This window comes from Rhodococcus sp. HNM0563 (genome assembly GCF_012726195.1).
Taxonomy (GTDB): domain Bacteria; phylum Actinomycetota; class Actinomycetes; order Mycobacteriales; family Mycobacteriaceae; genus Rhodococcus.
The window spans coordinates 56,120-168,190 of sequence record NZ_JAASAF010000013.1 but is presented as its reverse complement, the minus strand read 5'-3'; the positions used below and the strand labels follow the sequence as shown (position 1 = coordinate 168,190).

107 protein-coding genes, 2 tRNA genes, 1 other RNA gene and 1 pseudogene are annotated in these 112,071 nt (G+C 65.1%); 66 read left to right on the top strand and 45 right to left on the bottom strand.

Going from position 1 to position 112,071, the window contains the following annotated elements; all coding sequences use genetic code 11:
- Positions 1-168 precede the first annotated feature (168 nt).
- Positions 169-1,371 (bottom strand): GIY-YIG nuclease family protein, encoded by a 1,203-nt coding sequence (locus HCA61_RS24445; RefSeq protein WP_240960070.1) that lies wholly within the window; start codon positions 1,369-1,371, stop codon positions 169-171.
- Between the two features lie 282 nt (positions 1,372-1,653).
- Between HCA61_RS24445 and HCA61_RS24440 the strand changes: the two genes are divergently transcribed.
- Complete coding sequence (locus HCA61_RS24440) at positions 1,654-2,265, top strand: putative glycolipid-binding domain-containing protein (protein ID WP_169690766.1); 612 nt, start codon at positions 1,654-1,656, stop codon at positions 2,263-2,265.
- On the opposite strand, the gene HCA61_RS24435 is transcribed toward HCA61_RS24440, so the two are convergent.
- On the bottom strand, positions 2,262-3,602 hold the full coding sequence (locus HCA61_RS24435; protein WP_169690765.1) for an amidase: 1,341 nt from the start codon (positions 3,600-3,602) through the stop codon (positions 2,262-2,264). The two genes, HCA61_RS24440 and HCA61_RS24435, sit on opposite strands and share 4 nt — an antisense overlap.
- Positions 3,593-4,534, bottom strand: a complete 942-nt coding sequence (locus HCA61_RS24430; protein WP_169690764.1) for a prephenate dehydrogenase — start codon at positions 4,532-4,534, stop codon at positions 3,593-3,595. The genes HCA61_RS24435 and HCA61_RS24430 overlap by 10 nt, the downstream gene beginning before the upstream one ends.
- Positions 4,535-4,600: 66 nt before the next feature.
- Here HCA61_RS24430 and HCA61_RS24425 point away from each other — a divergent pair, with 66 nt between their 5' ends.
- The 3 genes from HCA61_RS24425 (at position 4,601) to HCA61_RS24415 (ending at position 5,751) form a co-directional block, all read left to right on the top strand.
- Positions 4,601-5,137, top strand: a complete 537-nt coding sequence (locus tag HCA61_RS24425; RefSeq protein ID WP_169690763.1) for a tRNA adenosine deaminase-associated protein — start codon at positions 4,601-4,603, stop codon at positions 5,135-5,137.
- Entirely contained in the window at positions 5,138-5,614 is a 477-nt protein-coding gene (locus tag HCA61_RS24420) for a nucleoside deaminase (RefSeq protein WP_169690762.1), read from the top strand.
- Positions 5,615-5,660: 46 nt separating this feature from the next.
- Positions 5,661-5,751: transfer RNA gene (locus HCA61_RS24415), tRNA-Ser, on the top strand.
- A gap of 154 nt (positions 5,752-5,905) precedes the next feature.
- Here the strand turns inward: HCA61_RS24415 and HCA61_RS24410 are convergent.
- Positions 5,906-6,532, bottom strand: a complete 627-nt coding sequence (locus HCA61_RS24410; RefSeq protein ID WP_169690761.1) for a maleylpyruvate isomerase family mycothiol-dependent enzyme — start codon at positions 6,530-6,532, stop codon at positions 5,906-5,908.
- 109 nt (positions 6,533-6,641) lie between these two features.
- Positions 6,642-7,181 carry a TetR/AcrR family transcriptional regulator gene (locus HCA61_RS24405; RefSeq protein ID WP_169690760.1) on the bottom strand — a complete coding sequence of 180 codons (540 nt, stop codon included), beginning with the start codon at positions 7,179-7,181 and terminating at the stop codon, positions 6,642-6,644.
- Positions 7,182-7,358: 177 nt separating this feature from the next.
- Here HCA61_RS24405 and HCA61_RS24400 point away from each other — a divergent pair, with 177 nt between their 5' ends.
- On the top strand, positions 7,359-8,816 hold the full coding sequence (locus tag HCA61_RS24400) for an MFS transporter (RefSeq protein WP_169690787.1): 1,458 nt from the start codon (positions 7,359-7,361) through the stop codon (positions 8,814-8,816).
- On the opposite strand, the gene HCA61_RS24395 is transcribed toward HCA61_RS24400, so the two are convergent.
- Complete coding sequence (locus HCA61_RS24395) at positions 8,808-9,962, bottom strand: hypothetical protein (RefSeq protein ID WP_169690759.1); 1,155 nt, start codon at positions 9,960-9,962, stop codon at positions 8,808-8,810. The genes HCA61_RS24400 and HCA61_RS24395 overlap by 9 nt on opposite strands.
- The gene (locus HCA61_RS24390; protein WP_169690758.1) at positions 9,962-10,897 is read right to left on the bottom strand and encodes a metal-dependent hydrolase; all 936 of its coding nucleotides are present in this window, start codon (positions 10,895-10,897) and stop codon (positions 9,962-9,964) included. The genes HCA61_RS24395 and HCA61_RS24390 overlap by 1 nt, the downstream gene beginning before the upstream one ends.
- Before the next feature lie 178 nt (positions 10,898-11,075).
- Here HCA61_RS24390 and HCA61_RS24385 point away from each other — a divergent pair, with 178 nt between their 5' ends.
- Both HCA61_RS24385 and HCA61_RS24380 read left to right on the top strand, forming a co-directional pair.
- Positions 11,076-11,687, top strand: coding sequence for a TetR/AcrR family transcriptional regulator (locus tag HCA61_RS24385; RefSeq protein ID WP_169690757.1), 612 nt, complete (start codon positions 11,076-11,078; stop codon positions 11,685-11,687).
- Positions 11,688-11,763: 76 nt separating this feature from the next.
- On the top strand, positions 11,764-12,450 hold the full coding sequence (locus HCA61_RS24380) for a YceI family protein (RefSeq protein ID WP_169690756.1): 687 nt from the start codon (positions 11,764-11,766) through the stop codon (positions 12,448-12,450).
- Here HCA61_RS24380 and HCA61_RS24375 read toward each other — a convergent pair.
- Positions 12,431-13,369: a sterol desaturase family protein gene (locus HCA61_RS24375; protein WP_169690755.1), complete on the bottom strand. Its 939-nt coding sequence runs from the start codon at positions 13,367-13,369 to the stop codon at positions 12,431-12,433. The genes HCA61_RS24380 and HCA61_RS24375 overlap by 20 nt on opposite strands.
- Before the next feature lie 138 nt (positions 13,370-13,507).
- Here HCA61_RS24375 and HCA61_RS24370 point away from each other — a divergent pair, with 138 nt between their 5' ends.
- The 5 genes from HCA61_RS24370 (at position 13,508) to HCA61_RS24350 (ending at position 20,708) form a co-directional block, all read left to right on the top strand.
- Positions 13,508-13,969 carry an Rrf2 family transcriptional regulator gene (locus HCA61_RS24370; RefSeq protein ID WP_169690754.1) on the top strand — a complete coding sequence of 154 codons (462 nt, stop codon included), beginning with the start codon at positions 13,508-13,510 and terminating at the stop codon, positions 13,967-13,969.
- Positions 13,970-14,066: 97 nt separating this feature from the next.
- Positions 14,067-14,657 carry a TetR/AcrR family transcriptional regulator gene (locus HCA61_RS24365; RefSeq protein WP_169690753.1) on the top strand — a complete coding sequence of 197 codons (591 nt, stop codon included), beginning with the start codon at positions 14,067-14,069 and terminating at the stop codon, positions 14,655-14,657.
- Between the two features lie 46 nt (positions 14,658-14,703).
- A complete protein-coding gene (locus HCA61_RS24360; protein ID WP_169690752.1) occupies positions 14,704-17,040 on the top strand; it encodes an MMPL family transporter in 2,337 nt (778 codons plus the stop codon).
- A 42-nt stretch (positions 17,041-17,082) separates the two neighbouring features.
- A complete protein-coding gene (locus tag HCA61_RS24355; RefSeq protein ID WP_169690751.1) occupies positions 17,083-18,810 on the top strand; it encodes an ABC transporter ATP-binding protein in 1,728 nt (575 codons plus the stop codon).
- On the top strand, positions 18,807-20,708 hold the full coding sequence (locus tag HCA61_RS24350) for an ABC transporter ATP-binding protein (RefSeq protein WP_169690750.1): 1,902 nt from the start codon (positions 18,807-18,809) through the stop codon (positions 20,706-20,708). The genes HCA61_RS24355 and HCA61_RS24350 overlap by 4 nt, the downstream gene beginning before the upstream one ends.
- 56 nt (positions 20,709-20,764) lie before the next feature.
- Here HCA61_RS24350 and HCA61_RS24345 read toward each other — a convergent pair whose 3' ends face one another.
- Complete coding sequence (locus HCA61_RS24345) at positions 20,765-21,652, bottom strand: LysR family transcriptional regulator ArgP (RefSeq protein WP_169690749.1); 888 nt, start codon at positions 21,650-21,652, stop codon at positions 20,765-20,767.
- Positions 21,653-21,724: 72 nt separating this feature from the next.
- Between HCA61_RS24345 and HCA61_RS24340 the strand changes: the two genes are divergently transcribed.
- Positions 21,725-22,327, top strand: a complete 603-nt coding sequence (locus tag HCA61_RS24340) for a LysE/ArgO family amino acid transporter (RefSeq protein ID WP_169690748.1) — start codon at positions 21,725-21,727, stop codon at positions 22,325-22,327.
- Between the two features lie 8 nt (positions 22,328-22,335).
- Here HCA61_RS24340 and HCA61_RS24335 read toward each other — a convergent pair whose 3' ends face one another.
- Positions 22,336-23,205, bottom strand: coding sequence for a cation diffusion facilitator family transporter (locus tag HCA61_RS24335; RefSeq protein ID WP_169690786.1), 870 nt, complete (start codon positions 23,203-23,205; stop codon positions 22,336-22,338).
- 46 nt (positions 23,206-23,251) lie between these two features.
- Complete coding sequence (locus HCA61_RS24330; RefSeq protein ID WP_169690747.1) at positions 23,252-23,671, bottom strand: pyridoxamine 5'-phosphate oxidase family protein; 420 nt, start codon at positions 23,669-23,671, stop codon at positions 23,252-23,254.
- A 123-nt stretch (positions 23,672-23,794) separates the two neighbouring features.
- On the opposite strand from HCA61_RS24330, the gene HCA61_RS24325 reads away from it, so the two are divergent.
- From HCA61_RS24325 to tgt, 3 genes are all read left to right on the top strand, one after another.
- A complete protein-coding gene (locus HCA61_RS24325; RefSeq protein ID WP_169690746.1) occupies positions 23,795-26,527 on the top strand; it encodes a calcium-translocating P-type ATPase, PMCA-type in 2,733 nt (910 codons plus the stop codon).
- A gap of 289 nt (positions 26,528-26,816) precedes the next feature.
- Positions 26,817-27,938 (top strand): MFS transporter, encoded by a 1,122-nt coding sequence (locus HCA61_RS24320; RefSeq protein ID WP_346777641.1) that lies wholly within the window; start codon positions 26,817-26,819, stop codon positions 27,936-27,938.
- Positions 27,939-27,990: 52 nt separating this feature from the next.
- Complete coding sequence (gene tgt / locus HCA61_RS24315; RefSeq protein ID WP_169690744.1) at positions 27,991-29,265, top strand: tRNA guanosine(34) transglycosylase Tgt; 1,275 nt, start codon at positions 27,991-27,993, stop codon at positions 29,263-29,265.
- On the opposite strand, the gene HCA61_RS24310 is transcribed toward tgt, so the two are convergent.
- The 5 genes from HCA61_RS24310 to HCA61_RS24290 all read right to left on the bottom strand — a co-directional run bounded on the left by HCA61_RS24310 (position 29,241) and on the right by HCA61_RS24290 (position 33,588).
- Entirely contained in the window at positions 29,241-29,942 is a 702-nt protein-coding gene (locus HCA61_RS24310; RefSeq protein ID WP_346777640.1) for a queuosine precursor transporter, read from the bottom strand. The two genes, tgt and HCA61_RS24310, sit on opposite strands and share 25 nt — an antisense overlap.
- Positions 29,943-30,084: 142 nt before the next feature.
- Positions 30,085-30,939 carry an RDD family protein gene (locus HCA61_RS24305; RefSeq protein WP_169690742.1) on the bottom strand — a complete coding sequence of 285 codons (855 nt, stop codon included), beginning with the start codon at positions 30,937-30,939 and terminating at the stop codon, positions 30,085-30,087.
- A 111-nt stretch (positions 30,940-31,050) separates the two neighbouring features.
- On the bottom strand, positions 31,051-31,974 hold the full coding sequence (locus HCA61_RS24300; protein ID WP_169690741.1) for a hypothetical protein: 924 nt from the start codon (positions 31,972-31,974) through the stop codon (positions 31,051-31,053).
- 95 nt (positions 31,975-32,069) lie between these two features.
- A complete protein-coding gene (gene gluQRS / locus HCA61_RS24295; RefSeq protein WP_169690740.1) occupies positions 32,070-32,981 on the bottom strand; it encodes a tRNA glutamyl-Q(34) synthetase GluQRS in 912 nt (303 codons plus the stop codon).
- Positions 32,982-33,009: 28 nt separating this feature from the next.
- Entirely contained in the window at positions 33,010-33,588 is a 579-nt protein-coding gene (locus tag HCA61_RS24290) for a TetR/AcrR family transcriptional regulator (protein WP_169690739.1), read from the bottom strand.
- 109 nt (positions 33,589-33,697) lie between these two features.
- Here HCA61_RS24290 and HCA61_RS24285 point away from each other — a divergent pair, with 109 nt between their 5' ends.
- From HCA61_RS24285 to HCA61_RS24275, 3 genes are all read left to right on the top strand, one after another.
- A complete protein-coding gene (locus tag HCA61_RS24285; RefSeq protein WP_169690738.1) occupies positions 33,698-34,198 on the top strand; it encodes a nuclear transport factor 2 family protein in 501 nt (166 codons plus the stop codon).
- A gap of 103 nt (positions 34,199-34,301) precedes the next feature.
- Entirely contained in the window at positions 34,302-34,706 is a 405-nt protein-coding gene (locus HCA61_RS24280) for an MFS transporter (protein ID WP_206040524.1), read from the top strand.
- Between the two features lie 87 nt (positions 34,707-34,793).
- Positions 34,794-35,690: an alpha/beta hydrolase gene (locus tag HCA61_RS24275; RefSeq protein ID WP_169690737.1), complete on the top strand. Its 897-nt coding sequence runs from the start codon at positions 34,794-34,796 to the stop codon at positions 35,688-35,690.
- Here the strand turns inward: HCA61_RS24275 and HCA61_RS24270 are convergent.
- Positions 35,678-36,328: a YoaK family protein gene (locus HCA61_RS24270; protein WP_169690736.1), complete on the bottom strand. Its 651-nt coding sequence runs from the start codon at positions 36,326-36,328 to the stop codon at positions 35,678-35,680. The two genes, HCA61_RS24275 and HCA61_RS24270, sit on opposite strands and share 13 nt — an antisense overlap.
- Positions 36,329-36,452: 124 nt before the next feature.
- On the opposite strand from HCA61_RS24270, the gene HCA61_RS24265 reads away from it, so the two are divergent.
- A complete protein-coding gene (locus HCA61_RS24265; protein ID WP_169690784.1) occupies positions 36,453-37,553 on the top strand; it encodes a DUF1524 domain-containing protein in 1,101 nt (366 codons plus the stop codon).
- Between the two features lie 8 nt (positions 37,554-37,561).
- On the opposite strand, the gene HCA61_RS24260 is transcribed toward HCA61_RS24265, so the two are convergent.
- Both HCA61_RS24260 and HCA61_RS24255 read right to left on the bottom strand, forming a co-directional pair.
- The gene (locus HCA61_RS24260; RefSeq protein WP_169690735.1) at positions 37,562-37,816 is read right to left on the bottom strand and encodes a hypothetical protein; all 255 of its coding nucleotides are present in this window, start codon (positions 37,814-37,816) and stop codon (positions 37,562-37,564) included.
- 201 nt (positions 37,817-38,017) lie between these two features.
- A tRNA-Ser gene (locus tag HCA61_RS24255) sits at positions 38,018-38,105 on the bottom strand.
- 116 nt (positions 38,106-38,221) lie between these two features.
- Between HCA61_RS24255 and ffs the strand changes: the two genes are divergently transcribed.
- From ffs to HCA61_RS24230, 5 genes are all read left to right on the top strand, one after another.
- Positions 38,222-38,316: signal recognition particle sRNA small type (ffs, locus tag HCA61_RS24250), an RNA gene on the top strand.
- Between the two features lie 48 nt (positions 38,317-38,364).
- Complete coding sequence (locus HCA61_RS24245) at positions 38,365-39,654, top strand: aminotransferase class I/II-fold pyridoxal phosphate-dependent enzyme (protein WP_169690734.1); 1,290 nt, start codon at positions 38,365-38,367, stop codon at positions 39,652-39,654.
- A gap of 354 nt (positions 39,655-40,008) precedes the next feature.
- On the top strand, positions 40,009-41,352 hold the full coding sequence (locus tag HCA61_RS24240) for a hypothetical protein (protein ID WP_247274850.1): 1,344 nt from the start codon (positions 40,009-40,011) through the stop codon (positions 41,350-41,352).
- A 21-nt stretch (positions 41,353-41,373) separates the two neighbouring features.
- Positions 41,374-41,955, top strand: coding sequence for an HhH-GPD-type base excision DNA repair protein (locus tag HCA61_RS24235; RefSeq protein ID WP_169690732.1), 582 nt, complete (start codon positions 41,374-41,376; stop codon positions 41,953-41,955).
- On the top strand, positions 41,952-42,695 hold the full coding sequence (locus tag HCA61_RS24230; RefSeq protein WP_169690731.1) for a serine protease: 744 nt from the start codon (positions 41,952-41,954) through the stop codon (positions 42,693-42,695). Before HCA61_RS24235 ends, HCA61_RS24230 begins: the two co-directional genes overlap by 4 nt.
- A 10-nt stretch (positions 42,696-42,705) precedes the next feature.
- Here HCA61_RS24230 and HCA61_RS24225 read toward each other — a convergent pair whose 3' ends face one another.
- Entirely contained in the window at positions 42,706-43,110 is a 405-nt protein-coding gene (locus HCA61_RS24225) for a hypothetical protein (protein WP_169690730.1), read from the bottom strand.
- 138 nt (positions 43,111-43,248) lie between these two features.
- On the bottom strand, positions 43,249-43,653 hold the full coding sequence (locus HCA61_RS24220; RefSeq protein WP_169690729.1) for a hypothetical protein: 405 nt from the start codon (positions 43,651-43,653) through the stop codon (positions 43,249-43,251).
- Between the two features lie 163 nt (positions 43,654-43,816).
- Here HCA61_RS24220 and HCA61_RS24215 point away from each other — a divergent pair, with 163 nt between their 5' ends.
- Positions 43,817-46,498, top strand: coding sequence for a LuxR C-terminal-related transcriptional regulator (locus HCA61_RS24215; RefSeq protein ID WP_169690728.1), 2,682 nt, complete (start codon positions 43,817-43,819; stop codon positions 46,496-46,498).
- Between the two features lie 7 nt (positions 46,499-46,505).
- Here HCA61_RS24215 and HCA61_RS24210 read toward each other — a convergent pair whose 3' ends face one another.
- Positions 46,506-47,183, bottom strand: a complete 678-nt coding sequence (locus tag HCA61_RS24210; protein WP_169690727.1) for a PadR family transcriptional regulator — start codon at positions 47,181-47,183, stop codon at positions 46,506-46,508.
- 108 nt (positions 47,184-47,291) lie between these two features.
- On the opposite strand from HCA61_RS24210, the gene HCA61_RS24205 reads away from it, so the two are divergent.
- Complete coding sequence (locus tag HCA61_RS24205; protein WP_169690726.1) at positions 47,292-49,469, top strand: DNA polymerase III subunit gamma and tau; 2,178 nt, start codon at positions 47,292-47,294, stop codon at positions 49,467-49,469.
- A gap of 7 nt (positions 49,470-49,476) precedes the next feature.
- Here the strand turns inward: HCA61_RS24205 and HCA61_RS24200 are convergent, their stop codons facing one another.
- Positions 49,477-49,941, bottom strand: a complete 465-nt coding sequence (locus tag HCA61_RS24200; protein WP_169690725.1) for a helix-turn-helix domain-containing protein — start codon at positions 49,939-49,941, stop codon at positions 49,477-49,479.
- A 92-nt stretch (positions 49,942-50,033) separates the two neighbouring features.
- Here HCA61_RS24200 and HCA61_RS24195 point away from each other — a divergent pair, with 92 nt between their 5' ends.
- Positions 50,034-50,465, top strand: coding sequence for a PaaI family thioesterase (locus tag HCA61_RS24195; RefSeq protein WP_169690724.1), 432 nt, complete (start codon positions 50,034-50,036; stop codon positions 50,463-50,465).
- An 18-nt stretch (positions 50,466-50,483) separates the two neighbouring features.
- Here the strand turns inward: HCA61_RS24195 and HCA61_RS24190 are convergent, their stop codons facing one another.
- On the bottom strand, positions 50,484-51,314 hold the full coding sequence (locus tag HCA61_RS24190; protein WP_169690723.1) for a mycofactocin-coupled SDR family oxidoreductase: 831 nt from the start codon (positions 51,312-51,314) through the stop codon (positions 50,484-50,486).
- Between the two features lie 201 nt (positions 51,315-51,515).
- Between HCA61_RS24190 and HCA61_RS24185 the strand changes: the two genes are divergently transcribed.
- Entirely contained in the window at positions 51,516-52,487 is a 972-nt protein-coding gene (locus HCA61_RS24185) for a 3,4-dioxygenase subunit beta (RefSeq protein WP_169690722.1), read from the top strand.
- 26 nt (positions 52,488-52,513) lie between these two features.
- Here the strand turns inward: HCA61_RS24185 and HCA61_RS24180 are convergent, their stop codons facing one another.
- The 4 genes from HCA61_RS24180 to HCA61_RS26070 are packed head-to-tail and all read right to left on the bottom strand — an operon-like array spanning position 52,514 to position 56,374.
- Positions 52,514-53,803 carry a hypothetical protein gene (locus HCA61_RS24180; RefSeq protein WP_169690721.1) on the bottom strand — a complete coding sequence of 430 codons (1,290 nt, stop codon included), beginning with the start codon at positions 53,801-53,803 and terminating at the stop codon, positions 52,514-52,516.
- 50 nt (positions 53,804-53,853) lie between these two features.
- Complete coding sequence (locus tag HCA61_RS24175; RefSeq protein ID WP_169690720.1) at positions 53,854-55,644, bottom strand: Hsp70 family protein; 1,791 nt, start codon at positions 55,642-55,644, stop codon at positions 53,854-53,856.
- A gap of 19 nt (positions 55,645-55,663) precedes the next feature.
- Positions 55,664-55,972: a nucleotide exchange factor GrpE gene (gene grpE / locus HCA61_RS24170; RefSeq protein WP_169690719.1), complete on the bottom strand. Its 309-nt coding sequence runs from the start codon at positions 55,970-55,972 to the stop codon at positions 55,664-55,666.
- A 6-nt stretch (positions 55,973-55,978) separates the two neighbouring features.
- On the bottom strand, positions 55,979-56,374 hold the full coding sequence (locus HCA61_RS26070; protein WP_346777639.1) for a hypothetical protein: 396 nt from the start codon (positions 56,372-56,374) through the stop codon (positions 55,979-55,981).
- Positions 56,375-56,414: 40 nt separating this feature from the next.
- On the opposite strand from HCA61_RS26070, the gene HCA61_RS26065 reads away from it, so the two are divergent.
- The 4 genes from HCA61_RS26065 to HCA61_RS24150 all read left to right on the top strand — a co-directional run bounded on the left by HCA61_RS26065 (position 56,415) and on the right by HCA61_RS24150 (position 60,719).
- Entirely contained in the window at positions 56,415-56,708 is a 294-nt protein-coding gene (locus tag HCA61_RS26065; protein WP_206040523.1) for a hypothetical protein, read from the top strand.
- A 75-nt stretch (positions 56,709-56,783) separates the two neighbouring features.
- Positions 56,784-57,044, top strand: coding sequence for a hypothetical protein (locus tag HCA61_RS24160; protein ID WP_169690634.1), 261 nt, complete (start codon positions 56,784-56,786; stop codon positions 57,042-57,044).
- A 290-nt stretch (positions 57,045-57,334) separates the two neighbouring features.
- Positions 57,335-58,549, top strand: coding sequence for an acetyl-CoA C-acetyltransferase (locus HCA61_RS24155; protein ID WP_169690718.1), 1,215 nt, complete (start codon positions 57,335-57,337; stop codon positions 58,547-58,549).
- Between the two features lie 34 nt (positions 58,550-58,583).
- Positions 58,584-60,719, top strand: a complete 2,136-nt coding sequence (locus HCA61_RS24150; protein ID WP_206040548.1) for a 3-hydroxyacyl-CoA dehydrogenase NAD-binding domain-containing protein — start codon at positions 58,584-58,586, stop codon at positions 60,717-60,719.
- Positions 60,720-60,802: 83 nt separating this feature from the next.
- Here the strand turns inward: HCA61_RS24150 and HCA61_RS24145 are convergent, their stop codons facing one another.
- Positions 60,803-62,110 carry a class I SAM-dependent methyltransferase gene (locus HCA61_RS24145; protein ID WP_169690716.1) on the bottom strand — a complete coding sequence of 436 codons (1,308 nt, stop codon included), beginning with the start codon at positions 62,108-62,110 and terminating at the stop codon, positions 60,803-60,805.
- Positions 62,107-63,537, bottom strand: a complete 1,431-nt coding sequence (locus HCA61_RS24140) for an FAD-binding oxidoreductase (protein ID WP_169690715.1) — start codon at positions 63,535-63,537, stop codon at positions 62,107-62,109. Before HCA61_RS24140 ends, HCA61_RS24145 begins: the two co-directional genes overlap by 4 nt.
- Positions 63,538-63,681: 144 nt before the next feature.
- On the opposite strand from HCA61_RS24140, the gene HCA61_RS24135 reads away from it, so the two are divergent.
- The 5 genes from HCA61_RS24135 (at position 63,682) to HCA61_RS24115 (ending at position 67,379) form a co-directional block, all read left to right on the top strand.
- Positions 63,682-64,116: an SRPBCC family protein gene (locus tag HCA61_RS24135; protein WP_169690714.1), complete on the top strand. Its 435-nt coding sequence runs from the start codon at positions 63,682-63,684 to the stop codon at positions 64,114-64,116.
- A 171-nt stretch (positions 64,117-64,287) separates the two neighbouring features.
- A complete protein-coding gene (locus HCA61_RS24130; protein WP_169690783.1) occupies positions 64,288-64,611 on the top strand; it encodes a YbaB/EbfC family nucleoid-associated protein in 324 nt (107 codons plus the stop codon).
- Between the two features lie 8 nt (positions 64,612-64,619).
- Positions 64,620-65,228 carry a recombination mediator RecR gene (gene recR, locus HCA61_RS24125; RefSeq protein ID WP_169690713.1) on the top strand — a complete coding sequence of 203 codons (609 nt, stop codon included), beginning with the start codon at positions 64,620-64,622 and terminating at the stop codon, positions 65,226-65,228.
- An 11-nt stretch (positions 65,229-65,239) separates the two neighbouring features.
- Positions 65,240-65,821 (top strand): TetR/AcrR family transcriptional regulator, encoded by a 582-nt coding sequence (locus HCA61_RS24120; RefSeq protein WP_169690712.1) that lies wholly within the window; start codon positions 65,240-65,242, stop codon positions 65,819-65,821.
- 139 nt (positions 65,822-65,960) lie between these two features.
- Positions 65,961-67,379, top strand: a complete 1,419-nt coding sequence (locus HCA61_RS24115) for an MFS transporter (protein ID WP_247274874.1) — start codon at positions 65,961-65,963, stop codon at positions 67,377-67,379.
- A 43-nt stretch (positions 67,380-67,422) separates the two neighbouring features.
- Here HCA61_RS24115 and HCA61_RS24110 read toward each other — a convergent pair whose 3' ends face one another.
- Both HCA61_RS24110 and HCA61_RS24105 read right to left on the bottom strand, forming a co-directional pair.
- The gene (locus HCA61_RS24110) at positions 67,423-68,385 is read right to left on the bottom strand and encodes an oxygenase MpaB family protein (RefSeq protein WP_169690711.1); all 963 of its coding nucleotides are present in this window, start codon (positions 68,383-68,385) and stop codon (positions 67,423-67,425) included.
- 6 nt (positions 68,386-68,391) lie between these two features.
- Positions 68,392-69,903 carry an aldehyde dehydrogenase family protein gene (locus tag HCA61_RS24105; protein ID WP_169690710.1) on the bottom strand — a complete coding sequence of 504 codons (1,512 nt, stop codon included), beginning with the start codon at positions 69,901-69,903 and terminating at the stop codon, positions 68,392-68,394.
- Between the two features lie 201 nt (positions 69,904-70,104).
- Between HCA61_RS24105 and HCA61_RS24100 the strand changes: the two genes are divergently transcribed.
- Positions 70,105-70,797, top strand: coding sequence for a GntR family transcriptional regulator (locus HCA61_RS24100; protein ID WP_169690781.1), 693 nt, complete (start codon positions 70,105-70,107; stop codon positions 70,795-70,797).
- 87 nt (positions 70,798-70,884) lie between these two features.
- Positions 70,885-71,754 carry an oxygenase MpaB family protein gene (locus HCA61_RS24095; RefSeq protein ID WP_169690709.1) on the top strand — a complete coding sequence of 290 codons (870 nt, stop codon included), beginning with the start codon at positions 70,885-70,887 and terminating at the stop codon, positions 71,752-71,754.
- Positions 71,755-71,827: 73 nt separating this feature from the next.
- Here HCA61_RS24095 and HCA61_RS24090 read toward each other — a convergent pair whose 3' ends face one another.
- From HCA61_RS24090 to HCA61_RS24080, 3 genes are read right to left on the bottom strand one after another with little or no spacing between them, the layout of a single operon-like run.
- Positions 71,828-72,304 carry a DUF4334 domain-containing protein gene (locus tag HCA61_RS24090; RefSeq protein WP_169690708.1) on the bottom strand — a complete coding sequence of 159 codons (477 nt, stop codon included), beginning with the start codon at positions 72,302-72,304 and terminating at the stop codon, positions 71,828-71,830.
- An 11-nt stretch (positions 72,305-72,315) separates the two neighbouring features.
- Entirely contained in the window at positions 72,316-73,425 is a 1,110-nt protein-coding gene (locus HCA61_RS24085) for an NAD(P)-dependent alcohol dehydrogenase (RefSeq protein ID WP_169690707.1), read from the bottom strand.
- On the bottom strand, positions 73,422-74,651 hold the full coding sequence (locus tag HCA61_RS24080) for a TetR/AcrR family transcriptional regulator (RefSeq protein WP_247274872.1): 1,230 nt from the start codon (positions 74,649-74,651) through the stop codon (positions 73,422-73,424). The genes HCA61_RS24085 and HCA61_RS24080 overlap by 4 nt, the downstream gene beginning before the upstream one ends.
- 284 nt (positions 74,652-74,935) lie before the next feature.
- Here HCA61_RS24080 and HCA61_RS24075 point away from each other — a divergent pair, with 284 nt between their 5' ends.
- The 15 genes from HCA61_RS24075 (at position 74,936) to HCA61_RS26940 (ending at position 91,089) form a co-directional block, all read left to right on the top strand.
- Complete coding sequence (locus HCA61_RS24075; protein ID WP_169690705.1) at positions 74,936-75,925, top strand: nitronate monooxygenase family protein; 990 nt, start codon at positions 74,936-74,938, stop codon at positions 75,923-75,925.
- On the top strand, positions 75,922-76,713 hold the full coding sequence (locus HCA61_RS24070; protein ID WP_169690704.1) for an enoyl-CoA hydratase: 792 nt from the start codon (positions 75,922-75,924) through the stop codon (positions 76,711-76,713). Before HCA61_RS24075 ends, HCA61_RS24070 begins: the two co-directional genes overlap by 4 nt.
- A gap of 280 nt (positions 76,714-76,993) precedes the next feature.
- Positions 76,994-78,574 carry a fatty-acid--CoA ligase FadD5 gene (gene fadD5, locus HCA61_RS24065; protein WP_169690703.1) on the top strand — a complete coding sequence of 527 codons (1,581 nt, stop codon included), beginning with the start codon at positions 76,994-76,996 and terminating at the stop codon, positions 78,572-78,574.
- A 112-nt stretch (positions 78,575-78,686) separates the two neighbouring features.
- Positions 78,687-79,496, top strand: a complete 810-nt coding sequence (locus tag HCA61_RS24060) for an ABC transporter permease (protein WP_169690702.1) — start codon at positions 78,687-78,689, stop codon at positions 79,494-79,496.
- Positions 79,496-80,359: an ABC transporter permease gene (locus HCA61_RS24055; RefSeq protein ID WP_169690701.1), complete on the top strand. Its 864-nt coding sequence runs from the start codon at positions 79,496-79,498 to the stop codon at positions 80,357-80,359. The genes HCA61_RS24060 and HCA61_RS24055 overlap by 1 nt, the downstream gene beginning before the upstream one ends.
- Entirely contained in the window at positions 80,356-81,648 is a 1,293-nt protein-coding gene (locus HCA61_RS24050; RefSeq protein WP_346777638.1) for an MCE family protein, read from the top strand. Before HCA61_RS24055 ends, HCA61_RS24050 begins: the two co-directional genes overlap by 4 nt.
- A complete protein-coding gene (locus tag HCA61_RS24045) occupies positions 81,645-82,667 on the top strand; it encodes an MlaD family protein (protein WP_169690700.1) in 1,023 nt (340 codons plus the stop codon). Before HCA61_RS24050 ends, HCA61_RS24045 begins: the two co-directional genes overlap by 4 nt.
- The gene (locus tag HCA61_RS24040) at positions 82,664-83,701 is read left to right on the top strand and encodes an MCE family protein (protein ID WP_169690699.1); all 1,038 of its coding nucleotides are present in this window, start codon (positions 82,664-82,666) and stop codon (positions 83,699-83,701) included. Before HCA61_RS24045 ends, HCA61_RS24040 begins: the two co-directional genes overlap by 4 nt.
- Positions 83,698-84,813 (top strand): MCE family protein, encoded by a 1,116-nt coding sequence (locus HCA61_RS24035; RefSeq protein ID WP_169690698.1) that lies wholly within the window; start codon positions 83,698-83,700, stop codon positions 84,811-84,813. Before HCA61_RS24040 ends, HCA61_RS24035 begins: the two co-directional genes overlap by 4 nt.
- A complete protein-coding gene (locus tag HCA61_RS24030; protein ID WP_169690697.1) occupies positions 84,810-85,871 on the top strand; it encodes an MCE family protein in 1,062 nt (353 codons plus the stop codon). The genes HCA61_RS24035 and HCA61_RS24030 overlap by 4 nt, the downstream gene beginning before the upstream one ends.
- Positions 85,868-87,079: an MlaD family protein gene (locus HCA61_RS24025; protein WP_169690696.1), complete on the top strand. Its 1,212-nt coding sequence runs from the start codon at positions 85,868-85,870 to the stop codon at positions 87,077-87,079. Before HCA61_RS24030 ends, HCA61_RS24025 begins: the two co-directional genes overlap by 4 nt.
- Positions 87,076-87,621, top strand: coding sequence for a hypothetical protein (locus tag HCA61_RS24020; protein WP_240960069.1), 546 nt, complete (start codon positions 87,076-87,078; stop codon positions 87,619-87,621). Before HCA61_RS24025 ends, HCA61_RS24020 begins: the two co-directional genes overlap by 4 nt.
- 132 nt (positions 87,622-87,753) lie before the next feature.
- Positions 87,754-88,659, top strand: a complete 906-nt coding sequence (locus HCA61_RS24015) for an LLM class F420-dependent oxidoreductase (protein WP_169690695.1) — start codon at positions 87,754-87,756, stop codon at positions 88,657-88,659.
- A 5-nt stretch (positions 88,660-88,664) separates the two neighbouring features.
- Entirely contained in the window at positions 88,665-89,549 is an 885-nt protein-coding gene (locus tag HCA61_RS24010; RefSeq protein ID WP_169690694.1) for an SDR family oxidoreductase, read from the top strand.
- A 598-nt stretch (positions 89,550-90,147) separates the two neighbouring features.
- Entirely contained in the window at positions 90,148-91,089 is a 942-nt protein-coding gene (locus HCA61_RS26940; protein WP_247274830.1) for a recombinase family protein, read from the top strand.
- A 44-nt stretch (positions 91,090-91,133) separates the two neighbouring features.
- On the opposite strand, the gene HCA61_RS24000 is transcribed toward HCA61_RS26940, so the two are convergent.
- The gene (locus tag HCA61_RS24000) at positions 91,134-92,150 is read right to left on the bottom strand and encodes an Abi family protein (RefSeq protein ID WP_346777637.1); all 1,017 of its coding nucleotides are present in this window, start codon (positions 92,148-92,150) and stop codon (positions 91,134-91,136) included.
- Positions 92,151-92,197: 47 nt separating this feature from the next.
- Here HCA61_RS24000 and HCA61_RS23995 point away from each other — a divergent pair, with 47 nt between their 5' ends.
- Together HCA61_RS23995 and HCA61_RS23990 are read left to right on the top strand one after the other, a co-directional pair.
- Positions 92,198-92,392, top strand: coding sequence for a histone-like nucleoid-structuring protein Lsr2 (locus HCA61_RS23995; protein WP_169690693.1), 195 nt, complete (start codon positions 92,198-92,200; stop codon positions 92,390-92,392).
- A gap of 233 nt (positions 92,393-92,625) precedes the next feature.
- A complete protein-coding gene (locus HCA61_RS23990) occupies positions 92,626-92,961 on the top strand; it encodes a hypothetical protein (RefSeq protein WP_169690692.1) in 336 nt (111 codons plus the stop codon).
- 41 nt (positions 92,962-93,002) lie between these two features.
- Here the strand turns inward: HCA61_RS23990 and HCA61_RS23985 are convergent, their stop codons facing one another.
- Both HCA61_RS23985 and HCA61_RS23980 read right to left on the bottom strand, forming a co-directional pair.
- Positions 93,003-93,335: a hypothetical protein gene (locus HCA61_RS23985; RefSeq protein WP_240960068.1), complete on the bottom strand. Its 333-nt coding sequence runs from the start codon at positions 93,333-93,335 to the stop codon at positions 93,003-93,005.
- Positions 93,336-93,555: 220 nt separating this feature from the next.
- Positions 93,556-93,903: a hypothetical protein gene (locus HCA61_RS23980; RefSeq protein WP_169690691.1), complete on the bottom strand. Its 348-nt coding sequence runs from the start codon at positions 93,901-93,903 to the stop codon at positions 93,556-93,558.
- On the opposite strand from HCA61_RS23980, the gene HCA61_RS23975 reads away from it, so the two are divergent.
- Together HCA61_RS23975 and HCA61_RS23970 are read left to right on the top strand one after the other, a co-directional pair.
- Positions 93,895-95,367 carry a hypothetical protein gene (locus HCA61_RS23975; RefSeq protein ID WP_240960067.1) on the top strand — a complete coding sequence of 491 codons (1,473 nt, stop codon included), beginning with the start codon at positions 93,895-93,897 and terminating at the stop codon, positions 95,365-95,367. The two genes, HCA61_RS23980 and HCA61_RS23975, sit on opposite strands and share 9 nt — an antisense overlap.
- Before the next feature lie 48 nt (positions 95,368-95,415).
- Positions 95,416-95,682 carry a cold shock domain-containing protein gene (locus tag HCA61_RS23970; protein ID WP_308198852.1) on the top strand — a complete coding sequence of 89 codons (267 nt, stop codon included), beginning with the start codon at positions 95,416-95,418 and terminating at the stop codon, positions 95,680-95,682.
- 204 nt (positions 95,683-95,886) lie between these two features.
- Here HCA61_RS23970 and HCA61_RS23965 read toward each other — a convergent pair.
- A pseudogene (locus HCA61_RS23965) lies at positions 95,887-97,225 on the bottom strand (ISL3 family transposase); the annotation flags it as partial.
- Between the two features lie 594 nt (positions 97,226-97,819).
- Between HCA61_RS23965 and HCA61_RS23960 the strand changes: the two are divergent.
- Positions 97,820-98,407, top strand: a complete 588-nt coding sequence (locus tag HCA61_RS23960) for a recombinase family protein (RefSeq protein ID WP_169690690.1) — start codon at positions 97,820-97,822, stop codon at positions 98,405-98,407.
- A gap of 92 nt (positions 98,408-98,499) precedes the next feature.
- Here HCA61_RS23960 and HCA61_RS23955 read toward each other — a convergent pair whose 3' ends face one another.
- Positions 98,500-99,729 carry a DDE-type integrase/transposase/recombinase gene (locus tag HCA61_RS23955; protein WP_169690689.1) on the bottom strand — a complete coding sequence of 410 codons (1,230 nt, stop codon included), beginning with the start codon at positions 99,727-99,729 and terminating at the stop codon, positions 98,500-98,502.
- A 297-nt stretch (positions 99,730-100,026) separates the two neighbouring features.
- Between HCA61_RS23955 and HCA61_RS23950 the strand changes: the two genes are divergently transcribed.
- Entirely contained in the window at positions 100,027-100,842 is an 816-nt protein-coding gene (locus tag HCA61_RS23950; RefSeq protein WP_169690775.1) for an alpha/beta fold hydrolase, read from the top strand.
- A 5-nt stretch (positions 100,843-100,847) separates the two neighbouring features.
- Here the strand turns inward: HCA61_RS23950 and HCA61_RS23945 are convergent, their stop codons facing one another.
- The 4 genes from HCA61_RS23945 to leuA all read right to left on the bottom strand — a co-directional run bounded on the left by HCA61_RS23945 (position 100,848) and on the right by leuA (position 105,341).
- Positions 100,848-101,558 (bottom strand): glutamine amidotransferase, encoded by a 711-nt coding sequence (locus HCA61_RS23945; protein WP_169690688.1) that lies wholly within the window; start codon positions 101,556-101,558, stop codon positions 100,848-100,850.
- A complete protein-coding gene (locus HCA61_RS23940; RefSeq protein ID WP_169690687.1) occupies positions 101,551-102,804 on the bottom strand; it encodes a Mur ligase family protein in 1,254 nt (417 codons plus the stop codon). Before HCA61_RS23940 ends, HCA61_RS23945 begins: the two co-directional genes overlap by 8 nt.
- Before the next feature lie 113 nt (positions 102,805-102,917).
- The gene (locus HCA61_RS23935; protein WP_169690686.1) at positions 102,918-103,295 is read right to left on the bottom strand and encodes an SHOCT domain-containing protein; all 378 of its coding nucleotides are present in this window, start codon (positions 103,293-103,295) and stop codon (positions 102,918-102,920) included.
- A 234-nt stretch (positions 103,296-103,529) separates the two neighbouring features.
- Positions 103,530-105,341, bottom strand: a complete 1,812-nt coding sequence (gene leuA, locus HCA61_RS23930; protein ID WP_169690685.1) for a 2-isopropylmalate synthase — start codon at positions 105,339-105,341, stop codon at positions 103,530-103,532.
- 269 nt (positions 105,342-105,610) lie between these two features.
- On the opposite strand from leuA, the gene HCA61_RS23925 reads away from it, so the two are divergent.
- The 5 genes from HCA61_RS23925 (at position 105,611) to HCA61_RS23905 (ending at position 111,356) form a co-directional block, all read left to right on the top strand.
- A complete protein-coding gene (locus tag HCA61_RS23925; protein WP_169690684.1) occupies positions 105,611-106,297 on the top strand; it encodes a YciI family protein in 687 nt (228 codons plus the stop codon).
- A gap of 39 nt (positions 106,298-106,336) precedes the next feature.
- On the top strand, positions 106,337-107,584 hold the full coding sequence (locus HCA61_RS23920) for a sigma-70 family RNA polymerase sigma factor (RefSeq protein WP_169690683.1): 1,248 nt from the start codon (positions 106,337-106,339) through the stop codon (positions 107,582-107,584).
- A gap of 133 nt (positions 107,585-107,717) precedes the next feature.
- Positions 107,718-108,974, top strand: coding sequence for a DUF4185 domain-containing protein (locus HCA61_RS23915; RefSeq protein WP_169690682.1), 1,257 nt, complete (start codon positions 107,718-107,720; stop codon positions 108,972-108,974).
- A gap of 78 nt (positions 108,975-109,052) precedes the next feature.
- Entirely contained in the window at positions 109,053-110,318 is a 1,266-nt protein-coding gene (locus tag HCA61_RS23910) for an aspartate kinase (RefSeq protein ID WP_169690681.1), read from the top strand.
- A gap of 3 nt (positions 110,319-110,321) precedes the next feature.
- On the top strand, positions 110,322-111,356 hold the full coding sequence (locus tag HCA61_RS23905; protein WP_169690680.1) for an aspartate-semialdehyde dehydrogenase: 1,035 nt from the start codon (positions 110,322-110,324) through the stop codon (positions 111,354-111,356).
- 78 nt (positions 111,357-111,434) lie between these two features.
- On the opposite strand, the gene HCA61_RS23900 is transcribed toward HCA61_RS23905, so the two are convergent.
- A complete protein-coding gene (locus HCA61_RS23900) occupies positions 111,435-111,914 on the bottom strand; it encodes a MaoC family dehydratase (RefSeq protein WP_169690679.1) in 480 nt (159 codons plus the stop codon).
- Positions 111,915-112,071 lie beyond the last annotated feature (157 nt).

The following is a 112,071-nucleotide window of genomic DNA, read 5'->3' as shown; positions in this document are numbered from 1 at the left end:
CACTGCGCCGATGGTACTGCACTCGTCAGGGTGTGGGAGAGTAGGTCGCCGCCGTGCATTCGTTCCGAGAGGGACCCCACAATGTGGGGTCCCTCTCGTGTTTGTGTAGGTAAATGGAGCCGGGGAGTGCGGGGATGATTTCCCCGCACTCCCCGGCTCCTTTTGTTTTCAGTATGTGGGTTTCGTGTGGGGCCGGGTGACATTCGCTCGGGGTGCCGGTTTCGATTTCGGGTGCCCACCAGGGGTGGGAAGTGCGCGGGTGAGTCGTGGTGCCCAACCGCTCGTCGGCCAGCGCTTGAGCCCGAGACGATCCGGAGTCAGCCGTGTATTGACGAACGCCATCTCGAGCTCGGGGTCGGCTTCCCCGCGGAACCGGTAGAGAATTGTGCCGCCGTTTTCTTCGGTGCGGGCACCCGCTTCCCAACCTGTCGCTCGATATACGCCGCGCACTATGTTGTCGGCGACGACGATGATGGGCAGTCCGTCGATTCCTCGGGCTGCGGTCCCTGCCGGCCAGGGGCGCGAGGCGAGTTCACGCACGGCCTCCGTCGACGCCTTCTTGGCCTCGTTGATACGCAGAACCACACACGGCGTGGGAGGTTCGGGCGCGGCCTGGGCCGAGTACTGACGCACGATCTCCGAAATCGGAATTGCGGTGCGGTCGGCTTCCGATTCCTCGTTCGTACCCGCGAGGTTCGTCAGTACCGGTTCTCCGCGATGCGGTTCGAGGAGCCCGAGCGAGCTGATGACTGCCTGCGCGACATCACTTGCCGTGTGCTCTGGATCGGACGCGGGGCGCAGCGCATCCGCGATGATGAAGTGTTCGACCGAGTAGCCGGAGTCGTACACCGCCTTGATGCGACGGATTGCCGCCTCGGTTTCAGGCGTCGCGACCGGCGCCTTCTCTTTCGACTCCTCGAGTTTGTGGTTCTCACCGAGCGCTGTCCAGGTGAGCGTGAAGATGCGATTGGCTCTGCCGATCCCGACGTAGAGGATGCTGCGGTCGCGGGAGTCCACAATCGCGTAGACATACGCACCGAGCTGGTCGATCACGTTCTTCTGGAGTGGTTTGGGTGTCGGCGTCCGGTCGTCGACCTTGGTGACGATAGCGCGCAGAACGGTCAACCGAAGTGCTACGGGAACTGCACCGGCAGCACCCCCGAACAGTTCGCGGTTGGCGGAGTCGATCGAACTGAATGTGCGTCCACTGTTGCGTGCCAGGGCACCCAGCGCGAGCGTGAACTCGGAGAGTCTCTGCCGTGGGTCGTCCGCAGTTTCCGGAAGCTCATTGCTGGTCAGGAACATCTGGATTTCCGGAGACTCCAGCAATGTCTGAGCGATGTTCAGAGGAACTGTCCACACGGTGCGCATGGAAGCGACTCTAGGCCAATACAGGGCGGAGGAACCGTTTCCGGGGACGGCTGCGTCGCACAGTTTTCGATCTTCATTCCGGAGTGGACGTCCGTACGGTCGATGAGTGGATTCTATGGGTGGATCGATCCGAACTCGAGGGGTATCGATGCAGGTAGGAGTGGTGCAGGTAGCTCTACTCACGAGAGGAAGCACTGTGCTGTGAGAAGTCTCCTCGCCGTGGGGTCTTCAATAACGGCACCGATGCCGCTCGGCGACGACTTGTCGCATACGGTATAGATCGTGAGCAGCCCAGACTCTGATGCCGTTCGTCCTGCGGCAACCCCAGCGTCCAACTGGCCCGCGCTCTTGACCTGGCGATCGCTGGACGCGCCCCGGATGGAATCGGTACGTGTGCAGCTGAGCGGCCAGCGCATCAAGGCGACCGGCCGCATCGTCGGAGCCGAATGTTCTGAACATCCGGCGTTCAGCGCCTCCTACGACCTCGTGACGGATGAGGACGGAGTCACTCGTCGGCTGTCGGTGCGCACGACGATGGCAGCCGGCGAGCGGCACATGTCCATCAGCCGGTCCGGCGAGGGCATCTGGATGGTGGACAGTGGGACCCACCATCAGCGAGCATCATTCGGTGGGGCGCTCGATGTCGATGTCATCCTCAGCCCATTCTTCAACGCCTTGCCGATCCGGCGTTATCGCCTGCAGGGAGGCGCCGACGAACTCGAAGTTCCTGTCGTGTACGTCAATCTGCTCGACCTGACGGTGCAGGAAGCCACAGTGATCTACAGCAGCGCCGCCGACGGGATCCACGTTCTGTCGCCGGTGTCGTCGTCCTCCGTCACGGTCGACGAAGACGGATTCGTCGTCACCTACCGCGGGTTGGCCGAACGCATCTAGTTTTCGTCGACGCCCTCCACTGCCAGCGCGACCGCAAGCGCCGCGGACTCCGCGGGGTGGCTACCATGCCCTCCGGTACCTGCGGTGAGCCCGACGATCTGTAGTCCGATGCCTGCGCCGGGCGCGGGCACCGAGATCGCGGGTACACCCAGCACACTGAACGGGATGCAGCGTTGGAGCAGGGGCGCTCGCAGCTCTGCGGGATCGCTGTTCAGGCTTGCGGATCGGATGCTCGTAGTGGCAGTGATCAGCGCGTCGAGGTTCTCGGTGCGACGCAAGCGCTCGAGGACACTGTGCCGGAGCCTCTGAGCCGTCCGTAGCGCACGGAGGTACTCGTGGGCGGGTCGATCCCTCTGAGCCTCCAGGAGGGCAGCCGTGGGCGCCTGATAGCGACCAGGGTCGGCCTCGAACCTGTCGCGGTGGGTTTCGTATGCCTCGGATCCGGTGATGATCGGATACACGCCGAGTAGATCGTCCGTTTCGGGCAGTGCGACATCCACGACGTCGGCGCCGAGATCTGTGAGGGTCCGGCAGGCCAGGTCTGCTGCAGCGTCGAACTCTGTGCCGGCGAGGTCCCAGATTCCGCCGCGGAGCCGGCCGATTCTCAGACCTGACACCGGGGAACGTAGATGCGCGACCCCTGGCATCGCCCCCCATGCGAGTGCGGTGTCGAGGCTGTCGGTGGTGAGCAGACCGACGTGGTCGAAGGTTGTGGACAGCGGAACGATGCCGTCGACGGGTAGCGCCCCGCTGCTCGGCTTGAATCCGGCGATGCCGCACAGCGCCGCAGGTGTGCGGACGCTGCAACCGGTGTCGGTGCCGATGGCGACCGGCACGATGCCCTTCGCGACGAGCACCGCGGAACCGGAAGACGATCCTCCGCTGATGAGGGCAGGATCGTGTGGATGAGCAGCCGGACCCGAGGCGTTGACGAGGCCGGTCGGCCCGTACGCGAACTCGTGCAGGTGCGTCTTCGCGACGACGATCGCACCGGCTTCACGCAACTTTTCGATGATGCGGGCGTCCCGGTCGGCCGCCGGTTCGTCGGCGAAGACATTGCTGCCGCAGCGCGTCGGCAGCCCCGCGACATCGATGTTGTCCTTGACCGCGATCGCAACGCCGTGCAGCGGACCGATCCAGTTACCCGCAGCGATCTCGGCGTCCGCATGCGCTGCGCTCTCGAGTGCTGCAGCGTCGTCGCGGGCAGCCACGATGTTGGACCAGGGTGTGCCTGCCAGCGAGTCGAGATCTGCGAGGACTCGGCGGACGTGCTCGGTCGCGGTGAGTTTTCCGGTGGTGAGGGCGGCAGCGGTATCGCGAAGGTTCGTCACATCCACACACCTCCTTGCCGTCCGGCTTCCCTCAGGCGTTCGATCCAATTGTCGTCGCCGGGGATGATCCCGGTGATCGGATGGCGTCGGCGCTGTTCGTAACGCGTGCGGGCAGCGTGACCGCGACGAGTGAGGTCGCCGGTGCTGCCGTTCGCGAGTTGCTCACGTGCCGCGCGTAGGACGTCGAGGGTCTCGTCCAGGGTCTCGAGAAGTGCAGTGGCGTTTCCTTCGCACATCGCGTCGACGAGGCCGGGTGCGGTCGCCGCGACACGTGTCCCGTCGCGGAACGATCCGGCTGCGAGCCCGAGCGCAAGGTCGCCGCCCGCGGCTCCGGAGATCGCGAGTGCTTCGGCCAGCAGATGCGGCAGATGGGAGATCCGCGCGACCGCGGCATCGTGTTCGCGGGATTCGGCGGGGACGACGACAGAACCGCAGTCGAGGGCAAGTGCGGCGACCTGCTGCCACAACTCGGGATCCGTGTCGTCGTCGACGGTGACGACCCACACGGCGTCGCGGAAGAGGTCCGCGGATCCGGCTTCCCACCCCGACTCGGCTGTCCCGGCCATCGGATGACCCCCGACGAAGCGCGCCGAGAGTCCGCGAGCCGCGACCGCGTCGGCGATCTGTGCTTTCACGCTGACGACGTCGGTGAGTGCCACGTTCGGTGCGTGCTCGGCGATCGCGGCCAGAATCGAGTCGACTGCAGGCACCGGCACGGCGAGCACCACCAGTGCCCGAGCTTCTTCCGCACGCGCCAGTGTGGCTGCGAGGTCGGTGGATGCATCGAACCCGTCCGCGACTGCGGCATCCACCGCATGTGCCGACCGGTTGTACCCCCAGGCTCGACGGCCCGTCGCTGTCGCGGCCCGGAGGACGGATCCGCCGATCAGACCGAGACCGAGTACACAGATTGGGGGCGCGGCGGCAGGTGTGGACACCGCTTCAGATTGGCATATTCACCGGTGGGCTTCATTCGTGGGACCGGGCCGACTACCGTTGCGCGCATGGCTGCACAGCGTGTCGGGGACAAGAGCCCCGCGGTGAGTTCGACAGAGGACTTCGAAGGTTTTGCCGTTGCAGTGACGCGTGAGGACGGACGCTGGAAGTGCCGTGCACTGTCAGCATCGGTATTGACGAGCCTCGACGCTGCGGTGACGGAATTGCGTGAGCTCCGGAGCTCCGGAGCAGTGTTCGGCCTGCTCAATGTGGACGACGAGTTCTTCATCGTCGTTCGCCCTGCACCGGCCGGCACTCAACTGTTGTTGTCGGACGCCTCGATGGCCGTGGATTACGACATCGCGGCCGATGTTCTCGATGCGCTGAACGTCGAGATTCCGGATATCGACCCCGACGAACTCGACGATGTGGAGCCCTGGGAAGAAGGCGACCTCGCGATCCTGGCCGACATGGGGCTGCCCGAGCCGGTGCTGGCGGTGATCCTGTCGGAGACGGATCTGTATCCCGACGAGCAGATCGACGAGATTGCGCAGCGACTCGGATTCGACGACGTGTTGAGCGCGACGCTCGACAAGATGAATTAGATGGGATTGCGCGACGACGAGGAGCTGATCCGGGCCGCGTTGGAAGCAGCGGCCGCTGCGCCCACCGGGGATGTCCCGGTGGGCGCGGTGGTGTTCGCAGCCGACGGCACCGAGCTCGCTCGCGGCGCGAACTCACGCGAGGCGACCGGTGATCCGACAGCTCACGCCGAGGTGCTGGCGCTGAGGGCTGCCGCGCAGGTCTACGGGGACGGCTGGCGGCTCGAGGGTGCGACTCTCGCCGTGACGTTGGAACCGTGCACGATGTGCGCTGGTGCGCTGGTGCTTTCTCGGGTGTCGCGGGTGGTCTTCGGTGCGTGGGAGCCGAAGACGGGCGCTGTGGGGTCGCTGTGGGACGTCGTACGCGATCGTCGGCTGACGCATCGCCCCGAGGTTCGGGGCGGGGTGTTGGAGGAGGAGTGTGCGGAGATGTTGGAAGTGTTCTTCCGTGGCCAGCGCACGCCTCCGGTCGGCTCATGACCAGGCGATTTCGACACGGCGACCCGATCCGGTAAAGTCTTCTAGCGGTGGCGTGTCCGAGCGGCCTAAGGAGCACGCCTCGAAAGCGTGTGACGGGTAACCCCCGTCCGTGGGTTCAAATCCCACCGCCACCGCCACGAGTCCCTCACCTGTTCACGCAGGTGGGGGACTTTCTGTTGTGAGTGCGACCGCGCACGCAAAAGGCATCCGCGCGTTGTCGGCACCGCGCGGATGCCTATTGCGGTTGTGTTTCTCGAGGTCCAGCGGCGGTCGGCGGAGGATCTCGGGGCTTCACCCCAGCCGTTCGGTGAGAACTGCGGCACCTGCGCCTGTCAGTTCCACTGCAACCCCTCGGCGCCCCGCCATGGTCATCAGCACCGCTTCTCCTGGGCCGCGTGCCTCGGGGCCTCTGCCGTGTGCCCAGTCGACGTCGGTTGCGACGAGGCGGACTCCACGTGCTTTCCAGAATCCGCGCAGCGGGGGCGCCGTCACTGCGAACGGAAGGGCGTAGCGCAGGCGTTCAGGTGGGATCGCGCGTGCGAGGCCGAGGGGACGGCGGATGTCCTGATGGTGGATGAGGGCGTCGACCAGCCCGACCCGCCCACCGAACCGGGAGGTGGCACCTTGTGGATCGAGGTGGCTCCGCAGGAACTCGAGTAGTGCGTCGGGCCCCAGTCGGTCGTAGTCGGCGAGCGCCACTTCGTTGAGCTTCCATGGCCGGAAGCGAGTGCGGGCAACTCGTCTCAGCAGGTCCGAGGTGCCGTGTTCCTCATAACTGATCATGTGCGCGACCACGTCCCGCACCGTCCATCCTTGGCAGAGACTCGGGTGCTCCCATTGTTGCGGCGACAAAGTCTCCAGGAAATCGGCGAGGTCGGCTCGTTCGTCGTGGGCCAAGGCCATGACTGAACTGCTCATATTCACAGGGTACGACCGCGACCGTTGACCGAAAGGCAGCCGCGCGTTGTCGGCGTCTCGCGGCTGCCTCTCTCCGGTGCCCTTCCGCTGATGTTCAGGGGCGTGATGTTCAGGGGCGGCCGATCAGACGCTGCACGACCTCGAGCAGTTCGTCGACGTCTTCAGGCGGAGTGTCGTTGGTCTCGCCGGACATCGCCGCGCTGTAGTAGAGGCCGTCGCCGATCAACATGACAGCGCGCGCGGTAGCGGGGTCGGTGACAGTGTCCGCAAGGACGTCCATCCAGCCCTGGCTGATCCGAGTCAGTGCCAGGCGGGCTCGCGGGATCGCGTTCTGGCTCAGCCGTGTGGTGGCGATGATGGCGCGGTCGAGTGGTGTGTCGGCGTAGACGGAGGTGCGGATGTAGTAGGCGGCCGGACCCTCGGGGGCGTCCCGCATGAGTGCGGCATCCCCCGCGGCGAGTTCTTCGACGTGATCGGCGAGGCCCTCGACGAGGGCGTCTTTCGAGGGGAAGTGATAGAGCAGGCCGCCTTTCGATACTCCGGCAGCGGCGGCGACGGCGTCGAGGGTTGCGGCGCGTTCACCCTGTTCGAGAAGGATGGTCACGAAGGCGTCGAGCAGTTTGGCGCGGGCAGCGGGAGGGGGTGGCACGGGGCAGATGATACGACCCCCGTTGCTATACCGTCCAGATGGTACAGTAACGAGGGTTCGATCCCGATCTCTTTCGAAAGCCCGATAACCGTGTCGTTCACGCCTGTCTCATCACCGGACGCAACCGCAGATGTTCCCAAGGCCGGCCCCCGCGAGTGGGTGGCCCTTGCGGTCCTCATGCTCCCGGTGTTGCTGGTCTCGGTCGACAACACCGTGCTCGCGTTCGCACTACCCGAGATCTCCGCGGCGCTGCGGCCGAGCGGGGCGCAGCAGCTGTGGATCATCGACATCTACCCGTTGATTCTGGCGGGCCTGCTCGTCTCGATGGGCAGCTTCGGCGACCGCATCGGGCGGCGGCGCCTGCTGCTGATCGGCGCAACCGGGTTTGCAGCGGTCTCTGTGATTGCGGCCTATGCGCCGTCGGCGGAAGCGCTGATCGCGTCGCGTGCGGCGCTGGGCTTCTTCGGGGCGATGCTGATGCCCTCCACACTGTCGTTGCTGCGCAACATCTTCCTCGACACGGAGCAACGTCGGCTCGCGATCGCGGTGTGGGCGTCGTGTTTCGCGGCGGGGGCCGCGCTCGGTCCGATCGTCGGCGGGTTCCTTCTCGAACACGCGTGGTGGGGCTCGGTGTTTCTGCTCGCGGTGCCGGTGCTGATCCCGCTGCTCGTTCTGGGCCCGGTCTTCGTACCGGAATCCCGGGACCCCACACCCGGACGTATCGACGTGGTGAGCATTGCACTGTCGATGCTCGCGCTCGCACCGCTGGTGTTCGCAATCAAGAATCTCGCCAACGGCGAATCGGTCGTCGTGACGGCTGCATTCGCCGTTGTCGGGGTCGTTTCGCTCGTGTTGTTCGTGCGACGTCAGCTGCGCCGGCCGGACCCCATGCTCGACGTGCGACTGTTCCGTGTGCCCACATTCAGTGGTGCGGTCCTGGTGAACCTGCTCTCGGTGGTCTCTCTGGTCGGGTTCCTGTTCTTCGTTTCCCAACACCTCCAGCTGGTGATCGGGCAGAGCCCGATGCAAGCCGGTCTGAGCCTGGTTCCTGGGCTGGGTGTGATGGTGGTGGCGGGCCTGGCGGTGGTCATGTTGGTGCGGTGGGTCCGGCCGTCGACGGTCATCGTGTCGGCGTTGTTGCTGTCGGCACTCGGATACGCGCTCGTGTTGATGCTGGCCTCACCGACGGCCGTCGCACCGATCGTCGTCGCGTTCGCGGTTCTCGGAGCAGGGATCGGTGCCGCCGAGACTCTGTCGAACGACCTGATCGTCTCGAGCGTGCCGCCGGAGAAGGCCGGCGCGGCGTCGGCGGTGTCCGAGACGGCGTATGAAATGGGCGCGGTGTTGGGAACAGCCGTGCTCGGCTCGATCCTCACCGCCTCCTACGGCGCAGATCTGCGGGTGCCGGCCGGCCTCGACCAGGAAGCCGCGGCCGCCGCTCGGGAAACCTTGGGCGGTGCTCACGCCGTTGCCGACGCCCTGCCCGCGGAGCAGGCGGCGGCCCTGCTCGGGGCCGCGGGTGAGGCGTTCGACAGCGGTGTGACCATCACGTCGGGAATCGGAATGATGCTCATGGTGATCTCCGCGCTGCTAGCAGCGCGAATGCTCACCATGCGCGCACCTGCTTCACGATGATGACGTTTCCCGAATTCCGACGGTCGGGGCATCGGTTGCGGACCCGGCCCGGGGAACGGTGAAGGTCGCGGCGACACACGCGATGGCGACGACGAAGCACGCCACGACATACCAGAGGCTGCCGATGGGATCGCCGTTGTCGGTGACACCGTCGACCGCCGAGAAATAGTCGGGCAGCGCGGTGACCCAGAGGACCGCCAACACGCCGAGGTACACCAGCGAGAACCGTTGGACGAACACGTTCGTGTGGGCGGGAGTGTCGGATTCGCCGCGGCGCAAACGCGACCACTGGCGAGCGAGCACCCAGATCGCAACCACACACAGGACGACGAGTTCGAGTGCGTACATGAACCCGCGCACCCTCGTGCTTCCCATCCCGATGATGGTCGCGGGCATCGGGAGGACGAACGTCCCCACGGAGGCGAGTACGCCGATCACGATTGTGCGCCACGCCAATTGGAGCCCGGAGAAGCTTTCGCCCTGGTCGACGTGGCGGCCGACGAAGAACTGCACACACAGTGCCAGGGACATCGGCCACAGTGCCGCGAACACCACGACGCTCGGCAGCGGGACCGAGTCGAAGAACGGTTGGTTGATCGGGTTCTCGAGCGACCACTCCCACCAGCGCAATTGCGGACCGAGGTGGTCGAAGATCTCGTAGAAGGCGTGATGGACGAATCCCACACACACTGCGCCGAGGAGAACGCCGTACTTGCGGAACACGCCGAGCATCCGCACGATCTCGAACGACAGTGTCGCGAGCAAGGGATAGATCGCGACGATGTAGAGCGGCAGTCTGCCCCACATGAATTCGACGGTGAATACGTTGTGCGCGAACATCGTGTCGACGTGCTGTTCGATCCCGAACGCGGCCGGGAAGTACAGGGGCGGTTCGATGATGAAAAGATATGCGCATGCGCCCAGCCACAACACCAGGTTGGTGGGGTCGCCGTGCCGGCGCAGTCGCACGATGGCGTAGACGAGTGCGAGCACGGCGCCGACGACGATGGTGAGTTCGAGTACCGGCAACGTCCAGTTCTCGAGCGCCAGCGGATTGCGGAATTCGACGAGCCCGCCGGCCTCGTCGCAGGAGAAACCGAGTCTCGTCGCGAGGTCTTCGAAGGTGGGCGAACACAGATCCGACATCAATTGACCCCCGGTGCAGCGGTTTCCGCGGTGTACCACTTGGTGACGTCGTATCCGGCGTCGAAGCGCTCGAACCACAGCCCGGCAAGTTCGGGCAGATCTTCATGCTCGGGGTTGTGCTTCGGCATCTGGCTTCGGATGATGCCGCGCAGCGCGATGAGCTGTTCGCCGAGTCCGAGGTCGTCGAATGCACGTGGCATCGGCCCGGCATTTGCGGCCTGCATTCCCGGAATCATCTGGAGCAGCTTCTGTTTACGCCGATACGACGCGAACATCGACAGTGCGTCGATCTTGCGGTCTTCGAGAGGGACGTGCTTGTTGAAGCCCGCGCACGCGATTCGGATGACGTCGAGTACGTGTTTGAACACCGAGGCGGCGACGCGCATGCGGTAGACGTCGCTGCCGACGACGGAGTCGTAGATGATCAGGGCCGAACTTCGATGCTCGACTTCCTCGACGAAATGCCAGATGAACAGGGACGCGACCCGGTCGTCGCCGGGGCGGAACAGCGACGCGTCGTTGTCGAGCATGAGTTTGAAGACGGGGGTGAAGGTCGCTTCGAGGTCTGCGGTGTATGCCAGTCGGTACTTCAGCGACGTCTCGGCGGTGAGCGTGTCGTAGGCCCCGATCACCTTGTCGAGCGTTTCCTGCAGGCCCGGGTATCTCTTGATCAGCGCGCGGACGTGCTGGCGATGCGCGGTCGAGTGCTGTCCTTCCTGGCGCATGAACGCGTCGGCTTCCTCGGCGACCGTGTCGTCGGCGAATTGCGGTTTCGCCTCGGTGATCATCTGGACGATCATCTTCTCGAAACCGACTGCGAGGAACGAGACGGCGTTGGCCATGCTCGAGAAGGCGGGGTTCTCGGGGTTCCACAGGAATGGCACGTCGTGGTCCTCGAACGCGAAACGCATCTTGCGGACGTGCAGGTTTGTCATTTCTTCTACCTCGTTCTCGGGGCTGTCCGGTCGGGTCGGGGCAGGTAGGACCGACGATTTGGAAGCATCATACGTCTGGGCGCAAATCTGTATGATGACTTTCGTGTAAATCTCCCGGCATACCACTCAGGGATTGGGCTGCGTGATAATGTCGGGCCCCTCATTTCAGGAGGCGGGTGTGGCACGTAGGCGAGGGTGGGGTGGGAGTCCACCCGGGAGCGACGACGAGGCGACGCGGCGCATCGTCGACACTGCGGTCGACCTCATAGCTCGGACCGGTGCGGCGATCAGCATCGCCGAGGTCGCGGAATCGCTGGGCGTGATCCGGCAGACGGTCTACCGGTATTTCCCCAGCGCGGATGCGCTGATGAAGGCTGCGGCCATCGCGTCGGTCGCAGGGTTCCTCGACCGTCTGGCCGACTGTGTCGAGGGCATCGTCGACCCCGTCGACGCGACCGTCGAAGCCGTCGTCTTCACCCTCGCGGAAGTGCGCCGCACTCCGCACCTGGGGCTTCTACTGTCGAGTTCGTACGCGAACGTCCACCCCGAGAACATGACATCCGACGAGGCGCAGGCCTTCGGTATGACCATGATCCGGCGGTTCGATGTCGAGTGGGAGAGTCACGGTTACGACGACGCGTCGCTACACGAACTCGTCGAATACCTTCTGCGGACTATGCAGTCGTTCTTCGTCTCTCCAGGCAACCCGCCGCGCACCGACGACGAGATGCGTCGTTATCTGCGCCGGTGGGTGGGGCCCGCGGTCGTGGCTCGAGTCGTTGCTCGATGACGAGCAACGCCGATTCTCGCGGAGGAATTCGGCGGAGAGTGCCCGGCGGGATCGAAACGTCTTCTAATCTCGCCCCATGCGGAAAGCTGCGTGGGTGCTCGTTGCCGTCGTCGTGATCGCGTTGCTGGGCTTCTTCGTCGCGCCATGGGTCTACGGCACCTTCATCGCGGAGGACGATGCACCGGCCGCCTCGGTATCGACGTCCGGCGCGGAGGCCGCAACCGGTGAACTCGACGGCGAGTGGACCGTGACCCCGGGCGCCGACCCCAACCGGACCGCGGCGGGTTACACAGTGCACGAGATCCTGAGGGGCGCCGACGTCACCGTGGTGGGGAGCACCGACCAGGTTTCGGGCACTGCAACGATCGCCGACGAATCTCTCACCGCAGCCGAGATCACCGTCCGGGTCGACGGTATCGCCACCGACATCTCCCAACGCGACGGTCAGTTCCGCGGAATGGTGATGGACACCGCGAACCACCCGACCGCGACTTTCACGTTGACCGAGCCCGTGAACGTGTCGTCGTTGCCGACGGACGGCACCGTCGCCACTGTGCCGGCGACCGGCATCCTCACTCTGCGCGGCGAAGAGCGCCCCGTAACGGTGGACGTCGACGTTCTGCGCACCGGCGGGAGCATCGTGGCGTCCGGCAGCATTCCTGCCACCTGGACCGACTGGGGAATCGAGCCTCCCGACCTCGGATTCGTCGCGGTCGACGAGTCCGGAAGTGTGGACTTCCTGATCACCCTCGAGATGGGCTGACCGGCTCCGTCTCGGACTGCACCGGTGCCCATCCGGGCGGGCCGAACGCGTACCCGAGTTTGTGGCGCCAGCATGTCGCTGATCGCCAGTCGCGGGCGATCGCCCGGTACTCGTGGGTCTGCAGTTTCCAGATCTCGAAGGTGCCGACCGGTGTGGTCAGTCCGTAGACGGGTCGTTGCTCTTCGGCCTTGAACGTGCCGAACATCCGATCCCAGATGATGAGGATGCCCGCGTAGTTGCGGTCGAGGTATTCGGCATCGGAGCCGTGGTGCACCCGGTGGTGCGACGGCGTGTTGAACACGAACTCGATCGGTGCGGGCAGTGTGCCCACTCGCTCGGTGTGCACGAAGAACTGGTAGACGAGACTCACGGAGAATCCCACGAACACCATCCACGGCGGGATGCCGAGAAGGGGCAACGGCAACCACATGATGATCTCGCCGCTGTTGTTCCATTTCTGGCGCAAAGCGGTTGCGTAGTTGAAGTACTCACTCGAATGGTGTGCTTGATGAGTCGCCCAGATGAGCCGGACCCGATGCGCCATCCGGTGATACCAGTACCAGAGGAAGTCGATCCCCAGCAGCAGGACCACCCACGTGTACCAGGCGTCGGCCGGCAGGTGCCACGGTGCGACGTACACCCACAGGGCGGAGTATCCGATGAGTGCGAGCACCTTCCAGCCGGCGCTCGTCACGATCGAGATCAGCCCCATCGAGAGGCTTGCCCGCGCATCGCGCATCTCGTATCCACCGCGCGGAGGGCGGACGCGTCCGTCGGGTCCCGGCTCGGAGCGCTCCAGCGCGCGGGCCGCGACCCACTCGAGGATCAGGAACAGCGCAAACGCCGGTATCGCGAGGGCTACGGGGTCGTGCAACGGTTCGAGCAGCGATCCCCACGCGCTGAACAGGGTCTCCCTCATGACGGGGCCTCCAGGTAGTACGTGGACGACCGTCCAATGTACGCCTCCTGTGTCACCCGTCACTATCGCTGGGTGGGTTGTGCGGATTTCCCCCAGTATTGGTAGGGATTGCCGGTCGAATGTTGCAGGGAGAGCAGAGTGCATATCAGCGCAAGGGTCGATTACGCCGTGCGGACCCTTCTCGAGCTCGCCGCATGTGGCGGCGGCCCGGCCAAGGCGGAAATGCTGGCGACCGCCCAGTCGATCCCGCACAAATTCCTCGAGGCCGTGCTTGCCGACCTTCGCCGGGGTGGTCTCGTTCGTAGCCGTCGGGGCCCGGATGGTGGCTACTGGTTGGCGCGACCGGCCGCCGAGATCTCCATCGCCGACATCATTCGCACGGTGGAAGGACCACTCGCGTCGGTGCGGGGGGAGCGGCCGGAGAGTGTGGAGTACACGGGGGCGGCCGAGCGGCTGCGGGATGTATGGATCGCGGTGCGGGTGAATCTGCGCGCGGTGCTCGAAGGGGTGACGCTCGCGGATGTTGTTGCGGACGAGCTGTCGGACTTCGTTCGCGACCTGACCTCGGATCCGGGCGCATGGGAGCGCCGCCCCGTGTGAGCTGCATTACTCGCGGTGATCAGGTGTGGCTGATCGCATAAATATTGCAGAACTCTGCAAAGTTACACAGCTCTGCAAAATCTGTACCGTCGTTGAGGTGAGCACTCAACTCGGACTGCGCGACCGCAAGAAAGCCGCCACCCGCGCGGCTCTCGCGGACGCCGCTGCCGAACTCGCGCGCGAACACGGCCTCCATGAGGTCACTGCCGATGCGATCGCCGCGAGGGCCGGCGTTTCGACCCGCACCTTCCACAACTACTTCGCGAGCAAGGAAGAAGCGGTCCTCGTGCACTTCGAGGGCCTGATCGAAACCTGGATCGATCTTCTGCGGCATCGCCCTGCGGACGAGCCCATCATGTCTTCGCTCGAGGAATGTGCCGTCGGGCTCGTAACCGATCCCCAGTGGTCGTTCGACGACATCAGCACCTGCGTCGCGTTCGTCGAAGAGGGCTCGGGTAACGAATCCCGACACATCGAGGTGGCGAAGCGCTCATCGCAGCTGCTCGTCGATGTCATCGCCGAGCGTACGGGCACTGATCCGACCACGGATATCTACCCCAACCTGGTGCACTACGTCAGTTTGGGAGCGATCAAATCGGCCATCGAGATGTCCATGGCGAGTTCCGCGTCCTCACCGGAAGACCTCATCCGGGAAGCCTTCGAGCTGCTGCGACGGGGACTCTCGTAACACCGCCCCACCACGACCATGTTCGATCGAAGAAAGGGTGCCTGCCGTGGCGACCTACCTCTACCGGATAGGCAAGTTCGCTTACCGGCGTAAAGGCGCAGTCCTGTCGTTCTGGATCGCGTTGCTCGTCCTCTTCGGAGTCGGTGCCGCAACCCTGTCGGGTCCGACAACGGACTCGTTCACACTCCCGGGTACCCCGGCGCAGAACGCGCAGGACCTGATGGCCGAGCGATTCCCGTCGGCCGAGAACCCGATGGATGCGCTCAGCGCGCGCTACGTCTTCGCGGCGCCGGACGGGCAGACGCTCGACGACCCCCAGAACATGGCTGCGGTCGATGAGGTGCTTGCAGCGATCCGGGGGATCGACACGGTCTCCCCACCTGCCAAGATCGACCCCGCCACCGCCACACCCGAACAGCGGGCAGGCGTGCTGACCAATCCGGTCATGGCAGACGCAGGCCTCACTCAGCAGATGCTGGGACTGGCCGAGCAGCAGGGCACGCCCGAGGACGCGGCGCGCGCCGATGCCCAGGCACTGTCGCCTCTGAGCGCGGACCGCACCGTCGGTTTCGTCACGGTGCCCTTCGAAGGCGAGATCACCGACGTCGACCAGGCGATGCGCGACCAGATCGCCGCCGCTGCGGACATCGGCCGTGATGCAGGTCTGACCGTGCAGGTCAGCGGCACCGCCGCAGCCGAGATGACGATGCCGGGCGGCACCGCGGAACTCATCGGTATCGGCATCGCCGCGATCGTGCTCGCCCTCACCTTCGGCTCGCTCGTCGCCGCCGGTCTGCCGCTCATCACCGCGCTCGTGGGTGTCGGCATCGGCAGTATGGGCATTACCATCGCCACCGGTTTCTTCGACCTGAGCTCGATGACGCCGACACTTGCGATCATGATCGGCCTTGCCGTCGCAATCGACTACTCGCTGTTCATCGTCTCGCGCTTCCGGCACGAGCTGCTCAATACCTCCGATCGTGCCGAGGCTGCCGGTCGTGCCGTCGGCACCGCGGGTTCCGCTGTCGTGTTCGCCGGCCTGACCGTCATCATCGCGCTCATGGCGCTGAGCGTCGTCGGCATCCCGTTCCTGTCCGTGATGGGCTACGCCGCCGCATTCACTGTGCTCATGGCAGTGCTCATCGCGATCTCGCTGCTGCCTGCCGTGCTCGGCCTCTTCGGTGAGAAGGCCTTCGCGGGCCGCATTCCCGGCCTGAATTCACGCGACCCCGAGGGCGGTGAGCCCGGCGCTGCACAGAAGTTCATCGGCGCCATCACCCGTCGTCCGCTGATTCCGCTCGTCGCGGGCGTCGTCCTCCTCGGCGTTCTCGCACTCCCCGCGACCGGCCTGCGGCTTGCCCTGCCCACTGAGGCGACGGGCGATCCTGCCACCAGCGCACGCCAGGCCTACGATCTGATCGACGAAGGCTTCGGACCGGGACGCAACGGGCCACTCGTCGTTGTCGCCGACGCCCGCGACGCGGACGTGCCGGCAGACGCGGCCTTCGGAGCGGTGCTCGGCTCGCTGTACGAGCACGAGGAGGTCGTCAACGCCCAGATCGTCGCGGTGAACGAAGCCGGTGACACCGCGCAGATTCTCATCACGCCGCGAAGCGGCCCGACCGATCCTGCAACGATGGATCTCGTCTCGGAGATTCGCGCCGACGAAGCAGCCCTGAACGAGGAGTACGGCCTCTCGTACGGCGTGACGGGTCAGACCGCGCTCGAAGGTGACGTGTCGGAGAGCCTGCAGAGCGCGCTCGTCCCGTACCTCGCTGTCGTCGTCGGTCTCGCATTCATCCTGCTCATGCTCGTGTTCCGCTCGATCCTGGTGCCGCTCACCGCGACCCTCGGCTTCCTGCTGAGTGTTCTGGCCACCTTCGGCGCGACCGTGGCGGTCTTCCAGAACGGCTTCGGCGGTCTCATCTCGAACCCGCAGCCCATCGTGAGCTTCATGCCGATCATCCTCATCGGCGTGGTGTTCGGCCTGGCCATGGACTACCAGGTGTTCCTGGTGACACGCATGCGCGAGGACTATGTGCACGGTGCGTCCGCCTTGGACGCGGTGCGCAGTGGCTTCGCGCACGGCGCCCGCGTGGTGAGCGCCGCCGCGATCATCATGATCTCGGTGTTCGCCGCGTTCATCGCCGAACCGGATTCGCTGATCAAGTCCATCGGCTTCGCGCTCGCCGCCGCCGTCTTCTTCGACGCGTTCATCGTCCGCATGGTGATCATCCCGTCGGTGATGGCATTGCTCGGAGACAAGGCGTGGTGGCTGCCGAAGTGGCTCGACAAGATCCTGCCGAACGTCGACGTCGAGGGTGAGAAGCTCACGCGCGAGCTGGAAGCCGTAGGCGCCACCCCGGAAGCCAGCCGGGTGTGAGGTCCGCGAGGTTCGTCCGGAGACGCAGGTAGCGTATTGCCCATGTTGGTTCGGCTTCTACGGCGCTTTCTCGTGCGCTACAAGGGTTCGCTCATAGCTGTGGTCGTGCTGCAGCTCGCGGCCACCACGGGCATGCTGCTGTTGCCGAGCTTGAACGCCGACCTGATCGATCAGGGCGTTGCGGTAGGCGATATCGACTACATCATGCGCACCGGACTCCTCATGCTGGGGATCAGCGCGGTGGAGGTCGGCTGCTCCATAGGCGCCGTGTACTTCGCTGCGCGAGCCGCCATGTCGTTCGGACGAGATGTCCGGCTGGCGCTCGTGCAGCGGGTCGGCGGGTTCTCCGCCCGCGAATTCGGCACCTTCGGAGCGCCGTCGCTGATCACCCGCAACACGAACGACGTGCAGCAGGTTCAGATGCTCGTGCTGATGACCTGCACCATCGTGGTGACCTCCCCGATCATGGGCGTCGGCGGCATCATCATGGCGTTGCGCGAAGATGTCGGCACCTCCCTGGTGCTGGCGGTTGCGGTGCCGGCCCTGATCCTGACGATGGTCGTGCTCATCGCGCTGATGCTGCCGGGATTCCGGGTCATGCAGATACGGCTCGACGGCGTCAATCGGGTGCTGCGCGAACAGGTCAGCGGTATCCGTGTCGTGCGGGCCTTCGTTCGCGACGACACCGAGAAGGCCCGCTTCGACCGCGCCAACGACGATCTCACCGCGACGGCGCTGCGCGTCGGGCGTGTCAATTCGGTGCTGTATCCGGCGGTGCTACTCATTGCGAACGTCAGCACCGTCGCTGTGGTGTGGGTCGGCGGTGCCAGGATCGATTCCGGCTCCATGCAGGTCGGATCCATCACCGCGATGATCACCTACGTGGCGCAGATCCTCATGGCCGTCCTCATGTCGTCGTTCATCGCAATGATGATGCCGCGCGCAAGCGTGTGCGCAGGACGCATCCTCGAGGTCCTCGACACCGAACCGACCGTCGCGGCGCCGACGGAACCGGTGCGCGAACTCGGCACTCGGATCGACGTCGAACTACGGGGTGCCGGGTTCTCCTATCCAGGTGCCGACGCGCCCGTGCTGCGCGACATCAGCTTCCGGGCCGAGCCCGGCACCACCACCGCGATCATCGGGGGTACCGGGTCGGGCAAGAGCACATTGATGCGTCTGATCCCGCGACTCATCGACGTCACCGACGGGCAGGTGCTGGTGTCGGGTGTCGACGTCAGGCGCCTCGATCCCGAGGTGCTGCGGTCACGGATCTCCGTCGTCCCGCAGAAGGCGTATCTGTTCTCGGGCACGATCGCCGACAATCTCCGCTACGGCCGCGCCGACGCGAGTGACGACGAACTATGGCATGCACTCGAGGTGGCTCAGGCCGCCGAGTTCGTCCACGCCATGCCGGATCGGCTCGAATCGGTGTTGTCGCAGGGTGGCACCACCGTCTCGGGCGGGCAGCGACAGCGACTCGCGATCGCCCGTGCACTGGTACGCAAACCCGCCATCTATCTGTTCGATGACGCGTTCTCGGCGCTCGACCCTGCGACCGACGCGCGACTGCGCGCGGCGCTGGAACCCGAAACGCGCAACGCGTGCGTCTTCATCGTCGCTCAGCGTGTGTCGACGGTGCAGGACGCGGATCGCATCGTCGTTCTCGACGGCGGCGCCATGGTCGCGACCGGGACGCACCTGGGGCTGCTCGGTCGTTCCCAGACGTACACCGAGATCGTCGAATCGCAGAGAATGGCCGCCGTATGACGTCGCCCGACACGGCCGGACAGCAGGCCGCCCCGCAGTCACGTCTGGGCGTGATCATCCGCATCCTCGGTCTGCTGCATCCACATCGGTACGTGGTGTATTCGGTGATGATCGCGGCGTTGCTCGGTGTGGTGAGTTCGTCGATCGCACCGCTCGTGCTCGGCCGGGGTACGGACATCATCTTCAACGGTGTGATCGGGATGCAGTTGCCGGCGGGGCTGTCGAAGGATGCCGCGATCGCGCAGCTACGTGCGGAGGGTCGCGACCAGTTCGCCGACATGGTCGCCGGAATGAACGTGATCCCCGGAGCAGGAATCGATTTCACGAGCCTGGGTCGCACCCTCGTCATCGTCCTCGCCCTCTACCTGCTGTCGTCCGCGCTGATCTGGGTTGCGGCGTACGGACTGAACGAGATCGTGCAGCGCACCGTGCGGGACATGCGCGCGAGTGTCGAGCGGAAGATCCATCGTCTGCCGCTGCGTTATTTCGATACGCATTCGCGCGGTGATCTGCTCAGCCGTGTCACCAATGACATCGACAACGTGTCGACGGGTATGCAGGAGTCCATCAGCCAGTTGGTGCTGGCGGTGTTCACCCTGCTCGGGCTCGTGGTGATGATGTTCTGGATCTCGCCGCTGCTCGCCGTGATCGCGCTGTTGCTCGTCCCTGCCGCGGCCGTGGTGACGATTCTCGTGGCGAAGCGTTCACGCAAGCATTTCGCGGCGCAATGGGATGCGACGGGAACGCTCAACGGGCAGATCGAGGAGTCGTTCACCGGGCACGAACTCATCACCGCGTACGGCCGCACCGAGGAGGTCGAGCGGCGGTTCACCGCAACCAACGACACCCTGTTCCAGGCTGCGTACCGGGCCCAGTTCGTATCGGGACTGGTGATGCCGCTGGTGACTTTTCTGAGCAACCTCGGATATGTCGTCGTGGCGGTCATCGGTGGTCTGCGCGTGGCGTCGGGCACGTCGACGCTCGGCGAGATCCAGGCGATGATCCAGTATTCGCGCCAGCTGTCGCAACCCCTCGCCCAGATCGGCGCGATGATCAACCTGCTGCAGTCGGCCGCGGCGTCCGCCACCCGCGTGTTTGCGGTCCTCGACGAGGAAGAGCAGGAGCCCGAGCCCGCGGCGCCCACGATGCCGTGGAGTAGGCACGGCCTCGTCGAGTTCCAGGACGTGTCGTTCTCGTACACGCCGGAGCGCCCGCTCATCGAGAACCTGACGCTGCGCGCCGAGCCAGGGCAGATGATCGCGATCGTCGGTCCCACCGGGGCCGGCAAGACCACTCTCGTGAATCTGATCCTGCGTTTCTACGAGGTGGATTCGGGCCGGATCCTCGTCGACGGTGTGGACATCACGGGCATGCTCCGCGAGGAGTTGCGTACCCGGATCGGCATCGTGCTGCAGGACACCTGGCTGTTCGGGGGCACGATCCGCGAGAACATCGCCTACGGCAATCCCTACGCAACCGAGAATCAGATCATGTCGGCCGCGCGGATGAGCTACGTCGACCGGTTCGTGCGGGCTCTGCCCGACGGTTACGACACGATCGTCGACGAGGAAGCCGGAAGCCTCAGCGCCGGTGAGCGGCAGCTCATCACGATCGCCCGGGCGTTCGTGTCGAAGCCTTCGATCCTGATCCTCGACGAGGCCACGAGTTCGGTCGACACGCGCACCGAACTTCTCGTGCAGCAGGCCACCGCGCGGTTGCGCGACGATCGCACGAGTTTCGTGATAGCCCATCGATTGTCGACGATTCGCGACGCGGATCGGATCGTGGTGATGGAGGACGGCCGCATCGTCGAGCAAGGCGCTCACGAGGATCTGCTCCAGCGGGGCGGCGCGTACTCGCGGCTCTACGAGGCGCAGTTCAAGGCACTCGTCGACTGACCGTCAGGTGTTGCGGTCATGTCGTTGGCCTCCCCGGAATCGCATGTAATCGAATCCTACGGCTGACGTAGCACTTCCCGCGCCGTGCGACGGACCGCCGCGGTGAGGGCGTCGAGGACGGGGGACTCCAGTCGCCAGCGCTGCCAGTACAGCGGGACGTCGAATGGGTGGTCGGGTGCGAGACTCACGAGGTCGGTGCTGTCGGTGAGCATCGGATCAGGAAGCATGCCCCAGCCGAGTCCGAGGCGCGCGGCATCGACGAATTCGAGTGCCCCGGGAACATAGTTGCGGGGTGCGGTGATCCGGCGACGGGTTCGCTTGCGCAGGAATCGATCCTGCATATCGTCCTTGCGGTCGAAGGTCAGCATCGGTGCCTTCTGCAGTTCCTCCGGGGACATGCCGCCTGGAAACCATCGCTCGGCGAAGTCGACACTGGCCATCGCGTGATACCGCATCGATCCGAGTTCCTCGGAGGTGCAGCCCTGCACGGGTTCGGGGACAGAGGTCACCGCAGCCATCGCGGTGCCGTCGCGAAGCAATGCGGTGGAATGGTATTCGTCCTCGCGGTGCAGTTCGAACAGGGCGCGGTGGCGGACCGGCATGCGTGCAAGTGCGCGCAGCATCCATGTGGACATCGAATCGGCATTGACCACGAGGGGAATTGTCACGTAGGCGTGCTCGTCGGCGGTGAAGCCGAGTTCTTCGGAAGCGTCCTGTTCGAGTCGCGCGACCTGTCGCGCCAGACGCATCACCACTTCGCCGGACGGAGTGGTGGACACCGGGCGGGTGCGGCGCAGCAGGACTTGGCCCACGTGCTGCTCGAGGGCCCTGATGCGCTGGCTCACCGCCGACGGCGTGATCCGCAGGACCGCAGCAGCTCCGTCGAAGGTGCCTTCGTCGAGGACTGCTGCGAAGGTCCGCAGTTGGGAGAAGTCGACGTCCATATGAAGAAACTCTAATGCAGAGTTAGAGAAATCAATTTTCCTTATGATCGCCGAATTTCTAGCGTGGAGCGCATGTCCCTTCTCGCCGCCGGGTTCGTCACAGGTCTGTCACTCATCGTCGCGATCGGTGCGCAGAACGCGTTCGTTCTGCGCATGGCCATCGCGCGACGACACGTGCTGCCCGTGATCGCGGTGTGCGCGATCTCCGATGCGCTCCTCATCACGGCGGGGATTGCGGGCATTGCGACGATCCTCGATCACGCACCCGGCGTGATCGATGTGATCCGTTGGGCAGGAGCCGCTTTCCTCATCGGATATGGGCTTCTCGCTGCGCGGCGGGCATTACGGCCGGCGGCGCTGTCCGCGGCGCCCGGCGGCGCCGTCACCATCGGTGCAGCGCTGTTGACCTGTCTGGCACTGACGTGGCTCAACCCCCACACCTACCTCGACACGGTGCTCATGCTCGGATCCGTCGCCAACCACTACGGAAATCCGGGTCGCTGGTGGTTCGGTGCGGGAGCCATCGCTGCGAGCGGCGTGTGGTTCGTCGCTCTCGGATACGGCGCGCGCTATCTGCGCAACTGGTTCGCCAAGCCCGGATCCTGGCGGATTCTCGACGGTGGCGTCGCGGTGGTGATGCTCGGCCTCGGCGCCGGACTCGTGGTGTCCTCCTGACGGTCGTGCTACGCGCTCGGAGCAGCGCCACGCTTCTGGTAGCCCAGGGGCTCGAGGTGGGTGAACACCGTCACCCCGGGCAACGCATCCCGAAGATCGGCTTCGAGCCGGTCGAGCAGATCGTGACCGGCACGCACCGACCAGTCGCCCGGAGCCCGTACCGTCAGGTAGACGAAACGCTGGCGTCCGGACGCACGCGTGCGAGGCGGTAGGAACTCCACCGGCTCCGACGCGCGGTACCGGTCGAGCACCGCGTTCACCACGGCGACATCCTCGGCGGGGAGCGCGGCGTCGAGCATGCCCACGACGGACTGTTTCACCAATCCGTACCCGATACGCAGGATGTTCAGCGCCACCACGATCGCCACGATCGGATCGAGTACGTCCCACCCGGATATCGCGACCAGCGCGACACCCACCAGCACGCCGGCCGACGTCCACACATCGGTGAGCAGGTGTTTGCCGTCGGCCACCAGAGTGATCGACCGGTGTTTCCTGCCCTCGCGGATCAGCACCATCCCGACCGCCAGGTTGATCACGGACGACCCGGCCGACAGCGCAAGACCGAGACCGGCTTCCTCGACAGGCTGCGGTGACAGCAGGCGGTCGATCGACGTCCACAGGATTGCGGTCGCGGCCGCGAAGATCATCGTGCCCTCGACGGCGGCCGACAGGTACTCGGCCTTGCCGTGGCCGAAATCATGGTTGAAGTCGGCCGGTTTCGCGGCCAGGCGCAACGCGAGCAGACCCACGATCGCCGCCACCAGATTGACGCCGGATTCCAGGGCATCGGAAAGCAGACCGACCGATCCGGTCAACCACGCAGCGAGCGATTTGAGGGCCATCGTGGCCAGCGCCGCCGCGACCGACAACCACATGAACCGGATGAGCAGCCGATGCGACTGCGCCGAGACCACCGTCGTGTCAGTTCTTGACGAGGTTGTACTGAAAACCGGTGACCTCCGTCGCCGTGATCTCGACGTAGTTGAACTTCGGTGTCGGAACCCAGGGGGTCAGACCCAGTGCATCGATCCTGGCGGCGTCGTCGAAGCCCCGCAGCACGTGAGCGCTCCCGTGCACGACGACGCTCCACGCGGTGTCCTCGTAGATGTGATCGGTCTGGAACGCGACGGCGGAATGCACTGTCAATTCGGAGAGCTTGCTGCCCTCCCCGGTCCGGAAGTACACCTTGTCGTCCGACACGACATAGTTGACGGGATAGATCTCGGGACGCTCACCTACGACCGTGACGAGGCGTCCCACCTTCTCGGACGCGAGTCGTGCCCAGGCCTGTTCCTCGGACAGGCGAACGACGGGCTGATCCGGTTTCGGGAACTCGTTCATCGGTGCTCCTCCTCGAACTTCGATGCTTCCCCTCCAGCACATCACGAACGTACGCCCAGCGCAGGAGTACCACCTGCGGTTACGGTGAGAACGACCCACCCGCGCACGTGGATCGGAGTATCGATGAGTGTCGAGACCGTGTCGAGGTGGCACACCCGCCCCGCAGACGATGTCGCCGAGGCCTTCGCGGTCGCTCCTGATCGGGGGCTCACCGCAGATGACGTCGAGCGGCGCCGCGCGGAATACGGGCCCAACGTGCTCGACGAGGCGAAGAGCATTCCCGCGTGGCGGAAAGTACTGTCGCTGCTCGCCGACAAGATGACACTCGTTCTCGTCGTCGCGGCCGTCGTCAGCGCGACCGTGTCGCGGGAGTGGGAAACCCCCGTCGTCATCTTCGCGGTCATCGTCCTCAACACCGTCCTCAACTACGTGCAGGAAGCCCGCGCCGAGAACAGTCTGCAGGCACTGAAGCAGATGTCGGTGTCGACCACGCGGGTCCTGCGCGACGGACGCGGTGTCGAACTGCCCCGCGCCGATCTCGTCCCCGGCGACATCGTGCAACTCGAGGCCGGCGACTCGGTGCCCGCCGATGGCCGCCTCGTCGCTGCCGTGCGACTCCAGGTCGCTGAGGCTGCACTCACCGGCGAATCGCAGCCCGTCGACAAGACCGTCGATCCCGTCGACGATCCACACGCCCCGCTCGGCGACCGCCACGACATGTTGTTCATGAACACCGAGGTGACCCGCGGACGCGCCTCGATGATCGTCACCGACACCGGAATGCGCACCGAGATGGGTGCGATCGCCGCGCTCCTCGGTGCAGCCGGTGTGGAACAGACCCCGCTGCAGCGCCGCATCGGCCAGCTCGCGCAGACCCTCACGATCATCGCGATCATCACGGTTGCGCTGGTGTTCGTGCTCGGTCTGCTGCGCGGACAGACGTGGTCCGAACTCCTCGTCACTGCCGTGTCGCTCGCGGTGGCGACCATCCCGGAAGGGCTCACCGCGGTCGTCGCATTCACCCTGGCGATGGGTGCGTCGCGGCTCGCGGCGCGCGGCGCGATCGTCAAACAACTCGCGGCCGTCGAAACGCTCGGAAGCACCACTCACATCGCGACCGACAAGACCGGGACACTGACCCTCAACGAGATGACGGTGCGGCGGCTGCTGGTGCGCGGGCGCAACTTCCGCGTCACCGGCACCGGCTACGGAACCGACGGCAAGATCCTCGTCGGCGACGGAATGCCCGCACCCGACCTCACCGACGCGCTGCTGGGCATGGCCATGTGCAACGACGCGACCGTGCGCGACGGCACCCTCGTCGGCGACCCCACCGAGGGTGCACTCGTGGTGCTGGCAGAGAAAGGCGGTATCGACGTCGAGGGCAGCCGTGCTGCTCTGGCCCGGATCGAGGAGGTGCCGTTCGACTCGGACTACAAGTACATGGCGACGTTCCACGCCCTCCCGAGCGGCGGCTACCGGTGCTTCGCGAAGGGCGCCCCGGGCGTCCTGCTGGAACGTGCGTCGACCGCTCTCGGCGATGACGGCCCGATCCCGATCGACGACGCCGCGCGCACTCGGATCCGTCAGGCGGTCGACGACCTCGCGTCCGAGGGCCTTCGTACCCTCATGATCGCCGGTCGCGCACTCGACGCGGTGCCGCGGGGCGATGCAGATGCGCTGCAGGACAGGGTGTCCAACCTGACCGTGTACGCCATCGTCGGCATCGTGGACCCTCCACGCCCCGAAGCGAAGGACGCCATCGAGGTGGCACACGGCGCGGGTATCGCCGTGCACATGATCACGGGCGACCACCTGGTCACCGCGTCGGCGATCGCGGGCGAGCTGGGTATCCACGGCAAGGCTGCGTCCGGAGCCGACCTCGATGCGCTCGGTGATGACGAATTCCGGCAGCAAGCAGCACAATTCGGCGTCCTCGCCCGAGTGGCACCCGAACACAAGATACGGTTCGTCAAGGCGCTGCAGTCCGACGGTCAGATCGTCGCGATGACCGGCGACGGTGTCAACGACGCACCCGCACTCGAACAGTCCGACATCGGCGTCGCCATGGGCATCACCGGCACCGATGTCTCCAAGGGTGCTGCGAACATGATCCTCACCGACGACAACTTCGCGACCATCGTCGCGGCGGTCTCGGAGGGGCGTGGAATCTACGACAACATAGTCAAGTTCGTGAAATTCCAGCTCACGACCGCCTGGGGGTTCGTGCTGATCTTCCTCACCGCCGGTGTGCTCGGACTGGCCGGCGGGGCACCGTTCACCGCCCTGCAGATCCTGTGGGTGAACATCATCATGGACGGACCGCCCGCGCTCGCACTCGGTGTCGACCCCACCGACCCGGATGCCATGAAGCGGCCGCCGCGACCGGTGAAGGAGGCGCTACTCACCCGGGATCGTGTGCAGCGGATCCTCGGGCTCGGTGTGCTGATGACGGTGGGCACGATCGCGGTTCTCTACTACGGCCCGGAATTGTTCCCCGACAGCGCTTCCGACCCGCTGTTCGCGACCACTCTCGCGTTCACGACGTTCGTCTTCTACCAGGTGTTCAACCTGTTCAACGTCCGCTCCGATCTCGGTTCGGTGTTCTCGATGCGGACGCTGACCAATCACACGATCTGGATCGCGATCGTCGCGGTCATCGTGTTGCAGATCTGCGTGGTGCAGATGAGCGTGCTGCAGGGATTCTTCGACACCACCTCACTGACGTCACAACAATGGGCGCTCGCAGTCGCGGTCGGGTCCACGGTGGTGTGGGTCGACGAGATGGGCAAGTTCGTGGCCCGGCGAGTCGAGGCGAGGAAGTCGGCACGCGTCGAGAGGCCAGTTCTGACGTGAACGGGTGACTCGATACCGCGGGGGACGTGTACGCGCGGCGCACGAAGTGCTAGTGCCCGGATCGGGGATGCGGGGGATGGCGTAACTCACGCCGTCTCGAATCGTCGTCGGAGCGCGGGCGCAGGACAATGGAAGCTTGCCCGGTCCGCGGTGCCACATGGCCGACACCATCAGCGCCGATGGATCGTCTCCTGCAACTCGCACAATCGAAGGTTTCTCCCGCATGACCACGACGGCTTCCGACGTTCCGGCTCGCACGATCGCCAGCCACCCGCGACGGGCGTGGGTGATGTGGGCGCTTGCACTGGGGTCGTTCGGAATCGGCACCACCGAGTTCGTTGCGATGGGTCTGCTGCCCGACATCGCGTCCGGGCTCGGCATCTCCGAACCCACCGCAGGTCATGTCGTGTCGGCGTATGCGGCCGGTGTCGTCGTCGGGGCGCCGCTGATCGCGGTGATCGGCGCCAAGCTGCCGCGTAGGACGTTGCTGATCGCACTCATGATCGCGTTCACGCTCGGCAACGCGGCGACCGTGCTGGCACCGAACTACGAACTGCTCGTCGCGTCCCGGTTCTTGGCCGGGCTTCCGCACGGCGCGTACTTCGGTGTCGCTGCGCTCGTCGCGGCGCATCTCGCGGAGCGGGGCCAGCGCGCTCGGGCGGTGTCGCTGGTGATGATGGGCCTGTCGGTTGCCAACGTCGTCGGGGTGCCTGCGGCATCCTGGCTCGGAATGGCGTTGGGGTGGCGTTCCGCGTTCGTCCTCGTCGCGGTGATCGGAGCGGTGACGGTGGCAGCTATCGTGATGTGGGTGCCGTCCCTGTCGATTCCCACGACGAGTGTGCGGATCGAACTCGGCGCTCTGAGACGCAAGCAGGTGTGGCTGACGCTCGCGGTCGCGGTCATCGGCTTCGGCGGTGTGTTCGCGGTCTACACCTACATCAGCACGACTCTGACCGACGTCGCAGGGTTGTCGAAGTCGCTGGTCCCGGTCGCGCTGATGCTGTTCGGCATCGGCATGGTGGTCGGAAACTTCGTCGGCGGCCGGCTCGCCGACCGCGCTCTGGTGCCGGGAATCTTCATGACGGTGACGTCGCTCGCCGTACTGCTTGCTGTGTTCATCGCGGCAGCGCACAACTCCTACACGGCGCTGCTGCTGGTGTTCCTGCTCGGCGCGGGCTGCGCCGCCGTCGGGCCGGGCCTGCAGGTCCGGTTGATGGACGTCGCGGAGGACGCGCAGACCCTCGCGGCGTCGCTCCACCACGCGGCGTTCAACCTCGCGAACGCGTTCGGTGCGTGGATCGGCGGTGCCGTCATCGCGGCAGGTTTCGGCTACACGGCTCCCGCGGCCGTCGGCGTGGTGTTGGCGCTGGCGGGCGTGGCGATCTTTGCTGTCGCCGTGCGACTGCCCTGATCCGTGGACATACGACAGCCGCGGTTTTCGGCTGTCATGATTGGATGACGACGTGACCGACCCCAGCGCTACCGACACCACCGTGCCCGCCCCGAACGACCCGTTCTTCACCATCGGGACCCGCCTCGACAACGGATTGGGGCGTACCGGCACCATCCACACACCGCACGGCGATATCCGCACGCCGGCGTTCATCGCGGTCGGCACGAAAGCGACGGTCAAAGCGGTGCTGCCCGAGGCGATGGCCGATCTCGGGGCGCAGGCGGTTCTCGCGAACGCCTACCACCTGTATCTGCAGCCGGGGCCGGACATCGTCGACGAGGCCGGTGGGCTCGGCAAGTTCATGAACTGGCCCGGCCCGACCTTCACCGACAGCGGCGGATTCCAGGTCATGTCGCTCGGTGTGGGTTTCAAGAAGGTTCTCGCCATGGAGTCGGTGGGCGTCCAGAACGACGACGTCATCGCCAAGGGCAAGGAACGGCTCGCCAAGGTCGACGACGACGGTGTGACGTTCAAGTCGCATCTCGACGGGTCGAAGCACCGCTTCACCCCGGAGGTGTCGATGCGCATCCAGCATCAGCTCGGCGCCGACATCATGTTCGCGTTCGACGAACTGACCACCCTGATGAACACCCGCGGTTATCAGGAGGAGTCGTTGCGGCGCACGCAGGCGTGGGCGGTGCGCTGCATCGCCGAGCACGAGAAGCTCACTGCGCAGCGCGCCCACCGCCCCTACCAGGCGTTGTTCGGTGTGGTGCAGGGCGCACAGTACGAGGATCTGCGCCGTGAGGCATGCCGAGGCCTCGAATCGATCCGCGGTGAGACGGGTCGCGGGTTCGACGGCTACGGCATCGGTGGCGCGCTCGAGAAGCAGAACCTGGGCACGATCGTGCGCTGGTGCAGCGAAGAACTTCCCGAACACAAGCCGCGGCACATGCTTGGCATCAGCGAGCCCGACGACATGTTCGTCGCTGTCGAACACGGCGCCGACACGTTCGACTGCGTCAACCCGTCACGGGTGGCGCGCAACGCCGCGATCTACACCCCAGACGGGCGTTTCAACATCAACACGAGCCGCTTCCGCCGCGACTTCACGCCCATCGACGAGAACTGCGACTGCTACACGTGCGCGAACTACACGCGCGCGTACATCCACCACCTGTTCAAGGCGAAGGAGATGCTCGCGTCCACGTTGTGCACGATCCACAACGAGCGGTACACGGTGCGCCTCGTCGACGACATCCGCCGCAGCATCGGCGACGGCCGCTTCGCCGAGCACAAGGCCGAGACGCTGGGCCGGTTCTACTCGGCCAAGCGCACGCCGTAACTCGGCTCGTGTTTCTTGACGTACGCGATCACCTGGTACGTGACGGGCATGATCACGATCTCGACGAGCGTCTTCCACAGGAACCCGACAACCACGTAGTTCACGAAGTCCGTCCATGTCGAGATGCCGATTGCGCCGGCAGCGATAGCGCAGAAGATCAACGTATCGGCGAATTCACCGACCACCGTCGATCCGATCAGGCGGGCCCACAGGTGCTTCTCCTTCGTACGTTTCTTGATCCATACGAGGACGTACGAGTTGAGCAGTTGCCCGACCAGGTATCCGGCCAGACCTGCGAGAAGCATGCGGGGTACCACCCCGAGGACCGCCTCGAACGACTCCTGGTGCTCGTAGAAGTCGGCGGCAGGCAGTGACCATGTGATCCAGAAGCACAGTGCCGACAGCGCGACCGCGCCGAAACCGAACAGCACGGCGCGGCGGGTCGCGGCGAATCCGTACACCTCGCTGAGGACGTCGCCGAGGATATACGCGAGCGGGAACAGGAAGAACCCGCCGTCGGTGATGATCGGCAGGATCTGCAGCGGTCCGGCCCCGAATTCGGTATCGCCGAAGAACGCGACACCTTTCGTCGCGGTGATGTTGGAGATGATCAGAACCGTGCTGAACAGCACCAGAATCCCGGGATAGAAGCTGTGCCCCACTCGGGCGAACGCCACTTGCTCGGATTCAAATTTCGGGAGGTCGCCTGCATTTGTCACTTGGCCATCCAAGCATCCCGGTCGGTCGATGGTGAAAGTCAGGCAGACGACAGCGGGCCCCGTCCCTGGAGACGGAGCCCGCTGTGCGGTGGTCGAACTGTCAGGATTTGACGACCCGGGTACCACCGGCGAACTTGTCGTGGAAACCCTGCTTGGTGCCGTCCTGCTCGATCGTGACTGCGATGCCGATGTAGGCAGCCAACGACGCGAGGCTTGCCAGCCAGCCCAGGAACGGGATGCCGGTCAGTGCCTGGAGTGCGACGAAAGCGTTGCGCCTGGCAGCCTCCTCCAGTGTGGGATGACCACCGCTCGGCCCGACCACGGACAGGCCGAGCAGCTTCTTCCCGAAGGTCGCGCCCTGGGTCGATTCGAGATAGGTCCAGTACCCGAAGGCGACAGCTCCGGTGAGAACCGACATGACGAAGGCCATGAACCCGCTCCCGGACCCGAAGGTCACGAGCGCAGTGAGGATGCCCATCGGGATTCCGACGATCAACCCGTCGATGATGCGTGCGCCGAGGCGCGGCAGCAGTTCACCCGGCTGCGACGGGCCGAACCCCGGTGTCGGCGAAGGGAAACCGGGCGTTCCACCGAACTGCTCGCCACCGAACTGCTGGCCACCGAACTGTTGGCCACCGAACTGCTGCCCACCGGGTGCCTGACCGTACTGCGGAGCGCCGTACTGAGGTGCGCCCTGCTGCGTACCGAATTGGTTGCCCTGCGGTGCGCCGTACTGCGGCGCACCGTACTGGCCGCCCCCGTTCGGGGACGCACCGTACTGGGGGGCGCCGCTGTTGCCAGGTCCGTAGCCGTCGATCGGGCCGTTGAACTGCTGGGTGTAGTCCGCAGGTTGTGCTCCGTAGCCCGGCTGAGTGCCGTACTGCGGAGCGCCACCCGGGTAGGAACCCGGATTCTGCGGATCGGGCTGCGGGGGTGGGTATCCACCGGATGTCATATATCTCCCTTTTGTGAGCAAGATGCAGTCGCGCCACCGTACAACGTCCCGGTGACGGACAGCTATACGGTGGCGCAACGATACGGTGGCTCGGTCGATCAGGGAGGTCTGTCAAGGAGCGACAGGGCCACCCGTGGTGACCCGGTAGGCGTAGGTCGAGGCGATGATCGAAACCGGAATACTGACGAGCAGACCCAGGCCGCACAACAGTGCGCCGACGATGTTGATGCCGATGAGCGCCAGCGCGAGCAGGAGCAGGGTCCCCGCGTTCGACGTGACCGCCTTGTAGCTCGACTTGATAGCGGTGATCGCGTCCTGGTTGCGGTCGACCACGAACTGCATCGTCCACCAGGTCAGGAAGGCGATGACGAGGCCGGGAAGGATGCACAGGATCAGCCCGATTCCGGTGGCGATACCCACGAGCAGACCTGCGAGGATCACCGCGCCGACCGCGCCCACCTGGAGGAAGGTCCCGAAAGCGGGTTTCTGCCCGTCGGTCTCGCTCAGCGCGCCACGGACGAATGCCGCCTGGATCAGGTAACCGACGACGGCGGTGACGACGCTGCCGATGATCGACCAGACGCCGAAGCCGGATGCACCATCATCGAGCGAGACCGAGAAGTCGAATCCGTTGAAGATCCCGTTGAGGAGCGCCTGGATGATGAAGGCCACCACCATGGCGACGATCCACACGCCGGGGTTCTGGCTGAACTTGCGCCAGCCGTACGAGATCGCATCTCCGACGCTGAGTTGCTGCCCGCCGGGTGCGTAGCCGCCACCGAAATCCCCGCTCGGGGGCGGCGGGAAACTTCCCGGAGGCGGTGGATAGTTACCGCCGGGCGGGGGCGGATAGTTGCCGGGAGGAGGAGGTGGGTACCCACTGCCACTCTGGGGCGGCGGGGGGTAGTTGCCCGGTGGGGGATATCCGCCGGGAGGGGGATTGGTGCCGCCGGGCGGATACCCGGGCCAGGACTGGTTGGGGTCGTCCCCCGGTTGCTGGGGGTCCTTGTTCGGGTCGTAGCCGCCGGTCGTCATCGGATCCTCTCGAGGATGGGATGGTGCACGTGCTGTCCGTTCTCACGTGAGGTTACGTGCGATACAACCTCGGTGCATCACTTCCGACGCTGTGTTCAGACGGGGAGATGCACCCAGGGTTCCCTCGGAATCTGCGTCGGATCCCACCGGTCGAGCAGCACGGGGAGCGACACCGGTTCGCCGGAATCCGCCAGCTTCAGGGACACCGCGATCGTGGCGAGCACGTCGGCAGGCGCCTCCCCGAGCGCGACCCGGTCTGCGAGTGTGACGGCGCCGTCCCTCTTGGCCAGGCGCTTCCCCTCGGCGTTCAACGCGAGGGGGACATGCGCATAGTGCGGTATCGGAAGTCCGAGCAAGGACGCCAGATACCCCTGGCGGGGTGCGGAGCTCAGCAGATCATCGCCGCGCACCACTTGATCGATGCCTTGGTCCGCGTCGTCGACGACCACGGCCAGGTTGTAGGCCGGGGTGCGATCACCGCGGCGCAACACCAAGTCGTCGACTATTCCGGTGAATTCACCGTGTAGTACGTCGTGAACCGTGTAGTACGCAGCCTCTGCTCGCAGCCGGATCGCCGGTGGACGGCCGCTGTCGCGTTTCGCGGCGCGTTCGGCTGCGGTGAGGTCGCGGCAGGTGCCCGGGTATGCGCCCGCGGGTGCGTGCGGGGCCGACGTGGCCTGTTGGATCTCGCGCCGCGTGCAATAGCACTCGTACGTCAGGCCGGCGCGCTCGAGACGCGCGATCGCCTCGTCGTACAGGCGCAGACGACGGGATTGGTGGACGACCTCGCCGTCCCAGTCGAGACCGAGCGCAGCGAGATCGTCGAGCTGGGACTGTTCGGCCCCGGGGCGTACCCGATCGAGGTCCTCGATTCGCATGAGGAATCGACGCTGCGTGGATCGTGCGAACAGCCAGGCGAGGACGGCGGTGCGGAGATTACCGAGATGCAGGTCGCCCGACGGGCTGGGCGCGAACCGTCCCGCGCCGTAGTCGGCCGTATGTGACACCCGTGCACCCTATCGGGCCGGACGTACGTCAGTTCGTGGTGTCGAGCATCAGATGGATCTGGGTGTACAGCGCGTGTGTGAGGTACTCGCGTGGGTACAGGTCCGGGCTCGACGTCGCGTCGAGTGCCAGACCGTTCACTGCCGCGACGAGCAGGGCTGCGCGCGTCTCCGGATCAGGAGTACCCATGCGGATCAGGACGGTTGCGAGTCCCGTCCGGATCGTGAAGAGCACGGAACTGCGGATCGAACTCAACGACGGCGACGTCGCGGCGCGCACCGCGAATGCGGCCATCACGTGAGCCTCGCTGCCGCGTTGGTCGTCGAGTGGCAGCAACTGGCTCAGTGCGGCGAACAGCGTGCGGGTGGGATCGATGTCGGGGTCGACGGTGGCCAGCCGCGTGAGCACCCGGTCGGCGAGGGCGCGGAACGAGTACGCGAGCATCTCGTCTTTCGTCGGAAAGTGGTGCTGGACAGCGCCGATCGACACGCCCGCCTGGCTTGCGACCTCTCGTACGCTCGCCGATTCGAGACCGCTGCGTGCGGCGACCTCGAGCAGTGCCGCAGCGAGCCGGGTGGGGCTGGTGGTTGCGTAGGGGCGGGCGCGCATGGGAGAACCGTAGCGGAGCGCGTGAGGTTCCTGATGTCATGGGGGCGGCCTCCACGCGGTCGTGCTCTGTGGAGTCCGGCAGGCGCGCAACTACGGGGAAGGGACTGCGATGGGGTGGAGTCGGGACGAGCTCGAGAGGGCGTACGCGGACTATCGGGAAACGGTCGTGCGGGCAACACGGACCCGCGACTGGAACTGCTACGCCGACCAGTTCACCGAAGACGCAGAATACGTCGAGCACGCGTACGGGACGATGAACGGCCGCGAAGCGATCCGCAAGTGGGTCACGCGGACGATGTCGGCCTTTCCCGGCAGTCGTATGACGTCGTTTCCGCCGTCCTGGTACGTGATCGACGAGGAACGCGGCTGGGTGATCTGCGAAGTGCAGAACCCGATGGAGGACCCGGGCGACGGCACCGAGCACAACGCCCCGAACATCACGATCCTGCACTACGCCGGCGACGGGTTGTGGTCGTACCAGGAGGATGCCTACAACCCGATGAACTTCCTCGCCGCCACCAAGCGGTGGTGCGCTCATGCCGAGAAGTGCGGAAACCTTCCCGACGATGCGCGGGCGTGGCTCGAGAAGATGGCGAAAGTGGGCGCCTGACCACGGTGTTCCATGATCGGTGGTGTCGCGGTCGGAGGCGTCGTGGCGAACAGGGGGGCGGTTAGTCAACTAGATTGATAAACCTAGTTGTAAATTAGTTCGAGTGACCGCCGTCGTGTGCTTCGCGGCCGGCCTGGTTGTTCTGTCGTTGTGGTCTGCCCCAGGTGGATTCGTCACTGCGGCAATCCTGTGTGCACTCGGCTTCGGTGCATTGATGACGTCGTTGCAGTCTGTGGCGGTGTCCATCGTGCCGCGAGAAAAGGTCGGCACGGCCACCTCCACGTTCTTCTTGATGCTCGACGCCGGCGTGGGTGTCGGTCCGATCGTGCTCGGTGCGCTGTTACCGGCGACCGGTTATTCCGGAATGTATCTCGCCCTGTCCGGAGTGATGGTGGCACTCCTGGGTTTCTACTGGCTGGTGCACGGCCGCAAATCTCGGCCTACCTCCGGCGTGCCTCTCTCCGGAAGGGGGAGCACCTCGCCCGTCGCGACAGGCGCGCCGCGCTGAGAAACGCGATATGGGGCGAGTCCGGTGAATAATTGTTCACCAGGTTGCACGATGAGTGATACGCGATCGATGATAGTGAGGGATTTCATGGATCCAGTAGTTACACAGCCCGAATTTCACGGTGACGGTGTCATCCTTGCCGCCGACCGGTGGGATCCACCGACCCGCAGCGCAGGCGGGGCGGGCGTCGACCGAAAAGGTGTCGTGCTGTTGCTGCACGGCGGCGGCCAGACCCGACATTCCTGGCGGAACACCGGCCGCAGCCTTGCGGCGGACGGCTGGTCCGCCATCGCTGTGGATGCGCGTGGGCATGGGGACAGTCAGTGGGCCCCCGACGGGGACTACGGCATGAATGCGTTGGTCGCCGACCTGACGGCGATCATCGGTGAGTTGGGGGAGAAGCCGGTTCTCGTCGGCGCGTCGATGGGGGGAATGACGTCGTTGATCGGGCAAGGTGAGAATCCCGAGCTCGCACGCGGTCTGGTCCTGGTCGATATCGCTCCGAAGGTCGAAACCGGCGGTACCGCGGAGATCATGTCGTTCATGCGCAGTGGCCTCGACGGATTCGAGAGCCTCGATGATGCTGCCGCGGCGATCGCGGCCTATACGCCGAACCGTGTTCGCAAGCCCAATCCTGAAGGCTTGCGCAAGAATCTACGCTGGTGCGACGGCAGGTGGTACTGGCATTGGGATCCGGCGTTTCTTCGCGGGGGCGACGAACCCACCCGTCAATCCGACTCGATCCTGCGGTACGAACGTGCCCGCGACGCCGCGAAAGCGATCGCCGTTCCCACGATGCTCGTTCGCGGTAAGCAGTCCAATGTGGTCAGCGAGGAAGGTGCAAAAGAACTGCTCGAGCTGATCCCGACCGCCACAATGATCGATGTTGCCGGAGCGGGCCATATGGTCGCCGGCGACGACAATGATGTCTTCAGTGGCGGGTTGAAGGGATTTCTCGACGACCGCGTCGTTCACGCCCGGTAGGGCAGGAACCGCACTCCGACCGTGAGCGCGGCGGACACGGCGGTGGCGATCCACAGTGCGTGCAGACCGAGCACGCGGTGTGCGTGTGCTCCGAGGACCGCTCCGCCGACCAGTCCTGCCCACAGGGCGAGATAGGGGAGCCAACTCCATCGGGGGCCGCCGAAGAACGCGGCGGCGATGCGTTGACCGATCTTGACGAGCGCGCCGGTCATGTAGGTCAAGGCGATACTGACCTCGCCGTTGCGTCGGAAAACGGAGTTCTCGGCGCCCATGGCCAACGTCATTGCGATGACGGCAAGCGGGATCCATCCGGCGAGGACGGCGATCGAGCCGATCAGAAGCAGCCCGGTGACGAGGGCGAGCACCGAGCTCTTCCTCGTACGTCGGTCGTGATCGGTGAGTTCTGCGACGACCCCGCCGAGTATCACCCCGACGACGAACAGCGCGATGACACCTCCGACGAGGCCTGCGTGTTGCCACGCGCTTTCGGCGATCCCCACACTCAGCCGGGTGGAGTTCCCGCTCATGAACGACACGAAGACCCCGCCCAGCGTGATGAAGCCGAGGGCGTCCACGAAGCCGGCAAGTGAGGCCAGGACAACCGCGAGTGCATGGAGTTGCCTGCTGTATCCGACCACGGACAAATAATAGGTGGGCGACAACCTGGGCAGTTAGGTAGTGAATGTAACGAAACGGGCATGGTGCGGCGATACCGCTGGCAGTAGTTTTGTTCGCGCGCACAGGAGTGCTCCGTTGTCCCCAATGCACGTCACAGGCCCTATTCGTTCGCGCGCCCACTGGGCTGCGGTGATCGCCGCCGCGGTGGTGTTCGTCGCAGGCTGCACCGACGTGACCGGCGACGTCGCGCCGGAACTCGACCATGCAGCGAGCACCGGAACCTCGAGCGTCGAGCCGACGGTCACCCCCACCGTGGAGCGGTCGGCAGCGTCGCCGTCGTCGACTGCGGCCTCGCCCGTCGCTGAGCTCCCGGCGGACCTCGAGGACTCGGGAGAAGCGGGGGCCGCGCTAGCGCAACTCTCGACGCTGCCGATCAAGGGCCGCGCACCGAAGACCGGCTACGACCGCGACCTGTTCGGCCAGGCCTGGAGTGACGACGTCTCGGTCGCCGGCGGGCACAACGGCTGCGACACCCGCAACGACATCCTCGCCCGGGACCTCGTCGATATCGCCTACAAGCCCGGTACCCGTGACTGCGTCGTCCTGTCCGGAACCCTGAACGACACGTACACCGGCACTTCCATTGCGTTCACTCGAGGTCAGGACACGTCCACGGCGGTGCAGATCGACCACGTCGTCGCGCTGTCGGACGCGTGGCAGAAGGGCGCCCAACAGCTCGATGCGCAGACCCGCGCCGACTTCGCGAACGATCCGAGAAATCTCCAGGCCGTCGACGGACCCATCAATCAGCAGAAGAGCGACGGTGACGCCGCGACGTGGCTGCCGCCCAACAATGCCTACCGCTGCACGTATGTGGCACGTCAGGTGCAGGTGAAAGCCGCCTACAACCTGTGGGTGACGCAGGCCGAACACGACGCGATGGTGCGGGTTCTCACCTCATGCGGCGGGTCGGCACCTGTCGCGCAACCGTCGAAGGCCGTGGTGGTTCCGACCACGACGATCCCTGCGCCGCAGCCGGTACCCGCTGCAACCACCGCCGCACCCCAGCGGATCCAACCCCAGCCCACCCCGGAACCGGTTCCGGTCGTCGAGGCCGACCCGGGTTCGGTGTACTACCAGAACTGTGCCGCCGCCCGCGCGGCCGGAGCTGCGCCTTTGTACGTGGGTGAGCCCGGGTACCGGCCGAAGATGGACGGCGACAACGACGGCGTGGCCTGCGAGTAGGTGTCCGGTCAGGCGAATCGGTCGGTGAGGTTGCGTCGCATCCGGTGAAGTTCTTTCAGTTCGATGCGGAGTTTCTCGCTGTCGGAATCGAACCTGCGCGCGCGATCGACAGCGCCGGCGCGGTGCTCCGCGAGGGCGCGCTTCTCGATGGCCTCGATCGCGGCCGAGACTTCGTCGATCTCCCGGTCCAGCATCTCGCGCCACTGGGCGGCCTGCTGTGAGTCGGCCTGGTCGCGGATCGTGTCGTTGTGGTCGTTGAGCACGGTCTTCGACGAACTCCTTCGATGCGGGCGGCGTCGCCGCCCATTCCCACGTGCACCCCGAGTCGCTCCCGGGCTGTTCCAGTGTCCAATGCGTGCTGCGCTGGGACAAACGATGACACGGATTCGGCACGTGCTCTTGTGAAGTGACCCAGTGCGAGAAAAGCCCGTGACCGGCATTTCTGCTGGTCACGGGCTTCCCGTTGGCGGAGGATAGGGGATTTGAACCCCTGAGGGCGTTAACCCAACCCGCGTTCCAGGCGAGCGCCATAGGCCACTAGGCGAATCCTCCGTGGGGAAGCATACCGAATCAACGCGCAGAGTTCCCAAACGGGCAGGTCGAAACACGAATCGGGAGGCCTTGCAGGGGGTGGTGCGCACCGGTGTGGGGAGTCCTCTAGACTTGCCGATGGATCCCGCGCGGCGCGCATCCTGTGAACTCCCCCAGGGCCGGAAGGCAGCAAGGGTCAACGGGCTCTGCCGGGTGCGCGGGGTCCCCTTATTTTTCCGCCGATGCCCGTGTCACCGTGCACGGTGAAAGGTCTCTCCGCATGCCTACGCAGACCCAGATCGGGTTGATGAGCCATGAGGAACTCGTTGCCGAGCACGAGCGCCAATCCGCGAATTACGAGCGGTTGAAGACCGAGAAGCTGACGCTGGACCTGACCCGCGGCAAGCCGTCCCCCGAGCAGCTGGACCTCTCTGCGGAGTTGCTGTCGCTGCCGGGCGCGGACGACTACCGGGATGCCACCGGCACCGACTGCCGCAACTACGGCGGGCTGAAGGGCCTGCCCGAGCTGCGTGCGATCTTCGCCGAATTGCTCTCCATCCCCGTCGACAACCTGCTCGCTGGGAACAACGCGAGCCTCGAGATCATGCACGACCTCATCACGTGGTCGCTGCTGCACGGCACCGTCGATTCGCCGCGTCCGTGGTCGCAGGAACCGGTCGTGAAGTTCCTGTGCCCGGCACCCGGCTACGACCGTCACTTCGCGATCACCGAGCGCTATGGCATCGAGATGATTCCGGTCCGGCTGAACGACGACGGCCCCGATGTCCGGGCGATCGCCGAGCTTGTTGCGAACGATCCGCAGATCAAGGGCATGTGGACGGTTCCGACGTACTCGAACCCGACCGGTGCGGTCTACAGCGAGGACGTCGCTCGCGCGCTCGTGTCGATGCCCACCGCGGCTCCCGACTTCCGGATCTTCTGGGACAACGCGTACGCGGTGCATCCCGTTCTCGAAGAGGTCGCCCCGGCGATCGACATCCTGCGGCTCGCCGCCGAAGCCGGGAACCCGAATCGCGTCTTCGCTCTTGCCTCGACGTCCAAGATCACTTTTGCGGGATCGGGGGTGAGCTTCTTCGGTAGCTCCACCGCGAACCTCGACTGGTATCAGAAGCTGCTCGGGATCAAGACGATCGGCCCCGACAAGATCAATCAGCTCCGCCATCTGCGTTTCTTCGGCGATGCGGACGGCGTGCGCGCGCACATGGCGAAGCACCGCGACATTCTCGCGCCGAAGTTCGCGCTGGTCCGCAAAATCCTCGAGGACCGGCTGGGTGCGTCGAAGGTCGCGTCGTGGACGGAGCCGAAAGGCGGCTACTTCATCAGCCTCGACGTCGTGGACGGCACCGCCAAGCGGGTGATCGCGCTTGCAAAGGACGCAGGCATCGCCCTGACCGGTGCGGGATCCGCGTTCCCGTACAAGAACGACCCCGACGACAAGAACATTCGCCTCGCTCCGAGCTTCCCGTCGCTCGACGAACTCGCCAAGGCGATGGACGGCGTCGCGACCTGTGTGCTGCTCGCCGCGACGGAGAAGACGCTCGGTCACTGAAATCTCGAAGCGCTGAAATCCCGAAGCGCTGAAATCCCGAAGCGCTGAAATCCCGAAGCGCTGATATCCCGAAGCGCATCGGCGCCGGGCGTCACACGCGTTCTCCCAAGCTGTGGACAAACCTGTGGAAAACAGGTGGACCGACGGTGGACAACTCTCAGCGCATCGCTCTGACCTCCCGAAATCCGCAGATTCGCTTTCCTGTGAATAGCTGTCATACTCCGATGTCAGGGTCGCCGCATTCCCGCGGCGGGTTCGGAAGTGGTGAGTGTGATGGAAGACCGCGCTCTCGTACGATCCGGAGCCGGCGCAGCTGCCGTCGGTTCCGTCACGGGCTGTCACGGTGTTTTGAAGGTGTTTCTCCTGGCTCTCGACGTCGAGGCCGCGGCGGTGTCGCCACCGCCGGTCGCGGCGGTGGGTGAACTCGAACCGTTCCTTCCGTCTCGAATCGGTTCACTGCCGGGCACCGATCACGGCGTGCGGCCGGCCAGCCTGCTCGCGTACCGCAAGGTCACCGATCGTGAGCGAGCACCTCTGTCGTTCGGAGCCTCGACCGGATCGCTGCGCACCGGCGAGGCGCATCCGTTCGTCGGGTCGCCCGCGACCTGCCTGTCGTTGTGGGAGATCCCGGGCCACGGATTGGTACTGGCCCTGGAAATGCTGACCGACGACACCTCCCCGCTGATCGACTGGCGCACGGATGCTCTGCAGGACCGCGACGGTGCAGGCTTCCGCCCTGCCCTGGACGAGTTCCTGGCACCGTTCTCGCTGAACAGCAATGCGTGTCTCAACGATCTGTTCCCCGGCTTGAACTGCCGGATGCCCGAACCCACGACGTACCGCGCTCTGAGTGAGTTGGCGGTGCACCGCCATCGTGGTGTCGGTGACCGGGAAGTCATCGAGGCCTTGGTGGTGGAAGTCGTATCGAGCGGCGGCGACCGCGTGCGCGAACTCGTCGACGGCCGGCGCAGCGACTCCCAGGCCCGTGCCGCAGCGCAGATGTGGGGGGTGCTGTGGGATTGGGACCGGGTCTCGCTCGTGGACCACCCCGTGCAGCCGGGGGCGGCGATTGCGGTGCGAGAGGATTCGGGCGCGATACTGCTGGATCTCGAGGCAACCCCGGCGGGCAGCGACTACGTGGGCAACGACACCAGCGAGATGATCTACGGTTTGCTGCCGTGGGTAGCCGTGCGCGCCCACGCCTCGACCGATTTCTGGCGGGTCCTGGGACACCTGCGCAACCACGACGATCTCACCGGCGACCGGCTGGTGGAGGCGTTGGACGATATCGCGGCCATGCAGGCCCGGAAGATGGAACGAGCGTTGCTCCGCAAATCTTCGCTCCAGAACAACCGGTTCCATTCGTGGACGCAGCCGACGCAATTGCGGTCCGTGCTCGTCGACAGGGTCGCAGACGAGATCGCAGACCTCGACGCCGAACTCGCGAGCGCGGTCGAGGTGATCGAGCACGCGGTGCTACGCAGTGCCGAACTACGCGGAGCGCACCACTCCAGACTTGCCCGCGGATGGTCGGCCGCAGGCGGCGCGATCGCCGTCGTCGCATTGTTCGCAGCCCTCGCTGCCGTGCCGGGCACGTCGGAACCCACGCTCTTTCCACACTGGGTGTATGCGCTGATTGCGTCGATCGCGCTCACGGCGACGGTGATCGCCGGGGTCGTCCTGTGGCGGCGACAGTGACCAGGGGTGCATGATCGACCCATGGCAACGACGTTGAACCTGGTCGGGGATCCGGACGCAGACGCATTGCTTTCCGAGAATCCGCTGGCGCTTCTCATCGGAATGCTGCTCGACCAGCAGGTACCGATGGAAACGGCGTTCGCGGGTCCGAAGAAGATCGCCGATCGGCTCGGCGGAGTCGACGTGCACCGGATCGCGGAAATGGACCCCGACGAGTTCATCGCGGTGTGTGCCGAGCCGCCGGCCGTGCACCGTTTCCCGAAATCGATGGGCCAGCGAATCCAGGCGATGTGCGGTGCGATCGTGCAGGAGTACGACGGCGACGCCTCCGCGATCTGGACTTTGGGCGACCCCGACGGCAAGGAAGTGCTGAAGCGACTCAAAGCGCTTCCCGGGTATGGCGATCAGAAGGCCCGGATCTTCCTGGCACTGCTCGGTAAGCAGCGGGGTGTGCAGCCTGCGGGATGGCGTGAAGCGGCAGGGGCGTACGGCGACGAGGGGTCCCGTCGCTCGATCGCCGATGTCGTCGATTCGCAGTCGTTGCACGAAGTGCGCGAGTTCAAGAAGGCATCCAAGGCTGCGGCCAAGGCCGGAAAGAAGTGAATCGTGGCCTGACTGCGTCCGCGGCGGCTCTCTCCTTCGCATTGACGATTCCGGGGGTTGCCGCGGCAGGTGGGGGAGACGACCGGGTCGTGCTTCGTCCGGGTGACGGCATCACGTTCTCGGCAGAGCCGGTACCCGGCTGGTGCTCCGTCGCTGCGGTGGGACGCGACGACGCGGACCGCCTCGTCGCCATCACCGCGGGCCACTGCAGACAGGACGGCTCATCCCAGGTGTGGAAGGTCGGCGAGCAGCATCGCGGACCGCTCGGCGCCGAGACGGATGTCGCCAGCATCGGCTCGGTGGACCCCATCGGTTTCCCCACCGACGAAGCACCCGACTACGCCGTCCTCCTGCTCGACGAGACGAAGGTACGCGGCTCGAATACCTCGCTGCCGAACGACCGTGGAGAACGAGTCGTTCTCGAATCCATCGGGTCGCTGCAACCCGGTGGCAGCGCTGTCGGAGTGCACTGCGCCGCGGGTCGTACCAACGGGGTGGCCTGTACCTCCGGTGACGTGCTCGTCGACTCGAACCTGATGTCGTCCGCGCTGTTGATGAAGCCGGGGGATTCGGGAGGCCCGTTGGCCCGGGCCGACACCGGCGAGTGGATCGGGCTCTCCGTCGGGTACCGGCCGACCGGCCGAGGGCTCGCGGCCTACCAGCGCGCGGATCGGATCGTCGAGGAGATCGACGCGCAGGGAGGAGTCGGCGCGGGCTTCACCCTCGTCGACACACCCTGAGAGTGTCGGCTCAGCTCGAACCGGTTTCCAGTAGATCGATCAGCTGATCGATCAGTGAAGGTGGCACGTTCACCTGCTCCTGCTTGACGTTGTGCCATTCGGCGCTGCCGTCCTCCTTGCAGTTCAACGCGGCCGTGTACGTACCCGGTGCCACCCACACCGTGATCGTCGTGTCGCTCGACCAGCCCGAATCGGGCGCGTTGTCGGGGTGCCCGTCGTTGACGAAGAGCGCACAGTTGGTGATGCCGCGGCTCGCATCGATGTGAGCAGTGATCGAATCCGAGTTGCTGGTGAAGTACACCGAGCCAGGCAGTGCTCCGCCCATTGCGTGTGCGATGCCGGACCCGGCAAGCACGAGAGGAACGGTCGCGGCCGTCGCGACCGAGTATCCGAGGATCGTCCGGAACGTTGTCATGATCTTCTCTGGTCTCTTTCCTTGGGTAGTACGGAACACGGTGGGTTCCGAGCGAACGGACCTCTGGTCGGGGGGCTGAGGTCCGTTCGCTCGGAGTACGGGGCGATGCCGTCGCTGATCGGCGATCGCGGGGCACCCTCAGGCGAAGCCTCGCTCGATGAGGTCGATCGCGCTCTCGTGCAGCAAGGGAGGCGTGTTCACCGCCTCTTGCCGCACGATCCATCCGTCGGGGCCGGTCATGTCCCACTTGCACAACACCGTCGCTGTGTACCTGTTCTGCGGTAGCCAGAGAGTGATCGACTCATTGCTTGTCCAGTCGGTCTCGTGGATGTCCGACGACGCCGGGCCCTGCGCCACCAATTTGCAGTCGGTGATGCCTTGGTCCTGGCCGATGTGCGCGGTGATCGAGTTGAAGTCGGAGGTGAGGTACACGTCTCTGGGGTCGTTCCCGCCCATCGCAGTCGCGACGCCGGTGCCGGCCAGGACGAGGGGGACGACAGCAGCGGCCACCGTCGCGTATCCGAGAATCCTTCGGTAGGTCATGATCGTGTCCCTGTCGGTCGGTTCCGGCGTCGATGTCGCGCCGAAGTACAGAGTGGGATGGACTCATCGTCGCCCCGGAACGCGTTCGAAACATCCGTCGAACGACGTAGTCGGTTCTCGCGTATCGGCCTGCAACGGACATAACCGACCTAATCTTGATCTCATGGAGGAAGATCGGACACCTCGTGCGAATCTGGTCCGATCCCTCGCCGACGATGTGCGCCGATACGTTCGGTGCACCGAACACGGTGCGCTTGCGCTGGTCGGTTCGATCGGTCTCGGAAAGACCACGGTCCTTCGTGAAATCGCCTGCGCACTCGACGATGTCCGTGTCGTGGCGACAACCGCAGACGAATTGGATTCATGCTCACCTTCGTCCGTGGTCGGCCGCCTCTTCCTTGCGGGTGCCGGTGCGACACCCGACATGAAAATCCTCGGATACAACATCGACAATCTCGATGCGATCTACGCAGACGGACCTGTCGCGCTCGTCGTCGACGACGCGCATCTCGCCGACGGAGAGTCCTTGGCTCTGCTGCACAGGATCAGTGCGGTCTCGGCTCGACTGCCGCTCACGGTGATCCTCGCCTACCGCCGGGTGCCGGAACGGATGGCGCTGACGATGTTCGCCGCGCAGCCTCACGCACGGACGATCGAGCTCGCTCCGCTGGACTCCGAAGAGGTAGCCGCTGTCGTTCGCCTGCATCTCGGTGGTGATCCCGCTCCCGACCTGATCCGGTATCTCGGCCAGGCCGGCGGAAATCCGCTCCACGTCGGGCAGTTGGTGGACCTGCTCGCGAGTCGCGAGCACACCACCGTCGACACCGAATCCGGTCTCATCACCCTCCGCGGAACCGAAGTGGAACTGTCCGACCAGCTCGGACAGAGTATTCGATCCCACCTCTCATGCCTGTCGCCGCGGGTGCGTGACCTCGTGCAGGTGTTGGCTGTTGCGGACGGTCCGATGGGCGTCGAGGAACTCGCGGACATCGGTGGGGAGGCACCGGCCCGGTGCGCAGGTGCGGTCGCTGCCGCTGTCGACGCGGGGGTGTTGCGTTGGTCGGACGACGGCGATCTCGACTTCGTCGCACCCGCCTATCGGCAGATCGTGTACGACACCGTTGCGCCCGGCATCCGCAGACTGCTGCATCACGCCGTCGCGGAATCATTGGCCCGAGGTGGTGGGTCTGCCGCACGGTTGTCGGCTCATCGCGAACGGGCCGACGCGCCCGGCACATTCGTGCCGAGTCGCCAGCCCAGTTCGGTACAGACGTTCGGGGCCTTCGATTCGGATGAATTGGCGGCCACTGTTCGCGGCAACCCGACCCTTGCGCGTGCCGCCGTGCTCGCGGAGTCCGGCCGATTCCGTGCGGCTGCGGAACTCGCCGACGGTGTGCTCGAGACCGCACATGACGAACGCACATTTGCCCTGATGGTGTCGTTGACGTCCCACACTGTGCTCGGCGACGTACCTCGTGCCCGAGCCTCGATCGACGAGCTGCTCCGATCGTCGTTGCCGCCGGAGACACGCGGGTGGTTCGAGCAGTACCGCGAGTGGCTGGCTTTGATCGGGGGCGCCGAGCCACTCCTGGGCGACGCGCCGGCTCCACCGGCCGCCGGCCAGGAATTGGCAGACTTCGGCCTCGACACGATCGGGCCAGGCGTCCACGCAGTGCTTTCCGGGGACGCCACACTCGGGCTCGAATGGTTCGAACGCGGGGAACAGGCGGCGAGCGGACACGGGGTGCTCGATCGCGAGACGTCGGTGGCCGGAGCGTGGGCGATGTGGGCATCGCTCTACGTACACGGACCGATCGCGGCGTTGGCGCGACGGACGGCTGTGCCGCGCCGCGCACACACGATGGCCGAGATGTGGCTGCTGCCGCTACACCATTCGGTCACGGCGTCGACACTGTTCACGCTGGGGCGGTGGGACGAGGCGATTGCCGCGTGCGACGATGCCCTCGTCGTTGCCGCACAGACGGATTCCGGTTGGACATCGTGTGCTGTGGGGACCGCTGCGCTGGTCGACGTGCACCGCGGTGATCTCGAATCCGCCGAGCGACGATTGCGGATGTGGGAGGCGGGGAACACGCCACGGATGTTCGGGCTTCCCGATATCGAATACGGCCGTGCGGAATTGTGGAGTGCGCTCGGCGAACACGAGCGAGCCGAAGAGAGCGCCGCACAGGCGTGGCGTCTTGCGGTGGACGGCGGCCGGCTGGTGTGGGCGCTCCGATTCGCGCCGCACATCGCCCGGATCGCCGTGCAGACCCGCGACAGGGGCCTGTTCGCGCAGGTCTACGAAGTTGTCCAGGAGATACGGGCGGACCGCTCGCCGGCGATTGCACCGACGACCGAGTTCGTCGAGGCTTTGAGCAAAGGTGACCATGTGGGCCTGGCCGAGGTGGCCGACACATTCGCTGCGGGTGGCGACGCCGTTGCGGAGCTCGCGGCGCTCGAAGAGGCGGCATGTGCTGCGGCGGCCTCGGCGAAGCGCGATCAGGCGCATGTCCACGCTCGTCGCGCGCACGATCTTGCGGTACACCTCGGGGCGCGCACCGTCGCGGATCGGATCGCGAGCAGAGTGCGGGAGTGCGGTGTGCCGCTCGGCGCAGTCGGGTCGCGCAGAACCGCGCAGACCGGCTGGGAGTCGTTGACGGTGGCGGAGCGGCGGGTCGCGATCCTGGTCGGGGAGGGATTGACCGGCCCGCAGATCGCGGTGCGGCTCCGGATATCACCGAGGACGGTGCAGACGCACGTGTCGCATGCTCTGGCGAAGCTCGGCCTTCGTTCGAGAGTGGGGCTCGCGCGCGAGGCGCTCGCCCACCCTCGTGAACGGTGATCGGCGGTCAGCTCGGATCGGTGGTATCGGTCGTCTGGGCACTGTCTTCGGCGAGCAGCAGGTAGAGCGACTTCCGTGCTTCGACGAGTGCTTTGTGGGCTGCCGCGATCTGGGTGTCGGTGCCGCTGACGGCGACGACGCGTGCGGCCGTCTGCAGGTCCCGGAGGGCGCCACGCAGGTCGGGGCCGTTCTCGTCGGCGGAGTGGCCGGCGAACGGATCGGTCTGCTCGTTGGCGGGATCGGCGAGCCAGGCGCGACCCTCGTCGGTCAGCGACACGAGTTTGCGGCCGGCATCCTTTTCGACGCGGACCAGCCCCTCGTCCTCGAGTTGCGAGATGGTCGGGTAGATCGCTCCCGGACTCGGCTTCCAGACACCTCCCGTGCGGTCGGCGATCGCCTGCATCAGCTGGTAGCCGTGCATGGGCTCGTCGGCCAGTAGCTGCAGTACTGCCGCGCGGACGTCACCTCGTTGAGCGCGTCCTCGGCGCCCGCCGCGGTGCATGGGGCCGCCACCGCGGTGGCCTCTGCCGTGTGGGCCTTCGCCGAAGGGGCTTCCGCGTCGGGGGTCGCCGCCGGGGAACGGACCTCCGCGGCGGGGATCCTCGCCCAGGAACGGGCCTTCGGAAAAGAACTGATTCATCGCGTGTGCGCGGCGGGCGCCGCGCATGTGTCGTTCGTTGCGCATTGTGCGAACTCCTTCTTTGTTGATGCAGTCACGATATTTCACGATATATCGTTTGTCAACGAAGGCGCCGTTCGATCTGTTGTCGGCGCGCGCCGGTACTCTCGGCGCGTGGCCCTGTACCGGAAGTATCGACCCGCGACCTTCGCCGAGGTGGTGGGGCAGGAGCATGTCACCGCGCCCCTCAGCACGGCTCTCGACACCGGCCGTATCAACCACGCATACCTGTTCTCGGGTCCGCGCGGCTGCGGCAAGACCTCGTCGGCGCGCATTCTCGCCCGGTCGCTGAACTGTGAACAGGGCCCGACCTCGACACCGTGCGGACAGTGCCGGTCGTGCGTGTCGCTCGGGCCCGGCGGGGGAGGCAACCTCGATGTCACCGAACTCGACGCGGCCAGCCACGGCGGCGTCGATGACACCCGCGAGCTTCGCGACCGAGCGTTCTACGCCCCGGCCGAGTCGCGATACCGGATCTTCATCATCGACGAGGCTCACATGGTCACCACGCAGGGATTCAATGCCCTGCTCAAGATCGTGGAGGAGCCACCGGAACATTTGATCTTCGTGTTCGCGACAACCGAACCGGAGAAGGTGCTCCCCACCATCCGGTCACGAACGCACCACTACCCGTTCCGGTTGCTCGCCCCCACCACGATGCGGGGCCTCCTCGAGAAGATCTGCGTCCAGGAGAATGTGCCGGTCGAAGACACGGTATACCCGTTGGTCATCCGGGCCGGAGGTGGTTCGCCCCGAGACTCGCTGTCCGTCATGGACCAACTCCTCGCGGGAGCAGGCCCCGAGGGCGTCACCTACCCGCGCGCTCTGTCGCTGCTCGGCGTCACCGATGTCGCGCTGATCGACGAAGCCGTCGACGCATTGGCAGCCGGCGACGGTGCAGCACTGTTCGGCACCGTCGAGAAGGTCATGGACGCCGGGCACGATCCGCGGCGCTTCGCGATCGACCTCCTCGAACGTCTCCGCGACCTCATCCTCATGCGTAACGTCCCGGACGCCGCGGAACGCGGACTCGTCGATGCGCCCGGCGATGTGCTCGAGCGCATGCGTGATGAAGTGTCGAAGCTCGGTCCGGCCACGCTCACGCGCTACGCCGAGATCGTCCATGCCGGGCTCGGCGAGATGCGCGGCGCGACGGCACCTCGCCTGTTGCTCGAGGTGATGTGCGCGCGTATGTTGCTTCCCTCGGCATCCGACGCAGAGTCCGCAGTACTGCAACGGCTGGAGCGGCTCGAGCACGGGTTCGTCCCGGGCCCCGCCGTGAACAGTGCGGCGGTGGCCTCGGCGAGTTCCGTTGCAGCTCCGCCTCCGCCGGTGTCGGAGCCTGCCGCAGCCCCGATCGAGCCCGACGAACCGGCAGCGCGCTTCCAGCGTCCCTCCCAGCGTCGTGCTGCCGATCCGGCGACGAGCGAGGCCCCGGCCCCGCCGCCCCCGGCTCCCGCCCCGGAACCCGAACCGCCGCCGGCGCCGGAGCCTGTTCGGGCTCCCGAGCCGCGCGCCGAGGTGCCTCCACCGCAGCCTGTGGTGCCCACCCCGGAACCCGAGCCAGCACCGGAACCTGTTGCGCCGGAGCCTGAGCCGAAAGCCGAACCGGCTCCTGAACCAGTTCCGGAGCCTGCTGCGGTATCGGGTCCCGACGCCGCCGGGATCCGTGGGGTGTGGTCCGAGGTTCGTGCCAAGGTGCGTGCCCGCAGCAAGACCGTGGAGGTCATGCTGTCCGGTGCCACGGTTCGCGATGTCGACGGCACCAGGGTTGTCTTGGTTCATGATTCGGCGCCGCTGGTCAAGCGACTCGCCGAGCCGCGCAACGCGACCGTGATCGCCGATGCGCTGCGCGAATTGTTCGGTGTCGATTTCGAGGTCACCTGTGTCCACGGGTCGGCCGCGCCTGCACCTGCGAAAACTGCTGCGGCGCCGAAGCAGTCGCGCCCCACGGGGCAGCCGCGGTTCTCGCGGCCCAGCCAGGCCAAGCGGCCGCCGACGCCGGACGCAGCACCTCCGCCCGTCGGTGGGGTGAGTGCAGCGCCGTCGCAGCGTTCCGAGTACGACGATATTCCCCCGCCGGACGCGCCCGATCTACCCGACGATCCCGGCCCGGATGCGAATTACGACGCTCCGCCACCGGATCCGTCGGAGATCTCCAAGGAGGACGTCGACGAGATGTTCGCCGAGGCCGCGACCCCGGGCGACCCGTCGACCCGCCGCGACCCCGAGGACGTGGCGATGGAGTTGCTCAAGGATGTGCTGGGAGCGCGGCCGATCGACGAGAAGTAGCGGGCGATCAGTCCGCTCGATGTGCGCCCGGGCCGGGGCGCACATCCGCGTCGCGCGGCCCGATGCGATGGCCGGCCTCGCATTGCACCACGGCCGCGACGGGTTGACCGCAGTCGTGGTGGTGCACCGTGAGGGCCGGTCCTTCGGGGTCGGCGCAGTGGCGGTCGCCCCATTGCAGTAGGGCGATCAGAATCGGATACAGTTCGCGGCCCTTGTCGGTGAGCCGGTATTCGTGACGGGCCCGGCGACCCGCTTCCTGGTAGGGCACCGTGTCGAGTACGCCGGCGTCGACAAGGGTGCGCAGTCGCGCAGCGAGGATCGGTTCGGAAATCCCGGTGTGCCGTCGCATCTGCTCGAATCTGCGCACACCGTTGAATACCTCGCGCAGGACGATCATCGTCCATTTCTCGCCGATGATGCTCATCGTTCGCTGGACCGAGCAGTTGTCGGTGTCGTAGTCGAGCCACTGCATGATGCGAGCCTAGCTGACTGTGGTCTTGACAGGCAGGCTCGCCTTCTGGCTAACTGTGATTTCAGAAGTCAGCTGCGGAGTGAGGAGTTACCATGTCGGAGACCGAGGGGACTGCGGCGGTGCCGGACGCGTCCCTTGCAGCCGCGAGTCGATTCGTCGCCGCGAGTGGATTCGTCGTCGAGGAAGCGACACCGACGCGAGTGTCCGGATACGTCGAACTCGGCGAGGACCACCTCACCCCGTGGGGCGTCGTGCACGGCGGTGTCTACGCCACGATCGTGGAGAGCGCGGGCAGCATCGGAGCCAGTACTGCAGTCCTCGACCGCGGTCAGTTCGCCGTCGGCGTGCACAACGCCACCGATTTCCTGCGGTCCAGCAGCGGATGCCGTGCGGCCGTGGTCGCTGAGCCGATACAGCAGGGCCGCACACAGCAGCTGTGGCAGGTGGTCATCAGTGATACCGCGAGCGAGAAGGTACTCGCTCGCGGTCAACTGCGACTACAGAACGTTCCGCTTCCGGAGTGAGGCCGCTGTTCGGTCGTGTCAGCGGATGAGGTTGCCGAGATCGATCGGCACCTGTGCACCGGTGATGTACTTGGCTTCGTCCGAGCACACCCACGCGACCACCGAGGCGACGTCGTCGGCCTGAAGAATCTGGTAGGGAAGCGAATTCATGTAGATGGGTCCGAGCGTCGAGGCGTACTTCGCGATCAGCGGGTGCAGATCCGAGACGGTCATACCCGTCTCGACGCCGGCCGGATGGACGGTGTTGACCCGGATCCGATGCTCGCCCAGCTCGTTCGCCATGGTTTTCGCGAGACCCACGATGCCGTGCTTCGTCGCGGCGTAATGGCCGGTGAACGGGGTGCCTTTGATACCGGACACCGAGCTGGTGAACACGATCGAGCCGCCGTCGCCCGTCGCGAGCAGGTGCGGTACGGCGGCCTTCGCAGTGTGGAACACACCGGTCAGATTCACGTCGACGGTCTCTTTCCACTGTTCGAGGCTGATCTCCCACGACAGCCCGCCCGAGCAGATGCCTGCGTTGGCGATCACGACGTCCAGTCGCCCGAAGGTCTCGACTCCCGCTGCGAGCGCCTGCGACAACGAATCGAAGTCGCGTACATCGGCCACGGTCGCGACAATGCGTCGCCCGGTCGCCTCTACCAGGCGCACGGTCTCGTCGAGATCGTCGCGCGTTGCCCCGGCGTACGCGGTCGAGGAGAACTCACTGCACGCGTCTACGGCGATGATGTCGGCACCTTCCTGCGCGAACCTGACGGCTTCGGCGCGACCCTGACCGCGCGCTGCCCCGGTGATGAACACGACCTTGCTCTCGAATCGGTGGGATGCAGAATGGCCGGTCGAGGTCATGCGGGCTCCTTCGAGTCTGAGTACCTGTCCGGCGATTCTGTGGGCAGTCGTCGCGCTCGGGCCCGGGCATTCCCGCTGAGCGAGAGACCACGCGATTCACAGCGAACTCCCAGCGATACCGCAGCCGAGTCACTGCGCGCCGCTCCAGACTGAGGCGGTGATTGCAACAGCCCCCGGCCAGGTGCACCGGAAGGAGACTCGGTGAGGAAACAGCTCTCGAAAACCCACCAGGACACATATGAAGGACGCGGCCTGCCCAGGCCGCACGACGAGATCGTCGACCAGGGCCTGGCCTTCGACGTCGGCACTTTGTTGAGCCGACGCAAGATGCTCACGCTCTTCGGATTGGGTGCCGCGACGGTCGGCCTGGCTGCATGCGGAGGCGCAAACATCGGCACTACCGCATCCGCGACGTCGACGACGGCCGCTGCCTCGGGCCTTGCGGAAATCCCCGACGAGACAGCCGGGCCATACCCGGGCGACGGATCCAACGGTCCGGACGTGCTCGAACAGAGCGGGATCGTGCGGAACGACATCCGGTCGAGCTTCGGGGAAGCCTCCGCGACCGCCGAGGGAATCCCGATGACGCTCGAACTGTCCATCGCCGACCTGGCAGCGGGAGGAGTTCCCTTGGCCGGGGCAGCGGTGTACGTGTGGCACTGCAACCGCGAAGGCGGCTACTCCCTGTACTCGGAGGGGATCACCGAAGAGAACTACCTGCGAGGTGTGCAGATCGCGGACCGCGATGGGCGAGTGCGGTTCACCAGTGTCTTTCCCGCGGCCTATCCCGGCCGGTGGCCGCACATCCACCTCGAGGTGTATCCGGACGAGGAATCCATCACCGACTCCACCAAGGCCGTTGCCACTTCTCAGGTCGCGCTACCGCAGGATGTGAGCGAGACGGTGTACGCCACGCCTGGTTACGAGGCTTCGGTCGCCAATCTGGCGGCGATGACCCTCGAGGCCGACAACGTCTTCGGCGACGACGGCGGCGTGAGCCAACTCGGCGCGGTCACCGGCGATGTCACCAGCGGATACCACGTCGTTCTCGCTGTCGGTGTCGACACGACCACGGAACCCACGGGTGGCAACATGCCCGCTGGAATGCCTCCCGGTGGCATGCCACCGGGAGGAACCCCGCCGAGCGGTATGCCCGGCCCTCCCGCGAAATGACGAGAGATGCCGGGCGGCGTGTCCGCTCAGTTCTCGCCGAGCCCCAGCTCCTCTGCGCGGACGAACTTCGTGTACTGGGTGGCCACTCGTTGCGGCATCGTCCGCAGGGTGTCATCGTCGGGGTCGGTGTTCCCGACCGCGCGATGTCCGATGAGCTGAGCGACGTACGGACCGTAGATCATCATGCAGTCCATCAACCTGCCCTCAGCGATATCGCCGGCACGGCAGAGGGTGTCGGGAACACCCTGTGGCGCAGGTTCGTCGACCAGGTCAGGGTAGGTTTCGCGGCTCTGCTCGCGGAACGCGTCGCGCAGTTCGCGGGCGGCTTCGGGCCCGCTGGTGCGGTAGACGGTCGAATTGGCCAACGCGACACGGTCGGTGCCGGTGGCTTCGAAGATGTCGGCCGTCTCCGCGGGATGCGAATCGAAGTGCAGCCATCCGAGCGGCCCGTAGACTGCTGTGTCGGAGTTCCTGGCGTACTCGTTCTCGGTGTACCCGACCGCGCGCGCGAGGACCTTGTCGAGGTCGACCGGAAGCGACTCGATTTCGTCGGTCGGTGAGAACGGAAACTGCTCGATCCGCGGAAGCTGCTCTTCGAGGGCACGAGCCGTGGTGTCCGAGGCCCACTCGACATCATTGTTTTCCGCGGAAGTGTAGGTGTAGACCACGTGTGGTCCCCGCGCGGTGAAAGTCGACATGCTTGCGGTGTCGAGGCTCTCCCAGTAGTAGGTCGTTGCGAAGGTGTCGGGCAGTTGCGGGATCGATACCGGTGTCTGCGGTCCCGCAGCGAATCCGTCATCCTCCGGGGCGAGTGCGTTGGCGTGCAGGGCGGCAGCAGCCTGCGAGGCGCTGTCTGCGTCGGGGAACCGCCACACCGCGACACCGAGCTGACGGGAGCCATCGGGTTTACCGCTGAAACTGCCGAATCCCGTGATGACCCCGTACGATTCGGCCACCTCGGGGGCACCGCCGCCGCTGAGGACCTTGCCGATTCCGCCGACACCGACACCTGTCGACATGCCACCACCGTTGGTGAGCGTGGGGTCGATCGTGTAGGGGTGAATCACGAACTCGGCCATGCGCTGACCTTCGACTGCGGGACCGAAATCCCCGGCCGCCTGGCCTTCGGCGATGAAGTCGCGGGGTTCGATTCTGTATTCCCCCGTGTCGAGTGCTGCGATATCGAACGTTCCGGTGGTGCTGCCGTTTTCGTTTGCCTCCCCTTCGGCGAGTGCGGTGCCCTCGGAAGTGGTGCTGCAGCCGGCGAGTGCCAGAGTGACAGCGGTGGCGGCGATAAGGCTGCGTGAGGTACGCATGGTAGTCGATACTCCTTGTCCTGCAATCAGTGCAGGTGGCGTGAGGTGGGTCAGGCAGGTGCGAAACCGATTTCGGTGAGCAGAGTCATTCCCTGGTCGGCCGAGTCGGTGGAGAATTGGATGAGGAGTCCCGTCGATCGGTCTATGGCCGTGAAGTAGGTGCCGTCCCGGCCTTGATCGATGATGCGGTTGTTGTCCGGCGAGACGATCTTGGTATTTCCGTCGTTGCTGTCGCGCAGGCGTATGAAATTCGAGCGCGCGTATTGGTCGTCACGCCACGCGGTGACCGACTCGTAGTCGTTCTTCTCCATGCCGATCGCTCGACCGAGCGAGGAATCAGGATTGACCAGGCAGCGGATCTGCAAGGCCCCCTGGGTGCTGAATCCCGAGTTGTTGCATTCGGAGCTCGCGTCGATGAGCTTTCGCGGAAGTAGCGCGGTCACATCGTCGTAGGTCTCGCTGGTGTAGCTCGAGTCGGAAGTGGCCGGGGGCTTCCCGCCGTTGTCCGGTGGGGCTTCGGCGGTTGTCGCGGTGACTTCTGAGGCCAGCGCGTCGTCCTGCGTGCCGTAGTAGAAGCCTGCCGCTGCGATCGCGACGGCCACCACAGCTCCTCCGGCGAGTGCCAGTGTCTTCCGGTTGGTTCGTGTCGGCGCCGATGAACCGGCATTCGGTTTGACGAACGAGGCAGGCGGCGGGGGAGCGGACGCGGTGTTCCCGGCCGGCCTCCGTTCGAGCACCTCGGTGTCGACCATCGCGGGAGGGTCGGTGGCGCGACCACCTGCGACGAACCCGGCGGCGCCCTTCGCGACGACGGTTTTCGGGTCGTCCAGTGTGGCGATCGGTCCGAGCTCGGCCAATCTGCGGTGCACGTAGGGAATCCGGGACGAGCCACCGGTCAGGTACAGCGCCTGCAGGCCGCCGCTTCCGATGCCCGAGTCGTGCAACACTCCGCGGGCCAGCTGTACGGCGCGGGTGATCTGCGGTTCGATCAGTTGCTCGAATTCGTCCCGCGTGAGAGTCAGGGTCTTGTCCGACCCGTTGCCCCTGACCCGGATCGTCGCCGACGGAGCTTCCGAGAGGAGCTCTTTCGCCTTGCGGATCTGATCGTCGAGAGTGCGTCGGGTCTCGAGACCCTCCGGTGTGCGCAGCCACGCTGCGAGCTGCGGATCGTCCTCGGCCAGATGCTGGTCTACCCATCGGGCTATCGCACCGTCGAGACTCTTGCCTCCGAGGGCGTTGTCGCCTCCGGCACGCAGAACCTCGAAGGTCCACTCGTTCGTTGCGGTGAGGACGGCCACATCGAGGGTTCCGCCACCGAAGTCGAACACGGCGATCGTCGAGCCCTTCACGATCTTCGCGTCGTGCTGGCGTGAGTAGTAGAAGGCCGCCGCGCGCGGTTCGGAGATCAGCGAGACACTTCCACCGAGCCCCGCGATCGATGCTGCCTCGCGCAGCACCGACAATTCTCGTGACGACCACGCCTCCGGATGGGTGAGCACGACCTCGGCCGGCGGTTCGTTGTTGTGGCGTCGAAGTGCTTGCCCGTACACGGTGCGCAGTACTGCCGCGATGATCGATGAGACGGCAACTTCCCGGTCCCGAACGACGATGCCACCGGCAACGACCAGTGACTTCGGTGCGACCACGAATCCGGCGGGGTCGAGCGAGGCCTGGTTGAACGCCACGTCTCCGGTGGACATCGCATACGGGCCGACGAAAACCGAGGACGGCAGGGCATTGCCCGTGTGCGTCAGTGGGAGCGTCTCGACTCGGTCAGGTCCGATTCGGTGTGCCGCGGCGGTGTTGGACGTGCCGAAGTCGACCGCTAGGACCCAGCTCATCGGTAGTTCTCCCTCATTGTCATCGGTGCACTCGTACCTTCACTTCGACGTAGCGGATCATATGACCACGATGCCGCCAGCCTGCTCGGACGGTCTGCTCGATCGTGTTCACGTCCGCCTCGCGCGGTGCGGGCACCCTCGCGACGACACGGTGGAGGGTGGGGTCGAACGGCGTGCCCACCGGCGCGGTCACGCGTTCGACTCCCATCCCGGCGAGTCGGTCGATGATGCCGGTGCGCTCTTCGCCCTCTGCTGCCACGTCGGCCGCGGTGATCAGGTCGTCGATCCGATCGGTGATCGGAGTCGTACCTGCATCATCGGTTGTCATGACAGCTCAGGCGAGGTCGGTGTTGTACTCGGAGTTGCTGCCGGTACCGAACTCGCTGACGTCGACGTAGTCGTCGGCAGCGCCGTCACCGTCGTAGTCCACTGCGCCGGTGTGCAGGTCGATCACGGCGTCGACCTCGCCGTCGCCATCGGCATCGATCGCGGCGACATCGAGGCTGCCGTCGGCATCGGAGTCGATCGCGGATATGTCGATCAGCCCGTCACCGTTGGTGTCCATCGAGATCTGGTCGAGCACGCCGTCGCCGTCGCTGTCGCTGATGTTGGCGTCGATGCGGCCGTCACCTTCGAGGTCGACGGTGGTCAGATCCACCATGCCGTCGCCGTCGGTGTCGTAGTCGACGTACTGGGCTCCGTCCGAACCCGAGTACTCGTCGACGACCACCGGCCCGGAGCCGGACGCGCCGGCCGGTGCGGAACCGGGGTTGCCCGACGCCGCCGCACCTGTCTCGCTCGAGCTGGAAGACGCGGCGCGGTCGCTCGAGTTGGAAGCCGACGAGTTCGAACCGGTGACACCGGTGTCGAACGCGGAGGAGCGGTCGGCGGAATCAGTAGCCGAGGAGGAGGCGCCTGCGTTGGCGGAATCGGACGACGAGGCCCTGTTGCTCGAATCGGACGCAGAAGAGGACGCACCGACCGAGGCCGACGAGCCGCTGTCGCTCGCTGATCCGTACGACGAGTCGGAGCTGCTCGAGCCCGACGAGTCGTACCGCTCGTAACGCTCGTACGATTCGTAGCTCACGGAGCCCTGGTCGCTGGCCGACGACGATCCGAAGGACGAGTCGCTGTCGTACGTGGAACCGGAACCGTACGACGAATCGGCGCGGTCGCTCGCGGCGGACGCGGAGTCTGTGGAGGACGCGGTCGAGCCGAACGACGAGTCCGAGCGGGTGCTGTCGGTCGACTCTGCGGCCTGCCCGGATGCTGCGGCGCCGAAGTTGCTGTCGGAGCGGGTGCTGTCGGTGGACTCGGTGGCGGAGTCGGCCGAAGTGTTGGAGAAGAATCCGCTGGTCATGGTGTGCTCACTTTCCATCGGTACGTTCGGGCGCCGGTGACGGGGCGTTCGTGTGTGTCGGTGATATGAGGCGCCGGCGGGGCGAAAAGTTCCCGCAGAGTTCGAAATTTCCGCAGATTCGCCTGTTACCGCAGGTCAGTGCAGAGTGAGTCGCAGAAGAATGTTGTGTGTGGCGCCGTTGCCGGGTTCGGTTCGGTCACGGAGCCCGATCGGTTCGGTCCTTATCGAGTCCGGGCTGCGCTCCTACGGTGGAGGCGGAAGGTTGGGCGCGGACGTCCTCATGTGATGTCGCGTCACCACACCGTCAGCACGGGAAGGAACCTGCGCACTGTGACCACCGAGGCATTCATCTATGAAGCCATCCGAACCCCCCGCGGCCGCGGTAAGAAGAACGGCTCGCTGCACTCCGTCAAGCCGATCTCCCTGGTTACCGGCCTGATCGACGAATTGCGGGTCCGCTTCCCCGATCTCGACGAGGACCGCATCTCCGACCTGATTCTCGGCATCGTCGGACCGGTGGGCGACCAGGGCGCGGACATGGCCCGCGCCGCCGCCACCGCGGCCGGACTGCCCGACACTGTCGGCGGCGTCCAGATCAACCGCTTCTGCGCGTCCGGCCTCGAAGCCGTGAACACCGCGGCACAGAAGGTGCGTTCCGGCTGGGACGAGCTCGTCATCGCCGGTGGCGTCGAGTCCATGTCGCGCGTGCCGATGGGCTCCGACGGCGGCCCGTGGGGCCTGGATCCGGCCACCAACTACGACACCTACTTCGTGCCCCAGGGCGTCGGCGCCGACCTGATCGCAACGATCGAGGGTTTCTCCCGCGAGGACGTCGACGCCTACGCACTGCGTTCGCAGCAGCTCGCCGCTGCCGCGTGGTCGGGTGGCTACTTCGCGAAGTCCGTCGTCCCGGTCAAGGACCAGAACGGCCTGACGATTCTCGATCAGGACGAGCACATGCGTCCCGACACGACCCTCGCGGGTCTGGCCGGCCTGAAGCCGTCGTTCGCCACGGTCGGTGAGGTCGGTGGCTTCGACGCCGTCGCTCTGCAGAAGTTCCATTTCGTCGAGAAGATCAACCATGTCCACCACGGTGGCAACAGCTCGGGCATCGTGGACGGTGCCGCGCTGGTGCTCGTCGGCTCCGAGCAGGCGGGCAAGGATCTGAACCTGACCCCGCGTGCCCGCGTCGTCGCGACCGCCACATCGGGTGCCGACTCGACGATCATGCTCACCGGCCCGACACCGGCTACGAAGAAGGTTCTCGCCACCGCAGGCCTGACCGTCGACGATATCGACCTGTTCGAGATCAACGAGGCATTCGCCTCCGTCGTCCTGAAGTTCCAGAAGGACCTGAACATCCCGGACGAGAAGCTCAACGTCAACGGCGGCGCCATCGCCATGGGTCACCCGCTCGGCGCGACCGGTGCCATGATCCTCGGCACCATGGTCGACGAGCTCGAGCGCCGCGGCCTGCGTCGTGCCCTGCTCACCCTCTGCGTCGGTGGCGGCATGGGCGTGGCCACCATCATCGAGCGCGTCTGATACCGGAAGGATCCGAAATACAGTGACCGACAACATGATTTCCTGGGATCAGGACGCCGACGGCATCGTCGTTCTCACGCTCGACGACCCCAACCAGGGCGCGAACACGATGAACGCGCTCTACAAGGCCTCGATGAAGGCGACCGTCGATCGTCTCGTCGCAGAGAAGGACTCCCTGAGCGGCGTCGTCATCACCTCCGCGAAGAAGACCTTCTTCGCCGGCGGGGACCTGCGCAACATCATCGAGATCGGGCCCGACGACGCGCAGGCCGCGTTCGACGAGGTTCAGGACATCAAGTCCGACCTGCGTCGCCTCGAGACCCTCGGCAAGCCCGTCGTCGCCGCCATCAACGGTGCGGCGCTGGGCGGTGGCCTCGAGATCGCGCTCGCGACCCACCACCGAATTGCTGCCGACGTCAAGGGGATCCAGATCGGCCTGCCCGAGGCCAGTCTCGGGCTGTTGCCCGGTGGCGGCGGCATCACCCGCACCGTCCGCCTGCTCGGCCTGCAGACCGCGCTGCTCTCGCTTCTGCTGCAGGGCAACAAGTACAACGCGGTCAAGGCCAAGGAACTCGGTCTCGTGCACGAGGTCGTCGGCAGCATCGACGAGCTCGTTCCCGCCGCGAAGGCGTGGATCAAGGCCAACCCCGAGGGGGGTGTGCAGCCGTGGGATGTCAAGGGCTACAAGATCCCTGGCGGTACCCCGTCGTCACCCGCGTTCGCCGCGAACCTCCCGGCCTTCCCCGCGAACCTGCGCAAGCAGCTCAAGGGCGCCCCGATGCCTGCTCCGCGCGCGATCATGTCCGCAGCTGTCGAAGGCGCTCAGGTCGATTTCGACAACGCGTCGACGATCGAGTCCCGGTATTTCACCGAGCTCGCCACCGGCCAGGTCGCGAAGAACATGATTCAGGCGTTCTTCTTCGATATGCAGTCCATCGGTTCGGGTGCGTCGCGTCCGAAGGATGTGCCGAAGCGTGAGATCAAGAAGGTCGGCGTTCTCGGTGCGGGCATGATGGGCGCGGGCATCGCCTACGTGTCGGCTAAGGCCGGTTTCGATGTGGTACTCAAGGACGTCACCGTCGAGGCCGCAGAGCGCGGCAAGGACTACTCGGTCAAGATCGAGGAGAAGGCGCTCTCGCGTGGCAAGACCACCGAGGAGAAGTCGAAGGCTCTGCTCGGCCGGATCCACCCGACCGCCGACGCCGCAGACCTGAAGGGCGTCGACTTCGTCATCGAGGCCGTCTTCGAGAACACCGAGCTCAAGCACAAGGTGTTCCAGGAGATCGAGGACATCGTCGATCCCGATGCTCTGCTCGGCTCCAACACGTCGACGCTGCCGATCACGGGTCTCGCGACGGGCGTCAAGCGTCCCGAGGACTTCATCGGTATCCACTTCTTCTCGCCGGTCGACAAGATGCCGCTGGTCGAGATCATCAAGGGTGAGAAGACCTCCGACGAGGCGCTCGCCCGCGTGTTCGATTACACGCTCGCGATCCGCAAGACCCCGATCGTGGTCAACGACAGCCGCGGCTTCTTCACCTCGCGCGTGATCGGCACGTTCGTGAACGAGGCCATCGCGATGCTCGGTGAGGGCATCGAACCCGCGACGATCGAGCAGGCCGGTTCGCAGGCGGGGTATCCGGCTCCGCCGCTGCAGCTGACCGACGAGCTGAACATGAAGCTCATGCAGAAGATCGCGAAGGAGACCGCGGAGGCTGCGGCGCAGGGCGACACGAAGCTCGGCACCACTCGCCACCCCGCGATCGACGTCGTCGACTTCATGGTCGAGGCAGGTCGTCCGGGTCGTCTCGAGAAGGCGGGCTTCTACGAGTACGACGAGAACGGCAAGCGTCTCGGCATCTGGCAGGGCGTGCGCGATCACTACAAGACCGTGGCGACGCTTGACGTGCCGCTGCAGGATCTGATCGACCGCATGCTGTTCGCCGAGGCCATCGAGACCCAGAAGTGCTTCGACGAGGGCGTGCTCACCACGACCGCCGACGCCAACATCGGCTCGATCCTCGGTATCGGTTTCCCGGCCTGGACCGGTGGTGTCGCGCAGTACATCGTCGGATACCCGGGTGGTAAGGAAGGCTTCGTGAAGCGGGCCGAGGAACTCGCCGCCAAGTACGGCGAGCGTTTCACTCCGCCTGCGAGCCTGCGTAGCTGACCCAGCCACAACCGGAACGGGCAGATGCACCCTGTGCTGAAAGGGTGTATCTGCCCGTTCGGGTTGTATCCGTGTGTGCGCGCCTACGCCACCCACCACGGGCGCAGCGGGACCTGAGGTGCCTGATCCTCACCCAGCTTCACACCGAGAATCTGGTGGAGCTGGACACCGTTGCTCTCGAAGCCCACGCGCGAGCCCGCCATGTACAGACCCCACAGCCGCGCGGTGGCCTCGTCGACCTCGGAAAGTGCTGAATCCCAGTGCTTCTCGAGGTTCTCGCACCATGCTTTCAGGGTCAGCGCGTAATGCTGCCGCAGGTTCTCCTCGTGCATCACCTCGAAGCCGACGTTCTGGGCTTCCGAGATGAGCCGGCCCGACCCGGTGAGCTCCCCGTCGGGGAATACGTAGCGGTCGATGAAGCCGCCCGCCTTCATCCGCCCACGGTTGTGAGGGCGAGTGATGCTGTGGTTGAGCAGTAGACCGCCGACGCGGAGTTTGTCGTGCAGGAACCGGAAGTACGACGGGTAGTTCGCGGCACCGATGTGCTCGGTCAGGCCGATCGACGAGATCGCATCGAACCCGGTTTCCGACACGTCGCGATAGTCGGAGTGTCGCACCTCGGCGAGGTCGCCGAGACCTTCCTCGGCGATGGCCTTCTGCGCCCACTGGGCCTGTTCCTTCGACAGGGTCGCGCCGATGGCCTTCACACCTCGGCGAGCTGCGTAGCGCACCATGCCGCCCCAGCCGCAGCCGATATCGAGCAGGCGATCCCCGGGCTTCAGTCGTAGCTTCTCGAAGACGAGGCGGTATTTGTTCTCCTGGGCGTCCTCGAGACTTTGGTTCTCCGACTCGAACACCGCGCACGTGTACGTCATGGAGGGGCCGAGCACGTATTCGTAGAACGTGTTCGACACGTCGTAATGGTGATGAATCACTTCGGCGTCGCGTGCCTTCGAATGGCGAAGGCCCTCGGCGACGCGGCGCCAGCGGGGGAGATGTTCCTGCGGTGGAGGAGCGATCGGCTTGATCAGGTCGGGTCCGAGTGACCGCACGATCTGCGCGAGGGTCCGCGCAGGCGGGCGCTCGAAGTGCACACCGCCGAGTGCCTTGAGCAGGGGATACGGGTCGGCTGGGTGTACACCCTCCGCCTCGAGCGTGCCGGAAATGTATGCGCGGGCCATGCCCAGGTCGCCCGGAGCGGTGACGATATAGGTAGCGCCTTCGGGGGCGGTCAGGTTGAGGCCGAACGGAGCGTCTGCGGGCCCGGTCGTGGAACCGTCGTATGCGGTGAACCGCAGAGGCATCTCACCGCCCGTTGCGATCTCGACGATCTGGGCAAGATTGAGCTTGTCCGTTTTATGCCCGGATGCCTCCGATTTGAATGTGGTCAATGTCGTTGCACCGCCTTCGCGAACAGGCCCGTCAAGCGGGACCCTGGATCGTATCTATCCTTGAGCGCGGGGTATTCCCCCTCGCCGTAGTAGAGCTTCTCGAATTCGTCACGGCTGTAGAAAGAATCGGAATACAGCGACTTGTGACCGTCGAGTGCTGCCACCTTACGCTCGATGCGGCGGTTCGCGGCGCCTTCGGCCTCGCCGCGGACCACGGGCACCGACGACCAGAAGCCGATGTTGACGTAGGTGCGTTTCGGCTCTAGCGGGTACAGCGGCCATGGCCGGCGAGGGTTGTACGAGGCGGATCGATCGCGGAGACGCAAGGGGCACAGCCAGATCGGTTCGATGGGAATCTCATCGAGGAACCACTGCATGAACTCCTGGGTTCGTTCGATGGGAACCTCGATGTCCTGGACGACGCGTTCTCTCGGCGGGTTGCCCTTGCGGGCCTCGATGCGGTCCGCGATCGAGTACTTGTGATCGAGCGCGATGAGCTTCCAGTAGAAGCTGCTGCGTAGCAGCTTCTTCGGCCACAGCTTCCGGATGCGAGGATTCTGGGCTCCGAAGGCGCGCGAGCACCAGAACCAGTCGGTGTCCCACCGCCACAGGTAGTCGCGGATGGTGAGGCGGTCGGTCTTGGGATGGTTGACGGACTCGTGCCGGATCGACTGGTAGAAGATGTTCATCTCGGTGTAGTTGGATACCGGACCGGCTTCGGAGGTCTGCACGCCGAGGGTGAGGTAGCTTTCGTCGGCGGAGAAGACCACACCGTCGACGTAGTCCACGGCAATTCCGGCGTACACGCGGTCGGCCGTGATCCGGTCGAGCGTCGACTGCAGGTCGGCAAGTGAGGTGAAACGCAGGTGACGCAACGCGACGAACGGCTTCACCGGTTCGAGTTCGATGCGAAGTCGCGTGGCATACCCCAGCGACCCGTAGGAGTTCGGGAAACCGCGGAACAGGTCGGCGTGTTCACCGTCCGGTGTGGCGGTGATGATCTCGCCACCCCCGGTGAGGATGTCCATCTCGAGGACCGATTCGTGCGGTAGCCCGTTGCGGAACGAGGTGGATTCGATGCCGAGCCCGGTGACTGCTCCGCCGAGAGTGATCGTCTTGAGCTGGGGCACGACCAGCGGCGCGAGTCCGTACGGAAGTGTCGCGTCGACGAGATCTTGGTACGTGCACATGCCGGCGACATCGGCCGTGCGTGCCTGCGGGTCGACGGAGATGACACCGCCGAGCCCCGATACGTCGAGACCCGGTGAGTTGACCTTCGTGCGTGCGCGGAACAGGTTCGAGGTCTTCTTCGCGAGACGTACCGGCGCATCCGCGGGGATGGTGCGATACGAGCGCAACAGACGGTGCACACCTTCGCGGTGGACCGAGTCGCCGTACGGTCCGACACTTCGTGACGTTCTCAGCATTCGACTCCCCTGCAGCAGCGCATCAGTGGTGGAACCCACAATAGACCTGCCGGGAACCTACGTCGCGGTACTGACAGGCAGGATGTAGGGCGTCGGCGAGCCGCACGGGCTCGAAACGAATCCACAGTCACAGAGGAGTTCACCGTGGCACAGGTCAGTGCAAGCAGCTCGATCCAACTGGCAGCCGCACCCGAGAAGGTGCTCGCGGCGCTTGCGGATTACGAGACTGTGCGTCCGCGCATTCTCTCCGATCACTACCGCGACTATCGTGTGGTCTCCGGTGGGCAGGGAGACGGCACGATCGTGCACTGGCTGCTCCAGGCCACCGAGAAGCGGGTGCGCGACGTACAGGCGAAGGTGACGACCTCCGGTAGCACGATCACCGAGACCGACGCGAACTCGTCGCTCGTCACGACCTGGAGCGTGGTTCCCAACGGCACCGGCTCGACGGTCGTGACGCTCACCCAGTGGAACGGCGCGGGTGGCATCGGCGGATTCTTCGAGAAGACGTTTGCTCCGATCGGTCTGCGCAAGATCCAGAAGCAGGTTCTCGAGAATCTGAAGAACACCGTCGACTGACCTTCGGGTGAGTGTCGGCCAGGTGGGCATGCGACTAACCTGGCTGACGAAACACCAGGTAGACGATCTCCATAGACAGAAACCTCCGTAGTCGGATGCTGGGTGACCGATGCCACCGGCTCGACAACGCAGGACCCGAACAGGAAGGACGTGTCCGTGCAACCCGGTGGTATGCCTGACATGCAGCAACTTCTCGCCCAAGCCCAGCAGATGCAGCAGCAGCTCATGGCTGCGCAGAACGAGATGGCGCAGGCCCACGTCACCGGCCAGGCCGGTGGCGGTCTCGTCACCGCAACGGTGAAGGGCACCGGCGAGGTCATCGCTGTGCAGATCGATCCGAAGGTTGTCGACCCGGACGACGTCGAGACTCTGCAGGACCTCGTTGTCGCTGCGGTTGCCGATGCGTCGGCCAAGGCCCAGGAGATCGCTGCCGAGAAGCTCGGTCCGCTCGCGGGCGGACTCGGTGGCGGCATCCCCGGCCTGCCCGGTTTCTAGAGGCACGCGTGTACGAAGGGCCGGTTCAGGACCTCATCGACGAGCTCGGCAAGCTTCCGGGCATCGGACCCAAGAGCGCGCAACGGATCGCGTTCCACCTGCTGTCGGTCGAGCCGCCGGAGATCGACCGGCTGCAGGCCGCGTTGCAGAAGGTCCGTGACGGCGTGCAATTCTGCGAGGTGTGCGGCACGGTGTCGGACCGGGAGCGGTGCCGAATCTGTGCAGATCCGCGGCGCGACCGAACGCAGATCTGTGTCGTCGAGGAACCCAAGGATGTGCAGGCGATCGAGCGGACCCGTGAATTCCGTGGCCGTTACCACGTACTCGGTGGGGCGCTCGATCCACTGAACGGTGTCGGTCCGGATCAACTCAACATCCGTGCGCTGCTCACCAGGATCGGCAACCAGGAAGACGGGGTCGATGTCTCCGAGGTGATCATTGCGACCGACCCGAACACCGAGGGTGAGGCGACGGCGACGTACTTGGTGCGGATGCTGCGGGACTTCCCGGGGCTCGTCGTCACTCGGCTGGCATCGGGACTCCCGATGGGTGGCGACCTCGAGTTCGCCGACGAGCTCACACTGGGTCGTGCAATGTCCGGAAGGCGGACGATGTGACGGATCGCCGGATGCCAGTGGCCACGGGTACACCCGAGAAGAGGCGACGGACGTCGGAGGAAACTCGGAGGCTGATCCTGGATGCCGCAGGTCTCGCGTTTGCGACGCGCCCGTATCGCGAGATCACCCTCAAGGACATCGCCGACGACGCCGGGGTCAGTGCCCCGCTGATCATCAAGTACTTCGGGTCCAAGGAGCAGTTGTACGACGAGCTGGTGGATTTCAAGGCTGCGGCCCACCTGCTGTACGACGGCCCGTTCGAGCGCCTGGGCGAGCGGATGGTCGAGATCTTCGCGCGGCAGTCTGCCCGGCACAAACCGTTGTCGATGGCGTTGCTGTTCATGAGTGGATCCAGCGAGGAGAGCAACCGCAAGCTTCGTGAGAACTACTCGTCCCAGATGATCGACGAGTTGGTGGCCTTGATGAAGGGGCCGGATGCACGGATGCGGGCGGAGCTCGTGTTCTCGATGCTTCTCGGGGTCGCGTTCATGCGCCGCCGGATGATGCAGGAGAAGGCGGCAGGGTCGGTCGACGAGGTGGTTGCCCTGTATGCGCCGCTCGTGCAGTCGCTGCTCGACGGCGACGGGCACTGAGACAATCCCCACTCCGGTTGTAGGTAAATGGCTGTTCACCTAAGGTGGTGAACAGCCATTTACCATCGCCGGAGGGAGTCGCGTGACAGTGTCGTTCCCTCTACGGCTGCATGCTCCGGGTTCGGGGCGCAGTGCGCCGGTGCAGAAGCGCACCGCGACCCGCTCCGACCGGTCGAATCTGTCGAAGTACGTTTTCCCCGTCCTCGCGGTGGGCGCGATCTTCCAGGCGATCATGCAGACGGTCATCGTGCCGTTGCTTCCGAGTCTGCCCGGTTTCACCGGAGCCGGACCCACCGCAGTGTCGTGGCTGGTCACAAGCACGCTGCTCGTCGGTGCGGTGATGACACCCATCTTCGGACGTCTCGCCGACATGATCGGCAAGAAGCAGATGCTCCTCATCGCGTTCGGGCTGATGACCGTCGGGTCGCTGATCTGTGCCGTGACGTCGAACATCGGACTGCTCATCTTCGCGCGCGGGCTCCAGGGGGCAGGTGCCGCTGTTCTTCCGATCGGCATGGCGATCCTGCGCGAGGTGATGCCGCGCGACCGCGTCGATCGCTCGATCGCGGTCCTCAGTTCCACCCTCGGCATCGGTACGGCCGTGGGAATCCCGTTCGCCGCAGCGATCGTTCAGTTCGCCAATTGGCACCTGTTGTTCTGGGTGACCACGGCGATCGGTGCGGGAGTCGCGGTCGCGGCCGCGTATGTCGTCCCCCGGTCGAGTACGCGCACCGGCGGTCGCTTCGATGTCGTGGGGGCCGTGGGGCTCTCGAGCGCGTTGATCTGCCTACTGGTGCCCATCACTCAGGGAAGCACGTGGGGGTGGACCAGCACCGCTGTCCTGACCATGTTCGCGTGCGCCGTCCTGTTGTTCGCGGTGTGGGGATTTCAGCAGTTGCGCAATCGCAACCCGCTCGTCGACCTGCGAGTGTCGGCGCGCCGTTCGGTTCTGGCGCCGCATCTGTCAGCGCTGCTCGTGGGCTTCGCCTTCTACGGAAACACCCTCATCACGACCCAACTGCTCCAGGCTTCGCCCGATCACGGTGCAGGGTACGGTCTGACGATTCTGCAGGCGGCAGTGTGCCAATTGCCGGCCAGCTTCGCGATGATGGTTTTCGCGCTCGTGGCCGCACGCGTCTCGGACCGGTTCGGGCCGAAATCGGCGATCATGGTGGGCGCAACCTTCCTCATCGTCGGCTACTCCATCCACGCGGTCCCGGACAAGCCGTTGTGGATGGTTGTGGCAGCCATCTTCATCGCTGCAATCGGGACGACGTTCGTGTACTGCACGCTGCCGATTCTCCTTCTCGGCGCTGTGCCGCTGTCTCAGAATGCGGCTGCGAACGGTGTCAACGTGTTGCTCAGGACCGTCGGGAGCACGATGTGCAGCGCAGTGGTCGCGTCAGTGCTCGCCGCGCACATGATCGCAGGCGGAATCGCGTCGAGCGGGTTCGTCGCCGTGTATCTGGTCTGCGGTGCGTGCGCCATCGTCGTATTCGTATCGGCGTTCGCGCTTCCGTCCCGCGGATCGAGGACGCCCAGTCCCGCAGACGTATGAGTCTGCGACACCGGGCGTCCGGTTCGGTGTTGCGGTGACAGCGTCAGACGCCGAGATCCCGCGGTCGGTAGCCCAGCGGGTAGCCGGGATACGTGCGATTGGTGGCATTGCTTGCCGATACGGACACTCTCCGCTTGGGGAGCCTGCGCACGAGCGCGGATCGCATCCGCAGTGCACCTTCCGAGACGGAACGCATGCGCGGTGAGCCCTTGGGGAATCCGAACGCGTGGGCCATACGGTCGTCGATCAGGGAATACACGACCTTCTCGACACCCGGACCGAGCACCTTCGGGTACCACGATTTGAACAGCTCGAGGGTGTAGGTGCCGATGGCGTGGTTGTCGTCGCTGTAATCGAACATCGTCTGTTCGTATTCGAGCTTGAACCGGTGGAACTCCTGGAACGACTCCGGGATGTCCTTGATACCCATCCGGATGCCGACCTGCCGGTAGAAGTAGAACGACGCGAGCCGCTCCTTCGGATGCAGGCGGCGCCAACCGTACTGGTCGATCCAGTCGAGCGGGTCGTACGCGAAGGTCGACAGCACGTACAGCATGTCGTCGTTGTCGATCGAGTACTTGCCGTGCATGCGGTTGATGTTGCGCAGTGATTCACGTCCGCGTTCGGCGTCGTATCCGTGCTCGATGAGTTCGGCCATCAACAGGGACGTGTCGTCGTAACGCTTCTGCGGCCGATGCTCGAACTCTCCGGTCCGGGCGAGCAGCTCGGAGATGGTCGGCACACAATACGTCCGGAACAGTGCGAACTCGAGCGACCGCTGGTAGTCCCACGGAAACTCGTAACCCGCGGTGATCCGCAGGATGTCCTGATGATGGGTGACCGGGTCGAGACCTTCGATCACCTTCAACCAGCCGTGTCGTCCGGCCTTCGGATGCGGGTCGCGATTCGGACCGGGAAACGTACCGGCCTTCTCGATCCGTGCTTCGGGTGACGCGACGACGGCAGGTTTGCGCGATCGTTTCGCGCGCGATCCCGTGGCTGTCATCTGCTCCTACCTTCCGTGCATGAACTTCAGCATCCTCGCGGCCAGATTCAGATCGCGTTCGGGTCGTTCGAGGCTCATCAGCTTCAGCGGCGAACTGAACTTCTCGACCGTCACCGACTTGGGCCGGCTGAACTCCCGGAGCCCGTCGGCGCCGTGGATACGTCCGAAGCCGGACTCGCCGATACCGCCGAACGGCAGTGACGGGATGCCTGCGAAGCCGAGTACCGAATTGACCGAAACCATGCCGTTGCGGAGGCGTCCGGCCAGCTCACGACCTTTGGCCTTGTTGCCGATGAAGATCGATGCGCCGAGCCCGTACGACGTGCCGTTGGCACGGTCGACTGCCTCGTCGAGGTCGCGTACCTTGTTGACGACGACGGTGGGGCCGAAGGTTTCCTCGCACACTGCGCGCGAGGTCTCGGGCACGTCGGTGAGGATCACGGGTTCGATGATGCGTTCGCCCACCGACTCGGCGCCGCCGACCACCGCGGTGCCGCCGCTTGCAAGAGCATCTTCGATATGACTGCGCACGATGTCGATCTGGCGGGGCAGAGTCATCGGGCCGTAGGTCGACTCGTTGCTTCCACCCGGCTCGGCGCGCTTCACTATGGCCGTCAGCTTGTCGAGGAACTCCTGGTAAGCGGACTCGACAACGTAGATGCGCTCGACGCCCGCGCATGTCTGTCCGGCATTGCCGAAAGCACCGAATGCGGCGAAATCCACCGCCTTGTCGATGTCGGCATCTGCCGCGACGATCATCGCGTCCTTGCCGCCGCATTCGGCCACGAGCGGGGTGAGCGACTCGGCGCACACGGCCATGACCTTGCGGGCTGTCGGTCCGGAGCCGGTGAACGCGACCTTGTCGACACCCGCGCGGGTGAGCGCAGCTCCGGTCTCACCGAGTCCGGTGACGACTTGGAACACCGGCTGGGTCGGGGCGATGGAGTTCCACTTCTCTTCGAGCCACTTGCCGACGCCCGGCGTCAGCTCGCTCGGCTTGAACACGATGGCGTTGCCTGCGGCGAGAGCGTACGAAATCGACCCCATCGGGGTGTAGACCGGATAGTTCCACGGCCCGATGACTCCGACGACGCCGAGTGCCTTGTACTCGAGGGTTGCGGACTGGTTGAAGCTTGCGACCCCCGAAGGCACCTTCCTGGCTTTGAGAACCTTCTTCGCGTTCTTCGCGGCCCAGTCGAGGTGTTCGATCGCGAGCATCACCTCGAGGAATGCGTCCCCGTACGGCTTGCCGGTCTCACGCGAGACCAACCTCGCCAGGGAGGCGGCGTCCTGTGCGACGGCTTTCTTGAATTCGAGGAGCCACTCGCGACGTCCGCGGAATCCTTGCGCGTCCCACCATCGTGCGGCGATCCGGGCGCGGTCGACGGCCTCGGCCACCGCTGCGGCATCGGCGATCGGATACTCGGCGATCACTTCACCCGAGCGGGGGTCGAGGCTGGCGAACGTGTCGGTCGTCGGTTCGGTGGTCGGGCCCGTCGTGCTGCTCTTCTGTGTCATCCCTCGACGCTTTCTGACGGATCACATCACATATATTTGATGTGATTAGCTGTAGTGGAGCTCACACTATGCGCCTCGTACCGAACGGACAAGCCCGCTCCGCTCGCTTCGGGCCGTCAGGAGAAACATATGGCCTCGCCGACCCGCGCAACCGATGCCGTTGCTGCCACTGGGGATACATCGAGTACGGATCCGACGCGTATGCGGAGACGCCCGCAGCTCTCCGACGAGGTGGCCTCCCACCTGCGCAGCGCGATCATGTCGGGTTCCTTCCGCTCGGGCGAATTCATCCGATTGGACGAGACCGCAGCAGAACTCGGAGTCAGCGTCACGCCGGTCAGGGAGGCGTTGCTCACACTGCGAGGTGAGGGCATGGTCGAGTCCGCACCGAATCGGGGATACCGCGTGTCGCCGATGAGTGGCTCCGACATCGACGACATCTTCTGGCTGCAAGGGCAACTCGCGGTCGAGCTCGCCCTGCGGGCTGCGGATCGCGCCGCTGCAGGCGATCTCGAGCGATTGGGAGATCTCAACGAGCGCCTGCGTGTGTGCGTGAGTGCGTCGAATGCCTCGGCGGGTTCGGAGGCATCGAGCGACGTCGAGCGAATTGCCGATGCCGAGTGGTGCTTCCACCGCGAGGTGAATCGAATCGCGAACAGTCCGAAGCTTGCATGGTTTCTCGATACTGCCGCCCGTGCGCTGCCGTATCGATTGTTCGCCCGGGACCCGCAGTGGGGAGTGGTGGCCGTGCGGTCGCACGAGCGGCTCATCGCTGCGATGCGTGCGGGGGAGCACAACGAGGTCATCACGCAGACCCTGGTCCAGTTCGACGACGCTGCAGCCCGGCTTCTGGCCCACCGGAGGCGGCTCGCCGAGAGTGCGGGCGGCAATTAGGGAACAAGGCCCCTTGCCTATCTGAGCACGGGCGTGCACAATTTGGATGACACTGCAGCATCCGTACTTTCGCCGAGGAGGCGACCCATGGCATCAACAGTGGAAGTAAACGAGCCCGACAGCGCAGTTGACGGCCTCGCCGATCACGCCACCGTCGATCGTGCTCCGGTCGAGCGTGGCTCGGTCGATCTCGCGGATTTCGTCGGCGAATCGATGCTTCTCCTCGGTGCCGGATCAACGGTGCTGCTGCAACTCGCCGACCGTGGTACCGGACACGGCGTGGCCGATCACAGCACCACTCTCCAGCGTCCGCTCGACCGGTTGCGCACCACGATGACATACGTATACGCGGTTACTCTCGGTACGCAGGAAGAGCGTAGGCAGATCGTCCGGATGGTCAACAAAGCTCACGTACCGGTGCGATCCGAGACCTACAATGCGTTCGATCCGGAACTCCAATTGTGGGTTGCAGCAACGCTCTACCGCAACGGCGTCCAGATGTACGAGCGTATGTTCCACAAACTCTCCGACGCAGACCTCGAGTGGATCTACCAGCAATCCGCGGTCTACGGCACGGCGCTGCAGGTCAAAGAAGACATGTGGCCGGCCACACGCGCGGAGTTCGACGCATACTGGGACAACATGATCGCGACGATGGACGTCGATGAGAAGGTGCGGTCCTTCACCCGCGGTCTGCTCGGGGGCGGCGACTCCCCGCTTCCCGTGAAGCTGCTCATGCCGTTACAGCGCTTCATGACCATCGGCCTTCTGCCCCAGCGCATGCGCGACGAATTCTCCCTGCCGTGGAGCCCTCGCGACCAGCGCCGGTTCGATCTGTTCTGGAAGGTCGTGCCCCCGGTGTACAGAAGGGTGCCGCGGCCGATCCGGCAACTGTCCGCCACGTACTACCTGCGCGATATGCGGCGCCGCTTCGCCTCGGGTCGTCGCATCGTCTGACGCCCCAGCACGACGGATGTCGTCCTCGGCCGATTCATCGAACCGAGGACGACATCCGGATACGGGCGGTGGGTCAGAGCGCGACGTCGCGTTCGAGCCCGAACCAATAGTGTTCGCCGCCGTCGAAGACGAGTCCACCCTTGCCGTTCATCACGCCGATGACGGTGTCGTTGTCCACCTTCTTGAAATGGTCGAACACCGGCATCCCGTCGTAGACCATCGTCGCGGTCACCTCGCCGCGGAACACGACGTCCCACAGGCTCGCTTCGCCGCGACCGGTCTTCTTGTCGGAGAACAACTCTCCGTCTTCGTCCCGGCATACGAGCGGCTGGACCTCGGAGACCGAGACGAAGGACTTCCCGTACCAGCGGGCACCGCCGAGCATGTGGTGGGTGCGGTGACCGGTGTCGAAACTGAATCCTCTCCACCGGTATCCGACCAGGTCGTCGATCCGTGCGGGCTCCAGGCGCTCCCAGAGAGCGTCGAGCTCACGGGGGTCGATTCGGTCGGTGCGGGCACGTAGTGCTGCGAGTTCCGAGGCGACATCCATGTCGGTTCCTGTCAGTCGAAGGTGAGTACGGCCTTGACGACCTCACCTGCAGTCACTGCGGCGAAGGCGTCGTCGAGCTTGTCGAAGGGGAATGTGCTGGTGATTTTCTCGACGGGGAAGCGGCCGTCGCGCCAGAATGCTGCGAGTTCGGGAAGGAAGACGTGTGGGTCGGCGTCGCCCTCGATGACCCCGGTCAGTGTGCGGCCGCTCAGTAGATGCGTCTGATCGATCGTGATTGGGTTCCGTCCTCCGCGTAGGCCGAGGGTCGCGCACACTCCCGGGCTCGCGAGTGACGACATCGCCTGGCGGATGACTGCTTCGGACCCCACCGATTCCACCGCGTAGTCGACGCCTCCGTCGGTGCTGCGGCGGATGTGGCGGCCGATGTCGTCGACCTCGTCGGGAGACAAGACCGCAGTGGCGCCCAGCTCGAGTGCCGGCGAATGCCGACGGGGGTTCGGGTCGATGCCGATGATGGTGTCGCAGCGAGCGATCTTCGCGGCCATGACCGCCGCCATTCCTACCGCACCGAGACCGAATACTGCTATCGATGAACCTGATTCGGGCTGCAGGACGCGAAGGACGGTGCCGGCTCCTGTGGCGAGTCCGCACCCGAGTGGGCCTGCGAGTTCGACGGGCACACCGGGAGGGAGACGGACGACGTTACGATCGGTCGCGACCACGAGCGACGAGAACGACGACTGACCGAACCAGTTGCCGTGAACCGGTTTGCCCGAGCCGTCGTGAAATACGGACGTGCCGTCGGGTCGGGTACCCGAGTAGTTCAGCGGAGCAAACCGCGCGCAGTAGGCGGGACGGCCACGGCGGCAGTTGCGGCAGCTCCGGCAGGAATCGAAGCCGATGACCACTGAATCGCCCACGCGCAGGCCGACGACGTTGGCACCGACCTCGACGACCACCCCCGAACCCTCATGGCCCAGTACCGCAGGAAGGGGGATCGGCACTCCGCCGGACGCTGCGGTGAGGTCGGTGTGACAGATTCCCACGCCGCGGATCCTCACGAGGAGTTCGTCGGCCCGGAGCTCGGGGACCACAACGGATTCGATCTGCATGGGAGCGCTGTGTTCGCGTAACACGGCAGCCCGCGCGATACGGCTCATGGGCGCAGCACCTCACCGGACTCGCTGCGGTTGCCCACGAGCACCGCCAGCATCAGCTGCTGCACTCGTCTCCGATTGGATTCCGTACTCCGGAAGCGCATCACCTGTCCGACGTCGAGGGACAGGATGAGCGCAGCGTGGACGAGGAAGCGGCATTCGACGGCCGAGAGATCGGTGCGTAACTCGGCGACGATGCGCGCCCACTCCTCGATGTTCAAGCGCTGGATATTGCGGAGGTCGCTGCGGTGGGCCTTCGGGAGGTTGCCGATCTCGGCGAAATAGACCGACATCAGCTCACTGTGATCGAACGCCAGCCGAACGAACACGTCCACCAGATGCTCGAGTGCCTGGTCGGAGGTCGACGATTCGGTCAGTGCCGACTCGACGGACATCGCAACGCGGTCGCCCGCACGGTGGAACGCCGTGGCGAGCAGATCGGCCTTACTCGGGAAGTGCCGGTACACACCGGAAGCGTTGATTCCGGCTGCGGCACCGATCTCCTCGATGCTCACATCGTGATAGCCGTGTGCGTCGAACAGCAGAACTGCCTCGTGCAGCAGCACTTCGCGCTTGTTGGACGTAGCGAGACCGGACTTGGTCGGCGGCTCGCCGGAATCGGGATCGGCGGGAGCGAGAGGTGTCGCCAGAATCGAGTGGCACGCGTCGAGCAGGAGTTGCTGGAGCCGACGGTTCGACAGCGGTGCGCGATGGGTGGTGATCGAGCCGATCGTGCTCAACAGTGCAGTGCTGAGCACCACGTAGTCGGAGGCGGTGAGGTCGGGACGAAGCTGCGCCGTGAGTTGGGCGAGGCGTCGATTGATCGCGACCATCTTGCCGCGAACTTGTAGACGGTCGTCCTTGGACAGGTAACGACGTTCCCACCGGTAGAGCCCGCCGGTTCGACGGTTGGTGATGGTGGTGCGGATCGTCGCAGTGAGCAGACGGTCGAGGGTGTCGCTCGGATCGGTGTCGTCGCCGGAGTCGAACTCGTCGACGGCAGCTCCGAGAGAGTCGGCCAGCTCATTGACCGCGTGCCGGAACAGCGCGTACTTGTTCGGGAAATGGCGGTAGAGGGCGGGCCCCGAGATGCCGACGGTCTTGGCGATCTCGTCGATGCTCACGCCGTGATAGCCGCGCTCGCTGAAGGCTTCGGCCGCGACGGCTGCGATCTGCGCCTTGCGGTTCTTGGGGCGTCGGCGCACCCCGGCGGTCTTGCCATCGGCGATTGATCGTGCGCGCGCCCCGACCTGCGCGTGTTCGGCCACCTGAACTCCTCGTCGATTGTGTCGGACCCGCGACCGATCGCGGAGAGTCATCCTAAAGGTAACAGCTGAGACCCGTGAATCAGAATGTACTTCGACCACCGATTTCGTACCAAAACCCCAGAACAAAGTGTATTGACAAACACAATCGCGACCTCCAAAGTTAATGCTGATTCTTCCGATTGACTCTGGAAGAGCGGGTACGTGGGGGCGTAGTGGCGCGTCCCGCGCCGATTCGAGGAGGACTCTTGAGGACCCGATTCACCGAGGCGTTCGGGGTCGAGCACCCCATCGTTCAGGGCGGCATGATGTGGGTCGGCCGTGCCGAGCTGGTCGCAGCAGTGGCCGACGCAGGTGCGCTGGGATTCATCACAGCGCTCACGCAACCCACTCCGGAAGACCTGGTTCGCGAGATCGCACGGTGCCGGGAGATGACCGACAAACCGTTCGGAGTCAACCTCACCATCCTGCCGTCGATCACACCGCCGCCGTACGAGGAGTACCGCGCCGCGATCATCGAGTCGGGCGTCAAGATCGTCGAGACCGCCGGCTCCAACCCGGTCGATCACCTGCCGTTCTTCAAGGATGCGGGAATCAAGGTCATCCACAAGTGCACGAGCGTTCGGCATGCCCTCAAAGCTGAGCGTGTGGGCGTCGACGCTGTGAGCATCGACGGCTTCGAGTGTGCCGGGCACCCCGGCGAGGACGACGTCCCCGGTCTGGTTCTCATCCCCGCCGCAACCCGCCGACTCAGGATTCCGGTGATCGCGTCGGGCGGCATCGCCGACTCGAGAGGCCTCGTCGCCGCGCTCGCCCTCGGCGCCGACGGCGTGAACATGGGCACCCGTTTCATGTGCACAGTCGAGTCCCCTGTGGCACAGCAGGTCAAAGAACAGATCGTGGCGAACACCGAGCTCGACACGAAGCTGATCTTCCGTACGCTCCGCAACACAGCACGTGTCGCGGCGAACGCGGTCAGCAAGGAGGTAGTCGAGATCGAATCCCGCGGCGCAGAATTCGCCGACATCGCGCACCTCGTCGCAGGCGCTCGTGGTCGCACCGTCTTCGAAGAGGGCGATGTCGATGCCGGTATCTGGACATCGGGTCAGAGTCAGGGGCTGATCGACGACATTCCGAGGGTAGCCGCGCTCGTCGAGAGGATGGTCTCCGAGGCCGAGGCGCTCATCACCGGGCGTCTGAACGGCATCGTTGCGGCCGAGGCAGGGGTACGAGCATGACCGAGACGGCGGAAGGCATCACCGTGGAAGGTCTTCGTTCACACCTGGAGGGCGGAATTCTCCGGATCACGATAAACCGCCCGAAGCGGATGAACGCGCTCGATCTCGGGACGATGGGCGCACTGCGTGACGCGGTGGCAGCGGCCGGAACGGACGAGCGCGTCCGGACCATCGTTCTCACGGGTGAGGGCACCGCGTTCTGTACCGGGGCCGACCTTGCGGCTGCGGGGGCGAACCCGACCGACCCGAATGTCGTCATGGACACCGCGAACTCGTTGATTCGCGCGATCGTCGAATCGCCCGTGCCCGTCGTTGCGGCGGTCAACGGGCCCGCCGCCGGTGTCGGTGTGTCGATCGCCGTGGCGGCCGATCTCACCTACGCAGCCGAAAGTGCTTACTTTCTCCTGGCTTTCGTCAACATCGGACTGATGCCCGATGGTGGATCGAGCATGCTGATCCCCGCGGCCATCGGCCGGGCCCGTGCGGCCGAGATGGCGCTGCTCGGCGAACGTGTGTCGGCGGCCGACGCCGCCCACTGCGGTCTCGTGGCCCGCACCCTGCCGGACGGCGAGCTCACCGCGCATGTCGATGCAGTGGCGGCTCGCACTGCACGAGGTCCTCGCCGCGCTCTCGCGCTCACCAAGCAGGCACTCAACAATGCGACTCTTCCCGCTCTCGATGATGCGCTGGCGCTCGAGAAGACCGGCCAGGTCGAACTGCTCGCCTCCGCCGATTTCGCCGAGGGTGCAATGGCCGTGCTGCAGAAGCGGCGGCCCGAGTTCGGCTAGAGTCCGCGTGTACATGTGAACCCCGGGTGCGGGTGGCGGATGCGGTTTCGTCACCCGCCCTCCGGGGCCTCCAACAGCTGTTCATGCACTATTTCTCAGGCATCCTGCCGAAGGATGCACCGCGTGTCCGTTGATCGGATTTCTCATCGAATCCGATGTGAATTTCGATTAACAAATGTCTGGTCACGATCGGAATTTGCATGTAGGGTGCATCACACCGGATGCCGGTATTTGCCGCGCCCCTTCGTCCTGAAGCTTTCCTGTCTCGAGAGGACCGTCGATGGTTTCCCCTTCTGTCTCGGATGCGCACCGCTACCGCAGCAACAACTGGAACAACCAGGTCGCGCGTCACGCCCTGATGACACCTGATCGCACCGCGTTCCGGTTCCTCGGAGAGTCGATCACGTGGTCGCAGCTGGACGAGCGCGTCGAGAAGCTTGCGGATGCGCTGTCGCGTCGCGGCATCGGCTTCGGCGATCGCATCATCGTCCTGATGCTCAACCGACCCGAGTACATCGAGATCGTGCTCGCGGCCAACGCAATCGGAGCGATCGCCGTGCCGGTGAACTTCCGTCTCACCGCATCCGAAGTTGCGTTCCTGGTGGCCGATTCGGGCGCGAAGGCGATTGTTGCCGAGGGCCCGCTCGTGCCGCTCGCTGCTGCCGCCCGCGCGCAGTCCGAAGGCATCGACCTGGCGATCACGATCGGTGCGGAGCCCGAGGGCGACGCAGTATCGTACGACGCCCTCGTGGCCGAAGAAGGCGACCCGCACCCGCAGGTCGATATCCCGAACGACACCCCGGCGCTGATCATGTACACCTCGGGCACCACCGGTCGCCCGAAGGGGGCAGTGCTCACCCACTCCAACATGGAAGCCCAAGCGCTCACCTGCATCAGGGCCTTCCAGCAGTTCGACGAGACGGGCATCGGCTTCTGTGCTTCGCCGATGTTCCACATCGCTGCGCTCGGATCGATCGCACCGAGCCTGATGCTCGGCACCACCACCGTGATCCACCCCGTCGGCGCATTCGATCCGGGTGCGCTGCTCGACGTGCTCGAGGCCGAGCAGGTCACCAGCTTGTTCCTCGTGCCGGTGCAGTGGCAGGCCGTGTGTGCTGCGCAGCAAGCGAATCCGCGTAAGCTCGCCCTGCGCAACATCTCTTGGGGCGCTGCCCCGAGCTCGGACACCATCCTGCGCGCCATGGCCGAGACCTTCCCGGATGCGTTCAACGTCGCGGTGTTCGGCCAGACCGAGATGTCGCCGATCACGTGCGTGCTCGATGGCGCGGATGCGATCCGCAAGCTCGGCTCGGTCGGGCGCGTCATCCCGACCATCCAGGCACGAGTGGTCGACACCGAGATGAACGATGTCGCTCCCGGTGAGGTCGGTGAGATCGTCTACCGCGGTCCGACCATGATGCGCGACTACTGGAACAACCCGGCGGCCACGTCGGAGGCATTCCACGGCGGATGGTTCCACTCCGGAGACCTCGTGCGCATCGACGACGAAGGCTTCGTCTACGTCGTGGACCGCAAGAAGGACATGATCATCTCCGGTGGTGAGAACATCTACTGCGCAGAGGTCGAGAACGTCCTGTTCGGACATCCCGCAATTCTCGAGGCGGCTGTCATCGGTCGTCCCGACGCGAAGTGGGGTGAAGTACCCGTCGCGGTCATTGCGCCGAAGCCCGGCAACGACGACCTCACCCTCGAAGTCCTGCAGCCGTACTTCGACGAGCATCTCGCGCGTTACAAGCATCCGAAGGACATCGTGATCGTGGACGCACTGCCGCGCAACGCGAGTGGCAAGGTCGTCAAGGGCGAACTGCGCGGCGGGCTGTCCGCCGTCACGCAGGGCTGAACTCCTGAAGTCCGTTCCGCAACACTGCAGGACGGCATGCGGAGGGGATGGACCAGGCGCCGGCCGTCGATGCCCGGCATATGAACAGTAGACACCGAGGGGGGTGGGGAACGTGGCATTCGAGCTTCCGAAGGCGAAAGGCCCTGCGCACGACCTGGCTATCCAGGTCGGTGCGTTGGTCGGCTTTTCGCTCGAGACGCTCGTCGCGGCGTTCCGTGTAGTCGCCCAGCGGAAACTGTCTCTGGGGGAGACATTTACGCAGGTACTGTTCATCGCGAGGGTATGTAGCGGACCTTCACTTCTGCTCATGCTGCCGATCGGCGTGCTCATCGCCGTGTCGGTGGGATCCCTCGCCGGGCAACTCGGCGCCGGCGCCTATTCAGGCGCGATCGTATCGTTCGTCGTCGTGGGGCAGGCGGCGGCGCTGGTGTGCGCGCTGATGCTCGCCGGGGTCGGTGGTTCTGCAATCTGCGCCGACCTCGGTTCGCGCACCATTCGCGAGGAGATCGATGCGATGGAGGTCCTCGGCCTCAACGTGATCGACCGGCTTGTGGTCCCCCGCCTCATCGCATCGGTGCTCGTGTCGATCGTCCTGTGCGCGCTCGTCACCGTCGTCGGTATCGGCGCCTGCTATCTGTACGAGATCTATCTCAACGACGGGTCCGGCGGAGCATTCCTCCGTACCCTGTCCGAGTACGGACGCCTGTCGGACTTCGTCATGGCCATGGTCAAGTCGGCCTGTTTCGGTGTCACGTCGGCTCTCATCGCGTCGTTCAAGGGACTTCATGCCAAAGGCGGTCCGAGTGGTGTTGCCGATGCAGTCAACGAAGGCGTGGTGCTCGCCTTCATCATGGTGTTCGTCGTCAATACCGTTCTGTCCCAGATGTACACGGTGATGGTACCGGCAGTGGGTACGTACTGATGATCTCGTATTCCACCGCGGCACGAGCGCGGTCGGCGGTGGGGCGTCCGTTCACCGCAGTGGTCGACGGATGTGCCGAAGTTGGCCGCCACGTCGTGTTCGCTTTCCGTGCTGTCGCCGGTATTCCCACGGCGCTGCACCGGTACTTCTCGCACGTCCTGCGTCACATCGGGGAAGTCAGCTTCGGCTACGCGTCGCTGCTCGCCGGTGGTGGCACGATAGGCATCGTGCTCGCGATGTCCGCGGTTGCCGCCATGATGGTGGGGGTCGAAACCCAGCGAGGGCTCGAACTCATCGGTATGACGTCGCTGTCGGGGATGCTCTCGGCGATCGCCAACACCCGCGAACTCGCTCCGGTTGTCGCGTCGATCGCGTTGGCCGCCAAGGTCGGTACCGGGTTCACCGCACAGCTCGGGGCGATGCGGATCTCCGACGAAATCGATGCACTCGACGCGATGGCCGTGCGATCGGTGCCCTTCCTTGCGAGCACGCGTCTCATCGCCGCTGCGGTATGTGTCATCCCGATCTACATGGTGGGCCTGCTCGGATCGTACGTCGCGACCCGACTCGTCGTCGTGAACTTCCAGGGGAACTCGGCGGGAACCTACGACTACTACTTCCACCTCGCATTGTCCCCGTCCGACCTGTGGTACTCACTCACCAAGGCCGTGGTGTTCGCGATGATCGTCGCGATCGTCCACTGCTCCTACGGGTTCTATGCGTCCGGCGGACCCGAAGGCGTCGGCCGCGCTGCCGGACGGGCACTGCGCACGAGCATCCTCGCAATCGGTGTCACCGATGTGGTTCTCACCTTTGCATTGTGGGGCTTGGTCCCGACGATTCCGGGGGTCGGGCTGTCGTGACAAGCACTGCCACCATCGAACGGTCGAGAACCGGAAGCACAGTTGCAAGGCAACGCAGGAACCGGACGGGAGGGCCGGGAAGGGGCGCACTCGCCGCCATCGGTGCGATCGCGTCCGTCGTCCTGATCATCATCGGCGGCCTGCTCGTGGCGTCGGGCGCAGGTGTTCTCTCGCGTGATCCGCAGGTCAACGCGACAGTTCCGGCCGAAGCCGGCCTGATCCAGGGGGCCGCGGGTGTGCAGTACCAGGGGGTGCACGTCGGGTCCGTCATCGGAATCGACGCAGGTGTCGCAAGCTCTCGCCTCACCATGCAACTGGGCGAGGACGGGATCGCCGAGATTCCCGCGTCCGTGGTAGCACGGATCGTGCCGCGCACGCTGTTCGGCGACGTGTTCATCGAGCTCGTCCCGCCGGAGAATCCGGAGATCGGCCCGCGGCTGTCGGACGGTGCCGAGGTCGTCTTCGACACGTCGGATGAGGCCGTGCAACTCGCCGATCTCTACTATCGTGCCGCCGACATGCTCGAACAGTTGCGTCCCGAGCAATTGTCCATCGCACTCGATGCTGTGAGCCAAGCTCTGGAGGGGCGTGGAGAAGCGCTGGGTGTCACGATCGATCGGATGGCCGCGCTCACGGAGGACCTCGGTCTGCTCGTCGACACCGGTATCGCGGCGGCGCCACAGATGGCGGCCGTGGCGGAGTCGATGTCTGCCGCCACCGACGACGTCATCACCGTGATGCAGAATGCCTCGGAACTGTCACGAATCGCGCTCGAACACGAGGACGGAATTGCCCGCCTCCTGTCCGGCGGCGCCGCGCTCGGAACGCAGGGAGCCGACCTGCTCTCCGCGAACACCGACAACATGATCGCAGTCGTGCGTAACGGAGCGCCGGTCGTCGGCGCCTTCGCAGGCAACACCGAGGGGCTCGACGCGACGTTGAAGAACGTGGGAATCTTCGGTGAAGCGGGCGCACGAGTATTCTCCACAGGCCGGTTCAACATCACCGCCATCGCCGACTTCGCTGATCCCATGCCGTACACCAGTGCGGATTGCCCGCGGTACCCCGGAATGGAAGGCTCGAACTGCGGCGACCCGGTGCAGACTTCCGCAACGAGCCGCAGACAGGTCGTGTCGGGCGTTGCAGAGAGCGCGCCGCTCGGGTTTCTCGAACAGATCTCTGCCGGTATCGACCCGGCCGATCCTGCAGCACTACTGCATGATCCATCCACCGCGGCTTCGGTCCTGCTCGGCCCGTTGGTCCGAGGAGCGGCGGTGAGTATCCCGTGAGATCGAATATCGGCCCGGGAATCCAGCTCGCCGGGTTCTGCCTGGTAGGGGTCCTTGCAGCGGTCCTGGTCGGCAACACCCTGGAACGCCCCATCGTCGGATCCACCACCGACTACTCCGCGGAATTCACCGATGTCGAAGGTCTCACCCCGGGCAGCGACGTCACCCTCGCCGGGGTCCGCATCGGCCAGGTGTCCGATGTGAGATTCGAACCGCAGGACGACGGTACATCCCGTGCTGCAATCGACTTCGAAATCGAGGCCGGACACGAGCTCACTACCGACGTGCTCGCCGACATCAACTACGGCGACATGATCGGAGTCAAGTACGTCGCCCTGAGCCTGCCCGATGACACGGCCGGTCAGGTGCTCGAACCCGGCTCGACGATCCCGATCGAGCAGACCACCCCTCCCGTCGACCTCACCGCCCTGCTCAACGGATTCAAGCCGCTCTTCGAAGCGCTCGACCCGGCGCAGATGAATTCCCTTGCCGCCTCGGTCGTCGACGCCTTCCAAGGACAGGGCGCGACCCTCGAATCACTGCTTCTGCACGTGGCTTCCGTCAGCACGGACATCGTCGAGCAGGAACAGGTGTTGAACGACGTCATCGTGAACCTCGAACAACTCGTCACTGTCGTCGACCGGCGAAGCGACGAAATATCACAACTCATCTCGGGCATGGATGTGGTGGGGCAGGCGCTCGCCGGCGACACCGATCAGCTCGCCACCCTCATCGATCGCGGTTCCGCTGCGGTGCGGTCCACCGCGGTGCTGATGGCCGGCGCGATGGCACCGCTCGATACCACCGTCACCGACCTACGAGCCATGACCGATGCCTGGGTTCCACAGACAGACGAGTTCAACCGCTCGATGGCGTTGCTGCCCGAACTCGGTCACAAGATCAACAGGATCGGCGACTACGGCGGCTGGCTCAACCTCTACATGTGCAATTTCACGATCGAATCGAACGACTTCGAGACCAACATCTTCGGGTCGACCTATTCGGAGGTGTGCCGATGAGTCTCGGGCGCACACTTCGCGACACCTTCGCCGCGATCTTCTCCGGTAGACACGACCGGAATGCGAACCCGATCGTGCTGGGTATCGCAGGTATGGCGTTGGTAGCGGTGCTCATGCTGGCGGCATTGGCAGCCCCGACGGTGGTGTACTGGTTGCGCACGGACTCGTACACGGCCGAACTCGCGAACGCTGCAGGACTCGAGCCGAATGATCCTGTGTATGTGGCGGGAGTTCCGGCCGGACGGGTGGAGTCGATGGAGTTGTCCGGTGATCGCTTGATCGTCGGTTTCCGAATCGACCGGTCGCAGACACTCGGCGACCGGACGAGCGCCGAGGTCAAACTGAAGACCGTTCTCGGGAAGGTGTATCTCTCGGTGCAGCCTGCCGGAGCAGGTGAGCTCGATGACGGTCTGATTCCCCTGGACCGCACCGGTGTTCCATACAGTCTCGACGAGCTCGCCACCGATGCCGAGCGTGTGGCCGACGGCCTCGACGTCGAAGGACTCGAGGCGATGATGCAGACTCTCGCCGACACCATGCCATCCGATTCAGAGCAGATCTCCTCAGCGCTCGCGGGGGTGGAAGCGACCTCGCAGATGCTGGTGCGCAACGACGCTCGCATCACTTCCCTGTTGCAGGCATCGAAATCGCTCACGTCGATCGTCACCGATCAGAGCGAAGATGTCGCCGCGCTCGTGGAGAACTCTACCGCGGTGGTGAACATCCTCACCGCGAGGAAAAACGCGCTCTTCCAGTTGGTCGAGGATCTTCGAACGCTCACAGAGTCGGCCGAGACGTTCCTGACCGACAACTCCGACGACCTGAACGCCCTCGTCGGGAACATGCGTTCGGTGACCGACACGCTTGCGGCGAACGCCGATAACATCGACCGCATCCTCCTCGAATTCCCGTCCGCTCTACGCGCGGCCACCAATGCGTCGGGTAACGGGACGTGGGTCGACGTGCACGCACCCGCAGGTCCCATACCCGACAATTTCCTGTGCGCCATCGCAGTGATGGAGGGCTGCAAGTGAATCCGACTGCGAAGACATGGCTGATTCGCGGAGTCGCGATCGTTGCGGTGCTGGCGTTGTGCGCCGCCGGAGTCTGGTACGTGGTGGGCCCGGACCGGACCCGCACCGTCACTGCGCAGTTCGCCACCGTGAGCGGAATCTACCCCGGGAGCAACGTTGCGGTGCTGGGCCTGCCCGTCGGTACCGTCGAAGAGGTCCGTCCCGCCGGGACATACGTCGAAGTGACGATGTCTGTGCCGTCCGATATCGCATTACCTGAGAATGTCACGGCGTTCGTGATGAACCCGTCGGTCATCAGCGACCGGTTCGTCGAGCTCGCGCCTGCCTACCGCGGTGGAGCCCAATTGGGCGACGACGGCGTGATTCCCGTCGAACGTAGTCATTCACCCATCAATTGGGACGAGATGCTCGAGAGCATCGACACGCTCGCAGCGGCGATGGGGCCTGAAGGCGGCGATCTCGGTCGCACGCTGGAAGTGTCCGCCGACGCGACGGAGGGCCTCGGTGAGCAGATGAACCGTGCCATCGTCGCGCTGGGGCAGGCGACCTCGGTGGTCGGAGCAAAGTCCGAGGACATCGGCGGACTGATCGATGATCTCGGGGTGGCTGTGCGCGCGGTGAACTCTCGTGAGGGATCACTCACCGAACTGGTCGACGGTGTCGCCGAACTCGGGGAGGAGCTGCAGCGGCAGAACCTCGATGTGTCGGCACCGATCTCCCGACTGAGCACGATCCTCGATCAGCTCGACACCCTCCTCACCGAGCGCGGAGGTGACGTCGAACAGGTCATGGCGAATGCCCGTGTCCTCACCGACACCTTTGCCGCGAACGAGGTGGGGCTCGCGGAGCTGTTCGACGTCCTGCCCCTGGCAATGCAGAACATCGACCAGGCGATCGGGGAGAACGGACGTGGCCGGATCCGTCTGAACATCTCGACTCAGATCAGTCAATTCCCTCGCGCGCAGGAGTTGTGCGCTCGCGAACGCCTGCCGCTGTGTACCGGCGCAGGTTTCACCAATCCGATCACCGTGCCGTTCGACCTGTCCGATCCGTATGAGGACCTTGTTCCCGAGTCGCTGGATCGCGCTCTGGGAGAGGGAGGTCCGCGATGACACGGCGGAGCAGGATCGTATTCGTCGCCCTCGCTGTGGTGGTCGGGCTGCTGACGTCGGGTTGTGGCCTGAGCTTCCAGAGTTTGCCGATGGGTCGTACCGGGCCAGGATCCACATTCATCGTGACCGCGGTCTTCGAGAGCGCCGACCGTGTCGATCTCGGTGCGGAGGTCCGGGCCGGGCAGGCCATCGTGGGTCGCGTGTACTCGATGTCCACCGACGGCAAGCAGGCGTTCGTCGAGCTGAGCATGGACGAGTCCGTGGATCTCCCGGCGAACGTCGGTGCGTCGGTTCGTCTGCCCTCGGCTTTGGGCAGCCCGTACATCCAGATCGACCTGCCTGAAGAGGCATCGAAGGAACTGCTCGCCGAAGGAGACACCATCACCCGGACCGAGCTCGGACCTGACATCGAGAGCACTTTCGCGATGCTCGGCAATGTCGTCAACGGCAGCGGGCTGGACCAACTCAGCACCATCACTACCGAGCTCGATGCTGCTTTCGGAGGCCGCGGGGCGTCGATCCGTACGATGCTCACGAAGCTCGACTCCACGATGGCGCTGGCCGACGAGAACACCGAGTATCTCGACCGGACTCTCGCGGCCGTCGATTCGGTGACCGCGCGGCTCGCGCAGCAGCAGGAGCTGATAGACAACGGGATCGCCGACAGTACGGCTCTGATGGGGCTCCTTGCCGCGCAGCAACAGGACCTCCGAACATTGGTGTCGAGCACGGCAACAGCGGTGTCGTCGATCGATACGGTGATGGCCGAAGACGCCACGATCGGTACCGCGGTCGACGACCTCGCAGAGATCACTGCGGGAATCCGTGACTTCAACGCCACGGTGGGGTCGATGCTCGTCAACGTCAACGGTTTCATCGCCGGCTTCAACTCGGCGGTGCGGGGCGACTATCTGCTCTTCGACGGTGCCTTCGACATCCCTGCCGCGATCGATCTGCTCGTCACCGGTGGTTTGCCGCCCGGCGCAGAGACCGACGCATCGCAGCCCGTCGACATCGCGTCGGACCTCGCCGACCTGCTGCAAGGTGGACTCCGATGACCCGCCCCGTTCTCGTTCAGCTGGTGGCGTTCGTGCTGGTCGGCATCTTCGCGACCGTGTTCGGCGTCCGTTATGTGCTCGGACCGCAGAGTCTCGGCGGCGCCGTCGAGCTGACAGCGACGCTGGCCGATGCACGCAGTATCGGGCCGGGCACCTCGGTCACCTATCGCGGTGTCGCGGTGGGAACGGTCGAGTCGGTCACGATCAATTCCGGCGGTGTCGGGTCCACAGCGGAACTCGCGCTCGATCCTGGAACACAGATCCCTGTCGGTAGCGTGGGCCGGGTGTCCACTGCGACGGCCATCGGCATCCTTGCGCTGGACATCGAGCCCGAGACCGCCGACGGACCGTATCTGCGCAGCGGCGACACACTCCGGGTGCCGGAGGAGATGCAGGGCATGCGTCTCGATGAACTGCTGCTGCACATGACCGAGCTCGTCGAGAGCATCGACGCCGATTCGATCGTGTCGCTGGGCGATACATGGAGCACTGCACTCCGCGACACCGGACCGGAACTCCAGGCACTGCTCGAGAACGCCGACTCCCTGTCCGCAATGGTTGCCGAACGCGCCCCGACCATTGCGACACTGCTCGACGAAGGCCTCGGACTGATCGACTCTCTCGCGCGTAACTCGGAGAGCTTCCCCGGTTCGATGCGTGCCTTCCGCGACGTGTCGGACCAGCTCGTCGGGAGTAGAGAATCGCTGGTGTACCTGCTCGACCGTTCACCCGATGCGCTTGCACGTACCGAAGAATTGTTCGCCGGTACGAAGGACAACTTCGGTGTGCTCATGACCAATCTCGTCACGATCGGAGAGGTGGCAGGTCCGCGTGCGCCCGCGGCCTCTGCGCTCCTCGATGCAATGCCCGCGACGCTCGCCGACCTCTCGGGCATCGTCGACGGCGACCGCGCCGACTTCTCTCTGGTCGGGACGCAGGGACCGGTCTGCGTCTACGACACCCAGCGGATGATGGTCGGTGACGAGAGTCCGCGTGAGCCCAACCACTCCCTGTACTGCCCGCCAGGAGAAGATCTCTCCCAACGCGGCGCACGTGTTGCGCCGAGGCCGAATGATCTGGGATTGCAGGGGCAGACCACTCCGGGCGCCGTGTCCGGGCCGGATATGGCCGACGACCCCCTCCTGATCCCGACGGGCGTCGAGGTCCTGAACTACTGGCAGAAACTCCTGGAAGGACTCGGGAATTGATTGATGAGAAACCGATCGACGTCTCCGTCGCCACCGAGAGCGACGAATCGGAACAGGAGCCCATTCGCCGCTCCGGGAAGGGACGGACGGTAGCCATCGCGTTGATCGTGCTGTTGGCTCTCGCCGCGGGTTTCTTCGGTTTCCGGTGGTGGCAGGCCGAGCAGGCCGAGTCTCTGCGTACCGATGCGGTCGCCGCTGCTCGGGAGTATGCGACCACTTTGGGCACCTACGACTACCAGTCGTTCGACGATTCACTCGCGGCCGTGACTGCGGCCTCCACCGAGGAATTCGCGGCGAAGTACTCGGGTGTCGCGGGTGACCTGCGCGGACTTGTCGAGAACGGCCAGGGCGCGTCGGTCGCGACGGTCTCGCACGCCGGACTCGAGACGCTCGACGGCGACACGGCCACGGTGCTGGTGTTTCTGGATCAGGACGTGAAGAACGTCGTCGTCCCGGAGGGGCGAACCGATGCGACGAGGTTCCTCATCACACTGAAGCGCATCGACGGCAAGTGGATGCTCGACGGCGCCGACGCGAAGTAGCGACCACGAGCCCGCGGCCGGACTGCGCGCAGACCCTGTTGCATCACCTGAGAATGTGACTATCTTGAATCGGAAGGATAGTTTTCTCGATTCAGAATCCCGGTTGGATTCTCAGGTGCGACGAGGCAGGCGATGCGCTTCATCTTCCATTACCCCGAGATCAGCGGTTCCGACGGCGATGTTCTCGACCCGGGCCCGCTGCGCGATGTCGCCGTCGCGGCGGAACGGGCAGGATTCGATGCTCTCTCGTTCAGTGAACATCCGGCACCGGGTGCGAAGTGGCTCGACCGCGGCGGGCATCAGACTCTCGATTCATTCGTCGCGCTCGGCTACGTGGCCGCCGCGACCGAGCGGCTGAGGCTGCTCACCTATCTCGCAGTAGTTCCCTACCGCAATCCGTTCCTGCTCGCGAAGGCAGCGGCCACCTTGGACAAGCTGTCCGGTGGTCGGTTCACCCTCGGCATCGGAACGGGCTATCAGAAACGTGAATTCCATGCGCTCGGCGTGGACTTCGACGAGCGCAACGCACTGTTCGACGAGGCGCTCGATGTGCTCCCGATGCATTGGAGCGGCGAACCGTTCTCGTACCAGGGGCGGCATTTCAGCGCACAGGACATCATCGCCCGACCCCGCCCCGTTCAGGATCCGATTCCGATCTGGATCGGAGGCAACTCCAAACTGACCAGGCGCCGGGTTGCGCAGCGCGCCCAGGGGTGGATGCCGATGTCCGGTGGCGCGACCCTGAGTACAACGGCACGCACCGCAGAACTCGGCCCGGTCGAGCAACTCGGCGGCGATATCGCCGAGCTCCGTGCACAGGCGGTCACCGCAGGCCGCACCGACCACATCGATGTCGTCTATTCGTACAGCAGTGAGATCTCCTCGCCCACTGTCGACGTCGACAGGCATCGCGACGTGCTCGACCGACTGGAGAAGGCCGGAGTCGACTGGGTGCTGGTGTCGTGCCCCATCGAGAGTCTTTCGGCCACCGTCGAATTCCTCGAGTCCTTCGGATCCACCTATATCGGGCGAGGGTGAGCGGTATGGGTTGGTTCGAAGAACGTGCTGGATTGGACGGAACCGTCGCCGTGATCACCGGCGGCGCCGGAGGCCTCGGCACCGCCATCGTGGAGGATCTCTCCGCGAACGGCGTGCGTCCCGCTGTCATCGACCTCGATGACTCTGCGGTGAAGGAGCTACGCGACTCGCTCGACAAGCAGGGCGTCGACTGCATCGTCACGCAGGGCGACGTCCGCGAACCCGACGCGCTGACGGCGCTGTTCGAGCAGGTCGACGAGCGTTGGGGCCGGGTCGACACCCTCGTCAACATCGTCGGAGGCACGTTTCGGGCGCAGTTCGTCGACACCGGCGCGAAGGGGTGGGACGCGATTCTGCGCACCAACCTTTCGCACGTGCTCCACGCGTGTTCGCTCGCAGTGCCCCGGATGCAGGCCGGTGGGCGCGGTGGCAGCATCATCAATCTCACGACAATCGAAGCGCACCGGGCGGCGCCGGGTTTCGCTGTCTACTCGGCGGCGAAGGCGGCTGTCGAGCAGTTCGCGCGAACGCTCTCGATCGAGGTTGCCCCTGACGGCATCCGGGTCAACAATGTGGCGCCCGACTACGTTCCGACTCCCAACCTCGCCAAGCTGGCCTCCCTCGGCGGCGGTGATTCGTCCCTGTCGACTCCCGACGGGCTCCGTGTCGCGATCCCGATGGGCCGGGCAGGACACGTCACCGATGTGTCGAACAGTGTGGTTTTCCTTGCATCGAAGTTGTCGGCATTCATCACCGGGACGACGTTGCACCCGGACGGCGGGACCTTCGCATCGTCAGGTTGGTTCAATTGGCCCGAATCCGGCTGGGCGAACCATGTTCCGTCGCGAATCCTGGCCGGCGCAGGCCCGGCCGACGCAACCGGCGCATAGCTGAAACGGCGGATCAGGCCGAGGTCTTCGTGAGGATCCACGCGCTGCAGCCACCGATCAAGATGCGCGAGGTCCGCTTCGGAGCCGTACGCGGGCACTTTGGATGAGTAACGCGGTGGGATGAATACACGCTCGACGTAGCTTTCTCGCAGGCTGAGTGGCGTCGCGCCGCGAACCTGCCTGACTGGCCGAGATCAGGAGGGCTCCGGACGAGGGTTGATGGTGTCGCTGTCCGAGTACTACGGCTACCCCTGGTCCGAAGCGATACTTCGATGGCCCATCCAGTAGCGTCCGGACGGTTCCGGCAGGAATCCTAGGATCAGGACAACGCCACTGAGACTGAGATCGACCACTGGCCTATTCCAGTCGCAAGCTGAACCGCGGAGAAGCTCGTCGGCGCCGCCGGTCCAACGCCAAGGGATTGAGGTTGCGTAGTGTCTCATTTCCTTGCTTTCAGGACGGTTCACGATTACCGGTCCACCTGTGGTGAAGGCCAGGAAACCGCGTCTCAAAAGTTGAGTCCACAACTGCGTGTCGAAACATTCGTACGGACACAACTTTCGGTACTGTCCGGCGCATGGAGCTGGGCTAGGCGAGGGTGTCGACGACCAAGCAGGACCTCGACCGGCAGATCGATGCTCTCACCGCGGCGGGGGTCGACCCGCAGCGCATCTATGTCGACAAGAAGTCCGGGGCCACCCTCGACCGACCGGGTCTGACGGCGCTGCTCCAGTACGCCCGCGGCGGGGACGTCATCGTTGTTCATACTTTGGACCGGATGGGCCGCACCGTGCGGGACACCTTGAACCTGATCCACGACCTGCACGAACGCGGTGTCGGGGTGCGGAACCTCGCCGATCCGATCCGGATCGACTCGTCGGATCCGGACGATCCGATGGCGCAGCTGGCGGTGGTGCTGTTGGCGTTGTTCGGGCAGATGGAACGCACCTACAGCCTCGAACGGGCCGCCCACGCTCGGGCGGTGGCCACCGCGAAAGGCCGGCGCACCGGCCGCCCGTCAGTGGTGTCCGAATCCCAGATCGCGCACGCGATCCAACTCCGGGACGGCGGCGCCACCGTCGCCGAGATCGTCGCCAAGACCGGGTTGACCCGCTCGACCCTCTACCGGCACCTGCCTGCGCGGCCGGCCCAGCCGGTTACCGCCGCGGATTCGCCGGAGCCCGTGCCTGCTTCATCGGCTGTGACGGTGCCGGAGTCGGCGTCGGCGTCGGCGGATCGGCTCGAGTGCCCAACCTGCGGATACCGGCCGTCGACGCGGCGGGAGATGATCCCGCATCTCGACGACCTCGACACGCTCTGGCTGCACCTCGACCCAGGCGGGCAGGTCCGTGAACGGCGGCACTGCGCCCGCTGTCAGCCCCACGAGCAGGTTGTGGCGGTCACCTGCACGCGCTGCGGGCAGGGGGCGCTGATCAGCGGCATCGAGGGCGGCGGTGCGTTGCCTGCTGCGATTGTGCGGTGGCTCGAAGAGCGGGGCTGGACCGTCGACACGAGTCCGGTGTGCGGCGACCACATCTGACCTGATCGGTCGGCGGGGACGGAGTGGAAAGCGAGGGCTGTCCATCACGGATCGGTCTGCTGCACCCAGAGGGCTTCGGTCGTCCATCCTGACGGGCAGCCTATCTCGGCCTCGGATCGATTCATCTTCGCGAGTCCGGTCCTGATGTGGCGAATGATGTTCGCCGCCCATGTCGATCCCGGGCTGATGCGTTCGAGAAGGTAGGCCAGCACCGCCAACGATGCGTAGACCCGCTTCGTCACGGTCGGTGACGCGGCGTGGTGCAGCTCGGGGACCACCAGCAGATGACGGTAGGACAGTTGGACGTCGATGTTGCGGTTCCACAGCCGCGAGTGGTGTGCGCAGGTGTTCCGAATGTAGTTGAGGTTCTTCATCCAGCTCACCAAGGCGGCACCGTGACCAGCTCCGGAGTTGTCCGTCAGGCCGAAGCCGGAGGCGATGTCGTCGCGGTCTTTTTGTTGGAGCCCCTCGTACAGTCGGGACAGGCCCCCGAAGTCGAGGATCTCGGTGACTACCCACACCGGGAGGGGGCCACCGTACTTACGGGTGAAGTGTTTGACGAACTCTTCCTTCGACCGGGACTGTTCTTGTGCGACTTTGCGGAGCCATTTCGCGTGCGCGCTCTCGAGCCATTCGGCGTGCGCTGGCGCTTGGGACGGACTGCTCACCCCGACGAACTCGGTGCTGAGCATGTTCGGGTCGGTGTGCGCGAAGGCGCCGCGGCGGCCGAGGGTGTGGCCGACACGTAGTCGCATCGCGACCTCGACTCGTTCGATGGCGTCGAGAACGAGAAGTTTGAGTTTGCGATCGAAGTCGTAGAGCTCGACGATCTGCTCGAACGAGGTACCCGGCTGAAAGTCGTCGCCGATGACCGGTGGTGCACCGGCGGCCTGAGTTCGGACGCGATAGGGGTACCAATAGCCGCTGAGGCGGTAGTAGCCGACCGAACTCAGCCACCGTTCAGCCGCGGTGTGGTCCGGTATCGTCATCCCTCGCGATTCCAGCAGTTGGCGCTGTTCGGTGATGGTCTTGAACGGTTTGCCGTAGGTGGAGCGACTCACGGAAACCAGAAAACCAGCCTCCCCCTCGAAAGAGCGGAAGGCTGGCCGTGTTGTTGCCCAGTGTAGCGAAGAACGCCGACAAAATGCGCGACGGACATCACAGACCCGCAAACCAGGCCGGGACCGCTATCAGCTCGCTGATCCGCGCATGGGCGAAAGGCCAGGAGATCGCGGTCAGCTCCCGCGGCCGGGTTCCGCGCGATGTCCTCGACCAGTTCGACGCCGCCCACACCTGCACCTGAGGCGGCCACACCGTTCGAACGGTCACAGCCGATGTCCACCATGACCGTGGTGCACTCCCGAAGTGTCCTCTGCACCCCGCCCTCCACCCCCGAACCGTCGGGCTCGCCCGGCGACTCCGACGGCATTCTTGGCGAGTCGACGCACCCCGCACCCGACTTTCCTTTCACAGTCCCGGTGTCAGGGAGTGCGTCTGTAGGGGAGCGTGTCGGTGCTGGCAGGCATCCTCGCCAGCATGAGGTCGCGACAGTACACGTTCCTGACGCAGTATCCGTTCGCCGAGCTACAACTGCTGGGCTGGCAGCTGACACAGCTTGCACCGCCGAAACGCCGCCCCGGCGCCGCTGATTTCATCCGCAGAGCGATGTTCGCCGACCAGCACGAACGGGTGATGGTCTTCGACGTCGACCGACACGGGCGGATGCGTGATCACGCCACCTACACCTGCGATGACGAGTCGAGCTGGCTCGCCGAGACCGCGCAGGCCGCGGTGCGGCTGGCCGCCAGCGACCCCGACACTCCCGCGGGCGAGCTGGCCCGGATCGAGGATGTCCGGCAGATCTACTTCTGATCCGAGTGTCCGATTGCCCGCCCGCGCCGCAGCCGCCGGGGTTATTCGACGTAGGCGCCGGTGCCCGGTGTCCAGATGATCGCCCCGCCGGTGAACGTCTGCCGCAGCCCGTCGGTCCCGTACGGCTGCGCCGCCGACGACGGGAACCCGAGCGGGCTCGCCGCCCCACCGAGACTGTTGTACAGGTCCTTGATCTGATCGCACACCTGGAATGGCGACGGCCAATACGTCTGGCAGTCTGCCGCCGGTTGTACCGGCGCGGCCGCGGCCACACCACCGCCGGTCAGGCACAGCACCGCCAGTGCAGCCGCGGCCACACCGGTGGCCATCCGTCGCCGCACCCTCGACCTCGTCACGCCGTCACGCACCCGCATTACGCACTCCTGCAAATCAATTCGCGGTCATCCCCATAGGGGTGCCCCTCGGCTCCGGGTGGAGACGATCTTGTCTGTCTAGCACCGAATGTCGGGTTCAGTGCACCGAAACAGAAACATACCGGATGAATGGTTTTTGTGACCGAAGTGTTATCTGTTGCGTTTGTGGTTTTTGGGAAACCGTTTAACTTTCAGTGAAGCGATGGCGCCACCGCTGTACCTATCGGACTACGAGAAGTAGGTAACAGATGGATTCGCACACCACAGGTGGCTCCGTCATGTCCCGACACAGATGGCTGCGGCGGTGCCTGGTCGCGGGCACGACGGTGTTGATGGTTGCCGCCGGGGGATCGGCAGCCTTCGCCCAGCCGGTCGAGACACCACCGACCGCGCCGGTGACCACGACAACCCCGGCCGCACCGGAGCTGGTGCCAGTCGAGGAACCAGCGGAGACCGCTGTGGTGGATCCGTGCGCGGTGCCCACCACCACACCACCAACCACTACGACCACGACGCCCCCTCCGACCACCACCACGACGCCGCTTGCTGTGCCGGTGGAATGCATCACCGACACGGCGGTGCCCGAACCCGTGGCACCGGAGGTCACCCCGGCGTCCGACACGGTCTCGGCTCCCGCCGCACCCGAGGTTGCGCCGGAGCAGGTGTCGCCGGTCGAGGAGAACCTCGCACCGCTCCGGCGGAGCTGCTGCCCGCCGCACCGGCCGCCGATCAACCGGTTACCCCGGACGATCCGGAACTGTCGTCGAAGACTGCCGAGCCGGATCTGGATTGGGCGCCGACCCAGAACCCGAAATCCGAGATCGTGCCCGGTCAGATGCGTTCCGATCGGGAGGAGATCCCGGCGCCGTTCACCAAGGAAGACGCCGACAAGGCCGAGATGATGGAGGCGCAGGAACGCTCCGCTCTGTCGCGAATGTCGATTGCGGCGGTGACCTGCCAAACCTATTGGCCGTCGCCGTTCCAGGTGTGCGGGGCGATCCGGGACAAGTACAACTCCCTCGGTGGTCCGGCGAGCTTTCTGACGTTCCCGTCGAGCGGGAACATCGTCAACCCGGATGGGACCGGGGAGCGGGTAACGTTTTTGAATGGGCCGATCTACTGGCACCCCAACACAGGGGCGCACCCGGTGGTCAACAGCTTCCTCAACCGCTGGGGCATCCACGGCTACGAGTCCACCACCGGGATGCTCGGGTATCCGACGACCGATGAGATCGTGCACGCCGATGGGGTGGGGCGTCGTCAGGAGTTCCAGCGCGGCGCGATCTACGTCGCGTTCCAGAATGCGATCGGTTCTGCGATCCGCAACGGCCTGATTCGGGACAAGTGGAACACCGTCGGGGCCGAAACGCCTGGTAGTTTGCTCGGTTATCCGATCCAGGACCCGCTGGATCTGCCGGACGGTCAGGGGCAGATGAGCCGGTTCGAGCGCGGTGTCATCTACTGGCACCCAACCACCGGGGCACACCCCATCACGGGAATGTTCCTATGGCAGTACGAGAATTCCGGATATGAAAATGGGGAACATGGATACCCCACCACTGATGAGACGACCTCTCCAACCGGGGTTAGAAGTCAGGAATTTCAACACAAGAAAATGAGCACCCTAGATTTGAGTTCTGTCTCTGACCCCAACCCGGGGGAATGGGGATATCAATTCCATCCGAATGACACCACGTTTGTCGGACAGGACGAAATCGGAAAGTTTAGCGGGCAAGTAGATTATAGTCAGGCTCCTAGCTACTACCCCATGTCCTGGGGAATGAGGCTCAGCCCGTACGTGGAGTCTGTCGCCGCAGCTGGCGGAGCTACACCTGCGAAATGCGAAGCCTTCCGGAATGAAGATGGAAATTCGACTGATTACCACTACGACAAATACAGTCCAGAGACGATAATTACTGTGGATTATCCTATGCACTCCACCATAAAATTCAATACAATAGGGGCTGCGCAAGAATTGTACGGATACTGTTCTTTCGATGATAAGTGGGGTGGAATATCATTCGTAGACTGATATTTTGTGTATACAGTGCTCGACTTTGATGCGTGATTCCTATGCATCATGAGAGTGGGATCGACTAATATGGTGGTGAAGTTGATGAGCGTTGGGTCAGTTACATTCTGGAAAAAAACGGACGGGTGGGGTGTGATCGAATCGGAGGACACCCCAGGTGGCTGCTGGGCGCACTTTAGCGTCATCGATATGAAGGGATTTCATGAATTGAGTCCCGGTCAGGAAGTGTACTTCGAATGGGAGCCTTCCACTAATATCGATGGATATAGGTTCAATGCCCTCAAAATACAACCGGCTGGAGGTGAGGATCCCTAGGGCAGTCGCCTAGAAGCTCACAGGTTCGTACTGGTCAGGCCCCTCGGATCATGGCCACGTGCCGCAACATTGCGGTCGGTCTTTTGCGCCTGGCTGGATGGGACAACATCGCTGCCGGGTTGCGGCACCATGCCCGCCATCCCGATCAGGCGCTCGCGCTGGCCTTGACCTCATGAAACCGACAATTCCGGGGCCCTGGGGTGCGACCCGACGTGACCGTCGAGTGCAGGCCCACCGTACCCGGCGGCGTTGGTTCTCCGGGGTGCGGAATCCGAACGCGATGCGGCCGACGTGCTTGACGATGCGGTTGTAGCCTTCGCTGCGCGCGTTGGACAGGCCGGAGGTGATCGCGAGGATCATCGGTTCCTGCCACGCCGAGATGGTCGCCGCCAGCTTGCCGATCTCCGGGACCCGGTACGCCGCGCAGAACGTGTAGAACCGGTGCAGCGCATCTCGGATCTCGTATCGCAGACCACCACGGTCGGTGCAGCGCAACACATCCCGCAGCATTTCCTTCGCGATCCACGCGGCGGCGATGTCCCCGTGCGGGTCGGCGGAGGTCAGCTTCTCGAACAGTGTCGATCGTTGCTCGTCGGTCAGGCGCTCCGCGGCCCGCAGCAGCCGGCGGCGATTGATCCATTCGACATCGCTCTTGCGGCCGCGCCGACCCCGCTCGGCTTGGGTGCCCCGGCGTCGGACGGTATCGACCATCTCGTTGGCCTTCTTGACCAGGTGGAACCGGTCCACCACCAACTGTGCGTGCGGCAACGCCTCGCGCACCGCCTTCGCATACACGGACGACATATCGATCGCGACATGGGTGATCTGCGCCTTCCACGTCTCGTCGCGGGCGTCGAACCAGTCGATCACCACCGCGGAGGTGCGGCCGTTGACCTGCGCCAGCAACCCTTGATCGCCGGTCAGATCGACCAGTCCGGTGTCCCACCGGTCCACCCATCTCCGTTCCCCGATCTCGGGGCAAGTTTCCATTTCGCCTTCCCACGTCGGGTCTCGTCGATCCCGAGGACGGCCACCGGTTCGGGTTCGTCGCCCAGGGCGGCGTCGGCGACCACGACGAGGTGGTCGTGGACGGTGTGCCAGGCGCACCCGTAGTCGCCGGCGACCGCGGACACCGACCGGTCCCCGTCGAGGACCGCGTCGGCCAGCAGAATCTTCGCTCGTGGGGTGACCCGTGCCCGGGGCGGCACCCCCGGCGTCGACTCGGTGAACACCTTCCTCCCGCAGGTGATGTTGGTGCACATCCATTTCCGCTTCTTCCATACAAGTAGCGGACGGTCCGGCCCCACCTGGACGTCCCGTGGTCTGGTGGTGACCCAACCCTTTCGAATGCGTGGACTTCTGTCCGCACTCCGGGCAGACCCCGACCCACTGCGGTGCCGTCGCGATCTGCACGATCCGGGTACCGTCGACCGTGCGCTGCACCGATTCGACGACGACGCCGTCGAGATCGAGCAGCAATGAACTACCGTGGTGCATGCCCGCGTTCCTTGCTGTCCTGGATGCCTGAGAACACCCAGCTCACAAGGGCGCTGGCCCTTTTTCAATCACCGACACGGCAGCGGGGTCGGTCGACACCCGCCCCTACCAACTGCGAAGAGCCGGATATGGCTGAGTGCACGCCTCTAGTCTGTGGAACCGAGCGGGAGTGGCCGGTGGCCGGGAGGTGGCGGGGGTTGAGGGCGAGACGAGGCTAGTGCGAGTACCAGTTCGTCCGGGGCCCGAGCTTCAGCTCCCGCAGCAGCCGACCCGACTCTGTGTGCGTGACGACCTGGCCCAACGGGGTGTTGTGCTGAGGTCTTCTGATCTTTTGAGGTCGGAAGTGGTGTGTACTTCGCGCCTCGCTACTCAGCGGTGCCACAGCCCGGAAGCAACGGTCCGGTCCGATCGTCTCGAGTCGCGCGATCCCAGGTGAGTTTCCGAAAACCGTCTGAGAGGCTTCCTGCGCGTTCGGGTGTGCATTTTGACCATCGTCATGCCGGACGGCGGCGAACGGGCCTCTGAGTGCGATTGACCCTGCCGTTTTTCCGGCTCGACCGTCCACTAGGAGTGTCCACTGATATTGTCCAATTTCCCGTAGTCTCAAGTGGACGAATCGGGTCCAGCAGGGTGGAGGGGTATGAAAATCGGGTACGCGCGGTGCAGCACCGTCCGGCAGGACACCTCCGTCCAGATCGGACTGCTCGAGAAGGTCGGCGTCGACCGCGACCGGGTCTACATCGACCACGGCGTCAGTGGCCGCCAGGCGAAGCGGCCCGGACTCGAGAACGCGATCAACGCCAGCCGCGAAGGCGACGAGTTCTGCGTCACCAAACTCGACCGGCTCTCCCGATCCGCACGCGACCTCCACGAGACCGTCGAACGTCTCGCCGCCCGCGGAGTGGCCTTGTCGATCGACGGCAAGGTCTACGACCCGACTGATCCGATGGGAAAGATGTTCATCGGCATACTTGGGCTGATGGCCGAATTCGAGTCGGACCTGATCCGTAGTCGGACCAGGGATGCCATTGCTGCCGCCACCGCAGCGGGCAAGATGAAAGGCCGGACGCACAAGCTCACCCCGGAGGAACGGGCTTACCTGCTCCAAATGTACGAGACCCGACAGTTTAAAATCGAAACACTGTGCAGGAACACGGGTTTGAAGAGATCGGCGCTCTACAACAACATTGCCCTCGCGCGCACCGAACGAGATGCTCGGGGTGGGTAGGCGTGCGCGGTACCCGAAACGGGCAGCCGGGACTGCGCGCGGATGCAGCCCGTTCCGACGAGGGGGTGGCGTGTCTGCCCTGTTGCCTCATGTCAAGATGCCCGGCAAACCCGATTCGTAGACTCATCTGAGGATGCCCGCGTGACGAGGGCCTTCCGAGCCGGACCCTTCTTGCTCATCGTCACTGCCAACAACTCGGTGGTCAGCGCCTGAATCCCCCGCTGGAGTGCGGCAGGATTCAGCCGATCGTAGTTATCGACCAGGATTGCCTTGTCCTCGACGCCGACGCACGCGTGGCGCTCGGCACGCCGGTGCGGAGTGGTCGCGGTGTCGTACCTCTTGGTCACCTTCGCACCGTCGCGCACCTTCGAGATCAGTTGCTGCTGCGGACAGAAGAAGTTGGCCAACCGCGACTGCAACACCCAAATCCTGTTGAGCAACAACAACTCCGCTTCGGTGTCATAACGGTGATAACCCACGATCGTGCGCACGATTGCCCAGTTCTTCTGCTCGACATGCGCACCATCGTTGGAAGTGCCCGGACGCGACCGAGTGAAGGTGACCTTGCGCTGCTGGCACCATGTCAGCAGGTGGTAGTTGATGAACTCCGACCCGTTGTCCGAGTCGATTCCCAGGACCGGGAACGGCATGACCTGCGCGATCTCGTCCAGCGCGGCGATCACCCACCTGCGGGCCTTGTTGCGCACGCTGCGGTTCTCGGTCCACCCGGTGGCGATATCGGTCACCGTCAGTGTGTAGGCATGATCTCCGACCGCGTTGCCGCCCTCGTGCCCGACCAGGTCGATCTCGACGAACCCCGGGACCGCATCGTCCCACTGCGCCCAGGTACGGATCGGGATCTGCGACTTGAGCAACGACCCCGGCTTGGTGTGACTGCGACCCCGCAACTCGAGTTTCTTCCGTTCCGGGGCCAGACGCCGATCGATGGTCGCGGCCGACATCGATACCAGCAGCGCGGCGGTGGCGTCATCGATGTCCAACTCACCGAACCGACGCAGCCGTGGCACCAGCTCACCCAGGACCGGGGCGAGCCGTTTACCGGCGGGCATCCCCAACACCGCCCAGCAGAAGATCAGTGCCGCTATGACGTTCGGTCCGTACTTCGGTGACCGCGGAGTCCGGGGGCGCACCACCTGCGGTCGCAGCGCGACGCGCAGCGCTTTGCGGGCATGATCTCGGTGCCAACCCGTGGTGGCGCACAATTCGTCCAGGATCCGCGCTTTGCCGGCCTTGTCGGCCCGGGTGTAGCGGGTCGCGATCGTCTTGGTCACGGCTTTGCGTTCGACCATCGTCAATCCCATCCTCCGGCGATAGCGCAACCCCGGACACGTCCTCGGGTGACACGCCGCAGGCGGGCATTGTTGGATGAGTCAACGTAGGGGGCTACGCGGGCACTTTGGATGAGTCAACGCGCCCTCTTGACGCAGGTGGTGTGATGTAGATAACATCGGTAGTGCGAATCGAGCAGACGTCCGAGGACGACAGAGGCTCGTGAAGCAGAGATCCGGCCCGGAGAACGCGAAAGCGTATCGACGGGCCGAACCCCTGTTCAGGGGTGGTCGGGGAGGAGTTCGGTGGGGGAGCGAATCGACGCTGTCATGCGCGACGGCCTGACATTCGACGTGCGTGATCAAGGCCCGATCGACGGCGAACCGGTCGTTCTGCTGCACGGCTTCCCGCAGGATTCGCGGTCGTGGGACGGCGTTGCGGCGAAATTGAACGAGGCCGGATATCGCACGATCACGCCCGATCAGCGCGGCTACTCCCCATCTGCGCGCCCCCTGCGTCGGCGCGACTATCGCCTCTTCCATCTCGTCGCCGATGTGGCGGCCCTCATCGCGAAGGCGGGGGGAGGTCCCGTTCACCTGGTGGGCCACGACTGGGGTGCGGCCGTCGCATGGGCGGCGGCCGCGCGGCATCCGGATCTGGTGCGCACGCTGACCGCGGTGTCGGTACCCCACCCCGCTGCCTTCCTGCGGTCGATGATCACCAGCACGCAATTGTTCAAGTCCTGGTACATGTTGGCTTTCCAGTTGCCGTGGATTCCGGAAAGGTTGCTGACCGTCCCGGCGGTGAGCAGCGCTGTTCTGCGGAGGACGGGACAGTCACCGGCTGCCGCCGCGCGCGACGTGGAGCGCATGCGTGATCGCCTTGCCGTCCGAGGCGGGCTGAACTGGTACCGCTCGCTACCGCTGACCGATCCGCGGTCGAGTCTCGGCCGTGTCGAGGTGCCCACGCTGATGGTGTGGAGCGACGCCGACGTTGCGATCGGGCGCGCCGCGGTCGACGCCAACCCCCGCTACGTCGCGGCGCCCTATCGCCTCGAAACACTCGCTGGGGTCAGTCACTGGATCCCCGATGAGGTGCCGGACGAACTGGCCGCCCTGATTCTCGGACACGTCGCACAGAACTGAGACCTCTACGCGCGCAGTCGCTCTCGGCGGAGCTGCTCGACCTCCGGTAGGTCGAGCGGAGGCAGGGACTCGACGTTCAGAGCGCGAGCGAGCAGGTGGTCGGCGAATTCGGGGTTACGTGCCAGCACAGGGCCGTGCAGATATGTTCCATAGACCGAACCCCGCACCGCGCCTTCGTTTCCGTCGCCGACGCCGTTGCCCACGCCTCGGGTCACCTTGCCGAGGGGTTTCGTATCGGGTCCGAGTGTCGTTCCGCCCCTGTGGTTTTCGAAACCGGAAACCGGCGCGGTGAGGCCCGGAATGCTCGGGGTGAGGACGATCTCCCCGATCGCCCGGGTCTTACGCGGTGACGTCGTCGCGTCGAGCAGCCCCACACCGTCGACGCGCTCACCGGCCGAAGTCTCGTACCAGTGCCCGAGCACCTGGATCGCCGCGCAGATCGCCAGGACGGGTGCGCCGCGTTCCGCCGCCTTCTGCAGACCTGGGTAGCGCAGAAGGTGGCGTGTCGCGAGGCGCTGTGCCGCGTCTTCGGCGCCGCCGAGTGTGTAGAGGTCGAGTGAATCGGGGACGGGATCGTTCAGACCGATCTCGATGATCTCGGCGTTGTGGCCGCGCATGCGGAGGCGCTGACGCAACACCAGTGCGTTGCCTCCGTCGCCGTAGGTGCCCATGACATCGGGCAGGACGAGGCCGATCCGCACTGTCGACTCAGACATTCGTAGCCCCCTTGGCAATCGCGGTGTTCAGATCCCGGAACGCCGTGTAGTTGGCGAGAACCTCGACGCGTCCGGGAGGGCACGAGGCGATGGCGCGCAGCGGATCCGCGACGAGTGTGTGCTCGACTCCTGCGTATGTCAGCCGCACGGCGAGGTCGGTGCCGCGCTCACCTGCGGCGACCACCTGCACATTCTCGAAGTGTTCGAAACGTACATCCCACAGCCACGACAGGTCCTCGCCGTCCGGCACCTGACCATTGACCGCGATCACCAGGCCGTCGACGGTCGGATCGATCATCGACAGTGCCTCCTGCCAGCCGGCGGGGTTCTTCGCCAGGAGCATGTGGACCGAATGTGGCCCGACCTGCACGGTCTTGTAGCGTCCCGCAACTTCTTCGACCACCGATGTCGCTGCCGCAGCCTTCGCGGGATCTGCACCGAGTGCGACGGCGGCGGCGACGGCCTGCGCCGCGTTGCCGCGGTTCGCACGCCCGGGCAGGGTCAGTTTCAAAGGCAGAACGAGGCCGTCGGGCCCGTGGAGATTGTCTTCGTCGACCCACCAGTCGGGCGTCGGACGGGCGAAGTCCGATCCAGTGCTGTACCAGTGGTCGCCGTCGCGCACGATGGGTTCGCCGGTGCGGGGGCAGCTCACCGAGTCGCCGGCCCACCCGGCTCCGGCGGCGACCCACACGACGTTCGGATTGTCGAAGGCAGCGGAGGTCACCAGCACGTCGTCGCAGTTGGCGATGATCGTTGCGTTGGTGTGCCCCTGCAGCCCCGCGCGAAGTCTGCGCTCGATCATGTTGATCTCGCCGACGCGGTCGAGCTGATCTCGGGTGAGGTTGAGCAGCACGATCGCTTCGGGCCCCAGCGAATCGGCGACATGCGGCGTGTGGAGTTCGTCGACCTCGATGGCGGCGAGTCGCGCGGTGCGGTTCGCGGCGAGAGCCGACACGATGCCCGCGTCCATGTTCGCACCATCGGGTTGGGTCACGACGGCGTCGATGGTTTCGAGCGCGGCCGCGGTCATCCGCGTGGTCGTGGACTTTCCGTTGGTGCCGGTCACCAGCACGGTGCGGCGCCCGCGACCGAGCTGCGTCATCAGCCCCGGATCGATTTTGAGGGCGATGAGCCCGCCGATCATGGACCCGTTGCCGCGTCCGGCTTTGCGTGATGCCCACGCAGCTGCTTCGGCCGCGCGCAACGCGATGCGCCCGCGAGCCGAGATCCCCGTCGTTGTAGCCACGCGCCGAGTTTTCCACAGCCGTGTTACGGACTCGTACCCTGCCCGATCGGCGCGATGAGATCATGTTCGCGCGACGCGGTTCGATCACGCCGATCGGGGCGGATCAGCGAGGATCAGGCCAGAGCTTTCGCCTTGAGGGCTTGGAACTCGTCCTCGGTGATCGTGCCTGAATCGAGGAGTGCCTTCGCATCCGCGATGTGTTCCGCAGGAGACTTCTTTCCTGCGACGTCCCGAATGTAGTTGTCCTGTGCCGACTTGAACTCGGCCGCTTCGCGGGCCGACCGCTTCGCCATTCCGTCGCCGTGCACGATCAGGTACACCAGGGCGGTGAGCCACGGGACGATGAACAGGAAGACGATCCAGATCGCCTTGACCCAGCCGGACTGTTCCCGATTCCGGAACAGGTCGCTGATGATCATCCACAGCATGATCAGGTAAGCGATGAAGGCGAAGCATACGATTATGTACCAGATGATGTCCCAGAATTCCATGCAATTCTCCGTCTACGTATGGACCATCATGTGCACGAACCCAGTTCGGATTTCGACGGAGTATCGCGTTTTTCCGGAATGCAGAACGCGATCGAGTCGAGATGCCATCCGCAGATTACAGCCGGGATTGTCCTGTTGCAGGGGAATGCGAACTCTGAGTTCTCCAGGGCCGGACGACGAACGCGTCGGGGCCCCGTCGGGGCCCCGACGCGTTCGGGGGAGCTGATCGTTTCGTCAGCGGTGAGCGCGGTTCACTGCCGAGACGACTGCGCGCAGCGACGCTACGGTGATCGACGGTGCGATACCCGCACCCCACACCAGAGCGGTAGTGCCGTCGGGACGTGTCACGTCGGCTTCGACGAATGCCGCGGCGTTGGCGTCGTCACCGGCCGACATCGCATGCTCGGCGTAGCCACGCACCGCCACCTGATAGCCGAGGGATTCCAGGCCGTCGACGAATGCTGCCAGCGGTCCGTTGCCGGAACCGGTGATCTCTTTCTCGACGCCGTCGACCTTCAGCAGAGCGACCACGGTGTCCTCACCGTCGTCGGTCTCGGCTGCGGTGACCTTCTGCTTGATGCGCTCGAGCGGCGTGATGGGTGCCAGGTACTCCTCGTTGAAGATGTCCCACATCTCCTTCGGGCTGACCTCGCCTCCTTCGCCGTCAGTGACCTTCTGCACGGCCTGCGAGAACTCGACCTGGAGCCGGCGCGGCATGTTCAATCCGTGGTCGTGCTTCATGATGTACGCGACGCCGCCCTTGCCGGACTGCGAGTTCACGCGGATCACGGCCTCGTAGCTTCGACCGACGTCCTTCGGGTCGATCGGCAGGTAGGGAACTGCCCAGATGATGTCATCGACGTCGGCGCCCGCGGCGTCCGCGTCGGCCTTCATGACGTCCATGCCCTTGTTGATGGCGTCCTGGTGGCTGCCGGAGAACGCGGTGTAGACCAGGTCGCCGCCGTAGGGGTGACGTTCGGGGACAGGCAACTGGTTGCAGTACTCGACGGTGCGCCGGATCTCGTCGATGTCGGAGAAGTCGATCTGCGGGTCGACGCCGCGGCTGAACATGTTCAGGCCCAGCGTCACCAGGCACACGTTGCCGGTGCGCTCGCCGTTTCCGAACAGGCAACCCTCGATGCGGTCGGCGCCGGCCTGGTAACCCAGCTCGGCCGCGGCAACTCCGGTGCCCCGGTCGTTGTGCGGGTGCAGCGACAGGATGATCGAGTCGCGCTTGGCCAGATTCCGGTGCATCCACTCGATCGAGTCGGCATAGACGTTCGGCGTCGCCATCTCGACGGTGGCGGGCAGGTTGATGATGACCGGGTTCTCGGGGGTGCCGCCGAGAGTGTCCACGACCGCGTCACAGACCTCCTTGGCGTACGACAGTTCGGTGCCGGTGTAGGACTCGGGGGAGTACTCCCACCGCCAGTTCGTATCCGGATAGTTCTTTGCCGTCTCGATCACCAGTTCCGCAGCATCGGTGGCGATCTTCTTGACGGTATCCTTGTCGGCCTTGAACACGACGCGGCGCTGCAGGATGGACGTCGAGTTGTAGAAATGCACGATCACGTTCTGCGCGCCTGCGCAGGCCTCGAAGGTGCGGGTGATCAGCTCGGGCCGCGACTGCGTCAGCACCTGGATGGTGACGTCATCGGGGATTGCGTTGTCCTCGATGATCTCCCGGACGAAATCGAAATCGGTCTGGCTCGCCGACGGGAATCCGACCTCGATCTCCTTGTAGCCCATGCGGACCAGCAGATCGAACATGCGGCGCTTGCGGGCCGGGCTCATAGGGTCGATCAGCGCCTGGTTGCCGTCACGCAGATCGACGGCGCACCAACCCGGTGCGCGGTCGATGATCTTGTCGGGCCACGTCCGGTCGGGGAGCGAGACGGGCTCGACCTCTTCGGCGAAGGGTCGGTACCGGTAGGTGGGCATCGATGAGTTCTTCTGCTTGTTCCACGATGCCTGGTCGGCGGGAGCAGGCTTGGTCGGCGGCGTGATGTTGCGCGAACCGGAGGTGAAAGCGTCGGCGGGTGACATGACGTACTCCAAGAAAAAAGGGGACTTGTGAGTCCAGATCAGGATATCGACCGGCGCGACGAAACCCCGCGACGGGAGGCCGGTCTGGTCAAATCCCGCCGCGGCGGCCGAGAAGAAGCGCACGCTGCATGCCAAGCAGTGTAACGCGCAAGACCACTCTTCGCCCGCGGGGTTGTCCGCAGGCGGGGCGGTGTCCGATCGGCACCTGCTCGTTCGTCGTCATGGTGAGGGGCTTTCCTGCTCCTCACGGACACGAGAGGATGGCAATCATGGACTTTCTCGCGCTGTTGGTGGGTCCGGAGATCGGGCCGGAGGTCGTACCCGGAACCGACGAATTCGACGCGGAGGTCGCTCTCCATGACGAGTTCGGGAAATACGCGGGCGCGGCGATCGTGGGCGGGGCTGCTCTGTACCCGTCGGTGGATGCGGTGACCATCCGCCGATCGGATGGTGCACCGCTGATCACGGACGGCCCCTTCGCTGAGCTGGCCGAGGTGGTGGTCGGTGGTTTCTACGTCTTCGCGGCCGATGACCTCGATACAGCGCTGGACCTGACGCGCCGTATCCCCGGTATGGACGAGGGTTATACCGAATTGTGGCCGCTGGAGAACTGGACCGTGTCGGACGAGACGGCCGGCTGCTGGCTCGCGATAGTGCGCGACCAGGCGCAGGACGCGGAACAAGGCGCCGTCGATCACTCGGCGAAAGCGTCCCTCGGCGCGATATCCGACGCCATCCGCGGCGTCGCGGTGTTCCATCCGCCCTCCTCTGCTACCACCGTGCGGACCCGCGGCGACGAGATGATTCTCTCCGACGGGCCCGAGGATGCGCAGGAGGCAGTGATCGCCCTGTACATCCTGTCGGCGCCCGACCGAGCCGCGGCGGCCGATCTGGCCTGCCGGATCCCGGTGGGACCGAAGGGGAGCGTCGAGGTGCGGCGCATGGTGGACGAGTAAGCAGTCGACGGGTAGGTGATCGACGAGTAAGCAGTGGGCATGGATTCGGCGGAGGTGTTCCGCGCGGAGCACTGGAGTGCAGTCGCGTCCGTCGTGAGTGCGTTCGGCGATCTCGACCTCGCCGAGGACGCTGTTCAGGACGCCTTCGTCGAGGCCCTGCGGACGTGGCCGGAACGTGGTGTCCCCTCGAACCCCGGGGCGTGGATCACCGCGGTGGCCCGTAACCGCGCAGTGGATCGGTTGCGTCGGGAGGCCGCACGCAGCGGGAAGGAATCCGCGGCGATCGCGCTCGCACCGCCGCCACGCTCGGGGGACTCGGAGGACGGTGCGCTGCGCGACGATGAGCCCCGCGCGGTGCGCGACGATGAGCTGGGCTTGCTCTTCGCCTGCTGTCATCCGGCCCTCGGCCGCGACGCGCAGGTCGCGCTGACCCTGCGGCTGGTGTGCGGCCTCACGGCGACCGAGATCGCGCGCGCATTCCTGAAGTCCGAATCGGCTGTGACGAGGCGACTCACTCGCGCGAAGGCCAAGATCCGGGATGCGGCGATCCCGCTTCGGCTCCCTGCCGAACATCTTCTGCCGGAACGTGTCCCGCAAGTGCTGGCGTGTATCTACCTCGTGTTCACGGAGGGCTATTCAGCGACGGCGGGGGATTCCCCGATTCGTTCGGACCTGTGCGCCGAGGCGATCCGACTCGGCCACCTCACGTGCATGCTAATGCCGGACGAGGAGGAAGCGTGGGCGCTGCTTGCTCTCATGCTGCTCCAGGACAGCCGGCGCGGTGCCCGTCGTGACAGCAGTGGGGAACTGCTGCCGCTCGAAGATCAGGATCGAACGCAATGGGACGGGGACTCCATCGCTCAGGGCTTGGCCGTGCTCGATCGGGCTGCCGGTTCGACGGGGCAGTACCTGCTTCAGGCAGTCATTGCGGCAGTGCACGCCACTGCGCCGTCGTGGGAGCACACGGACTGGTCGGTGATCGCGGCAGCCTATGACCGTCTGATCGCGCTCACGGGCTCGCCGGTGGTCGAGATCAACCGGGCAGTTGCGCTCGGGTTCCGTGATGGATGGGATGCGGGGCTCGACGCGCTTGCTGCGGTGCCGAAGAATGCCGAACTGCGCCGGTTGTACGAGCCGGCTCGCGCCGACCTGTTGCGCCGTGCCGGTCGATTCGCCGAGGCAGCGGAGGCTTATCGTGCCGCGCTCGCGGTGACGGGCAACGAGTCGATCGCCCGAGTGCTGCGTCGACGCCTCGTCGAGATCGACATCGCCGGAGGTGGGGGGTGACCCGGGTGCGTTCGTGACCCGATCGAAATCAGTGCTTCCCGCATGTTCGTACCTCGACGCCTTATTGTGCTCAGAGGTAACTCGAGTATCACCAGTCACATTGGTACCAGGCGAGTGGTGAGGGGTGTGGTTCATGCGGTCTTCCAGGAGGGCGGCCATCGGGGGCTGCGCCCTTGTCATCGCACTGGGTGGAACGGTGCCATTTGCCGTGCAGGCAGGCGCCGAACCGTGTGGCCACGAGAGCCCAAGTGGTAGCGGGCTCGGTAGTGGTGGTTTCGGTAGCGGAGGCCTCGGTAGCGGTGGTAGTGCGGATCTCCTGCCCGGAGCGCCGAACAACCTGCTACCGGACCTGGGGTCAGGGCCCACGCGGGCCGTCGCATGGGTCACCGGACCGCGTAGCGACAACCGGACCGACACGCGATTCTCCGTTTCGGGTACCGACCTGGCGATCATGTGGGACAACGGCGCAGCCGGACCGGACCGCAGGATTCTCATGGCGTTCGGCGACACCTTCGGAGACTGTGCCGCCCCCGGTGAACAGTGGCGGCACAACATCCTCATGCGCAGCGCAGACGCGAGCCTGGCCGACGGCATCGACGTTCCCGACTCGGTTCCCGGCGATATTCACGCCGGTTCGCCCGTGGATGCGCATGCTCCTGATTTCTCCCGTGAGCTGGTGGGGGCGCTCGGAATCGAAGGGATCGAGAAGACGGTGATCCCCACCGCTGGGATCGCCGTGGACGGCGTGCAGTACATCAACTTCATGTCGGTGCGCGCCTGGGGCGATCACGGCGAATGGTGGACCAACGCCTCCATGATCGGCACCTCCGTCGACAACGGCGAGACCTGGCACGTCGACCCGGCCACCGCGCGACTGAACGTGCCCCTCGACATTCCGGGCGTCCAACAGTTGTCGGTGGGCAACGCCAACTTCCAACAGCACGCGTATGTACGGCACGGCGGCTATCTCTACGACTACGGGACGCCTCAGGGCAGGTTCGGCGCTGCGTTCCTCTCGCGCGTGCCCGAGCACCGGCTCCTCGACCTCGCCGCGTACGAGTACTGGACCGCGGACGGATGGATACCGGGTGATGTCGATCGTGCTGTGCCGATCGTCCCGGGTGCGGTGGGCGAGCTGTCGGTTCATTTCACCGGCGACCGATTCGTCATGCTCTACGGCGACGATGCCGACGGCGCGATCGAACTGCGGACCAGCGTATCGCCCGAGGGTCCGTGGAGTGAGCCTCGCCCGCTCGTGACGCGGGATCGGGCCGGGGGTCTGTATGCGCCGTTCATCCATCCGTGGTCGACCGGTGACGACCTTTATTTCACGGTCTCACGCTGGAGCGATTACAACGTCATGCTTTTGTACACGACCGTATCCGGATAGGGCGAGGGCTGCGCAGGCCGTCGGCATCGGTAAGCTTGCTTCCTGGACTTGTACCCAAGACCCCGGAGGTTCGCCAGCGTGGCACTCGTCGTCCAGAAGTACGGAGGATCGTCGGTCTCGACGGCCGAACGGATCCGGCGCGTCGCTGAAAGGATCGTCGAGACCAAGAAGGCGGGCAACGACGTCGTTGTGGTCGTGTCGGCAATGGGCGACACGACCGATGAACTCCTCGACCTCGCCCAACAGGTCTGCCCGGCCCCGCCCGCACGTGAGATGGACATGCTTCTCACCTCCGGTGAGCGCATCTCCAACGCCCTCGTCGCGATGGCAATTCACTCCTTCGGCGCCGAAGCCAGGTCCTTCACCGGCTCGCAGGCAGGTGTCATCACCACCGGCAGCCACGGTAAGGCGAAGATCATCGACGTGACGCCCGGTCGCGTGCGGACTGCGCTCGACGAGGGCAGCATCGTGCTCGTCGCCGGATTCCAGGGCGTCAGTCAGGACAACAAAGACATCACGACGCTCGGTCGTGGCGGATCGGATACCACCGCTGTCGCTCTTGCCGCCGCGCTGAACGCGGACGTCTGCGAGATCTACACGGACGTCGACGGCGTGTTCAGCGCCGACCCGCGCATCGTCAAGGATGCGCAGCGGCTCGACAAGGTCTCCTTCGAAGAGATGCTCGAACTCGCAGCATGTGGGGCCAAGGTCTTGATGCTGCGCTGCGTCGAGTACGCCCGCCGCTACAACGTGCCCGTGCACGTTCGTTCGTCGTACACCACCAAGCCCGGCACCCTTGTGACCGGATCGATGGAGGACATCCCCGTGGAAGAAGCCCTGATCACCGGCGTTGCACACGACCGCAGCGAGTCGAAGATCACCGTTGTCGGACTGCCCGACACGCCCGGCTACGCCGCGAAGGTGTTCCGCGCTGTCGCCGACGCCGAGATCAACATCGACATGGTGCTGCAGAACATCTCGAAGGTGGAGACCGGCAAGACCGATATCACCTTCACGCTGCCGACCTCCGACGGTCCGCGCGCCGTCGAGCTGCTCAGCAAGCGTCAGGACGAGATCGGCTTCACCCAGGTGCTGTTCGACGACCACATCGGCAAGGTGTCGCTCGTCGGTGCGGGTATGAAGAGCCACCCCGGCGTGACCGCCAAGTTCTGCGAGGCATTGGCGGATGCCGGCATCAACATCGACCTCATCTCGACCTCCGAGATCCGCATTTCGGTGCTGGTCGATGACAACGAACTCGACGACGCGGTGCGTGTACTCCACGCCGCGTTCGAACTCGGCGGCGAGGAAGAAGCCGTCGTGCACGCAGGGACGGGACGGTAAGCCATGACAACCATCGCTGTAGTCGGTGCGACCGGGCAGGTCGGCATCGTCATGCGCACCCTTCTCGAGGAGCGCAACTTCCCGGCCGACAAGGTGCGGTTCTTCGCGTCGGCGCGTTCTGCTGGCAAGAAGCTCCCGTTCCGCGGGGAGGAGATCGTCGTCGAGGACGCGGCCGCGACTTCCGACGAGGACTTGAAGGGCATCGATATCGCCCTGTTCTCTGCCGGCGCGACCCTGTCGCGTGAGCAGGCTCCGCGGTTCGCGGCAGCCGGCGCGACCGTCGTCGACAACTCGTCGGCGTGGCGCAAGGATCCAGAGGTTCCACTCGTGGTGAGCGAGGTGAACCCGGAGGAGGCGAAGAACCCGCCGAAGGGCATCATCGCCAACCCGAACTGCACGACGATGGCTGCGATGCCGGTTCTCAAGGCCCTGCACGACGAGGCGGGTCTGCAGCGACTGGTCATCTCGAGCTACCAGGCGGTGTCGGGTAGTGGTATCGCAGGCGTCGAAGAACTCCTCGGCCAGGCGCGCGCCGTCATCGGTGACGCGGAGAAGCTCGTGCACGACGGCAGTGCCGTGGAATTCCCGGCGCCCGACAAGTACGTCGCGCCGATCGCGTTCAACGTTCTCCCGATGGCCGGGGCGATCGTCGACGACGGATCCGGTGAGACCGACGAGGACCAGAAGCTGCGCAACGAGTCGCGCAAGATCCTCGGTCTTCCCGACCTGCTCGTTTCGGGTACATGTGTGCGCGTCCCGGTCGTCACCGGTCACTCGCTTTCGATCAACGCGGAGTTCGAGCGTCCCGTTTCGCCCGCTCGCGCGCAGGAGGTCCTCGCGTCTGCTCCGGGGGTCAAGCTGGTCGATGTGCCGACGCCACTCGCCGCTGCCGGTGACGACGTGTCGCTGGTCGGTCGTATCCGCCAGGATCCGGGAGCCCCCGAGGGACGTGGGCTTGCGCTGTTCGTGTCGGGCGACAACTTGCGGAAGGGTGCTGCGCTCAACACCATTCAGATTGCGGAGCTTCTGGCTCGGTAGACTGCTGCGCGTATTTCGAGCGAACGGCACCTTCGATCGTCACGATCGAGGGTGCCGTTCCTCGTTCCGGGGGTGCTGTCACTCGAACATGCGATAGATCGCCTCGACGACAACTGCGGGGCGTTCGCTGTCCTCGAGTTCGATCACGCCCTCGATGACGATCTGGACGCCGCCTTCGGGCAGCTCCGTGAGTGATTTCAGGGTTGCGTCGAGTCGCACCCGCGCGCCGGCCGGTACCGGGTTGGTGAATCGAACTTTGTCGAGGCCGTAGTTGAGTGCCAGCGTCACGCTGTCCACCTTCAGTACCTCGTACCACATCGGGATGATCAGCGAGAGTGTCAGATACCCGTGTGCGATCGGTCCGCCGAACGGGCTTTCCTTCTTCGCGCGGTCGGGGTCGATGTGGATCCACTGATGGTCGTCGGTGGCGTCGGCGAAGGTGTCGATCCGATCCTGTCCGACGGTGATCCAGGAGCTGAGGCCGAGGGGTCTGCCGACGTATCCGGCGAGTTCGGCGAGGGTCGAGACGTGTGTACCGGTGGTTTCAGTGGATGTCATCGGGACTCCCTTACTGCTCGGTATTGCTGTGCGCGTAAGCGATTCTGCTCTGTGTGCCACTGTTTGGCCCCGGGTTGGGTCTCGAATGGGTCTCGGCACCCTGCGGCACCGTAGGTAGAAGATAAAAACAGTCTGGACTGTTTGTTGATTTGCCGTT

What these genes read in the sequence shown, in the direction of transcription:
- HCA61_RS23990 (WP_169690692.1), top strand. Translation starts at nt 92,626, where the DNA reads ATGAGGTCGCGACAGTACACGTTCCTGACGCAGTATCCGTTCGCCGAG.
- HCA61_RS23925 (WP_169690684.1), top strand. Translation starts at nt 105,611, where the DNA reads ATGGACTTTCTCGCGCTGTTGGTGGGTCCGGAGATCGGGCCGGAGGTC.
- HCA61_RS23900 (WP_169690679.1), bottom strand. Translation starts at nt 111,914, where the DNA reads ATGACATCCACTGAAACCACCGGTACACACGTCTCGACCCTCGCCGAA.
- HCA61_RS24305 (WP_169690742.1), bottom strand. Translation starts at nt 30,939, where the DNA reads ATGACATCCGGTGGATACCCACCCCCGCAGCCCGATCCGCAGAATCCG.
- HCA61_RS23915 (WP_169690682.1), top strand. Translation starts at nt 107,718, where the DNA reads ATGCGGTCTTCCAGGAGGGCGGCCATCGGGGGCTGCGCCCTTGTCATC.
- HCA61_RS24300 (WP_169690741.1), bottom strand. Translation starts at nt 31,974, where the DNA reads ATGACGACCGGCGGCTACGACCCGAACAAGGACCCCCAGCAACCGGGG.
- HCA61_RS24335 (WP_169690786.1), bottom strand. Translation starts at nt 23,205, where the DNA reads ATGTGGTTGTCGGTCGCGGCGGCGCTGGCCACGATGGCCCTCAAATCG.
- HCA61_RS24100 (WP_169690781.1), top strand. Translation starts at nt 70,105, where the DNA reads ATGCGGAGACGCCCGCAGCTCTCCGACGAGGTGGCCTCCCACCTGCGC.
- HCA61_RS24425 (WP_169690763.1), top strand. Translation starts at nt 4,601, where the DNA reads ATGGCTGCACAGCGTGTCGGGGACAAGAGCCCCGCGGTGAGTTCGACA.
- HCA61_RS24215 (WP_169690728.1), top strand. Translation starts at nt 43,817, where the DNA reads ATGGAGGAAGATCGGACACCTCGTGCGAATCTGGTCCGATCCCTCGCC.
- HCA61_RS24345 (WP_169690749.1), bottom strand. Translation starts at nt 21,652, where the DNA reads ATGGACGTCGACTTCTCCCAACTGCGGACCTTCGCAGCAGTCCTCGAC.
- HCA61_RS23985 (WP_240960068.1), bottom strand. Translation starts at nt 93,335, where the DNA reads ATGCGGGTGCGTGACGGCGTGACGAGGTCGAGGGTGCGGCGACGGATG.
- HCA61_RS24340 (WP_169690748.1), top strand. Translation starts at nt 21,725, where the DNA reads ATGTCCCTTCTCGCCGCCGGGTTCGTCACAGGTCTGTCACTCATCGTC.
- HCA61_RS24330 (WP_169690747.1), bottom strand. Translation starts at nt 23,671, where the DNA reads ATGAACGAGTTCCCGAAACCGGATCAGCCCGTCGTTCGCCTGTCCGAG.
- HCA61_RS23970 (WP_308198852.1), top strand. Translation starts at nt 95,416, where the DNA reads ATGAGAGTGGGATCGACTAATATGGTGGTGAAGTTGATGAGCGTTGGG.
- HCA61_RS24325 (WP_169690746.1), top strand. Translation starts at nt 23,795, where the DNA reads ATGAGTGTCGAGACCGTGTCGAGGTGGCACACCCGCCCCGCAGACGAT.
- HCA61_RS24410 (WP_169690761.1), bottom strand. Translation starts at nt 6,532, where the DNA reads ATGAGCAGTTCAGTCATGGCCTTGGCCCACGACGAACGAGCCGACCTC.
- HCA61_RS24235 (WP_169690732.1), top strand. Translation starts at nt 41,374, where the DNA reads ATGGCAACGACGTTGAACCTGGTCGGGGATCCGGACGCAGACGCATTG.
- HCA61_RS24085 (WP_169690707.1), bottom strand. Translation starts at nt 73,425, where the DNA reads ATGAGCCGTATCGCGCGGGCTGCCGTGTTACGCGAACACAGCGCTCCC.
- leuA (WP_169690685.1), bottom strand. Translation starts at nt 105,341, where the DNA reads ATGTCACCCGCCGACGCTTTCACCTCCGGTTCGCGCAACATCACGCCG.
- HCA61_RS24380 (WP_169690756.1), top strand. Translation starts at nt 11,764, where the DNA reads ATGCGGAAAGCTGCGTGGGTGCTCGTTGCCGTCGTCGTGATCGCGTTG.
- HCA61_RS24175 (WP_169690720.1), bottom strand. Translation starts at nt 55,644, where the DNA reads ATGAGCTGGGTCCTAGCGGTCGACTTCGGCACGTCCAACACCGCCGCG.
- HCA61_RS24055 (WP_169690701.1), top strand. Translation starts at nt 79,496, where the DNA reads ATGATCTCGTATTCCACCGCGGCACGAGCGCGGTCGGCGGTGGGGCGT.
- HCA61_RS24150 (WP_206040548.1), top strand. Translation starts at nt 58,584, where the DNA reads ATGATTTCCTGGGATCAGGACGCCGACGGCATCGTCGTTCTCACGCTC.
- HCA61_RS23945 (WP_169690688.1), bottom strand. Translation starts at nt 101,558, where the DNA reads ATGTCTGAGTCGACAGTGCGGATCGGCCTCGTCCTGCCCGATGTCATG.
- HCA61_RS24220 (WP_169690729.1), bottom strand. Translation starts at nt 43,653, where the DNA reads ATGACCTACCGAAGGATTCTCGGATACGCGACGGTGGCCGCTGCTGTC.
- HCA61_RS24265 (WP_169690784.1), top strand. Translation starts at nt 36,453, where the DNA reads ATGCACGTCACAGGCCCTATTCGTTCGCGCGCCCACTGGGCTGCGGTG.
- HCA61_RS24130 (WP_169690783.1), top strand. Translation starts at nt 64,288, where the DNA reads ATGCCTGACATGCAGCAACTTCTCGCCCAAGCCCAGCAGATGCAGCAG.
- HCA61_RS24210 (WP_169690727.1), bottom strand. Translation starts at nt 47,183, where the DNA reads ATGCGCAACGAACGACACATGCGCGGCGCCCGCCGCGCACACGCGATG.
- HCA61_RS24285 (WP_169690738.1), top strand. Translation starts at nt 33,698, where the DNA reads ATGGGGTGGAGTCGGGACGAGCTCGAGAGGGCGTACGCGGACTATCGG.
- HCA61_RS24355 (WP_169690751.1), top strand. Translation starts at nt 17,083, where the DNA reads ATGTTGGTTCGGCTTCTACGGCGCTTTCTCGTGCGCTACAAGGGTTCG.
- HCA61_RS24420 (WP_169690762.1), top strand. Translation starts at nt 5,138, where the DNA reads ATGGGATTGCGCGACGACGAGGAGCTGATCCGGGCCGCGTTGGAAGCA.
- grpE (WP_169690719.1), bottom strand. Translation starts at nt 55,972, where the DNA reads ATGACAACCGATGATGCAGGTACGACTCCGATCACCGATCGGATCGAC.
- HCA61_RS24070 (WP_169690704.1), top strand. Translation starts at nt 75,922, where the DNA reads ATGACCGAGACGGCGGAAGGCATCACCGTGGAAGGTCTTCGTTCACAC.
- HCA61_RS23950 (WP_169690775.1), top strand. Translation starts at nt 100,027, where the DNA reads ATGCGCGACGGCCTGACATTCGACGTGCGTGATCAAGGCCCGATCGAC.
- HCA61_RS24010 (WP_169690694.1), top strand. Translation starts at nt 88,665, where the DNA reads ATGGGTTGGTTCGAAGAACGTGCTGGATTGGACGGAACCGTCGCCGTG.
- HCA61_RS24290 (WP_169690739.1), bottom strand. Translation starts at nt 33,588, where the DNA reads ATGCGCGCCCGCCCCTACGCAACCACCAGCCCCACCCGGCTCGCTGCG.
- HCA61_RS24245 (WP_169690734.1), top strand. Translation starts at nt 38,365, where the DNA reads ATGCCTACGCAGACCCAGATCGGGTTGATGAGCCATGAGGAACTCGTT.
- HCA61_RS23955 (WP_169690689.1), bottom strand. Translation starts at nt 99,729, where the DNA reads ATGGGATTGACGATGGTCGAACGCAAAGCCGTGACCAAGACGATCGCG.
- HCA61_RS24180 (WP_169690721.1), bottom strand. Translation starts at nt 53,803, where the DNA reads ATGCGTACCTCACGCAGCCTTATCGCCGCCACCGCTGTCACTCTGGCA.
- HCA61_RS24375 (WP_169690755.1), bottom strand. Translation starts at nt 13,369, where the DNA reads ATGAGGGAGACCCTGTTCAGCGCGTGGGGATCGCTGCTCGAACCGTTG.
- HCA61_RS24120 (WP_169690712.1), top strand. Translation starts at nt 65,240, where the DNA reads ATGCCAGTGGCCACGGGTACACCCGAGAAGAGGCGACGGACGTCGGAG.
- HCA61_RS24140 (WP_169690715.1), bottom strand. Translation starts at nt 63,537, where the DNA reads ATGCTGAGAACGTCACGAAGTGTCGGACCGTACGGCGACTCGGTCCAC.
- HCA61_RS23935 (WP_169690686.1), bottom strand. Translation starts at nt 103,295, where the DNA reads ATGGAATTCTGGGACATCATCTGGTACATAATCGTATGCTTCGCCTTC.
- HCA61_RS24350 (WP_169690750.1), top strand. Translation starts at nt 18,807, where the DNA reads ATGACGTCGCCCGACACGGCCGGACAGCAGGCCGCCCCGCAGTCACGT.
- HCA61_RS24110 (WP_169690711.1), bottom strand. Translation starts at nt 68,385, where the DNA reads ATGACAGCCACGGGATCGCGCGCGAAACGATCGCGCAAACCTGCCGTC.
- HCA61_RS24095 (WP_169690709.1), top strand. Translation starts at nt 70,885, where the DNA reads ATGGCATCAACAGTGGAAGTAAACGAGCCCGACAGCGCAGTTGACGGC.
- fadD5 (WP_169690703.1), top strand. Translation starts at nt 76,994, where the DNA reads ATGGTTTCCCCTTCTGTCTCGGATGCGCACCGCTACCGCAGCAACAAC.
- HCA61_RS24030 (WP_169690697.1), top strand. Translation starts at nt 84,810, where the DNA reads ATGACACGGCGGAGCAGGATCGTATTCGTCGCCCTCGCTGTGGTGGTC.
- HCA61_RS24275 (WP_169690737.1), top strand. Translation starts at nt 34,794, where the DNA reads ATGGATCCAGTAGTTACACAGCCCGAATTTCACGGTGACGGTGTCATC.
- HCA61_RS24225 (WP_169690730.1), bottom strand. Translation starts at nt 43,110, where the DNA reads ATGACAACGTTCCGGACGATCCTCGGATACTCGGTCGCGACGGCCGCG.
- HCA61_RS24200 (WP_169690725.1), bottom strand. Translation starts at nt 49,941, where the DNA reads ATGCAGTGGCTCGACTACGACACCGACAACTGCTCGGTCCAGCGAACG.
- HCA61_RS24025 (WP_169690696.1), top strand. Translation starts at nt 85,868, where the DNA reads ATGACCCGCCCCGTTCTCGTTCAGCTGGTGGCGTTCGTGCTGGTCGGC.
- HCA61_RS23905 (WP_169690680.1), top strand. Translation starts at nt 110,322, where the DNA reads ATGACAACCATCGCTGTAGTCGGTGCGACCGGGCAGGTCGGCATCGTC.
- HCA61_RS24400 (WP_169690787.1), top strand. Translation starts at nt 7,359, where the DNA reads ATGCTCCCGGTGTTGCTGGTCTCGGTCGACAACACCGTGCTCGCGTTC.
- HCA61_RS23975 (WP_240960067.1), top strand. Translation starts at nt 93,895, where the DNA reads ATGCATCACCGACACGGCGGTGCCCGAACCCGTGGCACCGGAGGTCAC.
- HCA61_RS24105 (WP_169690710.1), bottom strand. Translation starts at nt 69,903, where the DNA reads ATGACACAGAAGAGCAGCACGACGGGCCCGACCACCGAACCGACGACC.
- HCA61_RS24445 (WP_240960070.1), bottom strand. Translation starts at nt 1,371, where the DNA reads ATGCGCACCGTGTGGACAGTTCCTCTGAACATCGCTCAGACATTGCTG.
- HCA61_RS24040 (WP_169690699.1), top strand. Translation starts at nt 82,664, where the DNA reads ATGAGTCTCGGGCGCACACTTCGCGACACCTTCGCCGCGATCTTCTCC.
- HCA61_RS23960 (WP_169690690.1), top strand. Translation starts at nt 97,820, where the DNA reads ATGAAAATCGGGTACGCGCGGTGCAGCACCGTCCGGCAGGACACCTCC.
- HCA61_RS24395 (WP_169690759.1), bottom strand. Translation starts at nt 9,962, where the DNA reads ATGTCGGATCTGTGTTCGCCCACCTTCGAAGACCTCGCGACGAGACTC.
- HCA61_RS24195 (WP_169690724.1), top strand. Translation starts at nt 50,034, where the DNA reads ATGTCGGAGACCGAGGGGACTGCGGCGGTGCCGGACGCGTCCCTTGCA.
- HCA61_RS23920 (WP_169690683.1), top strand. Translation starts at nt 106,337, where the DNA reads ATGGATTCGGCGGAGGTGTTCCGCGCGGAGCACTGGAGTGCAGTCGCG.
- HCA61_RS24090 (WP_169690708.1), bottom strand. Translation starts at nt 72,304, where the DNA reads ATGGATGTCGCCTCGGAACTCGCAGCACTACGTGCCCGCACCGACCGA.
- HCA61_RS24320 (WP_346777641.1), top strand. Translation starts at nt 26,817, where the DNA reads ATGTGGGCGCTTGCACTGGGGTCGTTCGGAATCGGCACCACCGAGTTC.
- HCA61_RS24190 (WP_169690723.1), bottom strand. Translation starts at nt 51,314, where the DNA reads ATGACCTCGACCGGCCATTCTGCATCCCACCGATTCGAGAGCAAGGTC.
- HCA61_RS24015 (WP_169690695.1), top strand. Translation starts at nt 87,754, where the DNA reads ATGCGCTTCATCTTCCATTACCCCGAGATCAGCGGTTCCGACGGCGAT.
- HCA61_RS24390 (WP_169690758.1), bottom strand. Translation starts at nt 10,897, where the DNA reads ATGACAAACCTGCACGTCCGCAAGATGCGTTTCGCGTTCGAGGACCAC.